Origin of the sequence: Chryseobacterium sp. R2A-55, assembly GCF_021401085.1 — a bacterium.
In the GTDB taxonomy this organism is placed as follows: domain Bacteria; phylum Bacteroidota; class Bacteroidia; order Flavobacteriales; family Weeksellaceae; genus Kaistella.
The window spans coordinates 230,687-346,029 of record NZ_JACBFP010000001.1 but is presented as its reverse complement, the minus strand read 5'-3'; the positions used below and the strand labels follow the sequence as shown (position 1 = coordinate 346,029).

The 115,343-nt window shown below is 39.8% G+C and carries 105 protein-coding genes and 1 pseudogene (1 of these 106 cut by a window edge); 59 read left to right on the top strand and 47 right to left on the bottom strand.

The window, feature by feature from the left end; all coding sequences use genetic code 11:
- The first annotated feature begins 191 nt into the window (after nucleotides 1–191).
- Together L0951_RS01590 and L0951_RS01585 are read left to right on the top strand one after the other, a co-directional pair.
- A complete protein-coding gene (locus tag L0951_RS01590) occupies nucleotides 192–905 on the top strand; it encodes a pirin family protein (protein ID WP_234109020.1) in 714 nt (237 codons plus the stop codon).
- 90 nt (nucleotides 906–995) lie between these two features.
- Complete coding sequence (locus L0951_RS01585) at nucleotides 996–1,529, top strand: NADPH-dependent FMN reductase (protein WP_234109018.1); 534 nt, start codon at nucleotides 996–998, stop codon at nucleotides 1,527–1,529.
- A 52-nt stretch (nucleotides 1,530–1,581) separates the two neighbouring features.
- Here the strand turns inward: L0951_RS01585 and L0951_RS01580 are convergent, their stop codons facing one another.
- Nucleotides 1,582–2,469 (bottom strand): DUF808 domain-containing protein, encoded by an 888-nt coding sequence (locus L0951_RS01580; RefSeq protein WP_234109016.1) that lies wholly within the window; start codon nucleotides 2,467–2,469, stop codon nucleotides 1,582–1,584.
- A 312-nt stretch (nucleotides 2,470–2,781) separates the two neighbouring features.
- On the opposite strand from L0951_RS01580, the gene purM reads away from it, so the two are divergent.
- The 5 genes from purM (at nucleotide 2,782) to guaA (ending at nucleotide 9,315) form a co-directional block, all read left to right on the top strand.
- Nucleotides 2,782–3,768 (top strand): phosphoribosylformylglycinamidine cyclo-ligase, encoded by a 987-nt coding sequence (gene purM, locus L0951_RS01575; RefSeq protein WP_234109014.1) that lies wholly within the window; start codon nucleotides 2,782–2,784, stop codon nucleotides 3,766–3,768.
- Nucleotides 3,769–3,859: 91 nt separating this feature from the next.
- On the top strand, nucleotides 3,860–4,426 hold the full coding sequence (purN, locus tag L0951_RS01570; RefSeq protein WP_234109012.1) for a phosphoribosylglycinamide formyltransferase: 567 nt from the start codon (nucleotides 3,860–3,862) through the stop codon (nucleotides 4,424–4,426).
- Nucleotides 4,427–4,491: 65 nt separating this feature from the next.
- The gene (gene purH / locus L0951_RS01565; protein ID WP_234109011.1) at nucleotides 4,492–6,009 is read left to right on the top strand and encodes a bifunctional phosphoribosylaminoimidazolecarboxamide formyltransferase/IMP cyclohydrolase; all 1,518 of its coding nucleotides are present in this window, start codon (nucleotides 4,492–4,494) and stop codon (nucleotides 6,007–6,009) included.
- 329 nt (nucleotides 6,010–6,338) lie between these two features.
- Nucleotides 6,339–7,574 carry a phosphoribosylamine--glycine ligase gene (gene purD, locus L0951_RS01560; RefSeq protein ID WP_234109007.1) on the top strand — a complete coding sequence of 412 codons (1,236 nt, stop codon included), beginning with the start codon at nucleotides 6,339–6,341 and terminating at the stop codon, nucleotides 7,572–7,574.
- A gap of 211 nt (nucleotides 7,575–7,785) precedes the next feature.
- Nucleotides 7,786–9,315 carry a glutamine-hydrolyzing GMP synthase gene (guaA, locus tag L0951_RS01555; RefSeq protein WP_234109005.1) on the top strand — a complete coding sequence of 510 codons (1,530 nt, stop codon included), beginning with the start codon at nucleotides 7,786–7,788 and terminating at the stop codon, nucleotides 9,313–9,315.
- A gap of 33 nt (nucleotides 9,316–9,348) precedes the next feature.
- On the opposite strand, the gene L0951_RS01550 is transcribed toward guaA, so the two are convergent.
- Nucleotides 9,349–9,993: a hypothetical protein gene (locus tag L0951_RS01550; RefSeq protein WP_234109002.1), complete on the bottom strand. Its 645-nt coding sequence runs from the start codon at nucleotides 9,991–9,993 to the stop codon at nucleotides 9,349–9,351.
- A 50-nt stretch (nucleotides 9,994–10,043) separates the two neighbouring features.
- On the opposite strand from L0951_RS01550, the gene L0951_RS01545 reads away from it, so the two are divergent.
- Complete coding sequence (locus L0951_RS01545) at nucleotides 10,044–11,396, top strand: DEAD/DEAH box helicase (protein ID WP_234108999.1); 1,353 nt, start codon at nucleotides 10,044–10,046, stop codon at nucleotides 11,394–11,396.
- A gap of 62 nt (nucleotides 11,397–11,458) precedes the next feature.
- Here the strand turns inward: L0951_RS01545 and L0951_RS01540 are convergent, their stop codons facing one another.
- From L0951_RS01540 to ahcY, 4 genes are all read right to left on the bottom strand, one after another.
- A complete protein-coding gene (locus L0951_RS01540; RefSeq protein ID WP_234108997.1) occupies nucleotides 11,459–12,103 on the bottom strand; it encodes a hypothetical protein in 645 nt (214 codons plus the stop codon).
- 249 nt (nucleotides 12,104–12,352) lie between these two features.
- Nucleotides 12,353–13,312: a tetratricopeptide repeat protein gene (locus L0951_RS01535; RefSeq protein ID WP_234108995.1), complete on the bottom strand. Its 960-nt coding sequence runs from the start codon at nucleotides 13,310–13,312 to the stop codon at nucleotides 12,353–12,355.
- Between the two features lie 345 nt (nucleotides 13,313–13,657).
- On the bottom strand, nucleotides 13,658–14,347 hold the full coding sequence (locus L0951_RS01530; RefSeq protein ID WP_234108993.1) for a T9SS type A sorting domain-containing protein: 690 nt from the start codon (nucleotides 14,345–14,347) through the stop codon (nucleotides 13,658–13,660).
- A gap of 121 nt (nucleotides 14,348–14,468) precedes the next feature.
- A complete protein-coding gene (gene ahcY / locus L0951_RS01525) occupies nucleotides 14,469–15,782 on the bottom strand; it encodes an adenosylhomocysteinase (protein WP_234108992.1) in 1,314 nt (437 codons plus the stop codon).
- Nucleotides 15,783–15,834: 52 nt separating this feature from the next.
- Here ahcY and L0951_RS01520 point away from each other — a divergent pair, with 52 nt between their 5' ends.
- Nucleotides 15,835–16,446 (top strand): 4'-phosphopantetheinyl transferase family protein, encoded by a 612-nt coding sequence (locus tag L0951_RS01520; protein ID WP_234108990.1) that lies wholly within the window; start codon nucleotides 15,835–15,837, stop codon nucleotides 16,444–16,446.
- Between the two features lie 77 nt (nucleotides 16,447–16,523).
- On the opposite strand, the gene L0951_RS01515 is transcribed toward L0951_RS01520, so the two are convergent.
- Both L0951_RS01515 and L0951_RS01510 read right to left on the bottom strand, forming a co-directional pair.
- The gene (locus L0951_RS01515; RefSeq protein ID WP_234108989.1) at nucleotides 16,524–17,399 is read right to left on the bottom strand and encodes a pirin family protein; all 876 of its coding nucleotides are present in this window, start codon (nucleotides 17,397–17,399) and stop codon (nucleotides 16,524–16,526) included.
- 130 nt (nucleotides 17,400–17,529) lie between these two features.
- Nucleotides 17,530–18,936, bottom strand: coding sequence for an MFS transporter (locus L0951_RS01510; RefSeq protein WP_234108988.1), 1,407 nt, complete (start codon nucleotides 18,934–18,936; stop codon nucleotides 17,530–17,532).
- A gap of 414 nt (nucleotides 18,937–19,350) precedes the next feature.
- Between L0951_RS01510 and L0951_RS01505 the strand changes: the two genes are divergently transcribed.
- The 3 genes from L0951_RS01505 to L0951_RS01495 all read left to right on the top strand — a co-directional run bounded on the left by L0951_RS01505 (nucleotide 19,351) and on the right by L0951_RS01495 (nucleotide 23,284).
- Nucleotides 19,351–20,751 (top strand): TolC family protein, encoded by a 1,401-nt coding sequence (locus L0951_RS01505; protein WP_234108987.1) that lies wholly within the window; start codon nucleotides 19,351–19,353, stop codon nucleotides 20,749–20,751.
- A 150-nt stretch (nucleotides 20,752–20,901) separates the two neighbouring features.
- Nucleotides 20,902–21,858 (top strand): HlyD family secretion protein, encoded by a 957-nt coding sequence (locus L0951_RS01500; RefSeq protein ID WP_234108986.1) that lies wholly within the window; start codon nucleotides 20,902–20,904, stop codon nucleotides 21,856–21,858.
- A 214-nt stretch (nucleotides 21,859–22,072) separates the two neighbouring features.
- Nucleotides 22,073–23,284: an ABC transporter permease gene (locus L0951_RS01495; protein ID WP_234108984.1), complete on the top strand. Its 1,212-nt coding sequence runs from the start codon at nucleotides 22,073–22,075 to the stop codon at nucleotides 23,282–23,284.
- A gap of 57 nt (nucleotides 23,285–23,341) precedes the next feature.
- Here L0951_RS01495 and L0951_RS01490 read toward each other — a convergent pair whose 3' ends face one another.
- Nucleotides 23,342–23,524, bottom strand: a complete 183-nt coding sequence (locus L0951_RS01490; RefSeq protein ID WP_234108982.1) for a hypothetical protein — start codon at nucleotides 23,522–23,524, stop codon at nucleotides 23,342–23,344.
- Between the two features lie 323 nt (nucleotides 23,525–23,847).
- Here L0951_RS01490 and L0951_RS01485 point away from each other — a divergent pair, with 323 nt between their 5' ends.
- Complete coding sequence (locus L0951_RS01485; protein WP_234108981.1) at nucleotides 23,848–24,408, top strand: Crp/Fnr family transcriptional regulator; 561 nt, start codon at nucleotides 23,848–23,850, stop codon at nucleotides 24,406–24,408.
- Between the two features lie 120 nt (nucleotides 24,409–24,528).
- Here L0951_RS01485 and asnB read toward each other — a convergent pair whose 3' ends face one another.
- Together asnB and hemB are read right to left on the bottom strand one after the other, a co-directional pair.
- Nucleotides 24,529–26,199, bottom strand: coding sequence for an asparagine synthase B (gene asnB, locus L0951_RS01480; protein WP_234108978.1), 1,671 nt, complete (start codon nucleotides 26,197–26,199; stop codon nucleotides 24,529–24,531).
- Between the two features lie 346 nt (nucleotides 26,200–26,545).
- Complete coding sequence (gene hemB / locus L0951_RS01475; RefSeq protein ID WP_234108976.1) at nucleotides 26,546–27,538, bottom strand: porphobilinogen synthase; 993 nt, start codon at nucleotides 27,536–27,538, stop codon at nucleotides 26,546–26,548.
- 122 nt (nucleotides 27,539–27,660) lie between these two features.
- Here hemB and L0951_RS01470 point away from each other — a divergent pair, with 122 nt between their 5' ends.
- The 8 genes from L0951_RS01470 (at nucleotide 27,661) to L0951_RS01435 (ending at nucleotide 35,524) form a co-directional block, all read left to right on the top strand.
- A complete protein-coding gene (locus tag L0951_RS01470; protein ID WP_234108974.1) occupies nucleotides 27,661–28,017 on the top strand; it encodes a T9SS type A sorting domain-containing protein in 357 nt (118 codons plus the stop codon).
- 93 nt (nucleotides 28,018–28,110) lie between these two features.
- Entirely contained in the window at nucleotides 28,111–29,379 is a 1,269-nt protein-coding gene (locus L0951_RS01465; protein ID WP_234108972.1) for an NAD(P)/FAD-dependent oxidoreductase, read from the top strand.
- Nucleotides 29,376–30,050, top strand: coding sequence for a tRNA (guanosine(37)-N1)-methyltransferase TrmD (trmD, locus tag L0951_RS01460; RefSeq protein WP_234108971.1), 675 nt, complete (start codon nucleotides 29,376–29,378; stop codon nucleotides 30,048–30,050). The genes L0951_RS01465 and trmD overlap by 4 nt, the downstream gene beginning before the upstream one ends.
- 66 nt (nucleotides 30,051–30,116) lie before the next feature.
- Nucleotides 30,117–31,085 carry an endonuclease gene (locus tag L0951_RS01455; RefSeq protein WP_234108968.1) on the top strand — a complete coding sequence of 323 codons (969 nt, stop codon included), beginning with the start codon at nucleotides 30,117–30,119 and terminating at the stop codon, nucleotides 31,083–31,085.
- A gap of 26 nt (nucleotides 31,086–31,111) precedes the next feature.
- Entirely contained in the window at nucleotides 31,112–31,585 is a 474-nt protein-coding gene (locus tag L0951_RS01450) for an Lrp/AsnC ligand binding domain-containing protein (protein WP_234108966.1), read from the top strand.
- A 173-nt stretch (nucleotides 31,586–31,758) separates the two neighbouring features.
- Nucleotides 31,759–32,757, top strand: coding sequence for a deoxyribose-phosphate aldolase (gene deoC / locus L0951_RS01445; protein WP_234108964.1), 999 nt, complete (start codon nucleotides 31,759–31,761; stop codon nucleotides 32,755–32,757).
- Between the two features lie 100 nt (nucleotides 32,758–32,857).
- Nucleotides 32,858–35,248, top strand: a complete 2,391-nt coding sequence (locus L0951_RS01440; RefSeq protein ID WP_234108962.1) for an aldehyde dehydrogenase family protein — start codon at nucleotides 32,858–32,860, stop codon at nucleotides 35,246–35,248.
- A gap of 102 nt (nucleotides 35,249–35,350) precedes the next feature.
- Nucleotides 35,351–35,524 carry a hypothetical protein gene (locus L0951_RS01435; protein ID WP_234108960.1) on the top strand — a complete coding sequence of 58 codons (174 nt, stop codon included), beginning with the start codon at nucleotides 35,351–35,353 and terminating at the stop codon, nucleotides 35,522–35,524.
- A 124-nt stretch (nucleotides 35,525–35,648) separates the two neighbouring features.
- Here the strand turns inward: L0951_RS01435 and L0951_RS01430 are convergent, their stop codons facing one another.
- A complete protein-coding gene (locus tag L0951_RS01430; RefSeq protein ID WP_234108959.1) occupies nucleotides 35,649–37,067 on the bottom strand; it encodes an ATP-binding protein in 1,419 nt (472 codons plus the stop codon).
- A gap of 101 nt (nucleotides 37,068–37,168) precedes the next feature.
- Between L0951_RS01430 and L0951_RS01425 the strand changes: the two genes are divergently transcribed.
- Complete coding sequence (locus L0951_RS01425) at nucleotides 37,169–38,032, top strand: glycoside hydrolase family 25 protein (RefSeq protein WP_234108958.1); 864 nt, start codon at nucleotides 37,169–37,171, stop codon at nucleotides 38,030–38,032.
- 19 nt (nucleotides 38,033–38,051) lie between these two features.
- On the opposite strand, the gene L0951_RS01420 is transcribed toward L0951_RS01425, so the two are convergent.
- On the bottom strand, nucleotides 38,052–38,351 hold the full coding sequence (locus L0951_RS01420; protein WP_234108955.1) for a HigA family addiction module antitoxin: 300 nt from the start codon (nucleotides 38,349–38,351) through the stop codon (nucleotides 38,052–38,054).
- A gap of 28 nt (nucleotides 38,352–38,379) precedes the next feature.
- Nucleotides 38,380–38,751 (bottom strand): type II toxin-antitoxin system RelE/ParE family toxin, encoded by a 372-nt coding sequence (locus L0951_RS01415; RefSeq protein ID WP_234108951.1) that lies wholly within the window; start codon nucleotides 38,749–38,751, stop codon nucleotides 38,380–38,382.
- A 113-nt stretch (nucleotides 38,752–38,864) separates the two neighbouring features.
- On the opposite strand from L0951_RS01415, the gene L0951_RS01410 reads away from it, so the two are divergent.
- The 4 genes from L0951_RS01410 to L0951_RS01395 all read left to right on the top strand — a co-directional run bounded on the left by L0951_RS01410 (nucleotide 38,865) and on the right by L0951_RS01395 (nucleotide 45,238).
- Nucleotides 38,865–40,766, top strand: a complete 1,902-nt coding sequence (locus L0951_RS01410) for an ABC-F family ATP-binding cassette domain-containing protein (protein WP_234108949.1) — start codon at nucleotides 38,865–38,867, stop codon at nucleotides 40,764–40,766.
- 57 nt (nucleotides 40,767–40,823) lie between these two features.
- Nucleotides 40,824–42,206 (top strand): APC family permease, encoded by a 1,383-nt coding sequence (locus L0951_RS01405; protein ID WP_234108948.1) that lies wholly within the window; start codon nucleotides 40,824–40,826, stop codon nucleotides 42,204–42,206.
- A 148-nt stretch (nucleotides 42,207–42,354) separates the two neighbouring features.
- Complete coding sequence (locus L0951_RS01400; RefSeq protein ID WP_234108947.1) at nucleotides 42,355–44,595, top strand: TonB-dependent siderophore receptor; 2,241 nt, start codon at nucleotides 42,355–42,357, stop codon at nucleotides 44,593–44,595.
- Between the two features lie 127 nt (nucleotides 44,596–44,722).
- The gene (locus L0951_RS01395; RefSeq protein WP_234108940.1) at nucleotides 44,723–45,238 is read left to right on the top strand and encodes a hypothetical protein; all 516 of its coding nucleotides are present in this window, start codon (nucleotides 44,723–44,725) and stop codon (nucleotides 45,236–45,238) included.
- Between the two features lie 2 nt (nucleotides 45,239–45,240).
- Here L0951_RS01395 and L0951_RS01390 read toward each other — a convergent pair whose 3' ends face one another.
- Entirely contained in the window at nucleotides 45,241–46,128 is an 888-nt protein-coding gene (locus tag L0951_RS01390; protein ID WP_234108938.1) for an ORF6N domain-containing protein, read from the bottom strand.
- 372 nt (nucleotides 46,129–46,500) lie between these two features.
- On the opposite strand from L0951_RS01390, the gene L0951_RS01385 reads away from it, so the two are divergent.
- The 4 genes from L0951_RS01385 (at nucleotide 46,501) to rpoN (ending at nucleotide 51,643) form a co-directional block, all read left to right on the top strand.
- Nucleotides 46,501–47,136 carry a 30S ribosomal protein S16 gene (locus tag L0951_RS01385; RefSeq protein ID WP_234108936.1) on the top strand — a complete coding sequence of 212 codons (636 nt, stop codon included), beginning with the start codon at nucleotides 46,501–46,503 and terminating at the stop codon, nucleotides 47,134–47,136.
- Between the two features lie 155 nt (nucleotides 47,137–47,291).
- Nucleotides 47,292–47,834 carry a ribosome maturation factor RimM gene (gene rimM / locus L0951_RS01380; RefSeq protein ID WP_234108934.1) on the top strand — a complete coding sequence of 181 codons (543 nt, stop codon included), beginning with the start codon at nucleotides 47,292–47,294 and terminating at the stop codon, nucleotides 47,832–47,834.
- Between the two features lie 174 nt (nucleotides 47,835–48,008).
- Nucleotides 48,009–49,454, top strand: a complete 1,446-nt coding sequence (gene asnS, locus L0951_RS01375) for an asparagine--tRNA ligase (RefSeq protein WP_234108931.1) — start codon at nucleotides 48,009–48,011, stop codon at nucleotides 49,452–49,454.
- 710 nt (nucleotides 49,455–50,164) lie between these two features.
- A complete protein-coding gene (gene rpoN, locus L0951_RS01370; RefSeq protein ID WP_234108930.1) occupies nucleotides 50,165–51,643 on the top strand; it encodes an RNA polymerase factor sigma-54 in 1,479 nt (492 codons plus the stop codon).
- 84 nt (nucleotides 51,644–51,727) lie between these two features.
- Here the strand turns inward: rpoN and L0951_RS01365 are convergent, their stop codons facing one another.
- Nucleotides 51,728–52,402 carry a beta-carotene 15,15'-monooxygenase gene (locus L0951_RS01365; RefSeq protein ID WP_234108928.1) on the bottom strand — a complete coding sequence of 225 codons (675 nt, stop codon included), beginning with the start codon at nucleotides 52,400–52,402 and terminating at the stop codon, nucleotides 51,728–51,730.
- Nucleotides 52,395–52,889, bottom strand: coding sequence for an RNA polymerase sigma factor (locus L0951_RS01360; RefSeq protein ID WP_234108926.1), 495 nt, complete (start codon nucleotides 52,887–52,889; stop codon nucleotides 52,395–52,397). Before L0951_RS01360 ends, L0951_RS01365 begins: the two co-directional genes overlap by 8 nt.
- A gap of 170 nt (nucleotides 52,890–53,059) precedes the next feature.
- On the opposite strand from L0951_RS01360, the pseudogene lptB reads away from it, so the two are divergent.
- The 4 genes and pseudogenes from lptB to L0951_RS01340 all read left to right on the top strand — a co-directional run.
- Nucleotides 53,060–53,785 (top strand): annotated as a pseudogene (gene lptB / locus L0951_RS01355) (LPS export ABC transporter ATP-binding protein); the annotation flags it as partial.
- Between the two features lie 569 nt (nucleotides 53,786–54,354).
- Nucleotides 54,355–54,930, top strand: a complete 576-nt coding sequence (locus tag L0951_RS01350) for a hypothetical protein (RefSeq protein ID WP_234108922.1) — start codon at nucleotides 54,355–54,357, stop codon at nucleotides 54,928–54,930.
- Nucleotides 54,931–55,084: 154 nt separating this feature from the next.
- Nucleotides 55,085–55,729: an HD domain-containing protein gene (locus L0951_RS01345; protein WP_234108921.1), complete on the top strand. Its 645-nt coding sequence runs from the start codon at nucleotides 55,085–55,087 to the stop codon at nucleotides 55,727–55,729.
- Nucleotides 55,730–55,841: 112 nt separating this feature from the next.
- Nucleotides 55,842–56,435 carry a hypothetical protein gene (locus tag L0951_RS01340; RefSeq protein WP_234108920.1) on the top strand — a complete coding sequence of 198 codons (594 nt, stop codon included), beginning with the start codon at nucleotides 55,842–55,844 and terminating at the stop codon, nucleotides 56,433–56,435.
- A 59-nt stretch (nucleotides 56,436–56,494) separates the two neighbouring features.
- On the opposite strand, the gene L0951_RS01335 is transcribed toward L0951_RS01340, so the two are convergent.
- From L0951_RS01335 to L0951_RS01315, 5 genes are all read right to left on the bottom strand, one after another.
- Nucleotides 56,495–57,688 carry an efflux RND transporter periplasmic adaptor subunit gene (locus L0951_RS01335; RefSeq protein ID WP_234108919.1) on the bottom strand — a complete coding sequence of 398 codons (1,194 nt, stop codon included), beginning with the start codon at nucleotides 57,686–57,688 and terminating at the stop codon, nucleotides 56,495–56,497.
- 118 nt (nucleotides 57,689–57,806) lie between these two features.
- Nucleotides 57,807–59,075, bottom strand: a complete 1,269-nt coding sequence (locus tag L0951_RS01330) for an ABC transporter permease (RefSeq protein ID WP_234108917.1) — start codon at nucleotides 59,073–59,075, stop codon at nucleotides 57,807–57,809.
- 57 nt (nucleotides 59,076–59,132) lie between these two features.
- Nucleotides 59,133–60,362, bottom strand: coding sequence for an ABC transporter permease (locus tag L0951_RS01325; protein WP_234108915.1), 1,230 nt, complete (start codon nucleotides 60,360–60,362; stop codon nucleotides 59,133–59,135).
- Nucleotides 60,363–60,487: 125 nt separating this feature from the next.
- The gene (locus L0951_RS01320) at nucleotides 60,488–60,751 is read right to left on the bottom strand and encodes a four helix bundle protein (protein ID WP_234108913.1); all 264 of its coding nucleotides are present in this window, start codon (nucleotides 60,749–60,751) and stop codon (nucleotides 60,488–60,490) included.
- Nucleotides 60,752–60,906: 155 nt separating this feature from the next.
- The gene (locus L0951_RS01315) at nucleotides 60,907–61,599 is read right to left on the bottom strand and encodes an ABC transporter ATP-binding protein (RefSeq protein ID WP_234108911.1); all 693 of its coding nucleotides are present in this window, start codon (nucleotides 61,597–61,599) and stop codon (nucleotides 60,907–60,909) included.
- Nucleotides 61,600–62,008: 409 nt separating this feature from the next.
- Between L0951_RS01315 and L0951_RS01310 the strand changes: the two genes are divergently transcribed.
- Both L0951_RS01310 and L0951_RS01305 read left to right on the top strand, forming a co-directional pair.
- Nucleotides 62,009–62,983 (top strand): ribonucleotide-diphosphate reductase subunit beta, encoded by a 975-nt coding sequence (locus tag L0951_RS01310; RefSeq protein ID WP_234108909.1) that lies wholly within the window; start codon nucleotides 62,009–62,011, stop codon nucleotides 62,981–62,983.
- 324 nt (nucleotides 62,984–63,307) lie between these two features.
- Complete coding sequence (locus tag L0951_RS01305) at nucleotides 63,308–64,999, top strand: ribonucleoside-diphosphate reductase subunit alpha (RefSeq protein WP_410685801.1); 1,692 nt, start codon at nucleotides 63,308–63,310, stop codon at nucleotides 64,997–64,999.
- Between the two features lie 5 nt (nucleotides 65,000–65,004).
- On the opposite strand, the gene L0951_RS01300 is transcribed toward L0951_RS01305, so the two are convergent.
- From L0951_RS01300 to L0951_RS01290, 3 genes are all read right to left on the bottom strand, one after another.
- The gene (locus L0951_RS01300) at nucleotides 65,005–65,166 is read right to left on the bottom strand and encodes a hypothetical protein (RefSeq protein ID WP_234108905.1); all 162 of its coding nucleotides are present in this window, start codon (nucleotides 65,164–65,166) and stop codon (nucleotides 65,005–65,007) included.
- Nucleotides 65,167–65,469: 303 nt separating this feature from the next.
- Nucleotides 65,470–65,778, bottom strand: a complete 309-nt coding sequence (locus L0951_RS01295) for a DUF6804 family protein (protein WP_234108903.1) — start codon at nucleotides 65,776–65,778, stop codon at nucleotides 65,470–65,472.
- On the bottom strand, nucleotides 65,778–66,404 hold the full coding sequence (locus tag L0951_RS01290; protein WP_234108898.1) for a hypothetical protein: 627 nt from the start codon (nucleotides 66,402–66,404) through the stop codon (nucleotides 65,778–65,780). The genes L0951_RS01295 and L0951_RS01290 overlap by 1 nt, the downstream gene beginning before the upstream one ends.
- Nucleotides 66,405–67,157: 753 nt before the next feature.
- On the opposite strand from L0951_RS01290, the gene L0951_RS01285 reads away from it, so the two are divergent.
- From L0951_RS01285 to L0951_RS01260, 6 genes are all read left to right on the top strand, one after another.
- A complete protein-coding gene (locus L0951_RS01285; RefSeq protein ID WP_234108897.1) occupies nucleotides 67,158–68,039 on the top strand; it encodes a DUF72 domain-containing protein in 882 nt (293 codons plus the stop codon).
- Nucleotides 68,040–68,152: 113 nt separating this feature from the next.
- Complete coding sequence (locus tag L0951_RS01280; RefSeq protein ID WP_234108896.1) at nucleotides 68,153–68,587, top strand: RrF2 family transcriptional regulator; 435 nt, start codon at nucleotides 68,153–68,155, stop codon at nucleotides 68,585–68,587.
- 49 nt (nucleotides 68,588–68,636) lie between these two features.
- Nucleotides 68,637–70,388, top strand: a complete 1,752-nt coding sequence (locus tag L0951_RS01275; RefSeq protein ID WP_234108895.1) for a cbb3-type cytochrome c oxidase subunit I — start codon at nucleotides 68,637–68,639, stop codon at nucleotides 70,386–70,388.
- 9 nt (nucleotides 70,389–70,397) lie between these two features.
- Nucleotides 70,398–71,387 carry a cytochrome c gene (locus L0951_RS01270; protein ID WP_262908418.1) on the top strand — a complete coding sequence of 330 codons (990 nt, stop codon included), beginning with the start codon at nucleotides 70,398–70,400 and terminating at the stop codon, nucleotides 71,385–71,387.
- A gap of 1 nt (nucleotide 71,388) precedes the next feature.
- Nucleotides 71,389–71,649: a hypothetical protein gene (locus tag L0951_RS01265; RefSeq protein ID WP_234108891.1), complete on the top strand. Its 261-nt coding sequence runs from the start codon at nucleotides 71,389–71,391 to the stop codon at nucleotides 71,647–71,649.
- 17 nt (nucleotides 71,650–71,666) lie between these two features.
- On the top strand, nucleotides 71,667–72,080 hold the full coding sequence (locus tag L0951_RS01260; RefSeq protein WP_234108890.1) for a cytochrome C: 414 nt from the start codon (nucleotides 71,667–71,669) through the stop codon (nucleotides 72,078–72,080).
- Nucleotides 72,081–72,166: 86 nt separating this feature from the next.
- On the opposite strand, the gene L0951_RS01255 is transcribed toward L0951_RS01260, so the two are convergent.
- Entirely contained in the window at nucleotides 72,167–72,463 is a 297-nt protein-coding gene (locus tag L0951_RS01255) for a hypothetical protein (protein ID WP_234108889.1), read from the bottom strand.
- A gap of 139 nt (nucleotides 72,464–72,602) precedes the next feature.
- Between L0951_RS01255 and L0951_RS01250 the strand changes: the two genes are divergently transcribed.
- From L0951_RS01250 to L0951_RS01215, 8 genes are all read left to right on the top strand, one after another.
- The gene (locus L0951_RS01250; protein WP_234109327.1) at nucleotides 72,603–73,160 is read left to right on the top strand and encodes an RNA polymerase sigma factor; all 558 of its coding nucleotides are present in this window, start codon (nucleotides 72,603–72,605) and stop codon (nucleotides 73,158–73,160) included.
- A gap of 45 nt (nucleotides 73,161–73,205) precedes the next feature.
- Nucleotides 73,206–74,072, top strand: a complete 867-nt coding sequence (gene lipA / locus L0951_RS01245; RefSeq protein WP_234108888.1) for a lipoyl synthase — start codon at nucleotides 73,206–73,208, stop codon at nucleotides 74,070–74,072.
- Between the two features lie 88 nt (nucleotides 74,073–74,160).
- Nucleotides 74,161–74,991, top strand: coding sequence for a dienelactone hydrolase family protein (locus L0951_RS01240; RefSeq protein ID WP_234108887.1), 831 nt, complete (start codon nucleotides 74,161–74,163; stop codon nucleotides 74,989–74,991).
- A 268-nt stretch (nucleotides 74,992–75,259) separates the two neighbouring features.
- On the top strand, nucleotides 75,260–76,507 hold the full coding sequence (locus L0951_RS01235; RefSeq protein ID WP_234108886.1) for a CinA family nicotinamide mononucleotide deamidase-related protein: 1,248 nt from the start codon (nucleotides 75,260–75,262) through the stop codon (nucleotides 76,505–76,507).
- Nucleotides 76,508–76,511: 4 nt separating this feature from the next.
- On the top strand, nucleotides 76,512–76,886 hold the full coding sequence (locus tag L0951_RS01230; RefSeq protein ID WP_234108882.1) for a YkvA family protein: 375 nt from the start codon (nucleotides 76,512–76,514) through the stop codon (nucleotides 76,884–76,886).
- An 84-nt stretch (nucleotides 76,887–76,970) separates the two neighbouring features.
- The gene (locus tag L0951_RS01225; RefSeq protein WP_234108881.1) at nucleotides 76,971–79,061 is read left to right on the top strand and encodes a M13 family metallopeptidase; all 2,091 of its coding nucleotides are present in this window, start codon (nucleotides 76,971–76,973) and stop codon (nucleotides 79,059–79,061) included.
- A 114-nt stretch (nucleotides 79,062–79,175) separates the two neighbouring features.
- Nucleotides 79,176–81,254 (top strand): M13 family metallopeptidase, encoded by a 2,079-nt coding sequence (locus tag L0951_RS01220; protein WP_234108880.1) that lies wholly within the window; start codon nucleotides 79,176–79,178, stop codon nucleotides 81,252–81,254.
- A 114-nt stretch (nucleotides 81,255–81,368) separates the two neighbouring features.
- Nucleotides 81,369–82,214, top strand: coding sequence for an alpha/beta hydrolase family protein (locus L0951_RS01215; protein WP_234108878.1), 846 nt, complete (start codon nucleotides 81,369–81,371; stop codon nucleotides 82,212–82,214).
- A gap of 35 nt (nucleotides 82,215–82,249) precedes the next feature.
- Here L0951_RS01215 and L0951_RS01210 read toward each other — a convergent pair whose 3' ends face one another.
- The 17 genes from L0951_RS01210 to fbp form a co-directional block, all read right to left on the bottom strand.
- Nucleotides 82,250–82,723, bottom strand: coding sequence for a hypothetical protein (locus L0951_RS01210; protein WP_234108876.1), 474 nt, complete (start codon nucleotides 82,721–82,723; stop codon nucleotides 82,250–82,252).
- 52 nt (nucleotides 82,724–82,775) lie between these two features.
- Nucleotides 82,776–83,639: a flavin reductase family protein gene (locus L0951_RS01205; protein ID WP_234108875.1), complete on the bottom strand. Its 864-nt coding sequence runs from the start codon at nucleotides 83,637–83,639 to the stop codon at nucleotides 82,776–82,778.
- A 187-nt stretch (nucleotides 83,640–83,826) separates the two neighbouring features.
- Complete coding sequence (locus tag L0951_RS01200; RefSeq protein WP_234108874.1) at nucleotides 83,827–85,143, bottom strand: ABC transporter permease; 1,317 nt, start codon at nucleotides 85,141–85,143, stop codon at nucleotides 83,827–83,829.
- Between the two features lie 103 nt (nucleotides 85,144–85,246).
- On the bottom strand, nucleotides 85,247–86,149 hold the full coding sequence (locus tag L0951_RS01195) for an ABC transporter ATP-binding protein (protein WP_234108873.1): 903 nt from the start codon (nucleotides 86,147–86,149) through the stop codon (nucleotides 85,247–85,249).
- A gap of 91 nt (nucleotides 86,150–86,240) precedes the next feature.
- Nucleotides 86,241–87,233: a tRNA dihydrouridine synthase DusB gene (dusB, locus tag L0951_RS01190; RefSeq protein WP_234108871.1), complete on the bottom strand. Its 993-nt coding sequence runs from the start codon at nucleotides 87,231–87,233 to the stop codon at nucleotides 86,241–86,243.
- 89 nt (nucleotides 87,234–87,322) lie between these two features.
- Complete coding sequence (locus L0951_RS01185) at nucleotides 87,323–87,526, bottom strand: hypothetical protein (protein WP_234108869.1); 204 nt, start codon at nucleotides 87,524–87,526, stop codon at nucleotides 87,323–87,325.
- Nucleotides 87,526–88,158, bottom strand: coding sequence for a DUF3575 domain-containing protein (locus L0951_RS01180; protein ID WP_234108862.1), 633 nt, complete (start codon nucleotides 88,156–88,158; stop codon nucleotides 87,526–87,528). Before L0951_RS01180 ends, L0951_RS01185 begins: the two co-directional genes overlap by 1 nt.
- 7 nt (nucleotides 88,159–88,165) lie before the next feature.
- On the bottom strand, nucleotides 88,166–89,338 hold the full coding sequence (locus L0951_RS01175; RefSeq protein ID WP_234108860.1) for a thioredoxin family protein: 1,173 nt from the start codon (nucleotides 89,336–89,338) through the stop codon (nucleotides 88,166–88,168).
- 414 nt (nucleotides 89,339–89,752) lie between these two features.
- Nucleotides 89,753–91,426 (bottom strand): glutamine--tRNA ligase/YqeY domain fusion protein, encoded by a 1,674-nt coding sequence (locus tag L0951_RS01170; protein WP_234108858.1) that lies wholly within the window; start codon nucleotides 91,424–91,426, stop codon nucleotides 89,753–89,755.
- 221 nt (nucleotides 91,427–91,647) lie between these two features.
- Nucleotides 91,648–92,256 carry a porin family protein gene (locus L0951_RS01165; RefSeq protein ID WP_234108854.1) on the bottom strand — a complete coding sequence of 203 codons (609 nt, stop codon included), beginning with the start codon at nucleotides 92,254–92,256 and terminating at the stop codon, nucleotides 91,648–91,650.
- A 1-nt stretch (nucleotide 92,257) separates the two neighbouring features.
- Entirely contained in the window at nucleotides 92,258–93,190 is a 933-nt protein-coding gene (locus tag L0951_RS01160; RefSeq protein WP_234108852.1) for a hypothetical protein, read from the bottom strand.
- 4 nt (nucleotides 93,191–93,194) lie between these two features.
- Nucleotides 93,195–94,145, bottom strand: coding sequence for a DUF6175 family protein (locus L0951_RS01155; protein ID WP_234108850.1), 951 nt, complete (start codon nucleotides 94,143–94,145; stop codon nucleotides 93,195–93,197).
- Nucleotides 94,146–94,148: 3 nt separating this feature from the next.
- Nucleotides 94,149–94,625 carry a hypothetical protein gene (locus L0951_RS01150; protein WP_234108848.1) on the bottom strand — a complete coding sequence of 159 codons (477 nt, stop codon included), beginning with the start codon at nucleotides 94,623–94,625 and terminating at the stop codon, nucleotides 94,149–94,151.
- A 93-nt stretch (nucleotides 94,626–94,718) separates the two neighbouring features.
- Nucleotides 94,719–95,219 (bottom strand): hypothetical protein, encoded by a 501-nt coding sequence (locus L0951_RS01145; RefSeq protein ID WP_234108844.1) that lies wholly within the window; start codon nucleotides 95,217–95,219, stop codon nucleotides 94,719–94,721.
- Nucleotides 95,220–95,235: 16 nt separating this feature from the next.
- Nucleotides 95,236–96,471 (bottom strand): hypothetical protein, encoded by a 1,236-nt coding sequence (locus tag L0951_RS01140; RefSeq protein ID WP_234108843.1) that lies wholly within the window; start codon nucleotides 96,469–96,471, stop codon nucleotides 95,236–95,238.
- A 761-nt stretch (nucleotides 96,472–97,232) separates the two neighbouring features.
- Nucleotides 97,233–98,264, bottom strand: a complete 1,032-nt coding sequence (menC, locus tag L0951_RS01135; RefSeq protein ID WP_234108836.1) for an o-succinylbenzoate synthase — start codon at nucleotides 98,262–98,264, stop codon at nucleotides 97,233–97,235.
- 67 nt (nucleotides 98,265–98,331) lie between these two features.
- Nucleotides 98,332–99,348 (bottom strand): class 1 fructose-bisphosphatase, encoded by a 1,017-nt coding sequence (gene fbp / locus L0951_RS01130; protein WP_234108835.1) that lies wholly within the window; start codon nucleotides 99,346–99,348, stop codon nucleotides 98,332–98,334.
- Nucleotides 99,349–99,570: 222 nt separating this feature from the next.
- Here fbp and gcvP point away from each other — a divergent pair, with 222 nt between their 5' ends.
- Both gcvP and dgt read left to right on the top strand, forming a co-directional pair.
- Nucleotides 99,571–102,429 (top strand): aminomethyl-transferring glycine dehydrogenase, encoded by a 2,859-nt coding sequence (gcvP, locus tag L0951_RS01125; RefSeq protein WP_234108833.1) that lies wholly within the window; start codon nucleotides 99,571–99,573, stop codon nucleotides 102,427–102,429.
- A gap of 644 nt (nucleotides 102,430–103,073) precedes the next feature.
- Nucleotides 103,074–104,429, top strand: coding sequence for a dGTP triphosphohydrolase (gene dgt, locus L0951_RS01120; protein WP_234108830.1), 1,356 nt, complete (start codon nucleotides 103,074–103,076; stop codon nucleotides 104,427–104,429).
- Nucleotides 104,430–104,434: 5 nt separating this feature from the next.
- Here dgt and mtaB read toward each other — a convergent pair whose 3' ends face one another.
- The 4 genes from mtaB to L0951_RS01100 all read right to left on the bottom strand — a co-directional run bounded on the left by mtaB (nucleotide 104,435) and on the right by L0951_RS01100 (nucleotide 108,238).
- Nucleotides 104,435–105,784 carry a tRNA (N(6)-L-threonylcarbamoyladenosine(37)-C(2))-methylthiotransferase MtaB gene (gene mtaB, locus L0951_RS01115; protein WP_234108827.1) on the bottom strand — a complete coding sequence of 450 codons (1,350 nt, stop codon included), beginning with the start codon at nucleotides 105,782–105,784 and terminating at the stop codon, nucleotides 104,435–104,437.
- Between the two features lie 138 nt (nucleotides 105,785–105,922).
- Entirely contained in the window at nucleotides 105,923–106,504 is a 582-nt protein-coding gene (locus L0951_RS01110; RefSeq protein ID WP_234108826.1) for a cysteine dioxygenase, read from the bottom strand.
- Nucleotides 106,505–106,635: 131 nt separating this feature from the next.
- Complete coding sequence (locus tag L0951_RS01105) at nucleotides 106,636–107,226, bottom strand: DUF1572 family protein (protein ID WP_234108825.1); 591 nt, start codon at nucleotides 107,224–107,226, stop codon at nucleotides 106,636–106,638.
- A gap of 214 nt (nucleotides 107,227–107,440) precedes the next feature.
- Nucleotides 107,441–108,238 (bottom strand): hypothetical protein, encoded by a 798-nt coding sequence (locus tag L0951_RS01100; RefSeq protein ID WP_234108823.1) that lies wholly within the window; start codon nucleotides 108,236–108,238, stop codon nucleotides 107,441–107,443.
- Between the two features lie 130 nt (nucleotides 108,239–108,368).
- On the opposite strand from L0951_RS01100, the gene L0951_RS01095 reads away from it, so the two are divergent.
- The 7 genes from L0951_RS01095 to hpt all read left to right on the top strand — a co-directional run.
- Nucleotides 108,369–109,169 carry a DUF3667 domain-containing protein gene (locus tag L0951_RS01095; protein ID WP_234108821.1) on the top strand — a complete coding sequence of 267 codons (801 nt, stop codon included), beginning with the start codon at nucleotides 108,369–108,371 and terminating at the stop codon, nucleotides 109,167–109,169.
- A 62-nt stretch (nucleotides 109,170–109,231) separates the two neighbouring features.
- Complete coding sequence (glgP, locus tag L0951_RS01090) at nucleotides 109,232–110,896, top strand: alpha-glucan family phosphorylase (RefSeq protein ID WP_234108819.1); 1,665 nt, start codon at nucleotides 109,232–109,234, stop codon at nucleotides 110,894–110,896.
- Between the two features lie 199 nt (nucleotides 110,897–111,095).
- Nucleotides 111,096–112,202 carry an NAD(P)/FAD-dependent oxidoreductase gene (locus L0951_RS01085; protein ID WP_234108816.1) on the top strand — a complete coding sequence of 369 codons (1,107 nt, stop codon included), beginning with the start codon at nucleotides 111,096–111,098 and terminating at the stop codon, nucleotides 112,200–112,202.
- Nucleotides 112,203–112,411: 209 nt separating this feature from the next.
- Nucleotides 112,412–113,023 carry a recombination mediator RecR gene (gene recR, locus L0951_RS01080; RefSeq protein WP_234108814.1) on the top strand — a complete coding sequence of 204 codons (612 nt, stop codon included), beginning with the start codon at nucleotides 112,412–112,414 and terminating at the stop codon, nucleotides 113,021–113,023.
- A gap of 9 nt (nucleotides 113,024–113,032) precedes the next feature.
- Nucleotides 113,033–113,842 carry a glycosyltransferase family 2 protein gene (locus tag L0951_RS01075; RefSeq protein WP_234108813.1) on the top strand — a complete coding sequence of 270 codons (810 nt, stop codon included), beginning with the start codon at nucleotides 113,033–113,035 and terminating at the stop codon, nucleotides 113,840–113,842.
- A 9-nt stretch (nucleotides 113,843–113,851) separates the two neighbouring features.
- Nucleotides 113,852–114,700, top strand: coding sequence for a glycosyltransferase family 2 protein (locus L0951_RS01070; RefSeq protein WP_234108812.1), 849 nt, complete (start codon nucleotides 113,852–113,854; stop codon nucleotides 114,698–114,700).
- Nucleotides 114,701–114,786: 86 nt separating this feature from the next.
- Nucleotides 114,787–115,343, top strand: the 5' portion of a protein-coding gene (gene hpt / locus L0951_RS01065) for a hypoxanthine phosphoribosyltransferase (protein ID WP_234108811.1). The gene runs 1 nt beyond the window's last position; the window shows 557 of its 558 coding nt (coding positions 1–557); it begins with the start codon at nucleotides 114,787–114,789; its stop codon straddles the right edge of the window (only 2 of its three bases are visible, at nucleotides 115,342–115,343).

Here is a 115,343-nt window from a genome sequence, read left to right as displayed (position 1 = left end):
GTGGCTTCGGTACTTCGGGAGTCTCTGTTACCATCAACCACCAAAAAAAGCGAGTAGTGAGGGCAGGTTCCCGGCTCCTGAAAAACATCATGCGAACTCCTCTGTTCTTACCATAAATCAATAGGTTATGAATATAGAGGCCGTATCTTTGTATGATAAAATTGAAGTACTACCAAATAAATGTGACTGATATGAAAACAGTATTGCACAAAGCAGCGAGCAGGGGATTTGCGGACCACGGTTGGTTAAAATCCCACCATACTTTTAGTTTTGCCAACTATTACCATCCTGAAAGAATGAATTTCGGTGTTCTTCGGGTGCTTAATGATGATATGGTGGAATCTGGAATGGGTTTCGGAACGCATCCGCACCGGGACATGGAAATTATTTCGATTCCGCTGGAAGGAGATTTGGAACACAAAGATTCCATGGGAACCACCGCCGTGATTAGGAAAGGAGAAATCCAGGTGATGAGTGCCGGAACCGGCGTGATGCACAGCGAATACAACAGGAATACCGATGAAGCGGTGAAATTCCTGCAGATTTGGGTGATTCCGAATAAGATGAATGTGACTCCGAGATATGATCAGATCAGTATTAAGGAAAATGCAAAACCAAATGATTTTCAACAGATTCTTTCTCCAAATGCTGATGACGAGGGAGTTTGGATTCACCAGGATGCGTGGTTTAATCTGGCGAATTTTGAAAAGGGCGTTTCCAAAGAATACCGTTTGCACAAAAAAGGGAACGGCGTTTACGTTTTCGTTTTGAAAGGCGCTGCAAAAATCGGAGACCAAATCCTGGAAACGAGAGACGGTTTTGGAATTTGGGATACAGATGCATTCACGCTGGAAGCTACCGAAGATTCGGAAATCCTTTTGATGGAAGTTCCCATGGAAATTTAAATAATTAGTAAATTTGAGCCCTCTGTCAATACCGGATTTTGGGGTTGGCAAAATTTGTAGTCAATCTCAACCTTAAATTTCGTTTACCCTATGAAAATTATCGCCTTTGCTGGAAGCAATTCGGATGTTTCGATCAATAGACAACTCGTGACTTTCGCCTCAAGTTTTTTTGAAAAACACCTGATAGAAATTCTAGATTTGAACGATTACGAAATGCCTATTTACAAGAACGAAAGAGAAATCGAAAACGGGATTCCGCAGCTGGCGCACGATTTCGCCGCGAAAATAGATTCTGCAGATTTGCTATTATTGTCTTTAGCGGAAAATAACGGTGCTTATTCCGCAGCGTTTAAGAATATTTTCGACTGGGTTTCACGGATTCGTGGGCGAAAAGTTTTTGGCGAAAAACCCATGTTTTTGATGGCAACTTCGCCCGGAAAAAGAGGGGGTGCAAGTGTTTTGGAAATCGCCTCAAAGCGTTTCCCCTTTGATGGTGCTAAAGTTTTGGAAACATTTTCACTTCCTTCCTTCAATGAGAATTTTGATTCCGGAAAAGGAATTGTAGACGATGAAAAGTTGAAGGAAATTAAGGAAAAGATAGATCAGATAAAGTCAAATTTTTAGAAAGAAAAACCGGATTGAATTTCAGTCCGGTTTTTGAGTCTATTTTTTTTGTCTATCCTCTCTTAAACATTCCAACCAATTTCTTGAATCCCAAAAATACCGGAACCATGAGCAAACCTCCGGCAATTCCGAGAAGAGCCTGTTTCAGGGTGGCAGGAAAATCGGGTAACAAATGGTGAATAAAATCGATGTTGTGGTTGAATATTCCTCCGGCAACCAAAATCAGGGCGATCGTTCCAATAATTCCCAGTGTTTTAATTACAACCGGCAATGCTTTCACCAAAAGTTTTCCAAGCGAGCCGATCATTCCCTTGTTTTTTGACTTCCGGATCAATCCGTAACCGGCGTCATCCATTCTCACGATCATGGCCACGATTCCGTAAACACCTACCGTCGCCAGTATCGCAACAATCGAAACGGTGATGATCTGAATCGCTAAACTTTGATCTAAAACGGAACCTAAAGCAATGATCACAATTTCAATCGACAGAATAAAATCGGTCAGGATTGCGGATTTTATTTTTGATTTTTCTTCGTTTTCGACTTCTGCTAATGGTTTTTCAATTTTTTCAATGACTTTTGGTGCGGTTTTTTCGGTCTCTTTTTTATGGAACAGATATTCGATTATTTTTTCAACTCCTTCATAAGCCAGATACAGTCCGCCAACAACCAAAATCACTTTAATCGCCGGTGGATAAAGCCATTGAAGAAAAAAGGCAATGGGCAGAATAATCAACTTGTTGATGAACGAACCTTTCATAATTGCCAATAAAACAGGAATTTCCCGGGAAGATAAAAATCCGGTGGCTTTCTCCGCGTTTACAGCGAGATCGTCACCCAAAATCCCCGCCGTTTGTTTGGTGGCCACTTTCGAGGTCACTGCTATATCATCCATTAAGGCTGCAATATCATCAAGTACCGCAAAAAAACCTGAAGCCATAATTCATCTTTATTGAAGCAAAAATAATTATTTCTATGGACAAAATCGTGCTATTTTGTGTAAAAGGATTTCCTGGACTCATTAAAAAACCTTAATTTCGCACAACCGAATTTTAAGAAAAATGAAAGCGCTGAAATCATTTTCGATAGAAGAGATATTCCAAAATTTTGGAAACGGAATCTGCGCCACCACAAAGAAATTATGAGCCGACGTCTGTAAGATGGTCGGCTTTTTTATTTAAAATTCTGAAGAATCTGAAACCTGGAATCTACCTGTCTGCAGACAGGCTTGAAACTTGAAAATTAAAACAAAATGAATACCTACAAATCCGCCGGAGTAGATAAAGAAGAAGGCTACAAAACCGTAGATAAAATAAAATCGGCAGTTGCCGAAACTCATAACAGAAATGTATTAAACAACCTCGGAAGTTTTGGTGCATTCTATGAAATTGCCGGGTACAAAAATCCGGTTTTGGTTTCCGGAACTGATGGTGTGGGAACCAAACTGAAAGTGGCGTTAGATACCAAAAACTACGGGTCCATCGGAATTGACTGTTTTGCCATGTGTGCGAACGACATCGTTTGTCATGGTGCGAAACCGCTATTTTTCCTGGATTATTTGGCTTGTGGGAAGTTGGATTCAGAGATCGCCGCAGAGATCGTGATGGGAATGGTGAAAGCCTGCAAAGACAACGAATGTGCACTCATTGGTGGCGAAACTGCCGAAATGCCCGGAATGTATAATCCGGGAGATTATGATGTTGCGGGATTTTGCGTGGGAATCGTAGAAAAGGACCAGATTATTGATGGTTCCAAAATTAAGAAAGGTGACAAAATCATCGCTTTGCCGAGTTCCGGATTTCACAGCAACGGATTTTCACTGGTCAGAAAGATTTTTCCCGATTTCAACGAGAAATTTGAAGGAAAACCCATCCACGAAACACTTCTGGTTCCAACGAAGCTTTATTATCAGGACATCAAAAAACTGATCGGCAATATAGAAATCAGCGGGATCGCTCATATCACAGGAGGCGGACTCATTGAAAATGTTCCGAGAATTATTCCAAACGGACTTTGCGCTAAAATTCAGGAATCAAAAATCAAAGTTCCTTCCATCATGCTCGAACTGGAAAAACGTGGAAATATAGAAAGGATGGAAATGCACGGAACGTTCAATATGGGAGTCGGAATGATTGTGGTGGTAGATCCGGCTAGCTCAGGAAAAGCACTGGAATTAATTGACGGCGCCTACGAAATTGGAGAAATTGTGGAGGATTCAGAGCAAAAAATCTTAATGTAACCATTGTAGAAATCTAAGTCTTTACCCTTCACGAAAATCCGAATTTATCTTGATTGAAATATTTCTACATTGATAATCGGTACATTAAAAAATGAAGAACATCGTCGTATTAATCAGCGGTTCCGGAACCAATCTACAGCGTATCGTAGATTGCATCGCGAGTGGAGAAATTCCGGATGCGAAAATTTCAATGGTCATCGCCGATCGTGAATGTTTCGGATTGCAGCGGGCTGAAAATGCCGGGATTCAGAATTATTTGATCAAAAGAGGAAAATCCTTTTCAGAAAACCTGAAAAAAATTCTGCCAGAAAATACGGATTTGATTGTTCTTGCAGGTTTTCTTTCGATTTTAGACAAAGAATTCTGCGAAAATTTCAGGGGAAAAATCATCAACATTCATCCGGCACTTTTGCCCAAATTTGGCGGCAAAGGAATGTGGGGAATGAATGTTCACCAAGCAGTGATCGAATCCCCGGAAAAACAGAGTGGCGCAACCGTTCATTTCGTGACTTCCGGGATTGACGAAGGCGAAATCATCCTTCAAAAATCTTTGGAAATCGGAGAGAATGAAACAGCGGAAAGTTTGGCGGAAAAAGTCCATCAAATAGAATACGAGATTTTTCCGAAAGCGATTAATTTAGTTTTGATGGACTCGTAACCTTTAGTGTGATGAACCCTGGGTGAAACTTAGGGAGCAATGAAAGTAATAAAAAGTAAAATAAAATGTCAAAGAAAAGAGCATTAATCAGTGTTTCCGATAAATCCGGACTTATTGATTTCGCTAAATTTTTAGAAAAGAACAACTACGAACTCATCTCCACTGGTGGTACTTTCAAACATTTGAAAGACGCAGGATTAAATCCAATCCAGATTGATGAAGTTACCAATTTCCCGGAAATGTTGGATGGAAGAGTAAAAACCCTGCACCCAAAAGTTCACGGCGGTTTATTGGCGGTACGGACCAATGAGGAACACATGAAAACCGTTCAGGAACACGGAATCGGATTGATTGATATGGTTATTGTGAATCTTTATCCGTTTTTTGAAAATGCCAGTTCCAATATTTCTTTGGATGAAAAAGTTGAATTTATCGATATCGGCGGACCGTCCATGTTGCGTTCTGGAGCGAAGAATTTCAATTCGGTAACCGTGATTACGGATGTGGAAGATTACGAAAAAGTAAAACAGGAAATCTCCGAAACAGGAAATACCACTTTAGAAACAAGAAAAAAACTCGCTGGAAAGGTTTTCAATCTGACTTCTGCTTATGATGCAGCGATTTCGAAAATGCTTTTGGATGAAGAATTTCCGCAGTATCTGAATGCTTCCTACAAAAAGGTCACCGATTTGCGCTATGGCGAAAATCCACACCAAACCGCAGCTTATTATGTTTCCACCACGGAAAGCGGATCGATGAAGGATTTCGAAATTCTTGGTGGGAAAGAGCTTTCTTTCAATAATCTTCGGGACATGGATCTGTGTTGGAAGGTGGTGAACGAGTTCAAAAACGAGATGGCTTGCTGTGCGGTGAAACATTCTACCCCATGTGGAGTTGCAATCGGAAACTCGCCTCTGGAAACCTATCAGAAAACTTTCGACTGTGATCCGGTTTCGATTTTCGGTGGAATTATCGGTATGAATTTTAAAGTGGATGCAGAAACAGCTGAAGAACTCAACAAAACTTTTCTGGAGATCGTGATGGCAACAGATTTCGACGATGATGCACTGGAAATTTTGCGCAAAAAGAAAAACCTTAGAATCATTAAAATCAAAAATCCGGTTTCGGATCCACAAACCTGGGTAAAAATCGACGGCGGAATCTTGGTTCAGGACAATGACCATGGTTTTTCAAACGATATCAGAGTGGTGACCGGAATCCAGCCCACCGAAGAACAAAAGAAAACACTTTTGTTTGCGCAAAGAGTAGTGAAATATGTGAAATCCAATGCGATAGTGGTTTCCAACGGAATTCAGGCATTGGGAATCGGCGGCGGACAGGTTAACCGGATTTGGGCAACGCAACACGCCGTGGAAAGGGCAAAAGAGAAATTTTCCGGTGATTTGGTTTTGGCTTCGGATGCATTTTTCCCATTCCGGGATGTAGTCGATTTTTGTGCGGAAGAAGGGATCAAAGCCATCATTCAACCCGGTGGAAGTGTGAAAGATCAGGATTCCATCGATGCAGCAAATGAACATCAGATTCCGATGGTCTTCACTGGAATGAGACACTTTTTGCACTAAATTGGTACAGATGGTGCAACGAGTGCAGGTTGCAATGGTTTCCTTGGATGGTGTGGAAGATTTCTCGCCCAAAAGCAAAGAAAGGACAGAGTCATTAAGACCCGATGAAGTCGGTGAGGAATACAGCTAAATAGGTGAAAAATGGAAGCAATTCCAGTCAATAACAACGATAGCGATCTGGAAATTGTTTCTTATTTTTTGCTCAGAAAACCCATTTTCGCAGTGAGTAATATCAATTGAACGAGAGAAATCAGATTTGCTGCACCAAAAACAGTTTGCACTTTCTAGTTCAAAACATTAAATTTGTATAAATAATAAAATAAACTTTTATGAGAGTTTTAATTGTAGGAAATGGCGGAAGGGAATCTGCTCTTGCTGTAAAGTTAAGAGAAGACAGCAGGATTTCAAAACTGTATTTTGCAAAGGGAAATGCCACCACAGATAAATTGGGGCAGAATGTATATGAGGAAGATGTGGTAGAATTGCGGAATTTCGCCATCAAGGAAAGGATTGATTTAACCATCGTAGGTCCGGAAGCACCATTGGTTGCAGGAATCGTTGACGAATTCCACAAACACGGGCTCAAAATATTCGGGGCAAAAAAACATGCCGCAGAACTGGAAGGAAGCAAAGCTTTTTCAAAGAAGTTCATGCAAACCCACCAAATTAAAACAGGGAAAGCCGTTATTTTTGATGCTTATCAGGATGCCATCGACTATGTGAAAACTCAGGAATTCCCATTGGTCATCAAAGCGAGCGGACTTGCCGGTGGAAAAGGCGTGGTGATCGCCAATAATTTGGGAGAGGCAGAATCCACCATCCACAGTTTCATGATCGGTCGTTTATACGGAGACGCCGGAATCCAGGTCGTTGTAGAAGAATATCTAAACGGTTTTGAAGCGTCTATTATCGCATTTTCAAACGGTAAAAAGTTCTTTCCATGTATTCCGGTGAAAGATTACAAAAAAGTAGGGACCGGAGACAAAGGTCCCAATACCGGCGGAATGGGAAGTGTGGCGCCAAGTCCCGAATTTACCGAAGCACATTATAAAGACTTTGAACAGAATATTTTGAACCCAACTTTGAAGGGGCTTCACGCTTCAAATATTCATTTCAAAGGATTTATCTTTTTTGGACTCATGGTGACCGAAAACGGCGTTTACCTTCTGGAATACAACATGAGACTCGGCGATCCCGAAACTCAGGTCATTTTGCCACTGATGGAAAACAAGCTGCTCGATGTAATCAATGATTGCCTCGAAGGAAAAGAGGTGGAACTGAAATTCAGCGACAAAAAAGCGGTCTGTCTTGTGATGGCTTCCGGCGGTTACCCCGGAAAAATCGATACCGGTTATGAAATCAAAAATGTTGAAAAAGCCCATAGCCAAGTACTTTTCTCGGGTGCCCGAAATGTTGGTGACAAAGTCATCACTTCCGGCGGTAGGGTTTTGAGCCTGGTTGCAACCGCTGATTCCTATGAAGAAGCAAGAAATGCGGTTTATGCAGATGCCAAAACCATCAACTTCGATTATGAATATTACAGAGAAGATATCGGCAAATTCTAGATAAAGTGGGGGATTCGTCTCCCATTTTTTATAGTTTTTTGGAGCTATTTCCCGCTCTCCAATATATCCCCGAAGTTGCGGGGGATGCCGTTTCGATCGGGGCTGGTTACAATTCGGTATTTCATGAAAAGGAGGAAGTCTTTTTAAAGGAACCCTCCATAGAACCCTTTCAAAACTCAAATTTCAAATTTTTAAACCTTCAACAATCTCAATGAACAACGCCATCATCATTCTCGACTTTGGTTCACAGTACAATCAGCTCATTGCCAGAAGAATCCGGGATCTGGGAGTTTACTCAGAAGTGCTGCCATTCAATACGCCTTTAAAAGAAATTCTGAGTAAAAATCCTCTGGGAATCATTCTTTCCGGTGGACCAAGTTCGGTGAACGCTGAAAATGCACACCTGGTTGATCGGGAACTTTTTGAACAAAACATCCCAATCCTCGGGATTTGCTATGGAATGCAGCTGACCACCCATCTTCTGGGTGGAAAAGTGAAAAAGGGAGAAAAAGGCGAATACGGAAAAGCAAAACTGCAGATCGAAAAAAGTAATGAACTGCTTTTGGGAATCAGCCGGTTCTCCACAGTCTGGATGAGTCATTTTGATGAAGTGGAGGAGGTTCCTGAAGGATTCTCTGTAAACGGAAATACCGATGTAATATCCGCAATCTCTGATGAATCCAGAAAAATTTATTGCGTGCAGTTTCACCCCGAAGTTTCACATACCGAGGAAGGCGCAAAAATGCTGGAAAATTTTGTGTTCAATATTTGCAATGCCGAAATCAATTGGCGCCTCACCAATTATATCGACCGCACCGTGGAGGAAATCCGTGAAAAAGTAGGCGGACAAAAAGTCATCCTCGGACTTTCCGGCGGAGTGGATTCCTCTGTAGCGGCAGTTTTAATTCATAAAGCAATCGGTGACCAACTCACCTGCATCTTCGTGGATACCGGCCTTCTCCGTAAAGATGAAGCCCGAAAAGTGATGGAAAACTATGGCGAACATTTCCATTTAAATATCAAACTGGTCGATGCGTCAGAAAGATTCATGAACAAGCTCAAAGGAATCTCTGACCCGGAAGAAAAACGAAAAATCATCGGAAATGAATTCGTTGCCGTTTTCGATGAAGAATCCCATAAAATTGAAGGCGCAAAATTTCTTGCTCAGGGAACCATTTATCCTGATGTGATTGAATCTCAGTCGGTGAAAGGTCCTTCTGCGGTCATCAAATCCCACCACAATGTCGGTGGACTTCCTGAGGAAATGGATTTCGAATTGCTTGAACCTTTAAGGGAACTCTTTAAGGACGAAGTGAGAAAAGTAGGTGAGGAGCTTGGAATTCCACATCATTTGGTGTACCGACATCCGTTTCCAGGGCCCGGTTTGGGAATCAGGATCTTAGGCGAAGTTTCCGAAGAAAAAGTAAAAATCCTTCAGGAAGCCGACGATATTTTCATTGAGGAACTCTATAAAAATAATCTTTACGAAAAAGTTTCACAGGCATTTGTCGTTCTGCTTCCGGTAAAATCTGTGGGCGTAATGGGTGATGAGCGTACTTACGAATACACTGCAGTGGTTCGGTCCGCCAACACCATCGATTTCATGACGGCCGAGTTCAGCAAACTTCCGTGGGATTTCCTGGAAAACATTTCCAACCGAATCATCAACGAAGTGCGCGGAATCAACCGAGTTGCCTATGACATTTCCAGCAAACCGCCTGCAACCATCGAGTGGGAATAAAGAATTGAAACGCATCCATGACCGATGCGTTTTTTATTCAGTTTTAACCCCGAATTTTTGAAGCCGAACTTTAGAATAGGGAATGTCGAAATTCAAAGTGTCCGGATACTGCCAATTTTCTACAGTCATATTTTGGAAGTTATATTTCATCATAAAGGGAACTTTTTCATAGGAATTCCCAAGCAGTACAGCAACGGAATCTCCCTGCCAATAAGCTTCTTCAATAAAATAGGACGGTCCGAAGAAGGCAATACGCTGTTTTTTTTTATTTTTATAATCGACCAAAACAACTTCCTGATCAGCTTCGAAACTGGCACTTCCGTCTGCTGCCACCTTCCACTGGTAGCTGTCGAAATCTAGATACTGGTTTTGGCTTCTATTAAAAACGAAAAATGGTTTGTAGATTTCTTTAAAACCCGGTTCATTCATCACTTTTACATTACTGGGATAATAAGTAATTGGGGAAGTATTGATAAAAGCGAATTTTTCTTCCGCGAATTCGGGATTGCTTTTTTTGTAGTAGCTGATCCAGGAAGTTAATGCAGGGTTTTCAGAATTCGGTAGTTTGTCTGTATTTTCAGTTTTCCCGGGTTCCGGAGGCAAAAATGTGGTGTTGATTTCTTTTTTATCAGAACAAGATAAAAGAAAAAGCGGGAGTAACAATGTAAGCCATTTCATCCAACCAAATTACAAAATTATTAATCCTCTAAAAAACATATCTTTGCAAAATGGAGAAAATTACTTTTGCCGATTTTGATTTGCCGGAAAAAATTCTTGATGTATTAGCTGACTCCAATCTATTTGAACCCACACCGATTCAGCAAAAGTCCCTAAAACCAATACTTTCAGGCCGCGATGTGATGGGAATAGCACAGACCGGAACCGGGAAAACTTTGGCATATCTTCTCCCTGTTCTCAAAAATTGGAAGTACAGCAAAAGTGGAAATCCCACGGTTTTGATTTTGGTCCCCACAAGAGAACTGGTGGTGCAGGTAGCAGAAATTCTGGAAAATTTAACTCAGAATTTGTCGGCGAGAGTCATCGGGATTTATGGTGGAAAAAATATCAATACCCAAAAATTGCTGTTCAATGATGGTTGCGATATCTTGGTTGGAACTCCTGGAAGAGTAATGGATTTGGCGATTGACAATGCGGTTTCGCTTAAGGAAGTCCGGAAACTTATCATCGATGAGTTTGATGAAATGCTGAATTTGGGATTTCGTCCACAGCTGACGCATATTTTCGAAATGATGCGCGAAAAAAGACAGAACATCCTTTTCTCCGCCACGATGACTGAAGCAGTGGATGCAATGCTGGACGAATATTTCGCAAATCCCGTGGAGATTTCATTGGCAAAATCCGGGACGCCATTAGAGAAAATTGAACAAATCGGTTACAGGGTCGAAAACTTTAACACCAAAATCAATCTTCTTGAACATCTTTTGAAAACAAATTCAGGTTTTTCCAAAGTGCTCATTTTCTGCAGTAATAAAAAGAACGCCGATTATCTTTTTACCAAAATCGAAGAGATTTTCCCTGAAGAATTTGACGTCATCCATTCCAACAAATCTCAGAATTACCGTTTGAACGCCATGCGGAAATTTGAAGCTGAGGAAATCCGCGGTTTGATTACCACCGACATTATGGCGAGAGGACTGGATATTTCGAATATCACCCACGTTATCAATTTTGAAATCCCTGAAGTTCCCGAACAGTACATCCACCGAATTGGAAGAACCGGAAGAGCCGACAAAGACGGAACTGCAATTTCTTTGATCACCAAAAAAGAGGAACCCCAGCTTTTGGAAATTGAGGTTTTGATGGATAAAGAACTTTTGATAAAGGATTTTCCTTCGGAAGTGAAAATCAATCCGACTAAAATTGCTTCTGAAAAAGAAGAAGTGCAGATGAAAAACGCGCACACTGTGAAGCTGGAAGAAGGTGGCGGCGCTTTCCATGAGAAGAAGGAAAAAAATCAAAAGGAAAACTGGGGCGGTCCGCATAAAAGAAAACCGCCGAAGAAAGTGGGTGCGAATCGTGCCCAACTAAAGTCGAAGGCAAAGGCGAAACGAAAGAAGTGATCTTCACTTATCGGGATGAAATTATTGCTCTTTAATAGGAGGTTTTCTAAATTCTCTTCCGTCTAGTCATCTGCAGCATCGCTTTTTGGCAGGTAATTCAGAAGGTTTTTCGCATTTTGATTTTCTTGTTTCGGCGAGCGGTAAACTGGTTTGTTTTTTCGAGCCAATTTTTTCACGTCACTGGAGGTCATACTGGTAATTTCACCCACCGTCAAAATTCTAACTCCTTTAGAACGTTTGGATTTCGAATTTCGGACGTCAAAATCTTTTAGTTCATAATAAATCTGGTTTCCGGTCATGGTATCGGTAGTCACCAGTTGGTATTCGTTTGCACTGGTTCTGGACAATTCGTAGTAGAGTGTTCTTGGAATCAGCGGTAACTGAAATAGATATGCGTAATCTTCCTGAAACCAGTCGAATTGCTTGTCAGGAGTCAGGATTGCGACTTCTGAATCCACCATGTTGAATACTTCGATTGAGTCTTGATCCGAATTGACTCTAATAAAATCACGTAATTCTGACTGCATTTCGGTGGGAGCAAAATAAACCACATTCACCACCTCACTTTCGGCTGCATCAAAATATTCATAAAAAACTCCGTCATATTTTACTTTTTGAACTTCCCAGGATTTTCCGGATATTTTATTCTTTTGCGAAAAAAGTGGAGCCGCAATGAGCAAGCTGAAAATCAGGTAGATTTTTTTCATCAATTGTGTTTTTACAAAATTAAGAAAAAAAGTTGTTTTAAAGTGCTGTACAGGAATAATTTAGACGGTTTGAAGTGGTGGGCTTCCAAACCATTTGCCGCGGAACCATTAAATTTATATTTTTAAATCGGGGATTAAGGAGATATTTTTGTTAGGAAAAATCAGGCATGAGAAAATAGAGTCTGAACTTGGTTGGTTCATTTTGCCACCGGGATTTCCCATTTTTTTTTTATCAGCGGAATCGAAAAATTATGGGTTGATCGGCTCGATTTTATTTTCGATCAGGATTTCGTTGAATTTGTCCAGTTTATTCTGTTCCTTCATTTTTTGGTAAATATAGACAATGATGGTTTCTGCATCTGCTCTGTATGGGGATTTCAGGGTGGTATAGGCGTTAAATGCCTTGCACATATAACCCAGGCTTTTCTCGTATTCTTGCAGATGTTCATAGTAAATTTGCCCAATTCCGTAGTAAACTTCGGGATCGCCTGGATAGTAATTCTCTAAATTTTTGAAAGCGTCGATTGCTTTTTGATATTCTCCTTTATAAATAAAGGCGACCGGAAGATTCTGCAACGGCATTTTCCCGGAAGGATTGATGGTGAGTGATTTTTGATAAGCCTCGATCGCTTTGTCATAAAGTTTTAGCCTTCTATAGGTGATTCCCAAATTATCCCATGCATAAGCAAAGTCCGGATCTTCTTTTACTGCCTTTTCAAATTTCTTCCGCGCATTATCCCAGTTTTCTCTACGGTTTTCAGCCAAGCCATCATTGTATGCTGTGATTGCGGCTTTGTTTTTGGGAACGTAAGCTTCTTCTTTACGTTCCACAGTGGAAATTGCGCGTTTCACCGATTCGCAATTGTCTAAAAGATAGTTCTGGATTTCATAAAAATATTTTTTATACTCTTCGGATTCTTTGTTGCTATTGACTTCAATATTAACATTTTTGGTTTCCGTTGGATTTTCTGCCACCCTTGCCATTTTGGCTCCCAACTGATAAATGAGGACCTGTTTGTCTATGCATTGGCTGATTTCCTGGTTGATCTCAAATTTTTCTTTGTGAACTATTTTGATGGAATCGGTGCATTTACAGGCATCTTTCGAGACATTCTGGAGCAGTTCTTTTTTCGCGGGGAGTGCTTTGCTTTTTTGGGCGTGCAGGAAAATTCCGCAAAAAAGGTAAAAGATTAGCGTGGTTTTTTTCATGACGAATGTATTTGTGGGATCTTTTTGCTTTTAGAAAATGAAAGTTAAAAAAATAAGTTCAAATAATCGTAAATATCAATTCTAAAATTATTAAATATTCTATTAATCAATCATTTAGGCTTTATTGTGATGATTGGTACTAATGTAATTTATTAACCAGATCTATTAAATAGGGTGATTTCACTATGTGTTGAATAGAGAGTTAATGTGATTTTAAAGCACAAGACACAAAATGATGAAAAGGGCAGCTCAGTGTTGAGCTGTTCTTTTTTTGAACTTTAAGTTAATAAAGCTTAAAGATAGATGCTATCATTAATGTTGTTTTTATTGGAAATGCCCACTTATCTATTTTTTCAATATTTTGATGGGATTTTCATTATTCACCCGAATAAAGTAGACTCCAGCAGGGAAATATTCCAGGCTTATTTGGATCGCATTTTTGTCTTTGACAAACGATCGGTAAATTGATTTTCCGGTTGAATCCATCATGCTTATGGACGAATTCTTTTCCAAGTTTTCAATTCTTAATAGATCTGAAACTGGATTTGGATAGACAAAAGCTTTATTTTTAACGGAATCGCTTGAAGCCAGGATATGGGTAAGAAAATAGATTTGGTTGCCATTTTCCACATCGGTCAGAACAAGATGCACGTCATAAGGTGGACTCAAAGTTATTTCGTAGTAAAAGGTTCGCGGAACTTCAGGCAGAAGGAAGATATTGGCGAAATTGGATTCAAACAGATCAAAATTTGTATCGGGAGACTGCATCAATGTTCCCGCAAAGTTGCTGATGGTAATTTGATCATCGGTCAGTGACGAGATGGTTCCTTGAAAGGTATTGAAAAGATGAGCGTGCATTTTGGAATAAACAAATGTAGTCTCATTAGCGTAGGCCGATGGATCTGGAATTGTAGGAGTGAAATAGTGATAAAAATTTCCCTGATATTTAATTTTTTGGATTGCCCAAATTCCCGGAATCTCGCCAAATAAATTCATTCCTATCATAAACAGGAAGCAGATAAATGTTTTTTTCATGGTTGATTTGTTTTGTATTTAGGTTAAAGTTAAGAAAAAATATGAATCAAAAATCAAAAAGCACCGCAAAAAAATGCGGTGCTAAATATATTATTCAGAATTTTCTTCTGAGTCCTTGTTCTTAATATCTGTAATATTCCGGTTTGAAAGGTCCTTCCACTTCCACACCGATATATTTTGCCTGTTCCGGAGAAAGGGTCTCCAGTTCCACGCCGATTTTTTTCAGGTGAAGATTTGCGACTTTCTCGTCCAATTTTTTAGGCAATGTATAAACTTCGTTTTTATAGGCTGCGGAGTTGGTCCAAAGTTCAATCTGCGCCAAAGTCTGGTTAGAGAATGAGTTACTCATCACAAAACTAGGGTGTCCGGTTGCACAACCTAAATTCACCAAACGACCTTCAGCTAAGATGATGATGTCTTTTCCGTCCACATTATAAATATCAACCTGAGGTTTTACTTCAGATTTTGTGGAACCATAATTGGCGTTCAACCAGGCCATGTCGATTTCATTGTCGAAATGACCAATATTACACACGATGGTTTTATCCTTCATTTTTTTGAAATGTTCTCCTCGCACAATGTTGAAGTTTCCAGTGGTGGTGATGATGATGTCTGCATTTTCGATCACAGTGTCCAGTTTTTTCACTTCGAAACCTTCCATTGCGGCTTGCAGCGCACAAATTGGATCAATTTCGGTAACCGTCACGATGGAGCCTGCTCCTCTGAAAGAAGCTGCAGTACCTTTACCCACGTCACCGTAACCACAAACTACGACTCTTTTTCCGGCCAGCATCACGTCAGTTGCTCTTCTGATCGCATCTACTGCAGATTCTCTACACCCGTATTTGTTGTCGAATTTGGATTTGGTCACCGAATCATTTACGTTAATTGCCGGCATCACCAAAGTTCCGTTTTGCATTCTTTCATAAAGTCTGTGAACGCCGGTGGTGGTTTCTTCAGAAAGACCTTTGATGTCTTTGGTCAATTCCGGAAAACGGTCGAAAACCATGTTCGTCAAATCTCCACCATCGTCTAAAATCATGTTCAAAGGTTTTCTGTCTTCGCCGAAAAATAAAGTCTGCTCGATGCACCAGTCAAATTCTTCCTCGTTCATTCCTTTCCACGCATAAACCGGGATTCCTGCTGCTGCGATTGCTGCTGCTGCGTGATCCTGGGTTGAAAAGATATTACAGGAAGACCAGGTTACGTCTGCTCCCAATGCAACCAAAGTTTCAATCAAAACAGCAGTCTGGATGGTCATGTGAAGACATCCGGCTATTCTTGCGCCTTTCAAAGGCTGAGATGGACCGTATTCTTCACGGATCGCCATCAAGCCCGGCATTTCAGCTTCTGCCAGTTGAATTTCTTTTCTTCCCCATTCAGCCAGGGAAATATCCTTAACTTTGTAAGGAATGTATTGTGTAGTAGTTTCCATCTGATTTAAAAAATTTTTGCAAATTTACGAACTATTATTTGCGCCACAAAATATGCCTTTATACCGAGATTATTCTGATGACAAAGCCACAATCCTAGTCTGGAAGCATGATGAGAAAGAAGAGCTGAACCAGGAAACCTTGGTGGAAGAGGAAAACTATGAAAAAATCAAAGAATACCATCCCACCAAACTGAAAGAGCTTTTGCTCATTCGGAAGATTTTGAAAACGGTGTTGCCGGGACACAAGATTCTTTATGATGGCCGGACTCCGTATTTGGAGCCCAACGATTTTGAAATTTCAATTACCCATTCCTTTCCATTTGCCGCAATGGCTTTTTCTAAACACAAGATAGGAATCGATATGGAGCCCTTTAATTCAAAAATTTTAAAAATTCAAAATAAATTTCTTTATCCCGACCAGGCGGAATTTATCGAAAAGGGGAGGGAAGTGGCCTATCTCACCGTAATTTGGTCGCTGAAGGAAAGCCTTTATAAGATCCACCACTCTAATTACTGGTCATTGAAAAAGCATTACGAAGTGAAACCTTTTGACCTGGACTTTCCTTTTAACATCTTGTGCAGGGTGCATGATGAAAGAGTTTCCGATCTGTTCAAGGCGCGTGTAGAGTTTTTTGACAATTACTGTTTTACCATTGTGGATTAAACAAAAAAGCAGAAAACCGAAATTTTCTGCCTTAATAAATTTTTCCTAAATTGTTGATGGTGAATATTTTTCGCTTATCAATCTTCTAAATAGCCAAATTTTCCAGTATTGTAATCGTTGAACGCCTGGATAATTTCTTCACGGGTGTTCATCACAAAAGGTCCGTGCGGATAAATCGGTTCGTTTAATGGTTTGCCGCTGATTACCAATACAATGGAATCTTCCGAGGTTTCAATCGTAAAATCCTCTCCTTCATTTCCGAATAAAACCAAATGGTCGGTCGGAACTTTTTCTTTTTCATTTACGATGATTTTTCCTTCAATGACTAAGGCGGCAGTGGTAAAACCTTCTGGAAAGCTGAAAATTGCTTTTCCACCCGATTTCAGTTTGGCATTCATCAAATTTACCGGACTGAAAGTGGTTGCAGGTCCTTTTTCGCCATTAAATTCTCCCGCAATGACTTCTATGAAACCGTTTTCACCCAAATCCACATTTTTCATCTCTGAATTTTTGATGGCTTGGTATTTTGGGGGACTCATCTTGTCTTTTGCAGGAAGATTCACCCACAATTGCACCATCTGGAAGATTCCGCCTTCTTTTGCCCATTCGGTTTCGTGGAATTCTTTGTGCAAAACTCCTGAAGCGGCGGTCATCCATTGCACATCGCCCTGTCCGATGATTCCGCCACCGCCGGAACTGTCGCCATGTTCTACGCGACCTTGATAAGCAATTGTCACGGTTTCAAAACCACGGTGCGGATGAACGCCGACTCCACGTGGAGTATCGGTTCCCGAAAAATGGAATTTGGAATTGTAATCCAACATAATGAACGGGTCCATTCTTTTCATATCCAGATGATAACCACTTGGGATGAAGTTGTGCACTCTGAAGCCATCACCCACGAAATGTGCTGGTTTTGGTGCTGCTATTAACTCTACTTTTTTGGTTGACATTTTGCATCTCATTTTTTTACGGTACAAAAGTACAAGAGATGCCGTGGAAAAACATTGATGTAAGGTAAGAACTGCAACTGCTTGATAACCTAAAGGTTTTGAGTGGTTGGCGAACATGTTTTATCAATCATCAGTGTTCCGTCTTCATGTTGTCGCCATCCCTGGAATGAAGCCTCCTGAAAACAAAACCCGAAAGAATGGTCAAAACTCCTACTGCAAAGAACGTGTAGCGAAACGCCAAATGAATATTTCCTTTAATTAACGCATTATTATTTTCAAAAAGTTTTAAAATTACCAATCCCAATGCAATCCCAAAACCAATCGCCAACTGCTGATTCACTGCGAGAAGGGAGTTTCCGCTGGAAGTGTGGGAGTGCCGCAAATCAGCGATCGAAATGGTATTCATGGCAGTGAACTGGATGGAGTTGAAAAATCCCAAAATTCCAATTAACGGAATAAACCAATAAATCGAAGTATGGATTCCGGGAATTCCAAGACAGCATATTAATATCCCTATGATAAATGTGTTAACCATGAGTGTTTTCCTGTATCCATATCTATCCAGAATTCCGATTACAGCCGATTTACCAAACATGGCGGTCAATGCCATGGGAGCTACAATCCAACCCGAAACCACGGCAGTTTCTCCATACGCGATCTGAATCATCAAAGGCAAAAGCAAGGGGATGGCGCTGATTCCCAATCTTGTGGCAAGATTTCCTAAAATCCCAACCCTGAAAGTCCGCACCTGAAAAAGATTAAGCGGAAATATGGGATTGTCTGTTTTCTTGGCATGCCTGTAATAGAAATAAATCATCAGGAAACCTAAAATGAAAATCAGCAAAACGGGGGTGACGTTCTGAAGGGTGCCGAAACTTTCAAGTGCGGTAGAAAGCAGTAAAGAAGCAGATGCAAAAATGAAAAAGCCCTTTAAATCAAATTTAATTTTCTTTGAAAAATAATTCGGCATATTCTTGATGCTGAGCAAAATCCCCAGTAATCCAATCGGGATATTGATGAGAAAAATCCAATGCCAGGAAAGGTAATCCACCAGATAGCCACCTACCAATGGTCCTAGAACAGGGCCAATTAATGCGGGAATGATTGCATAGTTCATCGCTTTAACCAATTCACTTTTGTCAAAGGTTTTGATGAGCGCCAATCTTCCGACCGGGGTCATCAAACTGCCGCCAATTCCCTGAACGACGCGGGAAATCACCAATTGTGTCAAGTTTTGGGAAACTGCGCAGAATACGGAACCCAAACTGAAAACAATCAACGAAAAGATAAAGATTTTCTTTGTCCCAAATTTATCCGCCAAAAATCCCGAGACCGGCATGAACACCGCCAAAGTCAAGACATAACTGATAATTGCGTTTTGCATATTGAGTGGCGACTCGTTCAAATCTTTCGCGATGGACGGAAGCGAAGTATTCAGAATCGTAGAATCGAGCATCTGCATAAAAATTGCCGTGGCTAAAATGAACGGCAGAATTCTTTTGGTCGTGGTATCGAATTTTTTAAAAGTATCGGGCATGAAATCTGTGGAACAAAAAGTGAACCTAAATGGTATGTCCAAATTACGAAAAATAGTTGAAAAAAATTCCGACAAAATCAACCAAGAAGTATCAATGAATTGTAATGTTTAACGCAATGACGCAATGAAAATGGAATTAAGAACTTCCTGAATAAGAAGCAAAGGCGTTTCATTTAGCAATTGGAAACCTTCGAAGTTTTACTTTTTTTTTAAAAACACAAAAACATGCTTGACAATACTTTTAAGCAACTTTGCTTTGCTGAGTGAAACGCCGTTGCGAACATTTATGCAGAATAAACTGAAGAAATTCTTTGCGTCATTGCGTTTTAATAATTTAATTTAACTTTTTGACAAATGTCAAAGGAATTCTTTTCTCGTCGTCGGAACTTTGCACCGTCAAAACAAACAAAAGAAATGAATACTTTTAAAAATAACTTTAGCAAAATTCTGGTTTTTCTGCCCTTGATTTTCTCGGCGCAGTCTGCTCCCGATTTGCAGGAACTCATCAATGCAGGTCTTGCAAAAAATCATTTGTTGGAACAGCAAAAATTAGAAACCAAATACACCGAACTCGACCAAGAAAAATTAAAAGACATTTTTCTTCCAAAATTGGAAATCAGTGGCAAGTTTGGTTATATGAATACGACCGCTCATTTAACTTCACCTGAAATTTCAATTCCGAAAGTTCCGCCCGTTTTTCCCGGAATGACAATTACCGAACAGAAAAACAATTACAATATTTCCGGATTTTCGGGAAGTGCAAAAGCAGAAGCGAGTGTTTTGCTTTATTCAGGCGGAAAAGTAAAATATTTAAATCAGGCATTGAATGAAAAGAAACTTTCAGAAACCGCTTTGATGCAAAAAACGAGAGATGAGGTCATCACGGAAATTTCAAAAGCATACGACCAATTTGCTCTTGTTCACGAATCGAAAAAAGTTTTAGACGAATCCAAAAAACGTTTGGACATCAACAAAAAAACAGCGGATAAAGCTTTAGGTTACGGATTAATCACTCCTTACGACCACAAAAAAATTGAATTGGCTCAAGCAAATTTAGACTCCAAAATGGTGGAATATGAAGGAAAAAAGGAATTGCTTATCACGCAACTTCAAATTCTTACAGGTTTAGAACGCGAAAAAATTGCACAAATTAATCCTGAATTGGTTCCGATTCAATACGAAGTTTTAAATAAAAATGTAGAAAACCGCGCTGAAATTCAAGCATTGGAACACGGTATCAAAGCATCGGAATTCAAGATGAAAGCCGAGAATCAGTGGTGGCAACCAAAAGTTCAGGCGGTGAGTTCTTTGTCCTATTTCGGATTGTATGATAACCACATTACTTCCTCGGAAAATATTGCTCCCTTCATTCCAAAAAAATTGAATTGGGCACCGAAAGACATCAATATTTTACCTATGTTCCAAATCGGAATTGGCTTTAAATGGGAAATTTTTGATGGTAAAGAAGGAAAGTCTGCCGTTGAAAAAGCGAAAATCGACAAGGAAATTTTGCAAAGTAAAAAATCCGATGCTATAGACAAATTAGCCCTGAATTTAGCCAACAATCAAACCAACTACGACATCGCCAATTCGCAAATCGCAACCAAAGCAAAAGCACGACAAATCGCAAAATTGGCATTAACTCAAGCTGAAAAAGAATTCCGTTACGGAACTATCAAATCTTCCCAATTAATCGAAGCCGAAAACGATTTGGAAACCGCCGAGTTGGATTATCAAACCGCCGTTTTCAACCAACGAAGAAGCGCGGTGGAATTGATGAAATCGACGCAAAACTTACATATAGAAGAGTTATAAGAGCCAATTAAAAAGAGCCAGGAGCCAAGAAAAGTGCATGGTGAATTCGGTTCGCTGTCAACAGTGAATTTTTTAATCTTTGAACCTGAAACCTGAAACCTGAAACAAATTCAAACTATTTCAAATTATATCAAACAAACAAACTTTAAAATGAATACTTTATTAAAAACTTTATCTCTCGCAACTGTTTTCACGGTTGTTGCCTGTAAAGAACCCGCTTCCGAAAAACCTATTGACGGAAAAGCCAAAAAAGAAACCGTTTCATTCGCCCCAAAAGTTACGGGCAGAATTTTAGAAATTTACGTTGAAGAAGGACAAGCGGTAAAAGCAGGAGACACGCTCGCAAAATTGGATGTTCCCGAAGTTTCCGCAAAAATCTCACAGGCAATAGGAGCCGTAAAATCCGCAAAAGCACAAGCGCAAATGGCAAAAAATGGCGCAACAGCCGACCAACTTCGCCAATTGAAAGCCAAACAAAAAGGTTTGCAAGAACAATATCAATACGCCCAAAAATCCTTTAGCAGAGCAAAAAATATGTACCGCGACTCATTGCTTTCGCCACAAAATTATGATGAATATTTTGCGAAATATCAAGGTGCAAAAGCACAATTGGATGCGGTAAACGCAGAATTGAACGACGTGGAAAAAGGAACCCGTTTTGAAAAAATCGAAATGGCTCAAGGTCAGCAAAATCAAGCGATGGGCGCGCTTCAGGAAGCGAATGTGGCGTATTCCGAAAGATACATCATCGCAACCAACGATATGGAAATTGAAACCATTTCCCTCAACAAAGGTGAACTCGCAACTGCAGGTTATCCGCTGTTTTCGGGCTACATTCCGCAAACATCTTATTTCCGTTTCACCATTCCGGAAAGTAAAATTGCGAATTATCAAAAAGGAATGCCAGTGAAAATGATGGTGAATTACAACAAAAAAGAAATCGCAGGAAAAATTGTTTCCATCAAACAGTTGACGAGATATGCCGATATCACCACTGCTTTCCCCGATTATCAACCGGAAGAAGCGGTTTACGAAATCAAAGTCGTTCCCGAAAACCAGACTTTGGCAGACAATATTTTGGTAAACTCAAATGTGACCTTAAAATAGTTATTAAACCACAAAAGTCACAAAAGATGAAAGTGATATAAATGCTGTGGAATAGCGCACAAAAGTTCTGAAAATCTTCGATTTTCACTTTGTGAACTTCTAAAGCCCATTCAGTTCCATCTCTAATGTGAAAAAAAACTGTTGTGCCTTTCGGGGTTAAAAAAATGCAGTCAAAAGTCTGATATCTGAAATCTGACAGCTAAAATCTAAACTAATGAAACAACTAAGATATTTACTAAAACGCGAATTCAAACTGTTCTTCACCAACAAGACATTGATTTCTGTCTTTTTTGTCGCGCCGATTTTCTACGCTTTACTTATCGGTTTTACCTACCAAAAAGGAAAAGTAGAAAACATTCCCGTCATCGTCATCAATCACGATAACTCCGCGATGTCCAACCAAATTGTGGAAATGCTTCAAGACAATAAAACCATTAACGTGCTGAACTACATTGATGAACCCTCCAATCTAAAAGATGAGGTCATCAAAACCGAAGCATCCGCAGTCGTCATCATACCCGAAAGATTTGAAGCAATGATGCTCCAAAAAAAATATCCCGAAATCAATGTTTATGTCAACACTTCCAATGTTTTGACCGCAAATTTCGCCACAAAAGCATTGCAACTCACTTTGGGAACATTTTCCGCAGGAGCCGAAATGAAGGCATTACAAAAAAAAGGAATGAACGCTGAGATCGCCAAAACCCAATACGAACCGCTGAAAACCAACTACATCACGCTCTTCAACACCACGAGTAATTACTTGGTTTTTATGTGGCCTGCAATGATGGCTGTGGTTTTGCAACAGGTGATTTTACTCGCAATGGCGGTTTCATTTTCCGAAGAATTTAAAAGAGAATCTTTCATCAGAGATTTCGCCGGAAAACAAAAATACGCCGTTTTGGTAATGGCAATCAAATGTCTTCCCGTTTGGATTTTCGCCAATTTCAACATCCTGTTTTTCTATTTGTGCAGTCTGTATTTCAAAATTCCGGTGCCCGAAAACGTTTGGAATTTTTTCCTCGTCACTGCCATATTCGTGGTTTCGGCAACCAATTTGGGGGTTTTGGTCAGCATCCTCATTCCCGATGCACTCAAAGCCACACAGATTTTAATGGTCATCGCATCTCCCGCGTTCATCATCAGCGGATTTACGTGGCCCACTTCCGCAATGCCCGAATTTATCAGGAATTTCACCGCAATTATTCCATTAACGCCGTATTTGGAGGCGCTCAAAATCATGCTCGTGCAAAAAGGTTCCGATTTCCTCACGAAAAAATACTTCCTGCACCTTTTTATTTTGGGTTGGATTTACTTCATTTTGGCTTGGATTGCCTTAAAAATCAAAATCCATTTCCTCTTCAAAAAATACCGCATCAACGAAGAAACCGGGGAAGAAGAAACCGCCATCACTGCAGCAACATAGTTTATTTTAATGTTAGAACAGTTTTCATTTACTGTTTGTTTGTTGGGAGCGTCCGAATTATTTCGGGCGTTCTTTTTCTTCAAAGTTATGGGCCATCCCGATAAAAAATCCCAACCAATCCCAACGCCATTTTTTGTCGGGACCGCGCTTGGAGTTTGTGCTGAGCGAAGTCGAAGCATTGCTATCTTTTTGTTTTTTTCGCACCTTTTCCCATTCTAAAAAAACAGAAAGGATTTCCATAGCAAACCGAGTACGCGAGGTTCAAACGATTCCATTAAAAAAATAGAAAAAGTATTAATTAATCGCTGGTCCGTAATACCACGCAATCGTAGCACCCATCCATAAAAATGAAAATTCGTGAATTTCTGGGAATAAAAATTTAGAACCAAGATGTCGCACCTTCGGCGCTCCGCTATCTTCAAAAATGTGTCTTTCTAACAATATCTCGTCGCTCTGCAACTTTTTACACTTGCTTATTTTCACTTTAAAGAATCGTCTAGCAAAACTTTTGTGACTTTTGCGGTAGAAATAATAAAACCCTATTTTTGTAAAAAAGCAACCCATTGAAACTTCTCGAAGCCCTTTCCAAATATATAAAAACCGACGCCGAAACCGAAAACTTTTTCCGCAAAGAAACCGAAACCAAAGTGTTCGCAAAAGGTGAATTGTTGAGCAAACAAAATACCTTTAACCGCACCGTTTTTTTTATGGAAGAAGGTTTGGCAAGAATGTTTTATTACGAAAAAGGAAAAGACATCACGACCAATTTTTTTTCCGACGGAAAAACATTTGCCAACCTCGACACTATTTTCACAGCAGAACCAACGCGTTACAATATTGAGACTTTAGAAGAAAGCACCATCACTTTCTGCCATTACGACAAATTGGAAGCATTGTGTTCCGTTTCTTTGACTTCAGCCAATTTCAGCCGTTTCATCCTCGGAAATCTGATGTCGCAAATGGCGAAAAGAATCAACTCGCTACAATATATGACCGCGAAGGAAAAATATGCCCAACTTCTAGAAGAGAATCCCAACATCATTCTTCGAGCACCTTTAGGAATGATTGCAACTTACCTGGGAATTTCGCAGGAAACATTGAGTAGAATTCGTAGCGAAATTTAGCTGTCGGCTTTCGTCGATCTGCAATATGCTTTTGTAAATCGCAAAAATTTTGGAAAAAAATCCTGCGAAAAAATAATCGCAGGATTTTTACTTGGCTCTTGGTTCTTTTTACTTGGCTCTTTAATAACTGTCCTCATGCACAGAAACCACCGCTCTTCCGCTTGGATCATTCATTTTTTTGAAGGCTTCATCCCATTCCAAAGCGATCGGAGTAGAACAAGCGACGGAAGGAACAGAAGGAACGGTCGCCGCAGCAGTTTCACTTGGAAAAAATTCTTCGAAGATCCTTCTGTATCGGTATTCTTCTTTGTTTTGAGGGGTATTCAGTGGGAAGAGGAGTCTTGCGTTTTCCATCATCTCGTCAGAAATTTCATCCTCCGCTTTTGCCTTCAAGGAATCAATCCAGGAATAACCAACACCGTCGGAAAACTGCTCTTTCTGTCTCCATAGAATGGATTCGGGCAACAAATCCTCAAATGCTTTTCTCAGCACCCATTTTTCCATTTTCCCTTGTGTTTTGTCAACCATTTTATCATTCGGATTAATGGTCATTGCCACATCTACGAATTCTTTGTCCAGGAACGGAACCCTGCCTTCAACTCCCCAACTCATCAATGCCTTATTTGCCCTTAAACAATCATAAAGATGCAGTTTCTCAAGTTTCCTCAAGGTTTCTTTGTGGAATTCTTCTGCATTCGGTGCTCTGTGGAAATAGAGGTAGCCTCCGAAAAGCTCATCACTGCCTTCGCCTGATAGAACCATTTTGATTCCCATTGATCTGATGACTCTTGCCAATAAATACATCGGTGTGGAAGCGCGAACAGTGGTTACGTCATAAGTTTCCAGGTGATAGATTACGTCTTTCACCGCGTCTAAACCTTCCTGCACCGTAAAATGGATTTCGTGGTGGATGGTTCCGATATGATCCGCCGCTTTCTGCGCAGCTACCAAATCCGGTGAACCTTCCAAACCTACCGCAAAGCTGTGAAGTCTGGGATACCACGCTTCCTGAGTGTCGCCGCTTTCAATTCTGTTTCGAGCATATTTTGCGGTAACTGCTGCGATAATCGAAGAATCCAAGCCGCCTGAAAGTAAAACGCCATATGGCACATCGCTCATCAACTGGCGGTGAACCGCATCTTCTAAACCTTTTCTGATGGCCGAAATCTGGGTTTCGTGGTCTTTCACTTTTTCAAAATCCTCCCAGTCTCTGTGGTACCATCTCTGCATTTCCTGACCATCTTTGCTGTAAATAAAATGTCCGGGAAGAAAGCACTCTATGGTTTTGCAAATTCCCTCCAAAGCTTTTAATTCGGAAGCAACATAATAGTTTCCATTTTTGTCCCAACCTTGGTATAGCGGACAAATTCCCATGTGGTCGCGACCGATCAGATAAACATCATTTTCAATATCATAAAGCGCAAACGCGAAAATTCCATTAAGTTTTTCAAGGAAATTTTTTCCGTATTTTCGGTATAGTGCAAGAATCACCTCGCAATCGGAATGGGTCAAAAACTCATCATCCTGGAATTCCTTTCTCAGTTCCTGATGGTTGTAAATCTCACCATTGACCGCCAAAACCACTTTTCCGTCTTTGGTGAATAACGGTTGTTTACCCGAAGTTGGGTCCACAATTGCCAATCTCTCGTGGGAGAAGATTACTTTTTCATTGTGGAAAATCCCACTCCAGTCCGGACCCCGGTGTCGAATTTTTTTAGACATTTCCAGGATTTGAGGTCTTAAAGTTTCCGTTTTCTGTTTTGCATCCAAAAGACATACTATTCCGCACATATTTCTTTTTTAATAATTAAAAATCAACTTTAGAGTCGTGAATTTTAATCGGCATGATTTTCCTTAAAATCGGTAAAGTCAAGAATTAAAATTCTGATGCAAACTTAACGAGTTGATTTATAAAACTAAAGTAAATATTTACTTTAAAGAAAATATGTGCGTTAATAGCGTAAATTACGGAATAAATTTAATCAGTTAAAGCTTTTATACTGATCAGTACTGAAAAAATTAAACTTGCGGATATTGTCCCTGAACTTTCAAGGTGCATAATGGAAATCTTCATTTTGGAACAGCAAAGGGAAATTTAGAATCAAAAATAATCACTAACTATTTCAAAAAAGGAGTTTTACTGATTCAATAAAACTGCAGCCTCTTTCGCCGCATAAGTGAAAATCATGTCTGCTCCTGCTCTTTTGATGCAGGTCAAACTTTCTATGATCGCTTTGTCATTGTCGAGCCACCCATTTTGTGCGGCAGCTTTCAGCATGGCATATTCTCCGCTTACATTATAGGCCGCGACAGGCAAATCGATGGTTTCGCGAACTTTGGAAACAATATCCAGATAAGGAAGTCCGGGTTTGATCATGATGATGTCTGCACCTTCCGCCACGTCTTTCAGAACCTCGTCAATCGCCTCCCTGGAATTGTGGAAATCCATCTGATAGGTTTTTTTATCCATTGGAATTTCCTGGTTATCAACCGGGGCAGAATCCAAAGCACTTCTAAAAGGTCCATAATAGGAACTGGCATATTTTGCGGCATAGCTTAAAATTCCTACATCCGTGAACCCACTTTCCTCTAATCCAGTCCGGATTGCGGCAACTCTGCCGTCCATCATGTCACTTGGCGCGACAATATCGGCACCTGCTTCCGCATGAGAAACTGACATTTTGACCAATGCCTCATTGGTGGCGTCGTTATCAATTTTTCCACGTGTGATGATTCCGTCATGTCCGTAAATGGAATAAGGGTCAAGCGCCACATCTGGCATGATTACCATCTCTGGAACTGCATCTTTAATGGCTTTAATGGTATTCTGCATCAATCCGTTTTTATTCCATGCTTCTTTTCCCGTATTGTCTTTCAAGCCTTCGGAAACCTTCATATACAGGTTAACCGCCTTTATCCCAAGAGAAAAAAGTTCTTTGCATTCCGTCAAGGTAAGATCAAGCGATCTTCTAAAAATTCCCGGCATAGATGGGATTGCTTCCTGTTTGTTCTGTCCTTCCATGACAAACAGTGGCATTACGAAGTCATTGGTGGTCAAGACGGTTTCCTGCACAAGTGCTCTGATTGATGCATTGGTTCTTAATCTTCGGTTTCTTGAATAGATGATCATTTTTGGAATGGTATTTGAAATATCTCCTGCAAATTTAGAGATAGTTTTTTTAAAATTCTGTTGTATATTAATTTGAAATTGTTACTTTTGTAATGATATTTCGACATAAAAAGTAATTATCGGTGAAAAAATTATTAGTTTCTTTACTATTTATCGGTGGTTTAACAGTTTTATCGGGAAATCTTTCCGCTCAATCTGTTTCAAGGGAACCAGCCGCAACATCTCAGAAAGCTGACGATGGAGTGTTGGTCGCTTACCCAAATCCAGCCCGAGATTTCGTAATTCTTAAATCAAAAGATCCGAATTTGAGAATTAAAGACGTTACCTTCTATTCTATTTTAGGAATGGAAGTAGCTCAATATTCTGTCAATATGAATTCTGGTGAAATCCGTTTGGATAAACTCAGACCCGGAAAATATCTGATGAGATATACTTTAAGTGACAATACTCAGAAAGTTACCCAAATCGTAAAACAATAAATCAAGTTCCTGAAATTTTTTCAGGAATTTTTTTTGGTTTACCTTAAAATATCAGAAAATCTTCAAATCTGAAAATTTCGCTATTTTTGCCTGATGGAAATGCGGGAAAAAATCGTGATTATTGGCGGTGGTTTTGCAGGATTGCAATTAGCCAAGACGCTCAATAATAAAAATAAAAAAATCATTATCATCGACAAGGTGAACCACCACATGTTTCAACCACTTTTTTACCAGGTTGCATGTGGACGGATCGAGCCTTCCAATATTTCATTTCCCTTTCGAAAGATTTTTCAGAATTCCAAAAACATCCGTTACCGAATGACGGAAGTAGTTAAGATCATTCCCGAAGAAAACAAAGTCCTAACCAACACAGATGATGCTGAATTCACTTATGACAAACTGATCATTGCCACTGGCTGCAAAACCAATTTTTTTGGAAATCAAATGATGGAGCGCCTCTCTTTCGGGATGAAAAATACCCAGGAAGCAATTGCCATCAGGAATCATGTTTTGATGACCTTCGAGAAATTAATCATCGAAAGAAAAAGAAGTGATGACGGGAATTGGAATATCGTAATTGTGGGAAGCGGTCCTACTGGGGTGGAATTGGCGGGAGCTTTTGCAGAAATGAAAAAAGACATCCTTCCGCGTGATTATCCCCATATGAATTTTGATGATTTGAATGTGATTTTAGTGAGTTCTACTGAGAAACCACTGAGTGTCATGAGCGATGAGTCACAGAAAATGTCTGAGAAATATTTAAAGGATTTAGGGGTGAGGTTTTTGAGCGATGAGTTCGTGACAGGTTATGATGGCGATAAAGTCACCATGCAGAGCGGGAAATCCATTCCATCCAATAATGTGATTTGGGCGGCAGGCGTTACCGGAAACATCATCGATGGACTAAATCCAGAAGTTTTGGTCAAAAACAGATATCGAACAGACCGTTTCAACCGAGTTCAGGGGTACAAAAATATTTTCGCGATTGGTGATATTGCGTATATGGAGACTCCGAAATATCCGCTTGCGCATCCGCAGGTTGCCAATGTGGCCATCAATCAGGGGAAGAATCTGGCAAAGAACCTGCTGAGGAAGTCCGAAAATGATTGGACTGAATATGAATATCAAGATCAGGGAAGTATGGCGACGATCGGAAAACATAGGGCAGTGGTTGACTTACCGAAGTTTAAGTTTCAGGGATTTTTCGCCTGGTATTTTTGGATGTTCCTTCATCTGATGTTGATTTTAAGTGTTCGGAACAAAATTGCGATTTTCTTCAACTGGATGTGGAGTTATTTTAACAAAGACTCATCGCTAAGGCTCATCATTGTACCAAATAAACATAACGGAACCCAGCAATGAGAATAGATATTATAAGTGTTTTGCCAGAATTGATGGAAAGTCCATTCAAGACATCTATTTTGAAAAGAGCGATGGATAAAGGTTTGGCAGAGGTTCACTTTCATCAGTTACGCGATTTTGGATTGGGAAAGTACCGGCAGATTGATGATGAACCATATGGAGGTGGAGCGGGAATGGTAATGATGTGCGAACCATTAGACAATTGCATTTCTGCACTGAAGTCGAAACGGAATTATGACGAAATCATTTATCTGACTCCTGACGGCGAAACTTTAAACCAAAAAATTGCGAACACACTCTCTATTAAAGATAATCTGATTTTTCTTTGTGGCCATTATAAAGGGATTGACCAGCGAATCCGCGAGCTGCATGTGACTCGTGAAATTTCAATCGGCGATTACGTTTTAACAGGTGGGGAATTGGCGGCATGCGTTTTGGCTGATTCAGTGATCAGGCTTCTTCCCGGAGTTTTGAATGACGAGCAGTCAGCGCTGACAGACAGTTTTCAAGATGATTTACTTTCGCCACCAATTTATACGAGACCTGATGAATACAAGGGAATGAAAGTCCCGGAAGTGCTCCTTAGCGGCAACTTCAAAAAGATTGAAGAATGGCGTCATGAGGAGGCTTTAAAAATCACAGAGAAAAAAAGACCAGATCTTTTGCATTAAAAGTAAAGATAATTAATTATTTTTGTAGAGTATTGAAATCTCTATAATTTAGCGTGCAATTTGCCAATGATAAATGACGACACCAGAGAATTGATCGCATTTTATAATGTAGAAAATCTGTTCTTGCCGGATCCGCCTGCTGTCCACAAACTCGATCCCACTTTGTCGGGACTTCGAAACTGGGATGCGCGAAAGTATAGAAACAAACTGTTCAAAATTTCGCACGTTTTTCAACTGATAGAAGAATCCGAAATGGTATTGCCAATGCTCATTGGACTTGCAGAAATCCAGGGCAGGAAACCGCTGGAGGAATTGGTCCAGCTGGAACCTTTCAAATCCAATTATGGAATATTGCACTATGAATCCATGGACGAAAGAGGAGTTGATGTAGCATTGCTTTATGACAAGTCTAAGATTGAAGTCGTTTCGTCCGAGCCAATTTCTTATTTTTTCGAAATTGATGATGAGGATCCCGCAAATTACGATACCACGCGGGATATTTTGTTTTGCAAATTAAAATTCGAAGGTAAAATCATCAATATCTTTGTGGTTCATCTTCCTTCCAAAAGAGAAAAGGATGTTAATAAACCAAAACGAGACTATATCTTGAAAGACGTGAGGATTCATACCGAAGAATTACTGTCCAAAACGGAACCGGTCATAATTTTAGGAGACTTTAATGAAAACCCTGATGATGAAAATTTAACGAAATTACTTTATGGCGAAAGTTCCGATAAAATATTAAAAAATCCCTATGTTGATTTGTTTCGTAAAGGAATATTTTCCACATTTCATTTTAAAGATGGTCTGCTTTTCGACCAAATAATTCTTTCGGATGAATTTTTTGTTGACAATGCTTTGATTCAATTCAAAAATGCAAAAGTTTTTAATTCTGAAAAATTAAGTACATGGGACAGGAAACATACAGGCAGGCCTTTTCGTACTTTTGCCGGCTCAAGGTATTTAGGCGGATACAGCGACCATTTTCCGGTCTTCGTAGAGTTTTCGATTAACGAATCTACACCAAAAAAGTAAAGAGAAATAGAAAATTAATAGAAATAATGAGAAACTTAGTAAACAGCGGATACCATTTGGATTCTGTTGACAAAGAAATTATTGATCAACTGATGAGCAACTCGAAGACTTCCTTGGCGAAAATATCCAAAGAAGTGGGGATTTCTACCACCGCAGTGCATCAAAGAATCAAGAAATTAGAGAATGGAGGAGTTATTGAAAACTCGATCTCTCTTCTAAATCCGAGAAAAATTGGGTATAAGGTGGTTTCCTATATAGGAGTTTACTTGGAGCAACCCAGCCATTACACAGAGGCGATCAAATCACTTAAGAGTGTGAACGAAGTAGTGGAAGCACATTACACCACCGGCAATTACACCATTTTCCTAAAAGTTTTGTGTCGTGATAATGACCACCTGATGCATATCCTGAATAAAATCCAAAAACTAAAAGGAGTGACCAGAACGGAAACCTTTATCTCCCTGGAACAAAGTATCAACAGACAGTTGAGGGTAGAATAATTTCAGAAAGAATTCTAAAATTGGAAGACATTGACGTAAAGTTGATGTCTTTTGTTTTGCCCTAATTGACCTTTTCGTTAAACATTGGAAAAGAATTCCTTATTTGCCAAGAAATGGTTATTTTTACCTCCCCAAATTCATTGGCGAATCGTTCTTTTTTAAACTTAAAAATTATGGAAAAAGTTTTGGAAAAAAATTATACCGATAGCCATCAAAGTAAAATAGAAGAAAGAAACGAAGGTTTGTCCTTCAATACGAAATATTTTGATGGAATCAATATCAACCGAAGCGCAATCGAAAGACGCGTTGGAACACTTACAGCAAGACGAAGTGTAAAGAAAGAATTCCAGGCAGCATGGCTGTTGAAAGCGATTTCCATGATTGACCTCACCACACTTGCCGGAGACGATACCCGAGGAAATGTGCTGCGACTTTGTGAAAAAGCAAAACATCCGGTTCGCGAAGACCTTCTGGCAAAACTCGGAATGCAGGACGCCGGTTTGACAACTGGCGCGGTCTGCGTTTATCACAACCTGATTCCTTTCGCCAAAGAAGCCTTAAAGGGAACAAGCATCCCAATCGCGGCAGTTTCCACAGGATTTCCGGCCGGAAAGATTTCGTTGGAAGAAAAATTAACTGAAATCAAAAAATCAGTTGCAGCTGGAGCCACAGAAATCGACATCGTGATTTCCAGAGATTTGGTGCTCGAATCAAAATGGAAAGAATTGTATGAAGAAGTGAAACTTTGCAGGCAGGCATGTGGTGATGCACACATGAAGACGATTCTCGCAACCGGAGAAATCCCTACCTATACGAAAGTGGCAAAAGCAAGTTGGGTAGCCATGATGGCAGGTTCGGATTTCATTAAAACGTCTACCGGAAAAGAATCCGTAAACGCCACTTTGGCAGTAAGTTTGGTCATGATCCGCTGCATCCGCGACTATTATGAATTGACCGGTGTGAAAGTCGGATACAAACCAGCTGGAGGGATCCAGAAAGCAAAACAGGCACTCGATTATTTAATCCTGATTAAAGAAGAATTAGGAAACGACTGGCTCAATCCGCATCTTTTCCGATTCGGAGCAAGTTCGCTTTTGGGCGATATCGAAAGACAACTCGAACATTACGTAACCGGAAGATACAGCGCAGGATTCAGACATCCCATGGCATAAATTTCATAAGGAATAATTAAAAATTACTAATGAATAATTTTGGAAATCCTAATCAATACATTTTCAAGTTTTCAAATTGACACATTTTCAAATCAAAAAGATGGAAATCAAAGAAATATACGACACTATGGTTTACGGTCCCGCTCCAGAAACTGCAGAACCTGCAATAGAATTTTTAGAAAACCACAAAAGAAGTTTTGACCTTTTTATCGGTGGAGAATGGGTGAAACCCAATTCGAAAAAATACATGGATTCCATAAATCCAAGCAATAAAGAATTTTTGGCAAAATTTGCGGAAGCAGATGAAACCGATGTGAACAAAGCCGTGAAAGCCGCAAAAGATGCGCTTCCAGCATGGGTGAAAATCGGTGGCTTCGGAAGAGCAAAGTATCTTTATGCTTTAGCAAGACAAATTCAGAAAAATTCAAGATTGTTCGCAGTCCTGGAGACTTTGGACAACGGAAAGACGATCCGGGAAACCCGCGATATTGATATTCCCATCGTGGCGAGACATTTTTACAATCATGCAGGCTGGGCAAAATTAATGGATACCGAATTCAAGGATTATAAAGAAGTCGGGGTTATCGGGCAGATCATTCCGTGGAATTTTCCTTTGATGATGTTGGCTTGGAAAATCGCTCCGGCTTTGGCGATGGGAAATACGGTAGTTCTAAAACCTGCGGAATACACTTCGCTGACCGCACTGCTTTTTGCTGAAATCTGTGAAAAAATAGGACTTCCAAAAGGTGTGGTCAATATCGTGACCGGAAAAGGTGCGGTTGTGGGAACAGCTTTGGCGAGTCATGAAGACGTCAACAAAGTCGCGTTCACAGGCTCCACCCGGGTTGGAAAAATCCTCAGAACAGAAATTGCAGGAAGCGGAAAGAAAATCTCCCTGGAATTGGGCGGAAAATCTCCATTCATCGTTTTCGAAGATGCCGATTTGGATTCTGCGGTGGAAGGAATTGTGGATGCGATTTGGTTCAACCAAGGTCAGGTTTGTTGTGCAGGTTCCCGACTATTGGTTCAGGAAAGTATTGCTGAAAAATTCTATAAAAAGTTAAAGAAAAGAATGGAAACGCTCCGAATCGGCGATCCTTTGGATAAAGCCGTCGATATGGGCGCTATTGTAGATAAAGTTCAACTGAAAACCATCGACGATATGGTGAAACTAGGCGTCGAAGAAGGTTGCAAAATCCATCAGCCGAAAACCGGACTTCCAAAAAATGGTTGGTTTTTCCCACCGACTTTGTTTACCGATGTTCCGACGAGCTCTGTGATTGCACAGGAAGAAATTTTCGGGCCGGTTTTGGTGGCAATGTCTTTCCGCTCGCACAATGAAGCGGTTGCTTTGGCGAACAACACGAGATACGGTTTGGCTGCAAGTATTTGGACGGAAAACATCAACCTCGCTTTAGACATCGCGCCAAAAATCAAAGCAGGTGCAGTTTGGATTAACTGTACGAATCAGTTCGATGCGAACGCAGGTTTTGGCGGTTACAGAGAATCAGGCTTTGGAAGAGAAGGTGGAAAAGAAGGACTTTATGAATACCTAAAACCAAGAATTGAAGAGGAGTTCGCTTCAAAACCGATCGTTCCAAAAGCAATGAAGTCCAAAGATTCTAAAAAATCAAACCTTTTAGCGGAAATCGACCGAACCACAAAAATGTATATCGGCGGAAAACAGGCACGTCCGGATGGTGGTTACAGTAGGGAAATCAAAAATGCGTTCGGTGAATACATCGGTGAAGTTTCCGAAGGAAATAGAAAAGACCTCCGAAACGCCGTAGAAGCAGCACACGCCGACAAATCCTGGAGCGGAATGACCGGTCACGGAAGAGCGCAAGTTCTTTATTATATCGCAGAAAACCTCTCGATTCGTGCCGAAGAATTTGCCGAAAGAATTGTGGAAATGACCAACCAAAGTTTGGAATCCGCAAAAAATGAGGTAGAAAAATCCATCGAAAGAATTTATACTTACGCCGCTTTTGCCGATAAATATGATGGTGCAGCACATTCCACCGTTCAGCGAATGGTGACTTTGGCAATGCCGGAAGCAGTGGGAGTGATGGCGATTATCTGTCCCGATGAAAATCCGCTTTTGGGCTTTATTTCCACGGTGATTCCTGCGATTGCGATGGGAAATAACGTGGTGGTGGTTCCTTCCGAAAAGCATCCGTTTTCGGCGACCGATTTCTATCAGATTTTAGAGACCTCCGATGTTCCTGCAGGAACGGTAAATATCGTGACCGGAAACAAAGAGGAACTCGCAAAAGAATTGGCAAAACATTACAACATCGATGGAATTTGGTATTTTGGCACCAAAGAAGGAAGTAAGGATATCGAATTGCTTTCCACCGATTCCATGAAACGTTCTTGGGTGAATTTCGGAAAATACAGAAATTGGCTCGATGTTGCCCAAGGCGAAGGTCAGGAATTTTTAAGACACGCCACGGAAATTAAGAATATTTGGATTCCTTATGGGGCTTAGAATATTCGAGATTTGAAATTCAATATTTAATTCCTTTCGGTTTCGGAAGGATTTTTTTTAGTTTAAAATTAGAAATTATGTATATTTGGTTTTGTCTTCAATTTGTACAAAGATTATTTGAGTATAAATCCTAAAGAAGGTAAAATATATTATATAGAAGTAAAAGCAAAATATGGTTCTTATGGCGGGAGAACAGTTAGCGGAGAACTTGAAACAGAAAAAGCATTAAAATTATTATCTAAATATGACAAACCTAAAGTGAATTATATAGAATAAATGTAGTTTTTAATATTGCTAAATTCCATTATCACAAAATTTATCCCCAACCTTTCCCCTTCCAAAAAATCCATAACCCGCCAAAACTCAAAAATAAACCGAGTTTTGGCGGATTATGATTTCGCTAATCCGTAAACAAATCTGTAATTTCTAAACTTTTTTCCACCAATTCTCGGCTGTATTCGTTTTCCTTTATCCCGAAAGTGGTCACCAAAGTGAGGAAGATGTTTTTCCTTGTCGCCAATTCTTTTTGCAATTCGGAAACCTTGTTTTTCAGTTCGAGATAGTATTTTTTGGTGATGATGAAGGGCGAATTATAGAACTTCATTTCGCACACATTCATCACATTATCGGCACGGTCGATTAGCAAATCGATTTGTGCATTCGGATTAAACCAACTGCTGCTTTGCGAATAAATGGCATCAATCCGAAGTGCTTTTTTAATTTGGTCGATATGCTTCAAACAAACCGTCTCAAAACTAAAACCCGACCACGATGCAAAACTTTGTCCCGTCTGCAATCGCTGCCAAGTTCCGGCGCCATTTTCCCTGTTGGGTTCAATGAATTTTAAGTAAAATTTGGAATATTCGTCCGACAAACGATACAGCGAGAGCTGCTTTTTATTTCCTATGTACGAATATTCGCTCACGAATCCTGACTCTGTGAGTTCCGACAATTTTAGGGAGAAATCGCCGCCGCTCAATAATTTGCTTTTGTCCAACAATTCCTGTCGCGTAATACCTTTGTTGGATTTCGCCAAAGTTTTGATGATGGAAAGATGTTTCTCCGAACTGTCAAAAAGCGAGACATACAATTGATTGAACTCGTTTCGCAGAAAACCGTCTTTTGAAAAGCAAAGTTGATCGATGTTTTGCGCGACGCTCAATCCTTTTTTCAGTTTTTCCAAATAGTGTGGAACGCCGCCAATCGCCATATAAATCTGCAACACATCATAGTGCGTGTAACGAATTCCACGGCTTTTCAGGAACAAATCGGTTTCATATAAATTGAAAGGCAAAAGTCTGATTTGCTGTGTAATTCTGTTGTGAAGTCCGCCTTTGTTTCGAATGATTTTCTGTATCATATACGAAGCTGCAGAACCACAAATAATCACAATAAGATCGTTTCGTTTGGTGCAGTAACTGTTCCAAAAATTCTCGAAAGCGGTAAGGAATTTCGATTTCGCTGTTGCCATCCACGGAAATTCATCAATGAAGATGACTTTCTTTTTGGCGGATTTTAAACGATTCAAACGTTCTTCAAGCAAAGTGAATGCATCAAACCAATTGGTTGGAATTTCCTTTTCCTTCTTTTTCGAATTTCTGGACAGTTCTTTAGCAAAATTTTGTAACTGGTCACTCATCGCACCGTTGTAAAGTCCAGAAATTTCAAAGACGATTTCCTTTTTAAACAATTCGCGAATGAGAAAAGTTTTCCCGACACGTCTTCTTCCGTAAATGGCAATCAGTTCGGATTTGTCTTTATCCAAAGCGTCTTTCAGGATTTCGCTTTCGTATTTTCTGCCAATAATTTTTTTTGACATAAAAATTATATTTCGCCAAAATTAATAAAAAAATAGAGTTTTGGCGAATTATAATTAAAATTGATTTAAATTCCAAAGTAAAAATCTATTTTTGCAAACCCATGGCAAAGCGCACCGTAAAGAGAAAAACCACTAGAAAAATTCACAAAAATCGCAAGAAGCATTGGCTTTTGCGCAGGGAAATTTTATTATTGATTTTGGCGTTGGCTTTGCTTGGAACCGGATTTTATTTAAAAGAAAAGATTCAGTTTTATTATGCGATGTATTTCAACAAGTTTGAGCATCGAAAACTCTCCAATTCCGAATTTGAAGAAAAGAGAATCAACCGAATCATCGGAGATTATGCCGATAAAATTTTCGGAATCGATATGTCGCATTACCAACGAAAAGAAGATATTGAATGGGACAGTCTAAGCATCGGAAACCGTTCTATTCCTATTAAATTTGTCGTTCTTCGTGGAACGATGGGAAACAAATCAACCGACAAACATTTCCAAGAGTTTTGGAAATTGGGCAAAAAACATAATCTCATTCGCGGTGCCTATCATTTTTACCGAGCCGACGAAGATCCCGTAATGCAAGCGAATAATTTCCTGGAAAATGTGAAACTGGAATCGGGAGATTTGCCACCGATTTTAGACATTGAGAAAATTCCAAGCCGAAAATCCAGTGAAAAATTGATAGAAGATTTAAAAATTTGGTGCAAGATTGTGGAAGAAGCATATGGTGAGAAACCGATTATCTATTCTTACTACCATTATTATAAAGATTTTTTGAGGGGACATTTTGACGATTACCCGCTTTGGCTCGCCAATTACAACGATGTTCCGCAACCGTCACCAGACGATCAATGGAAGTTTTGGCAGTTCACCGAAAACGGTATTGTTTACGGAATCAATACGAAAGTGGATGTGAATGTTTTTAATGGAAGTATGTGGAGTCTGAAAAGGCTGACTTTGGATTAGGTTTCAATTCTTGAAGGATTCAAGAATAAGAAAACGCTTTCAAACTTGGTGGATTTTTCTCAAAATTTAAACGCTCCAATTCCAAATCATAATTCCTTTGAAGACGAAGCCAAAACTCTGCTTTTCCTCCAAAAACTTTTTCAATTCTTAATGCAATATTGGGCGTAATTCCACCTCTTTTGTTCAGAATTTTTGATAAAGTTAGGCGCGAAATATCAAGTAAAGAAGATGCTTCTGTAATACTTAAACCAGTTGGAAAAATGACATCTTCCCCTAAAATCTCACCAGGATGAACGATATTGCTATGATGTTTTTTCATTTTCTTAATTTTTTTTTAAACGGTTCATTCAATGATAATCTAAAAAATCAACCACACATGCTTCATGTGTATGATTATCGAATTGGAAAATTATTCGCCAATTCCCAGTTACGGTTATCGACCAAAAATCCTTTAATTTCCCTTTTAATAAATGTGGTCGCAGATGATCCAGATTTTGTAAATCTTCAGGAACTTCTTCCAAATTATCAATGATAACCAATAATCTGATGATTTTATCAACCATATTTGCAGGCAATTTACTTCGGTCTCCTTTCGTCCAAAGTAATTTCAAACCTTTATGTTGAAAAGATACAATCATCGATGGGCTGTATGCTGCAAATATACAATATATATTCCAATGTTGTTGAAAACACGTTTCTCTTCTGATTTTAATCATCATTCATCAATCATCACTTATTACTTTTCAATTATCACTCATCACTTATAAATAAGATTCGTATTTTCGCAATCGCTAAACATCCAGCACCCAACATCCATCATCCAGCAAAAAACATGAATTACGTTTCCGCAGAAAATCTATCAAAATCTTACGGTGTAAAAACACTTTTTAAAGACATCACTTTCCACATCAATGAAGGTGACAAAATTGCAATCGTCGCCAAAAATGGAAGTGGAAAATCAACTTTGTTGAAGATTTTGATGGGAAAGGAAATCGCAGATTCGGGAGCAGTTTCCGTTAACAAAGACATCCAGGTGGTTTTGTTCGACCAGGAAATTGATTTCGAAGGCGAATTGAATGTGGAGGAATTTATGATGACTTTGGACTCCGCACCGATTTTGGCTTTGAAAAATTATCATCACGCGCTTCATACCGAAAATGCGGACGATATGGAAAAAGCGTTGGCTGAAATGGAAATCCACAAAGCATGGGATTTGGAAAACGAGATGAAACAGATTCTTTCGCAATTGAAAATCACCGATTTGGAAGCGAAAATGAAAACGCTTTCTGGTGGACAAATCAAACGGGTTGCATTGGCGAAACTTCTTTTGGAAACCCGTGCAGAACATCGCCATACGCTCCTTATCATGGACGAACCGACGAATCACCTCGATGTGGATATGGTGGAATGGCTCGAAAATTATCTCTCAAAAGCGATGGTGACCTTGCTTCTAGTGACTCACGACCGGTATTTCCTGGACGCGGTTTGCGATACCATCTGGGAAATGGAGGATTTTAATCTTTATGTTCACAACGGAAGTTATGCGACTTATCTTGAAAACAGAATGATTCGAGAAGACAATTTGAATGCAACGATTGACAAAGCCAACAATCTTTACCGAAAAGAATTGGAGTGGATGCGGAGACAGCCGAAAGCAAGAACCACTAAATCAAAATCGCGAATTGACGCATTTTACGAAACCGAAAAGGTGGCGAAAACCGATACCAGAAAGCAAAAACTGGAACTGGATTTCGAGATGAAACGTTTAGGAAAAAAGATTCTCGAACTCAAAAATATCGATAAAAGTTTTGGAGATAAAGTTCTGCTGAAAGATTTTTCCTATCAATTTCAACGTGGTGAAAAAGTAGGAATCGTCGGAAAAAATGGAGCGGGAAAATCGACTCTACTCAATATCATTCAAGGTTTGGAACCTTATGACAAAGGCGAAATTGAAACTGGCGAAACCATCAAATTTGGATATTTCTCTCAAAAAGGTTTGACTTACAATGAAGACGAAAGAGTCATTGATTTCATCAAAGAAATTGGCGAGAATTTTCCTTTGGCGAATGGAAGAACCATTTCTGCATCGCAGTTTTTGAGGTTGTTTTTGTTTGATGACCAAACCCAATATTCGCCGATTTCAAAACTTTCGGGTGGAGAAAAACGTCGATTGCATTTGATGTATGTCCTCTATCAAAATCCAAACTTCCTGATTTTTGACGAACCTACAAATGATTTGGATTTACCGACATTGACGGTTTTGGAAAACTTCCTCTTAAATTTTCAAGGTTCTCTGATTATTGTTTCGCATGATCGGTATTTCATGGACCGGATTGTGGATCACGTTTTGGCGTTTGAAGGTGATGGGGAAATCAAGGATTTTACCGGGAATTTTTCGGAATACCGCGAATCTCTTCGGGACAGGTCGCGACCTGTGCAAAACTCCAGTGACAATTCAGGCACGGAAACCAATTCTGACCACGCAAGAATTGTCCGGGATTTAAAAGAAATTCCACCCACGGAGACCAAACGAAAACTCACCTTCAAAGAACAGCGCGAGTTAGAAACCATCGAAAAAGAAATGCCCAAACTGGAAAAAAGGAGGAATGAAATTCTGGATCAACTCAACAACGAGACCGATTACGAAAAGATTTCAGTTTTGTCGAAAGATTTGGAAACCGTTTCCGGAAAATTAGAGGAAATGGAAATGAGATGGCTGGAACTGCAGGAATAAATTTCACCTGATTTCAAAAATTCAATTATTTTTCTAGGCTAAAAATCGTCAAAATTTATGGATTCCCAACAAAAACTCGAACCCAAGTACGGTCTTTTTACGGCCATATCATTAGTAATCGGACAAGTCATCGGTTCCGGAATTTTCTTTAAGGTCGATGATGTACTTTTCGCTACCCAGGGAAATATTTTGGCGGGACTGCTTGGATTTATCATTGTGGGAGTGAGCGTGGTTTTTGCCGCGGTTTCCATGTCGAATTATGCGGAAATTCTTCCGAAAGACGGCGGAATCCTGAATTATGTGGAATACCGTTTTGGCAAAAGATCGGCCGCTTTTGTGGGTTGGATGTACCTGAGTCTGTTTTATCCGCTCCTCACAGCAGTCCTTTTCACGGTTTCTGGAATATATATATCGCATCTGATTGCGGAGTTTGTGGCGTTTGAACCAACATTCCTGCATTATTCGCTTATCGGGATTTTCAACCTGTGTCTGTTTCTGGGAATGAATATTTTCCGTCCGAAAAGCAGTGGCATTTTTCAACAGTTGACCACGGTGATCAAATTGATTCCATTGATTTTTATTGCGTCCTTGGGAATTCTCAGTCTTGCGAAAGGTGATGTGGAAGAAGCGAATACCTTTCGCCATGCTGCAAAAAGCGTAGGGGAAACCCAGAATTTTTGGTTGCTCGTTGCGGCGAGTTTCATCCCGATTTCATTTGCATTTGACGGATGGTATATTGCAACCCAACTTTCCGGCGAAATCAGAAATTCTTCAAAAAATCTCCCAAAAGCACTGATTATCGGTACTTCGGTGGTTTTACTCGTTTATGTGTTGTATTATTGCGGAGTCGTTTTGCGGATGAACAGCGCAGATATTTTGACGTTAAAAGATGTATATATCACAGAATTTTCCAGAAATATCGCAGAAAAAAGTGGTGCGGTCCTGATTCAGCTCTTTGTCATCATTTCAGTTTTGGGAACATCAAATGGATTACTTCTTGCTACAACCAGAGTTCCGTTTCAATTTTACAATCTGGAGAAATCCCGCAAGTTCCTCAATTTGGGGAAGGTGAATGAAAGGACCAATACCCCCGTCAATAGTGCGGTTCTGGCGTTTGTGATCATTTTAGGGTATATTGCTTTTTATTATTTCACGAATACCTGGGATTTCTTCACCCATATCAATTATGATCTTTCTGCAATTCCGATTGCTTTTATCTATATGGTGAATGGCGCTCTGTTCGTCGGTTTGCTGTCATTAATCAGGAAGAATATTTTTAAAGGAAATCGTTTCGTGAAGTATTTGATGGCGATCATTGCGATTCTGGGAGTGGTTTTGGTTTTGATCGGAACGGCAACTGCGCAAAACGGAATTTCCTATATTTTAATCAGCGGATTTTATGTTTTGGCGGGTTTTTTCTTTATCAAGCTTCGATCATGACAAAAATCATCGTTATTTTTCTGGTTCATTGTCAGTATTTTAAATCACCGTTTTAATTTTTATTTAGAATAGTTCAAAACAAATTTTGTAAAAACAAAGTTCTTGTTTAGATTTGTGCCGTTATTTTAATTGATTCTAAATAAAAGCTATGACGAAGAAGGTATTTTCTATGGGATTAATGGCGTGTGCAATCTGTGGTCAGGCGCAGATGATGCTTAAAGCTGAAAGTGATACATTGAGGATTCAGGAAATTGAAGACATCTACATGCACCGAACCGGAAATCCCAACCAAGCACGAGTTTCTTCCTCCAAATCCAATATTCCGTCAATTGAAATTCCACAACCTATTGCGGTAGTTGCGCATGAAATTATTGAGCAGCAGCAATCGAAACAGTTGAGCGACGTTATTAAGAACGTAAACGGAATCTATTTGACTTCCTCCAGAGGAGGTTCGCAGGACAGTTTTGGAGGACGTGGATTCACCTTCGGAAATGAAAACATGTTCAAAAATGGAGCGAAGGTCAACAGCGGAATTTTCCCCGAAGTCTCTTCTCTGGAACGCGTAGAGGTTTTGAAAGGAGCCAACGCGATGCTTTACGGAAACGTTGCTCCGGGCGGAATCATCAACTTGATCACCAAAAAACCGCGCTTTAATTTCGGTGGAAGTATTTCCTTGAATGGAGGAAGCTGGAATACTTACAAACCAACTGTCGATATTTTTGGGCCATTATCCAAAAAAGTGGCGTTCAGAGTTAATGGAACTTATGAGTATGCAGATAGTTTCAGGGATGTGGTGAATTCCCAAAAACAATATTTCAATCCTTCTTTTGCTTTTAATATCGGTGAAAATACGCAGATTATCGTGGAGGGAGATTACTTGAAACACCATTTCACGCCGGATTTCGGGATTGGTTCTTTATCCGATTTTAAAACAGGAATTTCTAATTTAGAAACTGGTTTAAAAAGAAATCAATTCTTAGGGACTGATTGGCAATATCAAACCAATCAAATGGCGACAACCGATGTAATTTTGAATCATCAGTTTAATGAAAATTGGGTGTTGAATTCAGTAATTGCCTACCAAAATTATACGAAAGATTACTTCTCCACCGAGAGAATTCAATGGTATTATAATTCCACGAAACAGCCGAACAGAAGTTGGTTGCGCCCATTGAACAGAACTTATAACGAACAAAATTATACTTCCGCACAATTTAATTTGAATGGTGAATTCAAAACCGGAAGTTTAAACCACAAAGTGTTGATTGGAGCCGATGGAGATTACGGAAACAGCGATGCTTACACTTTTTTCAATCCGGTAAACGGAAAAACTTATGGAACTTCTTACCTGTATGGAACCAACGGGAATTCAAATGGAATTGTATTGCTCGATGATCCATCAACCTGGGTTTCAGGAGCGATGCCGGATTCCGAAAAGAAAAACAGAAGCAGAATCATCACGCAAAGATTCGGGATTTATGCGCAAGATTTTGTGGAAATAACTCGCCAATTCAAAGTTTTGGCGGGCATCAGATATTCAAATCTGCAAAATAAAGACACGAACGTAAAAGATTTCGTGACGGGAACTGAAACGAATTCAGCGAAAACAGGAACTAAAGATTACGCATTTTCGCCGAAGGCGGGTTTGGTTTTCACGCCCACTGAAAATATGACGGTTTATGGAACTTATACCAATTCATTTGTTCCAAACTCAGGATTTACCATTAATGATGAACCTTTGAAACCATCGGTTGTTGACCAATTTGAACTGGGCTTAAAGAAAAACATGTGGAATAATACGATTGCAGTAAACTTGAGTGCTTACCAAATCGACAGCAGAAATAACTACGCCACCGCAAGATTCAAGGCAGATGGAACTCCAAATTCCGATTCTACGATTAAAGAATTTGCCGGAAAAGTGAGAAGCAGAGGGGTGGAATTGGACATTACCGGAAATCCTACACCGCAACTTTCACTGATTGGCGGAATTTCATACAACCATGCAATTTATCTGGAAACTCCTGCAGATTATGGGTATGTGGAAAATCAAAGAATCGCACGAACTCCTGCTGTTACAGCAAATGCGTCTGTTTTTTATAAATTCAACAAACAGCTCGATGGATTGATTTTGGGCGCAACCGCATTTTATACAGGCGACCGAAAAGCTGGTTGGAATGACACCAAAGATCAGTCGCAGGTTACAAGAATGATTGATGTGAAGGGTTTTACAACGGTTGATTTCTCGGTGGGATATGAATTCAAACACTTCCTGATTCAGGGAAAAATTGGAAACGCGTTTGATGTAGAAAATTTCAATGTTCACGAAAATTACTCCGTAAATCCGATTACCCCGAGAAACTATTATGTAACACTTACCTATAAACTTTAAACGGTGGTAGAAGAACGACTTTTGTTCGAGCTTCAAACTTCTGCAAACTCAAATTTGATTCATATCAGATCTAGTGGAAATCCCGGTTTCCACTTTTTACATAAAAAAACAAAAAAACAGAGAACTAATGGACAGAATTAAAAACACGAGATCTTTCATGAGGATCGTGCACCGCTATCTAGGCTATTTTATGGCGGGAATCATGGCAGTTTATGCAGTGAGCGGCGTTTTAATGATTTATCGCGATACCGATTTCCTGAAACAGGAAAAGAAATACGAGAAAATTTTTGAAAAAAATCTCACCGAAAAACAGCTCGGAAAAGAAATCAAGATGAAAGGATTCGAAGTGGAAAAAACCGAAAACGGAATTCTCTTTTTCAAAAATGGAACTTATAATTCCTCGACCGGTGAAGCGAAATACTCCAAAATGGAGCTTCCCTACGTTTTGGATAAAATGACCAAATTACACAAATCCCAGTCAAAAGACCGGCTTTCGCCTCTAAATGCTTTTTTCGGAATTTCACTCTTCTTTTTTGTAATCTCCAGTTTTTGGATGTTTAATCCGAAAACGAATGCATTTAAGCGTGGAATAATCTTTACAGGAATTGGTTTGGTGGTTTCTGTTATTTTGTTGCTGATTTGATTTTACGCTAAATCATTTAATTTCGCGATCATTTTTCCTGCTTCAGCATTCATTTTCGAGAAAGCGAACCATTTCTTTCCCAAGTCTTTCAGCGATGCACCAATGTGGAGAAGTTCAGCTTCGTCGATGAGTAAAAAGCGGTCGTGAGCATCGACAAAAGTTTCAATTTCAATCGGCTCGTATTGTGCGTTGTATTTTGCGAGGTCTTGCTTTAAGGTATTGTTGATTTGCTTGGTAAGGATTTTCACGGTTACTCCCTTTTTCCTTTTCGTAAAGAGATTGAGAACGCTTTCGTCAATATAATTATCAATAAGAATTATGGATTTATTCGCCAGCTTCACCAAATCTGCCACAAAAACATAAGCGTCGAAAATCTGTCCGTTGTAGAAAACGCCGCTTTCCGGTTTCAATTTCTTTTCATCAAGTGCCTTAAAAACCTGTTCGAATTTTTGGTCGTTTTCCAGTTGTTTCAATTCCATTTTGTCTAATCGTGAGAAAAGTGAGGCGTTATTCAACATCAGTTTTCTCATTTCGACAAATGTTTCTATGATTTGGATGCTTACTTTCACTGCAGTCTCGCTTCTCAAAACTGCAGAAAGCATTGCGACGCCTTGTTCGGTGAATACGAATGGGAGGTATTTTCTGTGTTGTCCGCGTCCAGTCTTTAAGGTGCCAAATTGGTACCTTAAAGATTCAAACTCGTCTTCAGAAATTTGAAAGCAAAAGTTTTCAGGAAATCTTTCGATATTTCTTTTGAAGGCACGGTTTAAAGTTTTCGTCTCCACCTGATACATTTCCGCCAAATCACTGTCGAGCATTACCTGTAAACCGTGGATGGTGAAGATTCTATTTTCAATGTGCTGTTTGGAAATTGGTTTTTCGGTACTCATGGTTTTGTGTTTTTAGCCGAATATCAAAGTTAACAATATTTTATTCATAATTTGAGGTGCCAAAATGGTACTTCAAGAATCTTGAGGTCACAATTTGTGATTTCAAAATAGGAGATATACTCGATTTTCTAAAGCAACTCTTAATTGCATCCCGCTCTCATAGCCCTGATTGCAGCGGTTACCCCGCAATCCCGAAATTTCAGGATGAGGAGTATGAGCGGAAAGCAGGTTCCCGGCTCCAAATTGTTCACTGTGTTCAGAATGACAAAAATTGATAAATTGCTACATTGATAGATTGTTACATTGAAAAATTTTGTACATTTGCACCCTTAAATAATTAATCGGGACGAGTTCCCACAAAATCAAACATTTATGTCAGTAAAAATTAGATTACAAAGACACGGAAAAAAAGGAAAACCTTTCTTCCACATCGTAGTTGCCGATGCAAGAGCAAAAAGAGACGGTAAATTCATCGAGAAATTGGGAACTTACAATCCAGTTGCAAATCCTGCAATTATCGAATTGAACGTAGATTCAGCGGTAAAATGGTTAAATTACGGTGCACAGCCAACCGACACAGCCAGAGCGATTCTTTCTTACAAAGGGGCACTTTACAAAAAACACCTTCAAGGTGGAGTAGCAAAAGGTGCTTTCGACCAAGCTGAAGCGGAGAAGAGATTCAACGCTTGGTTGGAAAACAAAGAAAAACAAGTTGAGGACAAAAAATCTTCATTGACTCAATCTAAAGCAGACGCTAAAAAAGCCGCTTTGGAAGCTGAAGCAAAAGTAAATCAAGCAAGATTGGATGCTGCTGCACAAGCTGAAGCTGACGCAAAAGCTGCAGAAGAAGCAAAATTGGCAGAAGAGAAAGCTGCGGAAGAAGCTGCAAACGCTCCAGTTGCTGAAGTTGCAGAAACTCCGGCAGAAGAAACCACGGAAGAAGTGGCAGCAGAAACTCCGGAAACTCCAGCTGCAGAAGCAGAAGGAACTGAGGACGCTCAAGCTTAATTCTTTAGAATCAAAAACATACACAGAGACGCCATTTTCGGCGTCTTTGTTATTTTGAAAGGGTTTATCTTTGCCGAAATTAATCCCAAATTGAAATTAACCGATCCTTCAAAGGTAATACTTGTCGGTTTAGACCGAAATTAACAATTGAAATAATGAAAAAAGAAGATTGCTATTTTTTAGGAAAAATCACCAGAAGGCACGGACTTCAGGGAAATGTTTTTCTGAAACTCGATACTGACCAACCGGAAATGTACAACAAACTAGACTCCGTATTCATTGAAATAAACGGTTTGCTGGTGCCGTTTTTCATTGCGAAACAATCCTGGAGCAAAAACGAAACACTCATCATTTCCTTTAAAAATGCCACCGAGCAATTGGTTGACCAAACCATAGGACGGGATGTTTACCTTCCGCTTTCTACATTGCCGAAACTCTCCGGGAACAGGTTTTATTATCACGAAGTGGTCGGTTTTGAGATTCGCGAGGAAGACGGCAAATCCTGTGGAACAATTGTTTCCGTAAACGACCAGACAGCGCAGCATTATTTCCTCCTCGATTTGGCAGGAAAGGAAATCATCATCCCCATAATCAAGGACTGGATTCTGGAAGTAAACCGTGATGAGAAATTCCTGAAAATGGCTTTGCCTGAAGGATTGATGGATGTTTTCCTGGTTCCTTCGAAGAAAGATGAATAGATCATAAGGATTTTGGGCGACTATTTCCGCGCTCCGTTCCCGCTTTTTTTGTTCCATTCCATTCCACAAAAAAGAGCTCCACTCAGCTCGGGTCGCAATTTTCGCTATGTTGACGGTATCTGCTGTTAATTAAGGTAAAAATTCCGTAATTTTGCAGCTATTGATTTTGAATAAATGAAAACGACCATTAAAGAATTACTTTCAGATTACAAAAAACTTTTACATCACGATATCACCGTTCAGGGCTGGGTTCGCGCATTCCGGTCGAACAGATTTATCGCACTGAATGACGGATCTACGATCAACAATTTGCAGATTGTGGTGGATTTTGAAAAATTTGAAGAGCGCATCATTAAAAATATTTCTACCGCAACTTCCTTAAAAATTATCGGAGAAGTGGTTGAAAGTCAGGGAAGTGGACAAAGCATTGAGATCATTGCTAAGAAAATTCAGATTCTTGGTGATAATTTCACTGAGGATAGGGACAAGACTATTCTTCAGCCCAAAAAACATTCCCTTGAAGTTCTTCGTGAGCAAGCACACCTGAGATTCAGAACCAATCTTTTCGGAGCGGTTTTCCGGGTAAGAAGCGCGGTGAGTTTTGCAATTCATCAGTTCTTTAACCGAAATCACTTCACCTATCTCAATACGCCGCTCATTACAGGTGCTGATGCGGAAGGAGCGGGCGAAATGTTTGGAGTTACCGCTTTCAACCTGAACGAAATTCCCAAAGATGAAAACGGCGCTGTCGATTTTTCGCAAGACTTTTTCGGCAAGAAAACCAATCTTACGGTTTCCGGCCAGCTCAATGCAGAAACCGCGATGATGGGACTGGGAAGAGTCTATACTTTCGGTCCGACTTTCCGTGCAGAAAACTCCAATACAACGCGTCACCTCGCTGAATTTTGGATGGTGGAACCGGAAGTGGCCTTCAGTAATTTAGAAGACAATATCGATTTGGCGGAAGATTTTCTGAAATACATTATCGGTTATGTTTTAGAGAATTGCAAGGATGATCTGGAATTTCTGGACAAAAGATTTGCCGAAGAACAGAAACAAAAACCAGAAAAAGACAGAGCTTCAGAAGGTCTGATTGAAAAGCTGGAAAACGTTATTAAAAAACGTTTCAAGAGAGTTTCCTACACCGAAGCAATTGATATCCTTAAAAATTCAAAAGAAAATAAGAAAGGAAAATTCCAGTTTCCGATTGAAGAGTGGGGAGCGGATTTGCAGTCTGAACATGAAAGGTATTTGGTAGAAAAACATTTTGAAAGTCCGGTGGTGCTTTTTGATTATCCGAAGGAAATTAAGGCATTCTACATGAAGTTGAACGAAGACGGGAAAACCGTTGCGGCAATGGATGTGCTTTTCCCGGGTATCGGTGAAATTATCGGTGGTTCACAACGGGAGGACAAATTGGATGTTCTGACGGAGAAAATGAAAGCGATGAATGTGGATGAACACGAACTTTGGTGGTATTTGGATACCCGCAAATTCGGTTCTGTTCCGCATTCCGGTTTCGGACTTGGTTTGGAGAGACTGATTCTTTTTGTAACAGGAATGACCAATATCCGTGATGTGATTCCTTTCCCAAGAACTCCGCACAACGCGGAATTCTAAAAAGAGTTTTTAAGAAACACCCATCAATAAAGTAAAAACTTTCAGGATTCCTGAAAGTTTTTTTGTTGAAAACTTTAACAGCAAAAATCGTGCAAATTTATATTCATTTAAAAATATTTCTTTAAATTCGTAGAGAAAAACTAAAAACCCAATTGAAAATGGAACTGCAATAGAACAATGCAGCGGATAGGATGATCAAGATTTTTGAGGACAAAGTTATTAATGACTGTAATGTAGCGGAATTGTATTAATTTGAAACAAAAAGAATTAATGAATCGGTAAAGAATAATCAAGAGATGCTTCCTAAAGATCATTTCTGTGAATTCAACCGATTGAGAAAACAAAGCGGGTCGCAGATTTCGACCAACTCGAAAAACTGAAATTTGCAAGACAGTTGCCGAAAGCATATGCAAAAAAAAGGTTGATTTGCCTGCAATGATGATTAAAAGTAAAATGGCTATGGAAACGACGATTGCAGTAATAGAAATTTTTACCAGGAAGGGGAAATTTTCAAGAAAGATGACTGAACTGATTGAAGTGGTTGACGAAAAGGAACAATAATCATTAATGAAGAAAGGCGGCGAAATCTTTCCTCATATTTTGGGGAAAACAGGAAAGCTTCCGAAACGGAAAACACGGTGGAGCTGAGCTTCGCAGTCTCGAAACTGAGACATACCATAAATATGAACAACGGATAAATAAATCATCCAATGCTGAAACAAAATCTACAATTAAAACTAGGGCAAAAACTAGCGCCTCAACAGATTCAACTCATGAAACTGATCCAGCTTCATACCCTGGAATTCGAGGAGGAACTGGAACGGGAACTGGAAGAAAATCCTGCACTTGAAAAAGTTCAGGAAAAGGAGAAAGAAGACGAACATTCATCACTGGCCGAAGGTTTTGAAGATGAGGGAACTGAAAGCATTGATACTGATTTCGATGTGGATGAATATATTTTTGATGACGAACCTGCCTATAAAACCTCTATAAGCAATTATTCTGCTGATGATGAAGAGTTCGATAACCAGTCGCTTTTAACGGAAGGACAATCGCTCTACGATTATCTTTTGGAGCAGATCCATTTGGCAAATATTGCCGAAGAAGATCTGAAAATCGCGGAATACATCATCGGAAACCTTGATAATGATGGCTACCTTCGTCGGGAAACAAAACAAATTGTAGATGATTTGGCATTTTCGCAGGGAATTTATACCACCAAGGAAAAAGTCGCTGATATTTTGGAAAACTATGTACAGAAGCTGGATCCGGCGGGAGTGGGAGCAAGAGACCTGCAGGAATGTCTCCTCCTTCAAATCGAGAAGAAAGTGAGTGCAGATAAAGCAGTAAACCTTGCCGCCAATATCCTGAAGAACCAGTTCGATGCACTCACCAACAAACATTACAACAAAATCATTCAGAAATATGACATTGAAGAAGAGGATTTGAAAGATGCATTGGGCGTAATTTCCAGACTATCACCGAGAGTGGGCGGAAACTTTGATACGCAAACCATTACCATCAACAATGAAATTATCCCGGATTTTTCCATTCAAATTAAAGACAATGGCAAAAAAGGAGTGGAAGTCATCCCAATGCTGAACAGCAAGAATGCACCAACTCTGCGTGTTTCTGATGAGTACAAAGATATTTTGACCACTTATTCCCATGACAAAAACTCACCGGAACATAAACAGGCGGCACTTTTTATCAAACAGAAACTAGATGCCGCAAAATGGTATATCGATGCGATCAACCAAAGGCAGAATACTTTGCTTCAAACGATTTCTGCAATCGTGAAAATCCAGAAACAATATTTCATCAGTGGTGACGAAAAGTCTTTGAAACCAATGATTTTAAAGGATGTGGCGGATATTACCGGATTTGATATTTCCACGATTTCCCGGGTGGTAAAGAGCAAATATGCCGATACACCAAACGGAATCGTTTATCTGAAGAACCTTTTTTCAGATTCACTTACTAATGACGATGGTGAAGAAGTTTCTACCAAAGAGATCAAAACCCACCTTCAGGAAATTATCGACAAAGAGAATAAGAGAAAGCCCTACACTGACGACGCTCTGGTTGGTTTGCTAAAAGAAAAAGGGTACAATATCGCAAGGCGAACGATTGCAAAGTACCGAGAGCAACTGAATATTCCGGTGGCAAGATTGAGGAAAGAACTTTAGAAATTATAAATCCGCTCTGCCTACACCAAGTGGGATACCTGAAGCAGGGAGGAGCAAACTGATTCAAAGAATTCTACAGAGAAATCATTCCTCTGCTTCCTCAATTTTCTTCAGTTCCGCCAGGTTTTTCCCCAGTCTCTTCAATATAATCCCATAAGCAATTCGGTAATAAAACCAAATCAAGACAACGGATAAAACCAGCGTAACCACAAATCCAATAATAAACCCGATCAAGGTGGGGTGGTTGAGGTGAATATTTTGACCCGATAAGGTAGCAAATGTGAACACCGCTAAAATTCCCAATACCAGAATAATCAAAAAGATATTCGCGAAAATAAAATAGTTCACCGTCTTTTTGAACTTAATGATTTGAAGGATGAGTTTTTTAAGGTTGGATTCTATATTGATTCGAACGTAGTTTTTATAAAACAGAACCACAAAAACTCCCGTAATCAACATGCTCACAATTTTCAGCACAAAATAGAGATGAGTAAAATCTTCTTCAAGTTTGGTGGTGTTTTGCACCCCTAGTTTTCTCAGGATGTTCAGGAAACTTTTGGTATCATCACCTAAAAAGGTGTAGTACACATTCATGCCGAAAATCACGATGAACTCCGCAATACTGATCCACAGAATATATTTCACATAATTCCGAGAAGATTTGTTCAGCATCTGCTCAATTTGTGTGCCGTCATATTTTGGCTTCACTTCCTGCTGCTGCCAAGTTTTCTTTAAATTATCTAAATCAAAATCAGGCATATTTTTCCATCAGTTCTTTTAGCGTTTTTTTCAATCGGTTCATTTTCACACGTGCGTTCACTTCGGTGATCCCTAGGTTTTCCGCGATGTCGCGGTATGGTAAATCATCCAGATACATGGTCACTATTGCGCGTTCCACGTTTGGAAGCATTTTGATCACTTTATACAAAGTGGAAATCTGCTGCTGTCTTTCTTCGTCGTCCTCCATGAAGGTCTTGTAGTGGAAATCCTGCAGTTCATCGGTTTGCGGCGATTTCGTTTTCTTTCGGAAAAGCGTAATGGCCGTGTTTAAGGCAACTCTGTACATCCAAGTCGATATTTTCGACTGTCCTTTGAATGTGTCGTAGGATCGCCACAGTTGTAACACGATTTCCTGGAAAAGGTCTTCTTCATCCTCGAGTGAATTGGTATAAAGCCGCGAAACCTTGATAATCAACCCTTGATTATCCTTGATTAATTTGGCAAACTCTTTCTCTTTCGTGTTCAAAACTTTTCCAAAAATTTTCGGGAACGAAGATAACTCTTTTTTCTCTCATGTTTCAAACCAGTCTGCGAACAGGTAGATTTCCCTTTACAGGCTATACCGGATCTAATTTATAGGAGACTAAAACTTTAAACCAAACTCCAAGCTCAAACAATTTGTTTTATATTTGTCAAATGATTCTACGCGGAGAAAATTTAATCAAGGAATACGGCCCAAAGAAAGTAGTGAAAGGTGTTTCAGTGGAGGTTTCGCAAGGTGAGATTGTGGGTTTACTCGGTCCGAATGGTGCCGGAAAAACCACTTCCTTCTATATGATTGTAGGTTTGGTGAAACCCACTTCGGGAAAAATTTTCCTTGATAATAAAGATATTACGTCGGATGCAATGTATCGTCGGGCGCAAAAAGGAATCGGCTATTTGGCGCAGGAAGCATCGGTTTTTCGGAAACTTTCCGTGGAAGACAATATTTTGGGAGTTCTGCAACTCACGAAACTTTCAAAGCGCGAACAACAAATGAAATGTGACGAACTGATTGAGGAATTTTCTCTTCAGCACGTCCGCAAAAATCGCGGTGACCTGCTTTCCGGCGGCGAAAGGCGAAGAACCGAGATTGCACGTTGTCTCGCAACGAGTCCTAACTTTATCTTGTTGGATGAGCCTTTCGCAGGAGTGGACCCGATTGCGGTGGAAGACATCCAGAAAATCGTGCGAAGTTTGGTGGATAAGAATATCGGAATCCTTATTACCGACCACAATGTGCAGCAAACCTTGGCCATTACGCACAAAACCTACATTATGTTTGAAGGCCGGATTTTGAAGGAAGGACTTCCCGCAGATTTGGCGGCCGATCCGCAGGTTCGTGAAGCATACCTCGGTGAAAACTTCGTTTATCAGGACATCCTGAACAAGCCTAAAAAGAAATCCTACGTATATAATATTTGGGCCGGAAATTTCGATTCCAAAAACCAGTTCCAGCATTTTGTGGACCAAAATTTTGCTGCTCTGGACAATCTCCGTTTGATTCACGGTTTCGAGGAAATTGGTTTTGCATCGCTTTCCAATTCCGAAATTGAGCATATTTTCAATGAGGTGGTGGAGAAAACCGCAAACAATTCCTTCCTTTTCCAGAAGAAGGAGATCATCTCCACCTATTCCCTGGAGCAAGCCGAATCAGAATCAAAATCTGCGAGCAGACCGGAATTGCATTATTTGACGAGTTATTTGTTTAACGCTTAGCGGATTATTTTCCGCCGAAAATTAAAGCTTGACTTTTTCTGACAATATACATTCAAAGGTGAAAAAGTGATGATTTTCTGCTGCTAATTCTTGCGGACTTTATGCGGTGTTCTTTTGATGCAAAGAGAGATTCTCCAAATCAGCTGAGATATAGGATGGCAAATGAGGTGTCCCAAAATATAAGATGCTATATTTAAAATTCTCCTTATTTTTGAGCAAAATTTATCCCTCTAATGAAAAGAACGCTCATCACACTTTCCTTATTGTTTTTGATGCTTTCCTGCAGCAAAATAGAAGAAACCGTAAACACCACCGTGGAATCTGCCACGCAAAAAGCACAGGATAAGGCGAAAGAAACCATTCAGAAAACAGTGAACGAACAACTGAGCAAAGTAGTCAATGCGGAAACCGTGAAATTTGAAACTGTTTTTCCCCATTCCAATGGTTTGTTACTGGAAAATGAAGTGGGGAAAAAGGTCGCATTTCCTAATGGAGCACCCTTTTTTATCTTTAAATACAAAACCGCCGAAAAGGATTTACTGCTGAAGACTTTGGTGGAACAGGCAACTTCTGACGAAGCGCGGTCTAAAAAAGATTTTGAAAAAATAGATGGCACCAACATTGTGGAAAAATTGACTTTCTTCGAGAGATTTCTACCCGAAAACACGATTGACATGAGTTTTCTGGATGACCTTAAAAACGATGAAACCATTGAATACTACAAAATCAAACGTTTTCCCAATGCAAGTACGGTGATTTATAATCCTAAGAACGGAATGGTTTACCAATTTGTGGAAGTAAAGAAATAGTTGGAGAAGATGGAAAAGAGAGCATCGACAGATTTTTTTCATCTTTTGTGAACTTTTCCAATTCAACCAACATCATCGTAAATTCCAAAACTTTTGTGCCTTAAATTTTTCCGCACACGAAAGTCAAGATTAACTGGTTTCAAAAAACTCATAAATGTCGCCACTCATCCAAAACACAATCAGATTCGTCAAAGAAAAGCTACACGGAGCAGAAGCCGGTCATGACTGGTTCCACATCGAACGTGTTTGGAAACTTTCAAAAAAAATTGGGGAAACAGAGCATTGTGATTGGGAAGTGGTGGAACTCTCCGCATTGCTGCACGATATCGCAGATCCCAAATTTCATCATGGCGACGAAGATCTGGCCTTAAAAATATCCTGCGATTTCCTCGCAAGTGAAAATGTATCTACCGAAATCATCGAACAGGTTTTATTCATCATCAAAAATATTTCCTTTAAAAACAGGGGAGAAGTTTCCAGCGATTTACCGACCGAATTAAAAATCGTGCAGGATGCAGACCGTTTAGATGCGATCGGCGCGATCGGGATTGCACGAACTTTCAATTTTGGGGGTTTTAAGAATAATTTGATCTACCATCCTGAAATTCCACCAAAACTCAACATAACTAAGGAAGAGTACAAAAAAAATCAGGGAACGACCATCAATCATTTTTATGAAAAACTTTTATTGTTAAAGGATTTAATGAATACCCAAAAAGGAAGAGAACTTGCCGAAGAAAGGCATGATTTTATGCTTAAATTTTTGGAGGAGTTTTATAAGGAGTGGAATGTGGAATGACTTTTCTGTGAATTTCCGAAGTAAGAATCTCTACCAATGCACCAATTGCAACTTGCATCAGTTGCAGCAAAGGTCCACACCATTTTAAAACAGAATTTTCTATCTTTACACCATGTTCTATCTGTTTTTTCTGATTTTTATTTTACTGGGTTTGGCGATATTTTTTTCTGTTTTCAAGGCGGGAAATTTTGGAATATTCGCCAAAATTTTCAGAATTGCAGTGGTGGTGATTTCGGTTGCAGTCTTTGCCATATATTTCGTTTCCAGGAGTTTGGACTCTTTTCTGGAAGATTCCATGCCACTGAATGTGGTGAACAAATTGCCGATTCCACTGGACTTTTATGTGATCAAGCAAAATGACAGCGTCAAAACAAATGAAAAATTTGTGACCATTCATCTGGGAAATATCCGGAGCAATTTTTACCGTACTGAACATCTGGATATGAAAAATGCTGACCAATACTGGATTGCCGGATTTATGGGGAAGAAAAATTTGGTTTATTTTTCCCAACACAGCGTTCCGGATGACAAAACGGGTCAGACTTTGGAAGTAAGAAACTACCTCAATCAGAGCGTGAAATTGTCTGAAATCGCCAAGAGTCAGATTTCCGAAGCACAGCTGGAAGCGGGCAAGACTTCAGTTTGGATCACCATGGATCTACTTTTGATCTTCCTGAATTTGGGACTTCTCTTTAGGAAAAAATAAATGAAAATCCCGAAAATAATCCGGGATTTGTTCATTCAGCGAAAAAATTTAAATGGTCTTTATTTTTTCTTTTCTTTTAAGGCTTCTTTGTCTTTATCACTTGGGTTCCACACTTTTACTTCGGAATCTTTGGTGAGTCCGGAGAGAATCTGAACATTGATTCCGTCACTCGCACCGAGTTTCACATAGACCTTTTTAAAGGAGCCGTCTCCTTGCTTCACTTCCACGAAAGGAACATCTTTTCCGTTTACTTTTTCATATTGAATCAGGGATTCGTCCAGAAGCATCGCATTTTTCTGTGAACTTAAGATGATTTCGCCATTTGCGGAAAATCCGGCACGGATGTATTCATCAGTTTTGTTGAATACATCGCCTTCAATTGGGAATTTTATGGTGCCGCTTTCTTCTTTGCCTTTTGGCGCGATCATGGTCACGCGACCCGGAAAAGTTTTATTTTGCAATGCACCGATGATCATGTTCATGTTCATTCCTTCCTTCAGTTTTCCCGCTTGCGCCTCGTCTATCGTTCCCTGGAAAATAAGGGAATTCAGATCTGCAATGGAGCAAATGGTGGTTCCAGAGTTGAAGGAGTTTGCTTCTATGACCTGACTTCCCACTTTGACGGGAACATCCAAAACGGTTCCGTTTGCTTTCGAACGAATTTGTGTGGTGGCCAAATTTGCGAGTTCTGGAGTTGCGCCGGTTCTTGCGATTTGCAGATTTTTTTGCGCTGTTCTCAGTTGCTGTTCGGCATTTCGCAGGATTTGTTGTGATGAATTCAGTTGCTGCTGTGCGGAAAGAAATTCCTGTCTGGAGATTACCCCCTGGTTAAAAAGTCTTTGCTGCATGGCGAACTGCTTCTGCTGGTTGTCCACACCGATTTTTGCATTGCTGATCTGCAAAGTGGCATTTTGGATTTCTTGCTGTGCAGCGTTCACATTTTGAACACTTGGAACAATCCGGAGAGTGGCCACCAATTGCCCCACAGAAACGTGATCACCCTCTTTTACCAAGACTTTGTCAATGATTCCAGACATGTTTGGTTTGATTTCAATTTCTTCGCGGGGAACGATTTTTCCTGTAGCCATCACTTTATCGTCCATGTTTTTGATTTCCGGTTTTTTGGTCAGGAAAGCATCTGATTTCTTGGAATTTGACGAAATCAAATAGCTGATTCCCGAAATTAAACCAAGCGCAAAAATCAATCCGAGAAAGATGTAAAGTGCTTTTTTCCAGGTGAATTTCTTTTTCATAAATCTATCTTTTGTTTGAGGTTTAAAGTTTAAAGTTTGAAGTTTTGGTTCAAGTTGCTGTGTGGGAAAATTTCACTAGCGAAGCTCAATTCACAGTGCAGCGATTTGCTCTGAGACATCACTCAGAACGCAGCGCCTCGATCGGTCTGATTTTTACCGCTCTTTGCGCCGGAATCATTCCGATGACCAAACCTAAAACCACCATGATCGCCATTGCTCCGAAAACCTGTCCATAATCCACTGTGGGATTGTAGAATGGGAATTTGTCTTGATCTTTCGTCAAAAAGTTGATGAACATTAACAATAATATCCCAAAAATAAATCCTAAAATTCCCGAAGTCAGCGTGATGACAACGCTTTCCAGCAAAATTTGGTTTCTCACTTCAGACGGTTTTGCGCCTAATGCGCGTCGGATTCCAATTTCTTTGGTTCTTTCTTTTACGGTGATCAAAAGGATGTTTGAAATCGCGATGACTCCTGCCAAAATGGTCAAAGTTCCCACGATGATGGTCAAAAGTTGCATCCCGGTGAGAAAGCCGGTGAGTTTTTTGAATTCCTTACCAAGGTTGAAACTTCCATAAGCATTGGTGTCATCCGGCGAAATCCGGTATTTTTCTTTGAGCGTGGATTTTGCTTCATTTTCCACAATATTCAAATCCGCATCTGGTTTACTCACGATGGCGAAGAATCCAACTTTATCACCGTCATTGTACATTTTGGTATATGTTGAAAGCGGGATGAAAACCGTTTTGTCATTGTTCATTCCACCTCCACGGGGAACTTTGAAAACGCCGATTACATTGAAAAAAATCCCTTTGATGTTAAATGATTTTCCGATTGGGTTTTCATTGAGTTTGGCGTTAAAAAAGTTTTTATAAACCTCTTCGCCAATTACTGCAACATTTTTGTTTCCGCTGATGTCTGCATCATTCAAATATCTTCCATAAATCAGTTTTTTTTCGGAAATCTTATTGCCAATAGGATAATCCCCGGTCAAACTGTAAGAAGCGGTTTTTCCGTTTCTGGTCATTTGTTCGGGTGGACTTCCGAAATTCCCTCTTGAATTTTGTGGTGAAATATAGTCGATCTCCGGAACTTTCTTTTTCAATAAATCAATATCTGAAAGTCTTATCTCCGTCTTTCTGCCTTTCGGGAAACCGTCATAAGGAATTGAAGTATTTTGCGCCCACATAAAAATCGAATTCGTGGCAAAACCTGAAAACAGTTTATCAAACCCGTTTTCCATTCCTTTCGCCGCACCGAGCAAACTCACAAACAGGAACATTCCCCAACCTACACCAATCATGGTGAGGAAAGTGCGGAGTTTATTATTCCGTAAAGAATGATAAATTTCCTGCCAGGTGTCTATTTTAAAGATGATGTTCACGTTTTATCCAGTTTGAAGTTTAAGGTTTGAAGTTTAAAACTTAAATTTATTATTTGATTACTCAGCTCGCAGCGCCTCAATAGGTTTAATTTTGCTTGCTCTATAAGCAGGAACAAATCCCGCAATCAGTCCAGAAATTACCAAACTAAAGAATGCCGCGATAATCAGCCCCCATCCAACACTAGGATTTTTGATGAAATAAGGCTCTAAACGGTCGCCGATTAAGGAAAGACTCAAAACGCCTAATCCAACACCGATTAACCCAGAAATTACGGTAATGACGATACTTTCCTGCATGATCAGAGCGACGATGCTTTTGGGTTTTGCGCCAATTGCTTTTCGGACTCCTATTTCCTGTGTCCTTTCTTTCACAATGTAAACCATAATGTTACTGATGCCGATAATACCGGCCAAAAGAGTTCCCAATCCGATAAAGCCCACGATCATCGTGATGACGAAGAGAAAAAGGAACGAGTCTTTAAGTCCTTCGGCGCGGTTGTTTACATAAACTGCATTTTCGTCGTCTGGCGAGACTTTTTTACGGGCCTTGATTTCCTTTTTCAGTTGGTCGCCATATTTGATGGCGTCTTCCGGTTTCAGGTTCTCAGCATAGGCAATAAAAACAGTACTCACGGTATCCGAACTTTTTTTCATTTGCTGCAAGGTGGAAATCGGCACACTGATCATTCGCTCATCCCAATCACCGCCGTCATCAGAGAATACTCCAATCACTTTGAATATGCTGCCATTAATATCCAGATCTTTACCTACAGGATCGCCATTCTTAATCAAATCCCTTTGAACCATCCTTCCGATTACGGCCACATTTTGCTTCCGTTCAATGTCTCCCGGCGAAATAAACCGGCCGTTCAGCAGTTTTCTGTTTTCGATGATTACTTCATCCTGATTGGCTCCGCTGATTTGATAAGTTCCGCTTTCTTTGCCGTATTTCACCATCAGATTGGTGGAGTATCTTGGTGTGGAAAACTGAACTTTTTTCGGGTCAGAATTGATGATGGCGTCGTAATCTTTATTGTTCAGGATGACTTGTCGGTCCGACTGTAAACCGCCGTAAGCGATCGTGGTTTTTCCGGTTGAAATACTGATCAGGTTCTGGGCATCTCTTGTAAATCCTTCCTGAAAGGCATTTTGCAATCCGTTTCCAATTCCAAAAAGCACGATGAAAATATAAAGACCCAATGCCACAGTGAAGCCCGAAAGTATTGTCCGCAATACGTTACTGCGGATGGAACTGAATATTTCTTGCCAACGGTCTAGGTCAAACATTTTAAAACGAAAGTTGATGATTGATTTCTAATATTTTGTTAATTTCTTCGAGTGAATTCGCTTCGTCGAATCTGCGATTTCGCTTTGCTGTGAATTTCTTCGAGTGAATTTTTATTTACTGTTCATTAAATTACTCCATAAAATGAAGGTTTTTTTATTTTCTTTCCAAGTTCTTCTAAATTTTCAATCGCTACAAAACTTTCTTCACCGATGATGTCACAACAAGAATCTATTTCGATGACTGAACCTCTTGCCATTTCATCGTATCGATTCCTTTCAGTTTGTGATTTACGGGACGAACCTTCAGAAATGTTCAAAACAACGGAAGTCGATGCTCTTCTCATTTGTTCAATCAGGTTAAATCCGTCCGAATCTGGAATTTGTCTCATTACGTTATAGGTATCAATACGTAATTCTCATGCTGTCTTGTAAATATCTAGATTGTAATGGTTTAAATTCAAAAACATACGATAAAATTTTATGGCTATTAAAAATTCACTCTTTAGAAATTGACTTCCGTAGGAATATTCACAGCGCAGTCAATTCATTTTAATACTCTTTGCGTAATGAACTCATCGCTTTCAATGATTCCATCTTTCAGCACCACGTTTCTTTTCGTTTCTGCGGCCACATCCGGTTCGTGCGTTACCACGATGATGGTTTTCCCTTCGCGGTTGATTTCTTGGAGAAGTTTCATAATGTCATAAGTTGTTTTTGAGTCCAGCGCGCCGGTTGGTTCATCGGCAAGGATTACTTTGGGGTTGGTAATCAATGCTCTTGCAATCGCAACTCTTTGCTTCTGTCCGCCGGAAAGCTCGCTGGGTAAATGATTTGCCCAATCCTTTAAACCAACTTTCTCCAGGTATTCCATAGCTTTTTCATTTCGCTCCCTTCTGGAAATATTTTGATAATAGAGTGGAAGCGCCACGTTTTCCAAAGCTGTTTTATAACCGATTAGGTTGAAGGATTGAAAAATAAAGCCCAAGAATCTACTTCGGTATTCTGCGGCTTTTACCTCGGAAAGATGTTCAATCGGAATTCCGTCAAGTTCATAAGTTCCCGAATCTTTCTCATCTAAAATTCCAATGATGTTCAGCAAAGTGGACTTTCCGGAGCCAGAACTTCCCATGATGGAGACAAACTCGCCCTCGTTAATTTCCAGGTTGATTCCTTTCAAAACATGGAGTTTGCTTTTTCCGGTATCGTAAGATTTATGAAGTTCTTTGATTGCTAACATGAGTGGAAAAGTGATTTCGGGATTAGTCCATTTTTCTTTTTGAATGTTACAAAATTTTTGAATTAAATCTATTTGTTTAATTCGTAATTACTATTAATAAATGATTATTTGCTTATTGTTTAGTCGTATAATGGCTAAAAATGGTAAAAAATTGTTTCTTATTTCAACAAAGTTAATGAGGGAGCAATGTCTGTGTGACTGTGGAAAACTTTTACCATTCAAATTCAGAGATTTAATGTTGGCTACTTTTTTTATCGCCTTTCATTTTCTATTTTTGTCACTTACGCCTCTGGAATACATTTCAGGGACTTGTGGATAATTTTTATCTTAAGGGATTGACAATCATTGATATAGTTTTTATTTCGATTTATCCACAATATCAAACATTAACTTGAAAAAACATTTGATTATGGGAATTTTTGACAAAAGGGTGAGTTACAAACCGTTCGAATATCCTGAAGTTCTGCAATTTGTGGAAGCCATCAACAAATCGTTTTGGGTTCATTCCGAAATTGATTTCACGGCGGATGTTCAGGATTTCAAATCGCAAATGGAGCCGCATGAACAAAACGCGGTGAAACACGCACTTTTAGCCATCGCCCAGATTGAAGTTAGTGTGAAGACTTTTTGGGGAAACCTATACAGCCACATGCCTAAACCTGAACTCAACGGTTTGGGGGCGACTTTCGCGGAATGTGAGTTCCGTCACTCCGAAGCGTATTCCCGCCTATTGGAAGTTTTGGGCTATAATGAGGAATTTATCGGATTGGTAGAAACACCAGCGATTAAGAAAAGGATTGAGTTCCTGTCAAAAGCTCTTAAAAACGCCAATTCCTCTACTCCGAAAGAATATGTTTCTGCACTTTTATTGTTCAGCATTCTGATTGAAAACGTTTCACTGTTTTCCCAGTTTGCAATTATTTTGTCGTTCACCAGGTTTAAGGGATTCATGAAAAATGTTTCCAATATCATCGCCTGGACATCTGTTGACGAGCAAATCCATGCGAATGCCGGAATTTACCTCATTAATAAAATCCGCGAGGAACAACCGGATTTATTAACCGATTCCGATATTGAAGATATCTATACTTTGGTGGATCACTCCATTGAAGTAGAAGGCGAAATCCTGGATTGGATTTTCGAGTTGGGAGAAATTGATAATTTCACCAAGGAAGATTTGCTGAATTTCATGAAATACCGCGTTGACGATAGTTTGAAGAAAATCGGGATGAAAACGAGATACAATGTAACGCCGGAACAATACCGACCGATGATGTGGTTTGAAGAAGAGGTTTTCGCCAATTCCCTGGACGATTTCTTCGCAAAAAGACCGGTGGATTATACCAAGCATGACAAGAGTATTACGGAAAACGACCTTTTTTAAGGAGCCAATTTCGGTGTAGGGACAAGTCGCGATTTGTTCATCCCCAGAAGAGCGATAGAAATCAGAATGAATTTTTTTCGATTTTGGAAAAGGGCTGAATACGCGAAATGTCGGCAGAAATTTAGAATAGTTTCTTGAGCGCCGAAGGTGCGAAATCCAAGCAGTCACCTTTCGGAAAAATAACGACAGAATTTATTAGCCCCGATTGCAGCGGCATCCTTTTTTGTTTTGAAAAAACAAAAAAGATATAGCGGAAAGCGGGACGGGTAGTGAAAAAAAACAAAAACCTGCTTGCTCCAAAAGAAAAAATTAATAATTCAAGAGATTGTTCGCAGCATTCTCGAAAAAAAAAATATAATAATGGAAGAAAATACGAATATCTGGTGGCTGAACGAGGAGAGCGAGCAAATGCTCAACCGCGGCTATCTGCTGAAAGGCGAAACGGTGCAGGGTGCGATTGAACGTATCACGACCGCCGCTGCGAAACGATTGTACAAACCAGAGCTGCAACCGGCTTTCGAGGAGATGATTACCAAGGGATGGATTTCTTTCTCGTCGCCAGTTTGGGCAAATATGGGAACGCAACGTGGTTTGCCTATTTCGTGCTTCAATGTGCATATTCCCGACCATATCGAGGGAATTACCCACAAATTGGGCGAAGTGATTATGCAGACTAAAATCGGTGGGGGAACTTCCGGATATTTCGGCGAGTTGAGAAATCGTGGAACGGCGGTGACTGACAATGGAAAATCTTCGGGTGCGGTTTCGTTTATGAAGCTGTATGATACCGCGATGGATGTGGTTTCGCAAGGTGGTGTTCGCAGAGGTGCGTTTGCGGCTTATCTGGATATCGATCACGGCGATATAGAGGAATTTTTGTCAATTAAAGATATTGGAAGTCCGATCCAGAACCTGTTTACAGGAGTTTGTGTTCCGGATTACTGGATGCAGGATATGATTGATGGCGATATGGACAAACGAAAAATCTGGGCACGCGTTTTGGAAAGCCGCCAACAGAAAGGATTGCCGTATATTTTCTTCACGGACAATGTGAACCGAAACAAGCCGCAAGTTTATAAGGACAACGGGATGATGGTGAATGCGAGTAATCTGTGTTCGGAAATCATGCTGCCCTCTTCGGCGGAGGAGAGTTTTATCTGCTGTCTTTCTTCGATGAACCTGGAATTATATGACGAATGGAAAGATACCAATGCCGTGAAATTGGCGATTTACTTCCTGGATGCAGTTTTGTCTGAATTCATCGAGAAAACGGAAGGAAACTATTACCTGCAGGGAGCCAGAAATTTTGCGCTTCGACACAGAGCGCTTGGTTTGGGTGTTTTGGGATACCATTCTTATTTGCAGAAAAACATGATTCCTTTCGAAAGTTTCGAGGCGACTCAGTTTAATGCGCGTGCTTTCAGGCAAATTAAGGAACAGTCTATTCAGGCATCGCAGGAGTTGGCGAATATCTATGGCGAACCGGAACTGATGAAAGGTTACGGAATGCGCAACACCACAGTGATGGCGATTGCGCCTACTACTTCTTCGTCTGCAATTTTAGGCCAGACTTCTCCGGGAATCGAGCCGTTCGCATCAAATTATTATAAGGCAGGTTTGGCAAAAGGAAACTTCATGCGGAAGAATAAATATTTGGCGAAATTGCTAGAAGAAAAAGGGCTCGACAATGAGGAAACATGGCGTTCAATAATGTTGAATCACGGTTCTGTGCAGCATGTGAATGAACTGACCGAGCAGGAAAAAGCGGTGTTCAAAACTTTCAGGGAAATTTCGCCAATGGAGATTATTTCTCAGGCAGCACAAAGACAGCAATACATTGACCAGGCTCAAAGTTTGAACTTGCAGATTCCGTCAACGATGCCGGTGAAAGATGTGAATTACCTCTACATCGAGGCATGGAAGAAAGGCGTGAAAACGTTGTATTACCAAAGAAGTTCTTCAGTTTCTAAGGAGATGATGGTGAATTTTGTGACATGTTCGAGCTGTGAAGCATAGATTTACTAATTGAAAAAGATAAAAATCTGCGGAAAAAATCTGCAGCTTTTTCTATTTCTTGCTCCTATTTGTAAGTTGGCAAGTTCTGCATCACTGGAATATTTTCCAAAATGCACCGGCAAAACGTTTCTTACCGGTTCTTTGTTCAGGTTTCTGTCGACTTCCAATTTTTGTCTTTAGACTTTTCTCGAGGTAGAATTTACTTTTTGTCGTTGTTACTAAGTTTACCAATTTCCCGAAAAATGCATTGGGGGAGGAATCGTGGGGTTTTCCTGACAGAAAGCTGTCTCTTTTTCGGGTCGATTTATACAAATCTTACCTTTCGTTCCTTTCCTTACCGCAGCAAAATAACGGTGTTGCTGTCTTTTAAGCCGATAACTTTTAGGAGAGTTTGGTTTAGGAGTTCATATGACTTTCATTAAAAAATCCGATTTCCGTTTGCATAAAACATGCAAACAGGAAGCTCAGTTTTAGTATTTGCTGTTATTGCTGTTTTTGGGATTTAAAAACAAAGACGCTAAAAGCCCGATTCCCACCACTACATCTACAATATTCCAAAGTTCTCTGCCTAATGAAATTTTGAAAAATGGCTGGAAGAGCAATGCCAATGCAATATAAACGAATATTTCCGCTTGCTTGTCTTGCGTACCGGCTTGAAATGCAAGAACTACAAATCCTACCAAAGCCAGAAACCGCACTAACTGGTAATATCCATAAGGCATTTTGGCGAGGCAGAGGAAAAATAGGATTGCTAAAAGAATTTTTATGGCTTTTTCCATTACAACGCTTCTTCGGGATTGCTGGGTTTTGTGCTGAAGTTTCCGTTTGGCTGTGCAATCAATTCGTAAGTCAAAACATTGTTGTATAAAGACTGTTTTTCATCTTTTCCAAAGTTTTCATCAGTGAGAAACCCTCCTTTAATTTTTCCGTTTTTCATTTCCTTTTCAGGATCCCAATCTTTCCCGTAATAGAAAAAAGCTTGATAGTTGCCGTTGGGAAACGAAAATATATAACGATCTCCAGCTTGAATATAGGCGTGTCTTACTACTTTATCATTTCTTTTGATCAATACCAAGACATCTGAATTGTTAGGTGTCTTAACGTCGATTTGGGAGCAACCATAGTCCTTGCAGGATGAGTTTTCCCCATAATATTTGGAATATGGGGTAGCTCCCGTCGGTAAGGAATTGTCGGTATGCAAATCCGTTTCATTTAGCTCCACGGGTTTTCTTATGGCGTAATCGACAATGTTTTCAGGGTATTTGACATGGTTTGTTGCAGCGGAGTCCACTACTACGGTGTTAGAATCTGCTAACGCTGGAACCGATCCGATAGGTTCTGATTTTTGGCAGGAAATCAATACTATCAAAATTCCGGCGAAAATGGGGTATGTAGGTTTTTTCATTACTATGCTTTTCATCTTTGGGATGGTATCTTGAATAACCAGAGTTTTTAAGCTACCAATATTTTATTGATTTGAGATTTTATAGCAACCATTATGATCAGATAGTTCAGCAGACTAATTATTTTTTCTGATTTTTTTATTTCCTTTCGTTGTGGTGCTGATTTTTTTTACGGATTTTGGGTTGCAAACGCCACAACGTCCACCGGAATTACAGTGTGCACAGCCGGAGCAGTTAGTGCAGGCGGTGCAATAGTCGGAACCTGTGCATTTTCTTCGCAATTCGTATGTTTTTTCTGCGCTAGGTGAGAGAGAAGATAAAAAGATTCCAGCACTGAAGACAAAAGGCAAAATAGTTTTTGTCATTATATTTTTTTAATGTTTCCAAATGTACTTTCGGTTTTGCACTTTTCCTTACGGTTTTCCGTAAAAAGGAAAAAAAACTTGAATTTTTCCGGTTTTCTACTTCAGGGATCTTTGTAAGGCAGGATTCACAAAGCAAAAAGTAAAGTCTAATTCTGATTGAATTCATCATCAAGTTTATTTTTTGGTAGGGTGGTGAAATGTTTTCGGGATGTTCACGAACAGAGTACTTTTTTTGAGCGAAAAGCTTTATAATCTAAAGCCTTTTATTCTATTTAATCAATAATTCCAATTTTTTAGCTGATGAAATCTTATCTACTTTAAAATTCCCTATTTTTGAACCCATTGGCAAAAATCATTATCTTTAAATCTCGAACAGTAAAAATTGAACCCATGAAATTCGGACAAGTTGAAGACCCCTCGAAAATTGATTTCGCACTTCCGGAGGATCACCCCAAAACTGCGGAGGTACTGAAAAAGAATATTAAAAGCCTGGAGAATATTTACATCGGCTGTGCAAAATGGAACAAGACCGACCTGAAAGGTTTCTATCCGAAAGGGACGAAAGACGAGCTGGCTTATTATGCGACCCAATTTAACTCCATCGAGCTGAATGCGACATTCTATGGAATGCCGACACCGGAGCAGGTTCGGATTTGGAAAGAAAAGACGCCGGCGAATTTCAAGTTCTTCCCGAAAATCACCAATACGGTTTCCCACTTCCGCAGGCTGCTGAATATTACAGATGCCGTGACCAAGTTCGCAACTGCAGTCTTAGGTTTTGACGAGAAATTAGGAATGGTCTTTTTGCAGCTTCACGATAACTTCAAGCCGAAAGATTATGAAAGATTAGAAAAGTTCGTGAAAGACTGGGTGAAGGAGATTCCACTTGCAATAGAGCTTCGGAATGCGGAGTGGTTTGCGGATGAGGAAATCTTCAACAAAACCTGCAAGCTTTTTGAGGAAAACGAGATCACGAATATCATTGTGGATACCGCCGGAAGAAGAGATATGCTGCACATGAGGCTCACTACGGCTTCGGCCTTTATCCGCTATGTAGGCGCCAATGCGGAAAGCGATTATTCCCGGCTAGACGATTGGCTGGAACGATTGGCAAAGTGGAAGGCGGATGGACTGCAGAATCTGTACTTTTTTGTCCATCAGAATATTGAAAAGGCATCCCCTTTATTATCGGCCTATTTCATTGAGCAATTAAACAAAGAATTTGAGGTCGAAATACATGTTCCGAAAATGCCAGAATATAAAATATCCTAAAGTTTTTTCAATCAGATGAATCGACTGCCTCTATAAATTTGATAGATAAAATAAAAGACAATATTGTCTTTTATTACTTCCAACTTTGATAAATTAGCTAAAGCAAAAAAAAGATGTTTTCAAAATCCTGCGAATACGGAATTCGGGCGGCAATATATGTCGCTAAACAGTCCATGAAAGACCGGAAAGTAGGTATAAAAGAAATCGCAAAATCGATTTCTTCGCCGGAAGCATTTACCGCAAAGATTTTGCAAAAGCTGACCAAGACCAACGTGATTCGGTCTGCAAAAGGTCCCAATGGAGGCTTCTTTGTAATCCAAGATGATTTAGACAGAGTCAAGTTGTGGAATATCGTTTTTGCTTTGGATGGCAACAGTCTGCTGGAAGACTGCAGCCTTGGTTTACATAAATGTAATGCAGAAAAACCTTGCCCACTCCATTCAAAATTTGTAAAAATTCGTGAAAAAATCAAAGATGCACTTGAGAAAGCCACCTTGCGCTCTTTAGCTGAAGAAGTTTCCGGCGGTGCAACTTTTCTGAAAAGATAAAAAATTTTACCATAATAAAGGATTTTTTTGTCCTCTAATTTTTTGATTTATGAATAACTCATTATTTGGTGAATCAGGGGTTCAACTTACCTTGCTTCTCATTCTGATTCCTATTCTTGCCGGTTTAGCAATTGCGGTTATCAGAACTTATGGAACTTATAAAGATTTGCGGAGCAGGCGTGAACTTAAGGATATTCGCAACAAGATTAAGGAGTTAACGCCAGAAGAGGTGGAGCATTACAAACGCAGAGAGAAAGAATTGGAATACCGGATTCCAGAAAACGAGCTTTCAGGAAGCCTGCCGGTTTCGGATCAGAAAGGGATCATCACGAATATCAATACAGTAGAGGAAATAAGGGCAATCCCCCATAAAAATTCTGAGGTTAAAGACGCTGTGGTCACTCCTCAATTGGGAAAACTGGTTCTTTATTTTTTGGGGTTTTCTGTTTTTTGGCTGATTATTGCAACCACCGTTGGCGAATATTTGGGGATTAAGTTTGTAGCTCCCGATGCGGATCATGTGAGCTGGCTGAGTTTTGGTCGACTTCGACCGGTTCATACCAATATGGTTTTTTGGGGATGGGCTTCTTTTGCGATGGTGGGATTTTCCTATTATGTAATTCCGCGAGTCAGCAATGGGGATTTGTTCAGCATTAAATTAGGATGGGTCGCTTTTTATTTAATGAATGCCGCAGTACTTTCGGGCACCATTTCTCTGATGGCGGGAATTAATAATGCGGGCGGTGAATACAGAGAATATATTTGGCCTTTCATGGGTTTATTTGCGGTGGGAATCGGCATTTCGCTCTATAACTTTTTAATGACCATCGCCAGGAGGAAAACCGGCGAAATCTATGTTTCAAACTGGTATATCGTAGCCGCGGTGATGTACGTCATCGTTATCTTGTTAGTGGGTTATCTTCCTTTTTGGCAGCACGGACTTGGTGAAACCATTATTCAGGGTTACTATATGCATCAAGGAGTGGGAATGTGGTTCATGTTCCTAAATCTTGGACTGATGTATTATTTTCTACCATTACAGTTAAACAAGCCAATTTACTCATACAGTTTAGGTATTCTGGCATTTTGGACTCAAATTCTGTTTTACACCCTCATTGGAAGTCACCACTTTATTTTCAGCGCAATTCCATGGTGGATGCAGACCGTGGCCATCGTGGCAAGTGTGGGAATGGTAATTCCTGTGGTAGCGGGCACGACCAACTTTTTGCTGACTTTCAATGGATCCTGGTATAAACTTAAAAACAGTTACACCCTTCCATTCTATTTGATCGGAATTCTGTTTTACTTTTCGGGCTCACTCCAGGGAACAGTGGAAGCATTTAGGTTCACTAACTTGATTTGGCATTTCACGGACTTCACCGTCGCACATTCGCATATGACGATGTATGGAATCATTACCTTTATGTTGTGGGCATTTACTTACACGCTGGTTCCAAGAATTACTGGCAAGGAGCCGCCGAAATTCTGGGTCGGGATCCACTTCTGGCTGGCTTTGATCGGAATATTGATTTATATTACTTCATTAATGATTGGCTCCACAGAGAAAGGACTTCTTTGGATGGCAAAAAAGCCATTTATTGAAAGCGTTGTCATAATGGCTCCTTACTGGTTATGGAGAGCCGTGGGAGGAACGATGATGTGGATTTCGCATTTGATTTTTGCGTACAATTTTTATAAGATGGTCAGCAAAAAACCCGCAATTGTAATTCCAAGAACACCAAAAGAGATTTTACAGGCTAAAAAGCAACTTCAAAACACAGAATTTATTCCAACAAAATAAACTTGAGACATGAACATGTACAGTAATCATAAATTGTTATTTTGGTCAGCATTGCTTTTTTTTCTCTTTCTGACGCTCAATATTGCGATTTTGCCAGCCTTTCAAAATCAACAGATTTATCAACCTTTGCCCGATGCAAAGCCTTTGACAAAAGAGCAAAAAGCTGGGAAAGCGCTTTATGTCGCAAACGGCTGTATCGCTTGTCACACTCAGCAAGTGAGGGGAGTGGATATGGATACACCATTTGGAAGCAGACCAAATATTCCTTCGGATTACGCGGTTAATGACAGAACAGACTTTTGGAGAAATACGGCCAATCTTTTGGGTTCGGAAAGAACAGGACCTGATTTAACCAACATCGGTTCAAGGCAGCCAAGCCAGGATTGGCAGTTGGTCCACCTTTATCAACCAAGGGCGGCAGTGAAGGAGTCCATTATGCCGGCATTTCAATGGATGTTTAAAGAAAAAGATTTTCTTGAAAAAGGTGATGTGGAAGTAAAAGTACCGCCGGAATTCCTTAAAAATAAAAACAAAAAAATAGTTGCCACTCAAGATGCGATGAATTTGGTTGCTTATCTACTATCATTGAAACAGGTGAAACTTCCGGAAGGCGTTGCACCAGTAGAATTCCTTTACAAACAAAAAGAGAAAAAAGCGGCGGCCGGTGCAGCATCAAATTTGCCCGATGGTGCCGAATTATTCACCGCAAACTGTGCAACGTGCCACCAAGCAACTGGCGAGGGACTTCCCGGAGCATTCCCTCCTTTGAAAGGCAGCCCGATCGTAAATGGCGATGATTTGGATGTTTACGTGAATATCATCATGACAGGTTATACCGGAAGACCTGGATATGGACCGATGCCCGCAGTAGGAAAAAATGCCAATTTCACCGCGGAAATGGTCACCGCAATCATGAACCACGAAAGGTCTTCCTGGGGAAATACCGGAAAACCTGTGGATCTGGAAAAAGTAAAAACCATCATGGAAAAAATCAAGTAAGATGAAAAGTTTGAAAAAAATAATAGGATTGATTTTGATCCTGGCAGCCAATTTCGCGATGGCTTGTGATGCATGTCAGTTGCAGCAGCCAAAATTAACTCAGGGATTCACACATGGAACCGGACCAGAGAGCAAATGGGATTGGGTGATTGTGGCAGTCATTGCGCTAATCACGCTTTACACCCTGATTTATACCATCAAATATATCGCGAAACCGGGCGAAAAAAACAAGAACCACATAAAAAATTCTATTTTAAATTAATTTTAAAATATCAAGAAATGACCAAAGACAGATCAACCGTAAAGATTTTTATAGATGATGATCCGCATCCGATTGCTGATCTGGACACTCCGATCGTTTTTGATTTTGATACCTCTAAACTGACCGATGGAGAACACACTATGAAGATTGTCAGCAAATCGATCTCCGGCAGGGAAGGAATCCGGCTGATTAATTTCCAGGTGAGAAATGGTCCGTCAATCAGTGTGGAAGGATTAAAGGAAAATGATATCGTGGACGGAAGTTTTCCGCTGATGATCAATGCTCACGACAAAGCGAGTGTAAAAAGTTTCGTGGTGGAAGGAAGTGAGACGCCCCAAACCATCCCAGTCTGGATGTGGGTATTGATCATCCTGATTGCTGCATGGAGCGCATACTACGGAATAACCTATTTCAATGGACATCCATATTAAGTTTTCATATAAATTGAGGAAGCGGTTTCAAAATTATTTTGAAGCCGCTTTTTATTTGAAAATAAATCGTCCCGCAAAAAATCAAATCAAGCTAAAAACTCAATCTGCTTATCCTTGAAGTTGTTTTTCTCCACGAGTTTGTTCATGGTTTTGAGCATTTTCTTACGAAGATCCGCAAGTTTTCTGATGTTTTTGTCCTCGCTGTAATCAAAAATATTATCGTCAAAAGTGAAGGTGTCTCCTTCTTTGAATTCAATGTCATGTTTCTTCATTTCCTTCAAAAGCATCAGATTGGTCATGGTTTCTACCAATCCGTATTCAGAATCTGCCAGTTTCTTCAATGATTTCAGAATCTGTTTTTTGTATTTTTTCTTTGCGCCCATATCTTAAAGTTTAGTTTTAAAATTGTAATTTTCCTTTTTCATCATTCATAATTCGAAATTCGAAAAGGGTTTCAAAGTTAACCAATTTTCTCAAAACTTCCCCGGAATGGCTGGTCTAAAATCGCTATATTTGTTCACCATGGAAAAAGCGGAACTTTTATCATTAATTACTGATGCCAAAAACAAAGACCAAAAAGCGCAGACCAGACTCATCAATGCGCATTGGGTAGATGTGTTCAGTTTTGTGCTGAAAAAAGTGCAGGATGAAAATGTGGCAGACGAAATCACAGTTTCAGTTTTCTCTAAAGTCTTGGCGAAACTGGATTTGTTTGATCCCAATTTTCAGTTTAAAACCTGGATTCTCACCATTGCCCAAAATTCAGTGATCGATTTTTGGCGAAAAAAGTCCCGGGAAAATGAGGATTCTACTGATAATTTCGATGACTTTAAAAATCACTTTGCTCGTTCGCCGGAAGAACTTTTGATATCTGAAGAAGAACAAAAACAAATTACTTCAGTGATTGAATCTTTGGACTCCAACTATCAAGACATTATTCGGCTCAGATTTTTTGAGGAAAGAAGCATCAAAGAAATTGCAGAAGAACTTAATCTGACCGTAGCAAATACCAAAGTCCGCATCATGCGTGCCAAAAAGGTATTGGCGGAATTATTAAAAAACAATGAATTTGAAGATTGACGAAAACAATTTCTAAATCCTTAAATTTGACCTTTATTTTTACTCATGAGCGAAGTCTTATCAAATACAACCATACAAAAACCCAAATGGATCCGGGTAAAACTCCCAACTGGGAAGAATTACCGCGAACTCAGAACTTTGGTGGATAAATATAAACTCAATACCATTTGCCAAAGTGGAAGTTGTCCAAACATGGGAGAATGTTGGGGAAGCGGAACCGCCACTTTCATGATTCTTGGAAACATCTGCACCAGAAGCTGCGGATTCTGCGGCGTGAAAACCGGAAAACCTTTAGACGTGAACTGGGACGAACCTGAAAAAGTAGCCCGTTCCATCAAGTTGATGAAAATCAAACACGCCGTACTCACTTCAGTTGACCGCGATGACCTGAAAGATATGGGATCCATTCTTTGGGCGGAAACCGTGAACGCAGTTCGCAGAATTTCTCCGGGAACCACTATGGAAACATTGATTCCGGATTTCCAGGGAATCCACAAACATCTCGACCGAATGATCGAAGTGGCGCCCGAAGTGATTTCCCACAATATGGAAACCGTGAAAAGATTGACCCGCGAAGTGAGAATTCAGGCAAAATATGAAAGAAGTTTAGAGGTCTTAAAATATCTGAAAAATTCCGGGCAACGAAGAACCAAAACCGGATTAATGCTCGGTTTGGGCGAAGAAAAAGAAGAGGTTTTCCAAACGATTGAAGACATCAGAAAGGCAAATGTGGACGTAATTACCTTGGGACAGTATCTGCAGCCCACAAAAAACCATCTCGCCGTGAAAAAATTCATCACTCCGGAAGAATTTGAAGAATATGGTGATTTTGCAAGAAACTTAGGTTTCAGACATGTGGAAAGTTCGCCTCTGGTCAGGAGTTCTTATCACGCGGAAAAACATATTTTGTAGTGACCAATTGCTGATCGAGCGAGCAGGATTGATCCATGCGGAAATCATTTGTCAAGCGAATTAATTCATCTAAATATCAAGATCAACTATGAAAACACTGTCATTCACTTTCGCAGCGATGATTTTTTTCGCAGCAGTTTCCTGCAAAGACACCCCGAAAGATGCATCCGCAAAAACAGAAATTTCCCCTACCAAAAACATCAGAACCGAAAACGTGGTTTACAATATCCGTGGAGTGAATTACAAATCCTTCGCGGCGTTTCCCGCAGATTCTGACCAGCCAAAACCGGTCGTAATGGTCATTCCAGAATGGTGGGGCTTATCGGATTATGCAAAAGATCGAGCGAAGCAGCTCGCAGAATTGGGATATTTTGCAATGGCCGTCGATTTCTACGGTGAAGGAAAAGTAGTAGATAATCCACAGGAAGCAGGAAAATTGGCACAACCTTTTTACCAGATCCCGATCAATGCAAAAATGATTTTTGATGCTGCAAAAGCACGTGTCGTCACTTTTCCCAATGCAGACCATTCCAAAATTGCCGTCATCGGCTATTGTTTCGGTGGTGCGCAAGCCTTGAACATGGCCCGTCAGGAAAGCGATTTGAAGGGCGCAGTTTCCTTCCACGGAAATCTGGAAACCGGAGTCCGCGCAAAGAACAACAAAGTTAAAATCCTGGTCTGCAACGGTGCGGATGACAGTTTTGTATCGGCCGATGAGATTGCTTCCTTCAAAAAGGAAATGGATTCCGCCAAAATTAACTACCGGTTTATCGATTATCCAAATGCGGTCCATTCCTTTACCAATCCCGCTTCCACGGAGGCCGGCAAAAAATTTAACCTCAAAATCGCCTACAACAAAGAAGCCGACGAAAAATCATGGAACGACATGAAAACATTCCTCGCAGAAATTTTCAAGTAATTTTTTTAGGAGCAACCAAGTTATAGACTCTTTCGAAAACCCGTCCCGCTCTCCGCTGCAATCTTTTTTGGTGTATGAAGATGACTGAGCTCCTCGAAGTACCGAAATACACCAAAAAAGGATTTCCACTGCGATCGGGGCTATTATTGAAGTTCAGTTTTTCTTTTCAAGATTTTTTTAAGGCACTCATTCACGACCGGTTTTGATTATGTTAAAAATTTTCATGCATTCCTGGTATTTTTCACGAAATTTGTAAAAAAGTACTTTAATGAACGCGGCAATCCTCATCATCGGCGACGAAATTCTTTCCGGAAACACACTCGATACCAATTCTCATTTTATCGCAACAGAACTCAGGAATATTGGAATATCGGTTTCCAGGATTTTTACAGTTCCCGACGAAATAGACGCCATCAAAACCGGTTTGAAAGCCGCTACTGAAATTGCCGGAATCGTGATTGCAACTGGCGGAATCGGACCAACAAAAGACGACAAAACCCGAATTGCTTTCGCGGAATTTTTTGATGATCACCTGGTTTTAGATGAAGAAACTTTCGAGCATTTGAAACAGCTTTTGATCAGAAGAAATCGGGAGCATCTTTTGGAAATCAACAAGAGTCAGGCTGTAATATTGTCCAAGTCCAAGATTTTCCAGAACGAAAACGGAACCGCACCGTGTCAAATGATGGAGCAAAATGGGAAATTGATTTTTTCACTTCCCGGTGTCCCTTTCGAGGTGAAGCCTTTTTTGCGAAACCAAATCATTCCATTTCTGAAGGAGCGATTTTCATTAGACTGCATTTTGACCCAAATTATTTCCGTGGTCGATTTCCCCGAAAGTCTGCTTTCACAAACGATCGAAGATTGGGAATTGGCGCTTCCGGAAAATATTTCACTGTCTTATTTGCCGGTCGGAAACAGAATCAAACTCCGCTTGACCGCCATTGGAAATGATTTGAATTTCATTAAGAATCAGTTAAATACAGAAATTGAAAAACTTAAACCCTACATCTCTGAAAAGGTTATTTCCTGGAATGGAAATGAAATTCAGTCGATTCTGAAAGAAATCCTGATCGAAAAAAAACTCACGATTTCTACGGCGGAAAGTTGTACCGGTGGAGAATTGGCAAGGCTCATCACCTCCGTTTCGGGGAGTTCGGAATATTTTTTGGGCGGCGTGATACCCTACAATTATCACAAGAAAATTGAGATTTTAGGGGTTTCTGAAAAAACGATTTTAGACAAAACCGTGGTTTCCGAAGAAGTTGCCCAGGAAATGAGTTTGGGTGGTCAGAAATTATTTAAAACCGATATCTCGCTTTCTACCACAGGTGTTTCCGGACCCAATTCGGATGAATTCAACAGCGAAATTGGAACCGTTTTCTATTCCATCCGCATAAATGATTTTGAGAAAACGAACCGCCTCTTTCTTCCGCATCTGGACCGAAATGATTTTGTGAACTTTGTTTCACAAAGGATTCTGCAGGATTTGGTGTACTATTTGGTTAAGGACTAAAACCATGTGGGTTTCAAAATTCAGAGAAAAGGTAAAGGAACAAAATCAAAAAGCAGCTCTGGTTTATTATGCGATTTTCGACCGCAGAACGCCGGTGGCTGCAAAAATATTGGCCGTGGTCACCATAGGATATTTGCTGAGTCCCATCGATTTCATCCCTGATTTTATTCCGGTTTTGGGACTTCTGGATGATTTGATTTTGGTTCCGATCTTAATTGGAATCACGGTTTCGCTGATTCCAAAGTCGATTCTTGATGATTTGAAAAAGAAAAAAAGTCCAAACCTTAAGTCTGGAAAAAAGTGGGTTTTTGCGATTCCGCTTATGCTGTTCTACGGATTTTTGGTATTTGTTCTTTACACCCGATTTTTTTCTGATTAAAATCTTTGCTGTTTTTTGGGGGAGTACCGTAACAAATCTTGTGATCAATTGACTTATCCATTAAATATCCATAACAACATCCTTATGAAAAAGCTCAACATCACAGTCCTTGCTTTCGCGGGAATTGTAGCGCTCAGTTCATGTGCATCCAAAGTGGCGACTGCACCAGTGACTGCTGTATCACCCGAAACGCCTTTGACCCCTAAAGTAGAAACTCCAGAAAATGGACTTGATTTGTCGGCAATGGACAAGTCGGTTCGTCCGCAAGACGATTTTTATAATTACGTGAACGGAAGCTGGATGAAGACCGCAAAAATCCCGGCAGATAAGTCCACTTGGGGAAGTTTCAACAAACTGGCGGAAGATACGGACAACAACTCGATGACGATTTTAAATTCGCTGCTTAGCGATAAGTTTGCAGATGGAAGTGAAGGAAAGAAAATCCAGGATTTGTACGCAACTTATATGGATATGAACAAGCGAAATGCAGATGGAATTGCTCCTATCAAAGCGGATCTCGCAAAAATTGACGCCATCAAATCACTTGCAGATTTCCAGAATTACTTGGTGGAAGCAACCAAAAATGGAGAGAATCCTTTTTATGCTTGGGGCGTTTTTTCTGACTTGAAAAATTCCAAAATGAACGCTGTTTATATGGGAGAAGCAGAGTTGGGATTAGGAAGAGATTATTACCAAAAAGTAAACCCGAAAAATACCGAAACCCTTGCAGAATACATCAAATATGTTGCTTCAATGCTCGACTTTTTGGGTTATAAAAATTCTGAGGAGGTTGCAAAAAATATCGTGAACTTCGAAAAAAGTATTGCGCAGACTTATTTGACCAACGAACAGATTCGCGATGCGACTTTGCAGTATAATCCAAGAACGATGACCGAACTCAAAGGGATGGTGAAAAACGTGGACCTGTCAAAATATTTGACATCGGTAGGCGTGGATACTGACAAAGTGATTTTGGGTGAACTGAATTATTATAAAAACCTCGACAAGTTCATTACCGCTAAAAATATTCCTTTGATCAAGGATTATATGAAATTCCACCTGCTTTCCGGCAGTGCGAGTTATCTTTCTGCAGATTTGGATGCCAGAAAATTTGCGTTCTACGGGAAATATTTGAGAGGTCAGGATCAGCAAAGAGCACAGAACAAGCGTGCATTCGAACTCATCAACGGTACTTTGGGCGAAGCTTTCGGGAAATTGTATGTAGAGAAATATTTCCCTGCCGAAGCAAAAGCACAAATGGTGGAGCTGATCGATTATTTGAAGAAAAGCTTTGTGAGCCATATCAATAACTTAAGTTGGATGTCGCCGGTGACGAAGGAAAAAGCACTCAATAAACTCAATAAATTTACGGTAAAAGTTGCTTATCCGGACAAATGGAAAGATTATTCAAAATTGCAAATCCAGTCTGAAGCCAACGGAGGAACTTTGTATAAAAATCTTCAGAATGTTACTTCATGGCAATATCAAAAAGATTTAGACAAAATTGGAAAACCTGTTGATAGAACGGAATGGGGAATGACTCCACAAACCGTGAACGCCTATTACAACCCTGTGAATAACGAGATTGTTTTCCCTGCCGCGATTTTGCAGCCGCCATTCTTTAACCCTAAAGCAGATGCCGCCATTAATTTTGGTGGAATTGGTGCGGTAATCGGGCATGAAATGACACATGGTTTTGATGATTCAGGTGCGCAGTTTGATGCCGATGGAAATCTGGTAGATTGGTGGACCCCTGAAGATAAAGCCAATTTCGAAAAAGCCACGAAATCCCTCGCTGCGCAATACAGCACCTATCAACCGGTAGAAGGAACTTTCGTGAACGGTGAATTTACCAATGGTGAAAATATTGCCGATTTAGGTGGGGTAAATATTTCATACGATGCGCTCCAAATGTATTTGAAAGATCATGGAAATCCAGGATTGATCAGTGGTTACACCCAGGATCAAAGATTTTTCCTGAGCTGGGCAACCGTCTGGAGAACTTTGCAGAAAGAAGCGGCACTGATCAACCAGATTAAAACGAACGAACACGCTCCAGGATTGTACAGAGCTTTCGGGCCACTCGTGAATACGGATGCTTTTTACCAAGCGTTTGATGTGAAAGAAGGCGACAAACTGTATAAAAAGCCAGAGAATCGGATCAAGATTTGGTAATAGTCATCAATGAATTTTTAGGCGTTAACAAGGTTCCAAACCTTGTTAACGCTGTTTTATGCAGATATTTATTGTTATCTTTGATCCATATTCAATAAAATTTAATTATTAGTAATGAAAAAAATTAGCATTGCAGTACTTGCATTAACAGGTATTGTTTTCATGAATTCTTGTAAAACCGCAAAAAGTGCGGAAACAAAAACAGAACAAACACCCGTGAAATCTGTGATTGGGACTGATTACGGGATTAATCTTTCCTATATGGACACTTCGGTTCGTCCACAAGATGATTTCTATAGCTATGTGAACGGAAACTGGATGAAAACCACAGAAATTCCCTCTGATAAAACAAGTTGGGGAAGTTTCAATGTGCTTCGGGAAGATGTTGACAATGCATCCTTAGAGATCTTAAATAAAATTTTGACCGATCAATTCGCAGCCAATTCCGAAGGTCAAAAAATCCAGGCACTGTATGGAACCTTCATTGACTGGAACAAGAGGAATGCCGATGGAATTAACCCAATTAAGCCGGAAATTGCCAAAATCGACAATTTGAAATCAATTGCTGATTTGCAAAAATATTTGATCGATGCCACAAAAACCGGTGACAATCCTTTTTATCAGTGGCGGGTTTCCGCAGATATGAAAAACTCGGTGATGAACGCTGTGTATCTGGGTGGACCAAGTCTCGGTTTGGGAAAAGATTATTACCAGAAAGAAAATGAAGCCAATACCAAAACTCTTGCAGCTTATACTGATTATGTAGCTTCACTTTTCAATGTTTTAGGCGATAATGCTTCCAAACAAACAGCGATGAGAGTGGTGGCTTTTGAGAAGCAACTGGCAAATGATCTTTTGACTTTGGAGCAGGGAAGAGACGCCAACCTTCGCTACAATCCCAAAATGGTGAAAGAGCTTTCAGCTTTGGTTACGCATGTGGATTTACCGAATTACTTAACCAGTGCAGGGGTAAATACCGATAAAGTTATCGTCACTGAACTGAAATATTACCAGAATATGGATAAGTGGATGAACGAAAGAACGCTTCCATTAATTAAAGATTATATGAAGTTCCAATTATTGAACGGCAATACAGGTAATCTGGATTCTAATCTTGACAACTTGAGATTTGATTTTTACTCGAAATATCTTCAGGGACAAAAAGAACAGCGGTCAATGGACAAACGAGGTCTTGCTGTGGTGAACGGAACTTTGGGGGAGGCATTTGGAAAACTTTATGTGGATCAATATTTCCCGGCTGAAGCAAAAACCAAAATGGAGGAATACATCAGTTATCTGAAAAAATCCTTCAAAGTCCATATCGACAATCTGGACTGGATGTCGCCTGAAACAAAGGTAAAAGCGCAGGAAAAACTTTCAAAGTTCACTGTGAAAATCGCTTATCCGGATAAATGGAGAGATTATACCAAATTACAGCTGCAATCTCCTGCAGATGGTGGGACTTACTATTCGAATCGTGAAAATATCTCGAAATGGGCTTATCAAAGAAGTTTGGATAAAGTTGGAAAACCGGTGGATAAAACCGAGTGGGGAATGTCGCCACAAACAGTGAACGCTTATTACAGTTCATCCAATAACGAAATTGTATTCCCTGCTGCGATTCTTCAGCCGCCTTTCTTCAATTTCAAAGCTGATCCTGCAGTGAATTTTGGAGGAATTGGTGCGGTAATCGGTCACGAGATTTCTCACGGTTTCGATGATTCCGGTTCCAGATTTGATGGTGACGGAAACCTGAATAATTGGTGGACAGATTCTGACCGAAAAAACTTCGATGCAAAAGTGGCGCAACTTGCCGCTCAATACGACAAATATGAACCGGTTGCCGGAAGTTTCGTAAACGGAAAATTTACCAGCGGCGAAAACATCGGTGACTTGGGAGGTTCCGCAGTGGCTTACACCGCACTTCAAATGTATTTGAAAGATCACGGAAATCCAGGTTTAATAAGCGGTTTCAATCAGGACCAAAGATTCTTCATGAGTTGGGCAACCGTTTGGAGAACTAAATCTACCGACAAATTCTTGGTAAACCTGGTGAAAACCGATCCACATTCACCGGGATATTTCAGAAGTTTTGGACCTTTGGTCAACATGGATTCTTTCTATAAGGCTTTCGATTTGAAACCGGGCGATAAACTGTATAAAGCCCCGGAAGAAAGGATTAAAATCTGGTAATCCTCATCCTCTAAATCCCTCTCCATTGGAGAGGGACTTTTTTTGCGCTTGACAGAATGGTTAATCCAACTTTAAGGTTTGTTATTATTGCTTTGTTTCCTGTATCTTTAAAAGATGAAAATTATCCAAGAAAAAAACATCATCATCCAAAATCCAGATACCAGAGATTTTCTCGCAGATGCTTTCTATCAGGAAAGTTCCGTGAAACTTCCGCTGGTGATTTTTGCACATGGTTACAAAGGTTACAAAGACTGGGGAGCATGGAATCTTATGGCGGAAAAGTTTGCAGAAGCAGGATTTTTCTTTGTCAAATTTAATTTCTCGCACAACGGAACCACTTTGGAAAATCCCACTGAATTTGCCAATTTGGAGGCTTTTGGGAATAATAATTTCTCAAAAGAAATGTCGGATTACGATGCGGTTTTAAATTATTTTTTGGAGAATCCCAAAGTTGATCCGTCAAAAATTTCCATCATTGGTCACAGTAGAGGTGGAGGAATTTCGGTGATCAAGGCATTTGAAGATGACAGAATTAAAGCATTGATTACATTGGCCGGTGTCAGTAATTTTGCCAACCGTTTCCCGCGCAGTGAAAAATTGGAAGAGTGGAAGAAATCTGGCGTCATGTATTCCGAAAACGGCAGAACCAAACAGCAGATGCCGCATTATTACCAATATTTTGAGGATTTTAAAAACAATGAAGACCGTTTCAATATTCAGTACGCTGCACAACATTTGAAGAAGCCAATCCTCATCCTTCAGGGAACCGATGATTTGGCGGTGAATGTAAAGGAAGCGGAATTGCTGAACAGATGGTGTAAAACTTCTGAGCTTTTCGTCTTAGAAAATGCAGACCACACTTTCGGTGCAAAAGAACCGTGGACAGAGGGTTTTCTTCCGGAAGATCTAGAAAAAATATGTAGTATTTCTATTCAGTTCCTTGATAAAATACAAGGATAAACCAAATCAGAAATAAGAATAAAATTGAAAATATTTTATCTTAATTCTCGTTCAGATATAATTTCTAAGATCGCCTTTCTCGCTTCGTCAACTAATTCTTCACTCAGTTTGTTTTCAAGTTCTTGCTTGGTTAAATTGTTAAACCTTTTTTTGAAAAATTGGATGCGTTGTGTTCTTTGTTCAGCATACTCTGATTTTTTCGTACCAAACCATTTTTCATTTATCGTAGCAAGAATTTTTCTTTTTTTATAAATGAGGATACAGAATAAGATTAAATTTGTGAGGTTAATAAAGCCCATTAAGGTCACTTGCACGGAATCATTGAAAGAAATCAGGTTAATTATTCCAAATCCAAGCAAAAAGACAAGTAAGTAGACCGATAAGTCATTTCTAAATTTCAATAAAATACTGACGATGGTGAGTCCCACTATTCCCGAAATTAGAAATATCCCCGGACTGGATAAATGTACAAGTGAATAAATGATATTTATCCAAAGGAAAATTATCATCAGAAATTCGGTTTTAAGAAAGGCTCTGATAAAATGTTTTTTTGAAGGATTATTATTCCCCATAAAGATTTTCATCTAAAAGTATCTGATCTTGATTTTTCACCAAAATCTTCCACGCTTCTGCAATTCGGCTTTCCAAAAGTTGCTTCTGTGCCTCCAAATGTATTGCTTTTTCAGAATGAAAATTACCAACCGGTAATTCTTCTATATTGGCCAACATTCCCAAATCGTTTCCGGTAAAAACTTTGCTGAATTTGATTTCATTCGGTAACAAATCGAAACCGATTCCTTTGGTGACCAAAGGTTTCGGGACTTCAAACAGGTTATTTTCATTATTCCTGGAGTACCAGTTTCCGCCTAATCTTGCAACCAAATCGAGTTTTGTTTGGTCCAGATTTCCGGCTTCGTTCAAGTATTCTTCGCGAACGTGGATTTTAATGATTTCGCAAATAATTAAATTTCCTGCACCGCCTTCAGTTCCCAAATGTTTGATTTCTAAAACTTTACATTCTAAATTAACTGGACATTCTTTGATGAGTTTCGGTTGCACCAATTCGGCATCTTTCATGGTGAGTCCCGACTTTACAAATTCGTTTACTCCTTTTTCATATTCCGTAGATGCCAGTGAAATCTGCTGCACAATTTTGAAATTCACAATTCCAATGACCACTTCCGGAACTTGAAGAACGTTTTCCAAAGTATGTTTCGTAGTATTGTCGCGAACTCTTCTTGCCGGTGAAAAAATCACGATGGGCGGATTGGAACTGAACATATTGAAAAAACTGAACGGACTCAGATTAATCACTCCGTCTTGGTCAACCGTGGAAGCCAATGCGATGGGACGCGGCGCAATTGCCGTCTGCAGAAGCGTTTGGAGTTGAAGATTATTCAGGTCTTTTGGAGTAATCGTTTTCATGGAATGATTTTAAAATCGGATTTTACTTTCCGGCAAAAATAATGGTTATTCTGAGAAGTTAATATAATGAATAAAAAAATTCAAATAATAACGTAATATTTTGTTTAAAATCTGACCAAACAAGAATAATCACCGGTATTAAGAAAAAAAAACTTCCGACGACGAAAGTTTTTATTGATGATCATGCTCAACTCCTGATCCATTTCCAAAGCTCCTTCATGGTTGCCTTGTTTCCGTACATCAAAATTCCTACGCGGTAAACCTTTGCGGCGATGTAAATCATGAGCAGCGTTGAAAAAATCAGCAATATCATAGAAAGTGCAATTTCCCATATCGGCACGCCAAATGGAATCCTCGCAATCATTGCAACCGGCGAAGTGAATGGAATGATGGAAAGCCAAAAGCCGAGCGGTCCTTCCGGATTATTCATGATGGTGAAACTTCCATACATTCCCAACATTAAAGGAATGATTGCAAATAAAGTGAATTGTTGGGTTTCGGTCTCATTGTCTACCGCAGAACCGATTGCGGCATACATGGAGCTGTAAAAAATATAGCCCAGCAAAAAGAAAACGATGAACACGAAAATAATCAGCGGGAAATTCATGTCCAGAAGGATATGAGAAACTTCGCCCGCCATTTGTTTAAAGTCAAATTTCTCCATCATTTCTGCGGATTGTTCGCCGCCGGGAATTTGATTTTGTATGGCTGAAAAACCACTATTCAAGGTGATTGCGCCAATTACAGCCATCGTTATCCAAATTGAGAATTGGGTTAAAGCGACCAAAGTCACCCCCAAAATTTTTCCCATCATCAGTTCAAAAGGTTTTACCGACGAAATGATAATTTCCACCACCCGGTTGTTCTTTTCCTCCAAAACGCTTCTCATTACGCGAACTCCGTAAATGATGATGAACATGAAAACGGCATACATCAAAACCATACTCAATCCGGATTTTACGCCGAAAGACAGGTCGTTATCAGCACTTTTTTCATCCACTATATTTTGGGTGTTGAGCTCAAAATTTTTGTCCAAATCCTTGATCTGGTTTTCAGAAATTCCGAGGTTTTTGATTTTTTCTTTTTTAATGATTTTGGAAAGATCTGAGGCCACCCTCATTTTCGTATCGAATCCAATCTTCTTGTTAATCAATAGTTTGCTGTCTTTTTCAAGCTCGTCGAAATTGTTGTTTTTCAATTCGGGAATCACAAGTAATCCCTCAATTCCGGTCATATCTTTCAAGGTGGAGGTCAATGCTCTTTCATTTTCCTGCGGCACAAAAACGTATTTTATTTTTTTATCATTTTGAAGCTGGCCTACAAAAATCCCGCTTTTATCGATGACATTGAAAGTACTTGAAGTTTCATTCGCCTTAAACATAAATGCGATCAAAGCACCGAAACCAATCATCAAAACTGGTGCGAGAAGCGTCAGAATGACGAAGGATTTCTTTTTGACCTGGGTCAGATATTCACGTCTTGTGATGAGGAAGATGTTTTTCATCTAAATTTTGGTTTGAAGTTTAAGGTTTGAGGTTTAAAATAAACAATAAATTCACTTGCAGAAATGAACTCCGAAGCAAATTCGCTTCCGAACGAAAATTCACCTATTGTACGGCATTAATAAACACTTCGTTCATGCTGGGAATTTTCTCATCAAAAGAACGGATTTTCCCAACTTTCAGCAGTTCATTCAGTAACAGACTTTGGTCGGTTCCATTTTTTATATCGAATGAAATTAATTGATTTTCAATGGAATATTCCTCAATTTGAAATTGATTTTTAAAAGATGCAAAATGGTCTTGGTTTACATCTGAGAGGGTCACATTGAAAATATTCTTCTTGAACTTTTCGCGCACTTCGAAGACTTTGCCGTCCAGAATTTTTTTTGCATTATTGATTAATGCTACAAAATCGCACATTTCCTCCACACTTTCCATTCGGTGGGTGGAAAGAATGATGGTGGTTCCCTGATTTCTCAGATTCAAAATCTGGTCTTTGATCATGTTTGCATTCACCGGATCGAAACCAGAAAACGGCTCGTCCAGAATCAACAGTTTCGGGCGGTGCAAAACGGTGACCACGAACTGGATTTTTTGCGCCATTCCTTTGGAAAGTTCAGAGAGTTTCTTCTTCCACCACTGATCGATCTGAAGTTGCTCAAACCAATATTTTGCCTGGTTTAAAGCGTCATTTTTGGACATTCCCTTCAGTTCCCCGAAATAAAGGATCTGATCACCTACGGTCATGTTTTTGTAAAGTCCGCGTTCTTCGGGCATGTAACCAATCTGTTTGATGTGTTCGGGATTTAGTTTTTCATTGTTGATGAAAACCTCGCCGGAATCGGCCTGTGTAATTTGATTGATAATTCTGATGAATGTGGTTTTTCCGGCACCGTTCGGGCCAAGAAGTCCATAAATACTGCCTTCAGGAACATTAATGGAAAAATCACTGAGCGCCAGTTTTTTCCCGGCATTGTAGGTTTTGGTGACGTGTTCTGCTTGGAGCATGAAAATTCTTTTAAATATTAGTAAGCAAAAACAGGGAAAAGTTACGCTGAAGGGTACTCAAACTTGAAATCTTTGGATGAGTCCGTAGTGTTTAAGCAAAAATATGTTCCTTGTAAAAAGCATCCGCTTCTGCGATCACTGCATCCATTTCTTCCAAGGTGAAAACTTCCAGAAATTTTCTTCTAAAATCCTTGAAATGTGGAATTCCACGGAAATAGTTGCTGTAATGTTGCCTCATTTCAATCAGTCCCAGTCTTTCGCCTTTCCATTCTGCACTCCATTCCGCATGTTGACGAACCGCTTCCAGACGTTGAGTAATGGTTGGTTCGGGGAGTTTTTCACCGGTCGCAAAAAAATGCTTGATCTCATTAAAAATCCATGGATAGCCAATTGCGCCACGACCGATCATGATGCCATCGCAGTTGTATTTTGTGCGGTATTCCAAAGCTTTTTCGGGTGAATCCACGTCTCCGTTTCCGAAAATTGGAATTTCAATATTCGGATTATTCTTCACTTTGCTGATATAGTCCCAATCAGCTTCGCCTTTGTACATTTGGGAACGGGTTCTGGCGTGAATGGTCAATGCTTTGATGCCAACTTCCTGCAATTTTTCCGCAACTTCCATGATGTTGATGGTTTCCGTGTCCCAACCTAATCGTGTTTTTACCGTGACCGGAAGATGGGTGGAATTCACTACCGCTTTGGTCAATCGAACCATTAAATCGATGTCTTTCAAAACACCTGCACCGGCTCCTTTGCAAACCACTTTCTTGACCGGGCAACCGAAATTGATGTCCACCAAATCGGGATTCACGGTCTCGACAATTTTTGCGGAAAGTGCCATCGCTTCTTCATCACCACCAAAAATCTGGATTCCCACCGGTCTTTCATAATCAAAAATATCGAGCTTTTTTTTGCTTTTCATTGCATCTCGAATCAAACCTTCGGACGAGATAAATTCTGAATACATCATATCTGCTCCGTGCATTTTGCACAGCCTTCGGAATGGTGGATCAGAAACATCCTCCATCGGAGCGAGCAGAAGTGGAAAATCCGGAAGCGTAATGTTGCCGATTTTTATCATGGTGCAAAGATAAATCTTTTGAAGAGAAGTAGAAAAGGCAAGTATGATGTATAAAAAAACAGCTCCCAAAGAAGCTGCATCGATCTTAATTAATCAAAATCGTGATGGGTATCGTCTTTTGAATTCCGGTGGACAAACCACATTCCTATGGTCAAACCGATAACACCCGCAACTGCGGTCATCAATGCTCTTTCCAGTTTGTCTGGCAAATTATTGCCGATATAGTTCATCAGGAATAAGATGACGAAGGTAATGACGGCGATTACCACGAATTTAGTGCTTTTGATGTTCATTATTTTAACCGGTACGAAATCATTAAACCGCCTTTGTAGGGAATCCATTCGCCGCTTCTATTGGGTCCGTCCACATAATCTACATCGTATCTTTCACCGGTGCTCATCACATAACCATGATAAAAACCTTCTGAATGACCCCCACCAACAAACAAATCCAGGTTCCATTTTTCATTGATTTGCCACTGGTAACCCACTGTAGCACCACCCATTATTGCAAACCCAGACTGATAGACGTCGGATAATTTGTAAACTGGATATTCCGGTCCATATTGATAATCTCCGTCACCCCAGTAATTAAATTTTCTCATATGGAATGAGGCAACATGCAAATTTGCTCCTACGTAAAAATGTTTAAAAGCTTCACCAAAATAATATCTGGCCTCAATTCCACCCATGTAAATCTGAGCGGGCATTCCCCCGAACGATTTCCATGGTGAAATGAAGATTTCTTCCTGAAGGGTCCATTTTTCACTAAGCTGATGCTCAACTCCTGCGTTCAACATCCCGATGGGGAGAAAAACAGCGTTGGCCTTTACATAGAGTTTTTTTTGAGATTTGTTTGAATCAATAGTTTGGGCACTCATGACGGCAAACGACGCCATAGCAAAGAGTAAAATGAGTTTTTTCAAAAGTTTTTTATTTTAAGGTTTCTAATAATTGGTTGGCTAAAGAGGAATCCAGACCCTGACTTTCTGCCAAATATTTTGAGAGTTTGGCATAAAGCAAAGCACCGTCTTTGTTGCCTGTTTTTGCATAAAGTTTTGCCAATATATAGGTGTTCTGTGGATTCTGTATATTCATATTCGCTTTTTCAGCCCATTCCACCGCTTTTTTTAGAGATTTTGGATCACTCACGTGTTCGCTGAAAACCCAAGCTGCTTTGATGAGCTCGTCTGGCGTAAACTTTTCAGGATCTGTATAATATGCAAGAGCAGCTTTTTCAAATGCAGCAAAATTCCCCACGTTGGCGAAATAATTAACTTTAAATCTGCTTAGTTCATTTTCAGCTTCGGCTTTTCCGATCAACGGAGTGGCGGACTGCAGGAATTTTTCATCGTCAATGGTGCCGGTTTTCTCATCGAAAGCAGCCTCAAATACTTTCGAAATCTTAAGGCTTGAATCAATTTCCCGGTATTTTTCGGGGGTGATCATTTGACTGATTTCGTCTTTTCGTTCAATGAAAATCTTGTAATTCTGGTCTTCCGTTGATTTTAGGTAATAGAGTAGTAGCCGCAATTCTTCGGGGGTTAATGGCTGTTTTCCCTTTACCTGAAAGTAGCGTTCGGAGACTTTTTTCGAAAATTCGGGATCACTGTCTGCATAGGTCCTCATCATATTGAGCAGCAGTTCAGGGTCTTTTTCTCCATTTGCGAACAGTTCTTTGTAGGAGCCTTTCTTCAGTTTGGGATTATTGGCTTCTTTGGCGAAATCCAGGAAATCAGTTTCCGATTTGTAGCCATAATCTTTGATCACCACTTCGCCATCGCCATTCAGAAAAAGGTACGTGGGATAGGAGTAGATGTTGTATTTTCTCGCAATTTCTCTGCCTTCTCCTTTTTCCATGTCGATACTGGCGTTAATGAAATTGGCGTTAAAAAATTCTCGCACCGATTGTAGTGGGAAAATATTTTTCTCCATCATTTTGCATGGGCCGCACCAGGAAGCATAAGCATCCAGAAAGACTAGTTTTTTTTGGGTTTTTGCCTTTGCCAAAATGTCTTTGAAGCTGCTTTTTTCAAAATTGATGCTCTCCTGTGCAAGAAAGGAGATGGAAATAGTGAATAAAAGGAATGATATGATTTTTTTCATTGGATTAGGAAAAATCTGTGCGAATATAATTATAAAAAATTTGAGCGAAGAAGATTTCGGGAAATTATAAGGTTATTTTAAGTGAATTTAGGCTGATTTGCAGGTGCGGTTTTAAAAAAAATCTCTGCAGATCAAAAAATTCTTTTCGCTGAAAAATGCAATGGGTTTCAAAGTACAAGTTTTTTGTCAACAAGAGTTAATTGTTTGTTAATACTGGTTTAAAGTGATTCGGATAAGTATTTCATAATTTTGGGCATACCCATTAAGAGACAATATGAATTCATTTTCAATCATGGTAAAGCACCGTTACCGAAGGCTTTTAGAATCGATTAAGGAAGCCATTTTCATTCGGGATGTCATCTAGCAAAAAAACTTCGGAACTCCGAAGTTTTTGGTATGGCATTTTGCTGAAATCTATTCAGGTTTGTAGCTGTCTTTCAAAGTGACGGTTCTGTTGAATACCAACTTCTCATCGGAGGAATCTCTGTCTTTGGTGAAATATCCGATTCTTTGAAACTGATACGGTTGACCGATTTCCGCATTTTTGAGGCTTGGTTCGGCAAATCCATGCACGGTCTGCAGACTTTCCGGATTGAGGAACTCCATGAAGTCGGTTTCCTTTTCCGAATCTGGTTCTGGAGTGGTGAAAAGCCGGTTATAAATTCTCACTTCCACCGGGATTGCGTGTTTTGCAGAGACCCAGTGCAATGTGCCCTTTACTTTTCTTAAGCTTTCTTCGGTTCCGCTTCCGGATTTTGATTTCGGATCGTAGGTTGCATAAATTGCAGTAATTTCACCGTTTTCATTTTTTTCAACTCTTTCCGCTTTGATGATGTATGCAGATTTCAAACGAACTTCTCCGCCTAATTTCAATCGGAAAAACTTGTTGTTGGCTTCTTCTTTAAAATCTTCACGTTCGATATAGAGCTCTCTGCTGAAAGGGATTTTGCGGGTTCCGGCATTTTCATCTTCCGGGTTATTTTCGGTTTCCAGCCATTCTACCTGGTCTTCCGGATAATTTTCAATGATCAGTTTTACCGGATCTACCACGGTCATCACTCTGGTTGAAATCTTGTTCAAATCTTCTCGCACAAAAAATTCCAAAAGTTGTACATCGATCATGTTTTCTCTTTTGGCAACGCCAACCCTTTCAATGAAATTTTTAATGGCAGTAGGAGTGAATCCTAATCTTCTCATCCCCGAAATCGTAGGCATTCTTGGGTCGTCCCATCCAGTAACGGCTTTTTCTGCGACCAGTCTCTGCAGTTTTCTTTTGGAAGTAATCATGTAGGTCACATTCATTCTGGCGAATTCCCTTTGCTTGTTTCTCACCTTGGAACTGTCATAGACCTGATCCAGATACCAATCATAAAGTGGACGGTGGTTTTCAAATTCCAATGAGCAAAGCGAGTGCGAAATCTGCTCGATATAGTCTGATTCTCCATGTGCCCAATCGTACATGGGGTAGATTTTCCATTTGTCGCCGGTTCGGTGGTGTGGTCTTTTCAGGATTCTGTACATGACAGGATCCCGCATATTCATGTTGGGAGATTTCATGTCGATTTTTGCACGAAGTGACATGGTGCCTTCTGCAAACTCTCCGTTTTTCATTTTCTCAAACAGTTCCAGACTTTCCTCGATGGGTCGGTTTCTAAACGGTGATTCAATTCCGTCTTCGAAAGGATTTTTTCTTTGTGCGGTAATTTCTTCGGAAGATTGTTCGTCCACATAAGCTTTCCCGTTCTTTATCATTTGAACTGCCCAATCATAAAGTTGGTCAAAATAATCAGATGCGTAAAGTTCCCGGTCATATTTAAAACCCAACCAATCGATATCTGCTTTGATAGAATCCACAAATTCCTGTTCTTCTTTTTCTGGATTGGTATCATCAAAGCGAAGGTTCACGGGCGCCCCGTATTTTTCGCCCAAACCGAAATTAATGCAAATTGCTTTCGTATGTCCCACATGCAGATAACCGTTTGGTTCAGGTGGAAAGCGGAATCGCAGTTTTTCTCTTCCTAATCCGTTTGAGAGGTCTTCTTCTATGATTTGCTCAATAAAGTTGAGGGCTTTTTTTTCTTCTTCCATTGTTTAGAATTGTAGAGTGCAAATTTAGGGATTCTTGCGGAAAGGAAAAACTACCGCTAATCTGGAATCTCATGAAAGCACTAGGTGCAGTATTTGACTGGTCGGTGTACAAAAAATGCACTGCGAAAGTTTTAAACTTTGGCAGTGCATGAGTAAATCTGATTTTTTTTTATTAGGTACGTGAAATCAATAGTTTCAGATGGTAAACTAACGCTCAACCATTAAAACTGATAGAATATCCTTCCTGCAAATGCAGTGTTGGTTAATTTTTCATAAGGACTGTCTTTAAAAATGTCTGACATTCCGTGAACATACCTTAAATCAATACCAAAATTATCGGTGAAGTAATATCCCAAACCGCCCGTCAAACCGAAATCTGTGTTGTTCAAACTATCTTTGATATCGTGTCCGTCTTCTTTTGCAGACAGCATAATCATTAATTGAGGTCCCGCAGTAAGGTAAAAATTATCAAATCGCGGCTTCAAGAGAAGTGGGATTGCTACATAATCAATTCTTTCCCTTAAGGTGGTCCCTGAAGCTTTAAGTTTCACATCGGATCCGAAATTTGCATAGGATACTTCCAGTTGCAGACCTATTTTTTCACTGAATTGATAGTAAGTATACATTCCGGCGTTGATTCCAAAGATACCTTTGGGATCGGTTTCAGAAGAATCCCAACCGCTCATGTTGGCATAGTTTGCACCAACCAGCGCCCCAAATTTAAATTCTGGACCTGAGCTTTTTTTGTACTTGCTGGTTTTCTGCGCCTGAGTACCGGTGAACATCATGAATGCAATAAGTGTGAAAAGTCTTAAAAATAGTTTTTTCATGCTATAACTTTATTTTGGTGTTATGGATTACTTGTTTCGGTTGTCCCGCACCGAAAGCTTTTCCGATTTCTTTGATGGCTTGGATTCTGTCTTTTTCCAGACCCACTTCTTTTTCATAATAGACGTTCCATTCTCTGCCGTCGATTTCTTTCATTCTTGCCCCGACTGATTTTGAAAATGTTTCCACCTCCTTGAAACATGATGAACTTGGGTCAATCTGCGACAGATAAGCAGTAGCGGCTTCTGCACCTTCGGCATTAGGATTTTTGCTCCATTCCATTTTTGCCTGTGCAAGATTGGATTTACATTCATAATTTATTTTCTTCACATATACCGCCTGTGCTTTTGCCATTGCCTGGGAATAGCAGCTTTTTGCTGCAGATGGAATTGAAGTAAGTTTATAGAGCGCAAAATCGTACTGATTTGTTTTTTCGAGCATGTTTACTTCATTGATAATCGTGGAGCAATTTTTCGCATAATAATCTACGATCTTTGTTTTGGCGGAGGCTAAGAAATTGTGATATTCTGGTGTATCGAAATTCATTTGGTTGATGGCGTTATTCACTGCTTTTGCCAAAGTATTTCCCACACCGTTTGATACTTTAGACACCTGTGCGTAGGTGTTTTTGTCCACAATATTCATGATTTTTGTGGTGAACATAATTTCGTAAATGTACATCGGCGGTGCTCCACCGGCCGTTTTGGTGTTCAAAACATTAAAATCGGTTGATATTTCGAATTGAGAATTAATTCCACGAACGATTCCGTTTTGGGCGAGCAGGCTTCCCAGTTTATTCTCAATAAGGCTTGAATAGGTTTGTGCTAAATCACTAGAACCCGCTGCGGTGGAAATTTCGATGCCGGTGTCATCTTGAGCAAAAAAGCCCAACGGAGCGAATGCCAGAATAAGTGCGATTAATTTTATTGTTTTCATGACTTTATTTTTTTGAAAAGTAGATTGATGTTTTGCCCATTCCTGTTCTTTTCACGGTTACTTTGAAATTGTATGGGGCTGCTTCGAATGTTTTCTTGATTCCTCTCGCAAAAATATCGGCACTTACCGCACGTCCGTTTGCATCAAAAACCGGGATTCTCACTTCTTCGAAATTGAGCATCACTTCCGAAGATTCTGTGAGATTGTATTTTCCCTTCACCGCGTTGCTGGCGAACCAATCTTCAATATGGTTATCAAGAGTCTGCCCGTTTATTTCGGTTTCGAAGTCCTCTTTCATATCATTGAAGAGGCCAAACACAAACTGCGCTTTTCTTCCATTTTCTGCCATATCGGTAAAGTAGTTTTCAATCTGATTAAAAAATGGATCTACTTTGTTATTGATGGTTTCTGCTACCATGGAAAGAATATCGGAAGAATAGGTTGATTTTCCGACTAAGTCAGGTGAGCTGGCAACTTGCTCGCCGGTGTAATTATCTTTGGCATTAAAGTCAAATTTCAAAGAATTTTTCGGACCTTCTTTCGCAAAATAGAAATTCACATAGATCCCCAAATCAAAATTGCTTTGCCCGGAAACCAAATCATTCACGGCGGAAGTCTTGATTTGTGACCCGTCTTTGCCTTCCAGGGCAGCTCTGGCATTTGTTTTAGACTGGATTTTCTGGTTCTGGGCAAATGCTCTGATGTTGAATTTCCCATCGGTTCGGTCTGTGAAAATTTCACCAATTTTGCTCATCACCAAGGTGAGTTCATCACTTTCTTTGAAAGCTCTGGTGTAATTACATTGGTCTTCACCATTTCCATCTTTTTCCATAAATCCGTTTCTGGTACACCAAGTGTCTTCCGGGAAAAGCATTAGGATTGGTTTTTTTGCACCTTGTGCAAAAAATGATTGGGCAATCAACACTAGCGCAATCGGTAATAATTTCTTTTTCATAGTTTATGGGTTAAGTCTTTTTACCAAACCTTCCAAAGCACTGTATTTAATCAGGACTTCAAAACTTAGTGCTTGGTTTTGGGTATATTTTAAGTCGCGCTTTTGTTCATAAGTGGCAAATTCCCGGTAGATGGATGCATAATCGCCCACATTGCCTTCGTTTGAAAAGAAGGCAAGCAGCCATTGTTTCGTTTCGGGAGCATCCTGTCTGTTTTGGAAAAGCGGGAGTTTGATGCAGTCTTTCGGACCTTGATCGATGCCTTTTAAGAAAATATCGTTGAGCGCGGTTTTCAGTGCGTTAGCTTTCACTTCTTCATAAGTGGTTCCGCGTGCGGAGACTTTTACCAGGAGGTTCCCGTCGAGCTCATTTCTAATGCCGGTGGTTTTTAGGGAATAATTCCCTAAGTCAAATTCTGGCTTGTATGTTTGACAGCTGCTCAGAAAAACAAGTGCGGAGACAATAAGTATTAATTTTTTCATTTTCCGATAATTTTGGTTTTTGGGCCGATACTTTTTTTGGAAGAAATTTTCTTTTCGGGTTTTTTCCCGGATTTCGCTTCGGCCGGTTATTTTTTAGAACATGGAGGAGAAACTCTTGATGATTCCGGCAGCTTCCAGATCTTTTCTGAGTAGATCTTTTGAAACGGTTACAATGATACCGAGTTTGTATTCTTTTCCTACTTTCACGATATCTTTTGGATCTACATTTCCGTCGGTAGAGAGTGTCACATATTTCATGTATTTTCCTCCGTCCATAAAGAAATTGTTGAAGAAATGCTCATTTTCGGCTTCTGCGTTAGGGTTTTTGGCCAGTGGTTTTTGGGATCCGCAATTGGCGTTTCCGATGAATCCTTTGAAAATTACACCATGTACTGCATTTTTCTTTGCCTGTTCAATGACTAATTTCCTTGTTTTTTCGAAAGAGAAAACCCTTACCAGATAACTTCCGTCTTGGCCCACACCGGCACATTCAATTTCATATTTCCATTCCCTGGTGTTTTTGTCATTCTTTCCATTCTGTGCAAAAGATTTAACAGATAGAAACAAGATAAAAATTAGGATTAATTTTTTCATAGTAATTTATTGTATTTTAGTTTGTTTGCATTAATAACATTCCCGGAACAATTTCGCCTTTCATTTTGCTCACCCTTAACACGGTTACATCTACTTCTTGGTTTGGATTTTCCTCATCTGCACCATATCTGTTGTCCCAGATCGGATAGTCCGTGTCCACTTTCATTTTCCCTACTACAACCAGCTCTTCTGAGCCATCCTCTTTGATGACACGCTCTAAAACATCAAATTTTGATTTCTTGTCTATACCCTCTTTCATGCCGGCTTTAATGGTGATGACAGGATCTACTGTGAATACTGGGATTTTTACAGAGAAAACATCATAGGATCTTTGAAGGTTGTTGATGGCCTTGTCAAATGATTTGATGGTGGCTCTTTCCACCAGCTGCTCGTTTGATTTGCCGGAAAGTGTGGTGGACTGAATATCTGCTCCGGTTTTTGTTTGGCCCACAAATTTCACTTTAAAAAAATCTGCGTTATCAAAAGCAGCCTTTTTTTCCGGGGTAATCGATTGGTTGTCTGCCCAAAGTTCATTGTAGAAGCGATCTCTGGTATCTGCATCCCAAACAAGCTTGAAGAGGTAGGATTTGGTTCCTACCCAGAAACCTTTGCCGAAAGTGTCGGTGGTCAGTTTTGTCAGGTCGGTCAGCGAAGACGCAAGCTGGTTTCCTTCTTGCAGAAAACTCTGTGAAAGCAGTGAAAGTCCCGCTCCAAGACCTTTGGCGATACTTTCCTTGTTGGTATAATTGGATTTCATGACAATGACGAAAGTATTGTCAATTAACTCAGCACCCTTATCCCCGAGAGATGATTCTCCACGGGAGGTGTTCTGCGCGATTTTTCGGTCCAGTTCCTTGGCATCATAAAAGCCCCGCTTCAGCACCAAATCGGCATTAAATGCACCTTCTTTACTTCGATTGAACCATTTTGCTACCAGTTCGTTTCCGATTTTCTGTTCATTGAGGTAATTCTCGATATATTTTACATCATCAATGTTCAAAGCATTCTTCGGAATTAACCGGGTATTATCAGGTAAATTGTGGTTATTGTATTTATCCGGGGTGAATTTGGTCATAAATGCATTCTGCACTGCTTCGTCATATTCGATGGATTTATTGTCCAGCATGAAAGTTGAAAGGGAACTTCTCCGGTAATCAATGCTCACAGAGTCTTTTTTTGAAGTGGAATATTTTTGCGCATAAAATAAAACAGTGCAAAAAATTGCCAATAAAAGGGTAGATTTTCTCATCATGTGTGTCTTAAGGTTTTAAATTTTTTTGATTAATTGGGTAAAGGGCTTTCCTTTATTTTTTTGGGTCAAAAAGCGTTCAAATGTCTGTTATTGATAATTTCTGTGCAATACCCCAAAAGGGTTATTTTTATCGGAACAAAAACATCCATGCAATTCTGATATATCACACAAAAGGGTGATTGTGTGTGTTTTGTTTTTAGCGGGGATTTGCCTTTTCAAAACTTTAGAAATGTCAATCAGAATAGCCATCGTGGAGGACAACCGATACTATAATAATGCATTGAAGGAAATTGTTGATTTCGAAGAAGAGCTTCTTTGCGTGGGTCAGTTTTTTGAGGGAGTCGGGTAGCGATTCGCGATCTGTCTATCTGCAAACCTGATGTGGACTTGATTGATATCAAGCTGCCAGATCTTTCGCTTGTCAATGATATACAGACCCGGATTAGAACAGAAGTTCAGGATTTATAAATATCAGTTTTAGGCTAAGTTTTATATGGATAAAGCTGTAATTTATTTGGTTAAAGCATATAAAAAGAAGGTTAAAGCATCAAAAATGACGTTTAAAGCTATATTTTATATGTTTAAAGCTGAAATTTATATGCTTAAAGCATAATAAATGACGTTTAAAGCATAAAAAAGAAGGTTAAAGCTATGTTTTATATGTTTAAAGCTGAAATTTATATGTTTAAAACTGAAGAATATCAGCTTAAAACTGAAGGATATGAGTTAAATAGATTGGTCCGCAGGTATTTCTGGCCAAATCAAAGTATATTACCCACGAATGAAAGTTGATCACCAATTAATTTCAAACCGGACTCAAAATTATTGGTAAAAAGTCCACCGGTTCCCAATCCTTGCGGAATTTTGGGATTCTTGGTGAACGTGTACTGTGCAATTGCGTTTAAACCGATATTACTTTCCAAAGCTGAAGTAATCCACCAGCCGATTCCCATTTTTTCAGCCAGTGAAATCCATTCATCTGTACCTGAAAAACCTCCGATTAGAGATGGTTTCAGAATAATATATTGAGGTTGGATGTTTTCCAAAAGCGCGTTCTTTTCTTTAGAATCCAATATGCCGATTAATTCCTCATCCAGAGCGATGGGAACCGGTGTTTCCGCACATAATTCTGCGATTTCATTTCCGGAATTCGTTTTCCGGCTTCCGGCTCTTATCGGTTGTTCGATCGAGTGGACTCCCAATTCTGAAAGTTGCTGCAACACGATTTTTGCTTCGCTGAAAGTGAATGCACCATTTGCATCCACTCTCAGTTCAAGTTTTTCCTTCGGGAAATGAGCCCGCAGCTTTTTTATGATTTCTTTCTCAGCATTCCAATCTGTACCGATTTTCATTTTGATGCAATCGAAACCGAGCTGCAGCTTTTCTTCGATTTGCTTCTGCATGAAATCCGGATTTCCCATCCAGATTAAGCCGTTGATTTTTATGGAAGATTTTCCCTCGGTGAAAGGGCTTGGAAAATAAAGGTTTCCGCCATGTTCCAGATTTAAGGTCGCCTGTTCGTATCCCAACCAGATGGATGGGAAAAGATGTAATTCCTCCTTTAAGAGATCAGAATCTTCATTAATGTTTTCGCAAAGCCATTTTAGTTTCAGTTCATATTCAGGAACATCATCATAACTCAATCCCCGGAAAACTGCACATTCACCAATTCCTTTTCTGCCGTTTTCGGATATTTCCAGGATGAAAGTTTCTTTAGTAGTCAGGATTCCCCGCGAAGTTCCACTGGGATTTTTAAATTCTAAAAGGTATTTTGAAAATTTTGCCGATTTCATGGTGCAGGTTTATTTTAATAGCAAAGACGCGAAAAATCGCGTCTTTACGAAAATGTGCTTCAGTTTTTTATACTTTTTCGGCAGCGTTTCTCATGAACTCTTCCGCCTTTTCCACCATCTCTAAACTTCCGCAAAAAAAGGGAACTCTCTGGTGAAGCTCTGTGGGCTGAATTTCCAGAATTCTGCGGAATCCATCTGTGCATTTTCCGCCTGCCTGCTCCGCCAAAAAAGCCATGGGATTGCATTCATATAAAAGTCTCAGTTTGCCGTTAGGTGACTGGGAGGTGGATGGATAAATATAAATTCCGCCTTTAATCATATTCCGGTGAAAATCTGAAACCAAACTTCCGATATATCTTGAGGTGTATGGACGGTCGCCTTCCTCTTTCTGGCAATATTTAATGTAATCTTTAACTCCTTGAGGGAACTTGAAATAATTTCCCTCATTGATTGAATAAATTTTTCCTTTTTTAGAGAAAGTCATATTGGGATGTGAAAGATAATAGGTTCCTAAACTTGGATCAAGCGTAAAACCGTTTACCCCATTTCCGGTCGTGTAGACAATCATCGTGGAAGATCCGTAAACCACGTATCCTGCTGCGATTTGATTTACCCCTTTTTGCAGAAAATCGGCCAGAGTCACAGGTGTTCCCGGCTCGGTTACCCGGCGGTAAATCGAAAAAATAGTCCCCACTGAAACATTCACGTCGATGTTTGAAGAGCCGTCTAAAGGATCAATTAACACTACATATTTGCTCAGGTGTGCGTTTGTGCCACATTTGATTTCGATAAAGTGGTCGGTTTCCTCGGATGCGATTCCACATACCACTTCACGCTGAGACAAAGCTTCGATGAAGATTTCATTGGCCAGTACGTCCAGTTTTTGCTGTTCTTCACCCTGAATGTTTTCATTACCCGCTTTCCCGATGATATTTGCGATCCCGGCTTTGTTCACTTCGCGGTTCACCACTTTTGAGGCGAGTCGGATTGCGCTTAATAATCTTGAAAGTTCACCGGTGGAATACTGAAAATCTTCCTGTTTGTCAATAATAAATTCACCCAGCGTTCGAAAATTATCTGTCAATTGCATGTTTTTTTAGATTTCCCACAAATTTCGGAAAAAACTTTGGATTTCCCCTAATTAATTCTACGATTCACGATTATTATCTTCCTTTAAACCTGCTCTTTTCAAAATTAGAAAAATAAGATTTATATCATTGTTTGCTTTCTCAAACCAATTGCCGCTTTCCGTGAAAATTTGTAACTTTACGAACCTTATATTTTAAAAAAAATCTACTGAAATTATATGGACACCACTAAGTTTGTAAACCGCCATATTTCCATGAACGAAGCTGATAAACAGGCGATGTTAAAGAAAATAGGCGTTTCGGGAATTGATGAGCTCATTTCTCAGACCATTCCGGATTCTATCCGTTTAAAAAATGAATTAAACATTTCTAAAGCACTTTCTGAGCAAGAAATGCTGATGCATTCAAAAGATCTTGCCCAGAAAAATCTACCCTTTGACAATTACATCGGGTTTGGATACCACAACACCATTTTGCCGAGTGCAATTCAGAGAAATATTCTGGAAAATCCATCATGGTACACTGCTTACACCCCATATCAGGCGGAAATCGCGCAGGGAAGATTAGAGGCTTTGCTGAATTTCCAGACTGTTATCGTCAATTTGACGGGACTTCCTTTAGCCAACGCCTCGCTTTTAGACGAATCCACGGCGGCTGCGGAAGCGATGCATATGTTTTTCGAGAGCAGAACGAAAGATCAGAAAAAAAATGGAGCAATTCAATTTTTTGTTTCTGATTTGGTTTTACCGCAAACCATTGCTGTTTTGAAAACAAAAGCAGAAGGTTTGGGAATAGAGATCATCGTCGGAAACTACAAAGATCACCGGTTCACTGATTCGTATTTCGGTGTTTTGCTGCAATATCCCGGGAAAAATGGAATCATTGTGGACTACACAGATGCGATTATGCACTATAAGGAATTTGACCTCCAGGTAGTAGTTGCTTGTGATCCTATGGCTTTAGTGAAACTGAAGTCGCCTGCAGAAATGGGAGCGGACTGCGCAGTGGGAACTACTCAGCGATTCGGAATTCCTATGGGTTACGGAGGCCCTCACGCGGCATTTTTTGCCTGCAAGGAGGATTATAAACGCGATATTCCCGGAAGAATCATTGGTGTTTCTCAGGATGCTTATGGAAAACGGGCCTTGAGAATGGCGCTTCAAACCAGAGAGCAGCATATTAAAAGGGAAAAAGCTACCTCAAATATCTGTACGGCACAGGTTCTTTTGGCAGTAATGGCCGGAATGTATGCCGTTTATCATGGCCCCAAAGGATTGGAATTTATCGCTAACCAAATTCACTTTAAAGCAAATGCATTGCGGGACGGGTTGAAAGCACTTGGCTTTGATACCGTGGAAGAGCCTATTTTTGACACCGTGAAAATCAGAATTCACGAGGAGGAAAAAAAGACCTTGATGCAGATCATGCGCGACCACAAAATTAACCTCAATTATTTCACAGAAGGTGTGGTGAGTATTTCCGTCAACGAAGCTACCACTAAGGAAAAACTTCAAATATTGTTTGATGCATTTGCCAATGTGAAAGACAGGCAAAGTTTCAAACTGGTTTTTAAAGAAGAAATTGAAATTCCAAAAGAATACCTAAGAACAGATGAAATCCTTACTGATGAAGTTTTCAATAAATACCACACCGAAACCGAGTTGATGCGCTACATCAAGCGTTTAGAAAGAAAAGATTTGTCTTTGACCCACTCCATGATTTCGCTTGGGTCTTGTACGATGAAACTCAATGCTGCGACCGAAATGCTGCCGCTTTCCTGGCCGGAATGGGGCGGAGTGCATCCATTTGTTCCAACCGAACAGGCAGGTGGTTACCAGACTCTAATCCAGGAATTGGAAAAAGATTTGGCAGAAATTACTGGATTTGCAGGCACTTCTCTGCAGCCAAATTCCGGAGCACAAGGAGAATATGCCGGTTTAATGGTCATCCGGGAATATCACAAATCCAGAGGTGAGGCACATAGAAATATTGTATTGATTCCACAGTCTGCCCATGGAACAAATCCGGCATCCGCAGTGATTGCTGGAATGAAAGTGGTGGTGGTGAAAAACCTTGAAAATGGAGAAATCGATTTTGAAGATTTAAAGGCAAAAGCGGAGCAACATAGCGAAAACCTTTCTGCAGCTATGATTACCTATCCGTCAACTTATGGATTTTTTGATGACAATATCATTGAAATTACCAAACTCATTCACGAACACGGCGGACAAGTCTATATGGACGGTGCCAATATGAATGCACAGGTTGGATTTACTTCGCCAGGAAATATCGGTGCTGATGTTTGTCATCTTAACTTGCATAAAACCTTCGCAATTCCTCATGGTGGAGGTGGACCAGGAGTGGGACCAATCTGTGTTGCGGAACATTTGGTGAAATTCCTTCCTTCAAATCCCAATATTAAAATTGGATCCAAAGAATCTATCGACGCGATTTCAGCGGCTCCGTTTGGTTCATCTTTGGTGTTGAATATTTCATATGCCTACATCAAAATGCTTGGAACAGATGGTTTGAAAAAAGCGACAGAACACGCGATTCTGAATGCCAATTATTTAAAAGAAGTTTTGGCAGAGCATTTTCCAATTCTTTATGCCAACTCAAAAGGACGGGTTGCCCATGAATGTATCGTGGATTTCCGACAGTTCAAACCACTTGGAATTGAAGTTGCAGATGTGGCGAAACGTTTGATGGATTACGGTTTCCACGCACCAACGGTGAGTTTCCCGGTTGCCGGAACTTTGATGATCGAACCGACCGAATCCGAAAGCAAAGCTGAACTGGACCGTTTCGTGGAAGCATTGATTTCCATTAAAAAAGAAATCGAGGAAATTGCAGAAGGAACAGCAGATGCAGTGAATAATGTCTTGAAAAATGCACCACATACGGAACAAATCGTGATTTCCGATTCTTGGGACAAGCCTTACAGCCGCGAAAAAGCAGCATATCCATTGGATTGGGTGAGAGACCACAAATTCTTCGCATCCGTTTCCAGAGTGGATGAAGCTTATGGTGACAGAAATTTGATTTGTACGTGTGCGCCGATTGAGGAGTATATGTAATACGATCGATTTCCTGCGGAGTGAATTTTGCTCCGGAAGTCATTTTCATTGAACGATTTTTATTAAAATCTTAAAATTCCCAATCGAAAGGCTGGGAATTTTTTTTGGTGTAATATTTATGACTTTGATAAAAATCAAAGTGATGACAACAAAACTCACTGTGGATTTCTCATAGACTTTCCATTTCTCACCTATGCATTCCGCAGAAATTGTTCCGTTTCGGGGTTTCACCGGCGTAATCTCTGAAAACGGAAAGGTATTTATATTCAGGCAATGCTTTTATCCAATTGGAAAACTTGGTTTTATTGGTGTCGGATTCAAAATATTTCTTTTCATTTTCTATCAGGCTTTTTTTCCGGTCATATAAAAACGGTTTAAAATCAGAAAGTTTGTTCCTTTGAAAGTATTCTGGCCGTTTTTTCCGAGTGTCTTCATTGGTCGGGATTACAACTTTTTTTTTTCTGGTTTTCAGGGTTAATTCCCTGCTTTGAGATGAAACAATTTTCTTCGGTGGTATCCTTTTGGGCAGCGGTATTTTCATTTTTCCGGCAAGAAAAAACGAACAGGAGTAAAAGCCAAAAATGCGATTTCATTCCGAGTTTTTCTATTTTCTTAAAATTTAGACTTATTTTTGATAACTCGTTATGATTTTAAACAGCCTATTCAGCAACCAACGGACCGGTAACCATCCCCAAAACATCGTTTCCAGAACGGATTTTCAAAGGGATTTCGACCGGATTATTTTTTCGTCCGCGTTCAGAAGATTACAAAACAAAACCCAGGTTTTTCCACTTCCGGGAAGCGTTTTCGTGCATAACCGATTGACACATTCTTTGGAAGTTTCCTCTGTTGGCCGAAGTTTGGGAAGTGCGGTCGGTGAATTTATCGTTAAAGATTTTGAAAAATATTTGAATGAAGATTCCAAGAATTTTTATCAGCACAATCTTCACAATGTCATTGCCGCGGCTTGTCTTTGCCACGATGTAGGGAATCCGGCGTTCGGACATTCCGGCGAGGATGCCATTGCAAGTTATTTCGACAAAAATGAAAAAGATTTAAAGCTGAAGTTTTCCGAAAAAGAGTGGGCAGATTTGGTAAATTTTGAAGGAAACGCAAATGCAATCCGGGTTTTGACCAACCAACAAAACGGGAAAGACGAAGGGGGAACCCAGCTCACTTTTTCCACTTTGGCGAGTATTGCGAAATATCCGTGCGAAGCGGTGGCAAAGCAGAACGGAATGATTCACCGTAAGAAATTCGGGTTTTTCCAGAATGAAAAAGAGACTTTTTTGGCGGTTGCCCAATCCATGAATTTGATTCAGGAAAGTTCGGAACCGGTGATATTTAAAAGGCATCCGTTTGTTTGGCTCGTGGAAGCAGCAGACGATATTTGCTACAACATCATCGATATGGAAGATGCGCACCGGTTGGGAATTGTATCCACTTCCGATTGTGAGAACCTGTTTTTCGAACTCATCAAATCCGAAAACCAAAACACGAAAAGGGTAGAAGACAAATTGGCAATCCTAACGAATGCGAATGAGCGGATTTCCTATTTAAGGGCGAAAGTGATCAACGCATTAATCAACAATTCTTTGGAAATCTACCAGCAAAATTTCGATCGGGTTTTGAATGGGACTTTAGACAAAGCCTTGCTGGATATCTACAAATCCGAAAACAAATCCCTACAGGAAATCGAATCTTTTTCCATTGAAAAAATTTATGGACACAAAGCAGTCGTGGAAATTGAAAACGCCGGATACAACGTGATGTACGAGCTTTTAGACCATTTTATTCCACCTGTTTTAAAGGAAAAATCCACACGGAAATCCTACGACAAAATGGCTTTGAAACTCCTGCCAAAACAATTCTTTTATGAAGACGGAACCGATTACCAGAAAGTGCTCGGTATTATCGATTTTGTATCTGGAATGACGGATAATTTCGCGACCGATCTTTACCGGAAAATCAAGGGAATAGATATTGGAATGACGATGTAAGCGATTTAAACTTTAGCTAAAAATTCCTCGAAGGTGGCAATCACAGAAACCGTACCATCGTTTTCAATTTTGTTGAGTTTTAAAAATTCGATCCGATTTACCGAATTTTCGTCGTAAGGTTTTTGAACGCGCACGTAATTTTCGGTGAAACCATGCATGAATCCGTCCTTGTTGTCGTGTTCCCAAAGTACGGGAAGCGTTTTGCCAAGCTGGGTTTGGTAGAATGCCATTTTCTTTTTCTCGGAAAGAATTCGGAGCATTTTGTTTCGTTTCTTTCGGTCTGCAATGGGAACAAAGCCTTCCATATTGGCAGCTTCGGTGTTTTCTCTTTCTGAATAGGTAAAAACGTGCAGATAGGAAATCGGAAGTTGGTTTAGAAAATGATAAGTTTTCAAAAACTCTTCATCGGTTTCGCCCGGAAATCCCACGATCACATCCACTCCGATGCAGGCATCCGGCATCACTTCACGGATTTTGGAGATTCTGTCTGTGTAAAGTCTGGTCAAATAGCGGCGCTTCATTTTTTTCAGAAGTTCATCGCTTCCACTTTGCAGCGGAATATGGAAATGAGGGACGAAACTCTTGGATTTTGAAACCAAATCTATACTTTCATCCTTCAAAAGGTTAGGCTCAATCGAAGAAATCCGGATTCTTTCAATTCCATCCACTTTGTCGAGTTCGGAAATCAAGTCCAGAAAAGTATGTTCGTGCTTCTTGTTCCCAAATTCGCCTTTTCCGTAATCGCCAATGTTTACGCCGGTTAAAACGATTTCCTTGATTCCTTTTTCTGCTATTTCTTTGGCGTTTTTAATGACGTTTTTAATGGTGTCCGAACGGGAAATCCCTCTTGCCAATGGAATCGTGCAATATGTACATTTGTAATCGCAGCCATCCTGAACTTTTAGAAACGCCCTTGTTCGATCGCCAATCGAGTAGCTCCCGATGAAGAAGTCTGCTTCGTCAATCTCGCAGGAATGAACGATTCCGCTTGATTGGGATTTTTGCAAATCGTCTAGGTAACTTAGGATGTTGAACTTTTCAGTAGCGCCCAAAACCATGTCAACTCCTTCCATTCCGGCAATTTCTTCAGGTTTCAATTGTGCGTAGCAACCGATGATGATTACCAAACCATCCGGATTTGCTTTCATGGCACGTTTTACATGGAACCTACATTCTTTGTCGGCGGTTTCCGTCACCGAGCAGGTATTGATGATATAGACATCTGCTTTATCGTCGAAACTCACTTTTTCATAACCGGCATCCGTCAGTTGACGTGCAATGGTGGAAGTTTCCGCAAAATTTAATTTGCAGCCAAGTGTATGAAAAGCAGCGGTTTTGTGGGTAGAAGGTTTCATAATTTTGAGAGGGCAAATTTACGGAAATTATTTTATCATTATTCGGATATATTCATCAGAATATAAAAAGAAAAAACCACTACCGAAGTTGTGGTTAATAATGAAAAAATTTAATTTGATATGTAAAGATATTATATCCTAAATATAAGAGATTTCCTTGTAGCAATCAGGTGAAAGATCCCATGAACAAGATGTTGCTTTGCTGGAAAGTATCGCGATTCTCCTGTTTTCAGTGTCAAATAATTTGCAGTCTTCCAGGTTGAGTTTGCTGGTTCTGTAAATATGCAGACTTGCTGAAATTTCATCGGAATTATTGATGATCGAATGGATTCCGCCCATTTCCTCCGCGAAGATTTCGCCTTGGTTAGCAAAAGTTCGCGCGTCATATTCGATGAAGTTTGAATTTTTCCGGTAACTGACTTCCGTCAAACTACCTTTCAGGATTTTGATTCTTCCGTCGTAATTGCCGTGATCATGAATCGCCGAACAGTTGTCGATTCCCCAAAGCATGATGAATGCGACAACCTCGCCGCTGTAAATCGGAATTCTCAGGTAGGTTCCATTTTCCACTTTAGTTTGAGAAAGCGGAAAGATCTTATTGAAATCGTTATAGTCGTAGGTAAACAGCAAGTCGCAAATTTCCTCGAAGCTAAGAGGTTTTTTGGTGGCTAAGTCATCCAAAACCTGCTTTAAACTCTGTAATCCAGCCGTATTCTTCATGTTGTGTAATTTGGTAGTACAAAAGTAGTTACGGTATGCTGAAATAGGGTGCTGCAAAGTGTTGATTTATGTCAACCTTGATTTTTATCAGTAAAATTTTTGAGATGATTTTATGGTCATATTGCTGGTTTTCAAATCTTATAATCGTCACGGACTTCGCTACTTTTTGCATAGCAAACCGGCGAGGAATTTTGTTGGATGTTTTCTGGTTTTTGCTTTTTCAAAATTTCTTTATTGAATTCCTGTGACTTATTTCTTGCGATGGAAAGCGTTTTCCAATGGTCGTCCTTCAACATCTTAGCCACATAAACAATTTGACCAATGTGGTAAGGATAATGAGCAAGTTGCCTCAAAACGGCATCTAAAACGGAATGTTTTTCACCCCGAATGGTGATTTCTTTGAGCCATGTTTCGTCATTGATTTGGTGCAGAGAATCCATGAAAACTTTCCAGCCCTTTTCCCAAATTTCTATCATTTCGTCTTTTGAATGGATGTCGTTTTCGAATTCAGAATCCCTGTTTCGCCATTCTTTCTCGCCATCTTCGGTCAGAAAATTCGTCCATCTGGAAAGCATGTTCCCGGAAATATGTTTCACGATGGTCGCTATTGAATTGCTTTCTGGATTAAATTGCCACAAAACTTCTTCGTCATTGAGCTGGCCAAAAGTGTTGTCGCCAAGTTCTTTATAGTAAAGAAATCGTTTGATGAATAAATCTTTCATTTCAATTAATTTTTCTATCAAATTTACAAAAGATCCGAGATTGCCAGATTAATATCAAGTTAATCGATGATGGCAAATTTCCTTTATGGTCTAAGCAAAAGTGAAATCCAATACCTTTGACCTAAATTAGCAGTCTTTAGGGACGGGGAAATCTAAATTAGGTTTATTTTGAAAACTTAAGAAAGACACCGAAACAATTGCGTAATATGGATAACTATTTGATATAAGTTAAATTTCCGCAGAGGTTTTCCAGGTGAAATATTTTATCGAAAGGCGACTGGATTTTCTGCAGATTTTCCTTGTTTTGAATAAAGGTGTAGCGCGATGCAAGAGAATTCATATCCGAAACGATCACGAGCCAACATTCGTCCACAGTGCTGTCGTAATAAGGGAATTTATGGTTTTTCTTCTCGATGAGTTCAATGATTTTTTCCGAGCAAAGTCCGTCGAAAAGTCCCAAATTAAAATCATAGGTGATGAACACATTTCTTCGGTGCTTTGATTTTCGGATTTTTTTCACGCAACCAAAAGCTTTGCCTTTTCTGATGCAGTTTCCTATGTTTTGCACTATTTCCGTTTGTTTTTCAAGAAGATCAAGTTTCGAAAGGTTCCGAAATTCCAAAAAATAGACACCGCGGTATTTCGGGGTGTCTTCTTTTTCGAGCAATAATTCTACCTCACGGAAAATTTTGTTGAGCTGGCTTTCCACTTTCTTGGTTTCAAGGTGATTGATGACTTCGGTGAGTTCGATTCCTATTTTCTTGTCATGGAGTTTGGCGATGAAGTCGGGACTTTCGCAAGTAAGGTTTTCAAACTGGACTTCAGGAAAGTGATGAAGGAAGGAATTGAGTAAGAGTATTTCAGATTTTTTCCTGTATTTGTCTCGCTCATGAAGGGTAGAATCATCGATTTCGCGGTGATATTTTTCCATCGGCTTCTTTTTCAGATGTCGGTTCAGGTAATACAAGGACAGATTTTTAATCAAATCTTCTTCGGAAAATACTTTTTTCATCACATTAAATTTTGAAAACCAATATTTTACGATTTTAAAGTTAAGAAAAAAAACAATACATCGGTCAACTAATGGAAAATTTAAGATTGAATTCATGTAGAAATAAATTAATTTTACGAAAACTTTTGCTTTGGAAAAGAGAGAAAAATATTGCAAAAACTGTTGTCAGCACCTGATTTTAGAACAGAAATTTTGTCACAATTGCGGACAGAGAGCAGATGTTCATCGAATCAATTACCATTTCCTGCTGCATGAAATCCAGCATGGAATTTTTCATGTTGACAAAGGAATTTTATACACCATCAAGGAACTTTTTACCAGACCGGGACATACCATTCGGGAATATATCGAAGGGAAAAGACAAAGCCACTTTAAGCCGGCTCTTTTGATCATGATTCTTGCAACCGTCACGGTTCTTCTGAATCACTGGATCAATGGCGGAAAATATCTGATGGGCAATACGGTTTCAGTAAATGGGTTAGATAAAACCGGCGAAATCCAAGACGAAAAATTCTTGAAGATTGCAAACTCAATCGGAGAAAACTTCAATATCGTGGTGACTTGGATCAATGCGCATTTTGCCATTTCGATGCTTTTGATGGTTCCGTTTTTTGCATTTGCATTTTGGGTGGCTTTCCGAAAATTCAGACTCAATTTTCCCGAATGGTTGGTGATTTCCAGCTTCGTTACCGGTCAGGGAATGGTGCTGTATATTATTCTGATCGTACTTGCCAAAAAAATTGCCAATTTAAACAGCCTGTTCTTTCTTTGTTTATTTGGTTTGATTTTGTGGACCATGCTTCAGTTTTTCAATAAAAGCGGAAAAATAAGCATTGCGCTGCGAACGTTCTTGGCACTTTTTATTTACTACGCCATTTTTGTGGGGCTCGTTTTAGTCTTCATTTTCGCGATCATTTTTCAGGCTAGATGATAAAAATTAACTTTAAAAGAGGATTAAAATCTTTAAATTTGCGGCTTTAATCAAAGTACAAAATGGATTTTAACAACTTTCAAATGCCTTTTGGCATCAACTCCAATTATTCAAAAAAAGTCGCCTATTTCTCCATGGAGTTCGCCATTGATCAGGCGCTGAAAATATATTCCGGCGGACTGGGATTCCTTGCGGGTTCCCACATGAGGAGCGCATACAACCTGAAACAGGATTTGGTGGGAATCGGAATTCTGTGGAAGTTTGGATACTATGACCAGGCTAGAAACCACGACCAGACTTTGCAACCTACCTGGACCAGGAAAATGTATTCCTTTTTGCAGGATACAGGAATTAAATTTCAGATTGAGATTCATTCCGCACCAGTTTGGGTAAAGGTTTATTACCTGGATCCGGAGATTTTCCACACCGCACCGATGTTCTTTCTTTCCACAGACGTTCCTGAAAACGACCACATTTCCAAAACCATTTGTCACCGGCTTTATGACGCCAACGAATCTACCAAAATTGCGCAATATATTTTGCTCGGTAAAGGGGGCGCGAAACTGTTGGATATGATGAACTTCGAGAGAGATGTTTATCATTTGAATGAGGCACATGGACTTCCAGCGGCGTTTTACCTATTGAAAAAATTCGGGGGCGATTTGGCAAAAGTGAAAGAAAAACTGGTTTTCACCACGCATACTCCTGAAGAGGCAGGAAATGAAAAACATAATATCTTCAGGTGTCACGATATGTCCTATTTTTCAGGATTGACGATTGATGAGGTGAAAACAATCGAAGGAGTGGAAGATGACCGTTTCAATCATTCGCTTTGCGCTTTGAGAATGGCCAGAGTTGCCAATGGTGTTTCCCAGCTTCACGGCGAAGTTTCCCGATTGATGTGGAGTAAATATCCTGGAATCTGCGAAATCAAGTCGATAACGAACGCACAGGAATTTAAATACTGGTCAGACAAACCATTGTACAGTGCCAAAGACGAAGACGATAAAACTTTGTTCGATTTCAGAAAAAAACATTTGAAAAAGCGTTTGTTCAAGACTGTGGCAGATCAAACAGGGAATTTATTTGACGAGAATGTCTTCACCATTGTTTGGGCAAGGAGATTTGCCGGTTATAAAAGAGCAGATTTGTTGCTGCATGACAAAGCACGTTTTGAGCGCTTGCTCAACAATCCGAAATATCCGGTTCAGATTATTTGGGCCGGAAAGCCTTATCCAATGGATTACTCCGCAATTTCTACCTTCAATACGCTGGTTGAAGAAAGTAAATATTTCAAAAATATGGCGGTGCTCACAGGTTATGAACTTTCTTTGAGCAAATTGCTGAAACAAGGTTCTGATTTGTGGCTGAACAATCCACGTGTTCCAAGAGAAGCATCCGGAACTTCTGGAATGACGGCCGCAATGAACGGATCAGTGAACTTGTCCACCGATGATGGATGGATTCCGGAATTTGTGAAAAAAGGAATCAACGGATTCGTCGTCCCACAAGCGGATTATCATGTGCTCAGTGTTTATGATCAAGATCAGTATGATCTGGAAAATCTGTATCATGTTCTGGAAAATGAGATTCTCCCGATTTATTACGATAATCCTGATCAATGGCGAAGGATTCAGCAAAATGCCATGGATGATGTGAAAGGATTTTTCAATTCCGATAGAATGGCCGATGAATATTACAAAAAGATCTACGAAGAGTTTAAATAATAGATACTCCGAATTGACTGATTATAGTCGATAATATTTCTAAAAAACCAATGGGGCGCGCTTTCTTGTACTGAATATGGTCAAAGAAAGTGCGCTTTTTAATAAAAAAAAGTGACTTCAGCAAGACTTAAAAAAATCCCGGTTTTGAAGCCATTTGAACTCAAAATTTATTCCTATTTTTATTCAAAACAAAACCAGTATGAATCCAAGTATTTGGGAACTCGAAACATTTTATAGAAAACGGGATGTGATCATTGTGGGAGCAGGTTTTACCGGATTATGGACTGCGATTTCGGTGAAAGAAAAGTATCCGGAGAGATCAGTTCTGGTGGTGGACAGAAGTGCTGTTCCAATCGGCGCATCCACCAGAAATGCCGGTTTCGCATGTTTTGGAAGTTTGACGGAAGTGATTTCCGATTCCGAAAAGATGGGGTGGGAAAAAACTTTGGAATTGGTAAAGTTGAGGTTGGAAGGTTTGAAGAAAATCCAGAATGATTTCAAAGCCGATGAAATCGATTTCGAGTTATGCGGCGGATTTGAAATCATTAATGATGAAGCACCTTTACAGAGAATTGATGAAGTTAACGAAAAGTTGAAATCCATCACAGGTTTAACGAAAACCTATGCTTTAAATCAAAGTAAACTGAAAGAAGTCGGATTAGGAAACTCCCGATTTTTGATCGAAAACTCCATCGAAGGTTCGCTGCATTCCGGCAAGTTATTGCAGAAACTTTTGGAAAAATGCCAGATCTTAGGGGTTGAGTTCCTCTTGGGAACAGAGATCTTAGACATTAATGAAAACAAAAATTCAGTAAAAATTATTGCTCAAGATTTCGAAATTGAAGCTGAAAAAATTGTCATTGCAACCAATGCATTTACCAAAAATCTACTTCCGGAAATCGATTTGGTACCCGCGCGTGGACAAATTCTTTTGACCGGACCTATCGAAAATTTGAAATTAAGGGGAACTTTCCATTATGACGAAGGGTTTTATTATTTCCGAAATCTGGGAAACCGCGTTCTCTTGGGAGGTGGCAGAAATCAAGATTTGAAGAATGAAGAAACGGATTCGCTGGACACTACAGATTTCCTTCAAAACCATCTCGAGAACTTCTTGAAAACAGTAGTCATTCCAAATCAGGATTTCCAGATTTCAAACCGGTGGAGCGGAATTATGGCGATGGGAAAGGAGAAATCGCCCATTATTACTAAAGTTTCCGAAAGACAAATTGCTGCAGTGCGACTTTCCGGAATGGGTGTTGCACTCGCTCCGAAAATTGGTGATAGGGTTGCGGAAATTCTATGATTTTTAATTTCAAAAAGAATCTGCGGATTTCTCTGATCATAATATTCTAAAGAAAATGATGGGAGAGTGGTTTTGCGGAGCAGCACGCCTCATCTCCGAAAATCCGGGGGATTCATGTGCCTTGATAAACTTTATCAAAAAAATCAGCGATCGTTTGAAAAAAACATTTCAATTTTGCATATTCAACCCCTGAATTCTATCTTTGCGAAATGGACTATCCGAGTAAGGTTTTGGCAAAAGCAGTAGAGGAAATTTCCGGACTTCCCGGAATCGGTAAAAAATCGGCGCTCCGTTTGGCACTACATCTCCTGAAGCAACCAGAAAGTCAGGCCATCTCTTTGGGAAATGCGCTGAAAAATCTGGTCACAGAGATTAGATATTGCAGGGAATGTTATAATTTTTCAGATTTTGAAATTTGCGATATCTGTGCAGATTCTAGCAGGAATGAGGAGATTTTGTGCATCGTGGAAGATGTGCGGGATGTAATGGCCATTGAAAATACCCATAAATTTCGGGGTAAATATTTGGTTTTAGGAGGAAGAATCTCACCGATGGAAGGAATTGGTCCCCATCAACTCAATATTTCTGCGATTGAGAAAAAACTGAATACTAAAGTGGTGAAAGAACTCGTTTTTGCATTAAGTGCAACTATGGAAGGAGACACTACCGCATATTATATCTACAAGAGATTTAAGGATTTTGGTGTGAAATTCTCTACCATCGCACGTGGAATTTCAATGGGTGACGAGCTGGAATATGCTGACGAAATTTCACTTGGAAAATCTATTCAAAACAGAATTCCATATAACGAAGCAGGGTAGATATCACTTATGGAAACAAAAATTTCGGTAATTATTCCCGTTTTTAATGCACAGGAAACCATCGTGAAAGCGCTGGACTCCATCAAAAACCAAAATGGAGCTTTTGATTTCGAAATCATCGTGGTGAACGACGGGTCAACTGATGAAAGTGTGCCAGTGATTGAGCGTTACAGCGCAGAAAATCCACAGATGAAAATCATCCTGAAAAGCCAAAAAAATGGTGGAGTCTCAGCCGCCAGAAATGTTGGATTGGAATTGGTGACCGGTGACTTCATTGCATTTTTGGATGCAGATGACGAATGGCTTCCCAACAAGACTTGGAAACAATTGGCACTCCTCCGTGGAACTAGTCCGAACATTGACTTGATATCGTCTTCCAGGAACAATTCAAAATTATTATTTCCTTATTTCCTAGATCAAAATAATTTGGCAAAGGTAACTTTCAACAAGTTGCTCTTGCGAAATGAGATGCATCCTTCCACAGTGGTTTTCAAGAAAACCATTTTGAAAAAAACAGGTTTTTTTGATTCCAAACAGAGGTATGCCGAAGATGTCTATTTCTTTTTGAACGCCGCAAAACATTATGATTTGTACATTTTGGGTGAAAATCTTGTGATTGCCGGTGGTGGGAAACGTTCTTTTGGAGTTTCCGGGCTTTCTGCAAACCTTTTGGAAATGAAGCGGGGTTACCAAAAAAACGTCCGTGATATGTACCAGGCGGGAAATATCAGTTATTCCAAGTATAGATTTCTTCGAATTTTTTATAGATTCAAGTATTTTGTTTTGGTTCTCAGAAGGAATTATTATAACCTAAAATAGCAAATTAGATTGAAGAAACTCTCCATTATTATCGTCAATTATAACGTCACCGATTTACTGCGGGCTTGCTTGAAGTCCATAGAAAATTTTGTGCAGGGGATTGATTACGAAGTTATTGTTGTGGATAATGCCTCTTCCGATACTACTTGGAAGGAATTGATACCGGCATTTCCGCAGGTTCAATTTGTGCCACAGAAAAATAATTTTGGATTTGCTGTTGCCAATAATTTAGCGGTAAAAATAGCGCAAGGCGAATACATTCTATTGCTCAATCCAGACACAGAATTCGAAAGTCATGATTTGAAAGAAGCGCTGGATTTCGCAGATTCCATGCAGGATTTTGGCTGTCTTGGAGTGCAGATGCATAATAAACTCGGACATTTTCTTCCTGAAAGCAAACGTTCGGTTCCGGGAGTTTTCAATTCTTTCAACAAATTATTTGTATGTTTCGGAAATAGCAACAGAAAAACCTATTACCGAAATGACATCTTAGCGTCTGAGATTGCTGAGGTAGAGGTCATTACGGGCGCATTTTTTCTTTGCAAAAAGCAAACTTATCAGGAAGTCGGCGGCTTGGATGAAGCCTATTTTATGTATGGTGAAGATATCGATTTGTGTTATTCGCTGCTTCGCGCAAAAAAACGCAACTGGTATTATGGAAAAGTATCCATCCTTCATCACAAAGGTGAAAGCACAGTGAAAGACAAAATTTATCTGGAACGGTTTTTCGGAGCGATGCAGATTTTTGTGGACAAATATTATCGGGGTAAAAAACCGATTCAGTATTTTATTCTGAGTATGGGTCTGCGATTTAAGCATTTCCTGGAACGAAGAAAGTTGCGCAAATCGCTGCAATAGTTAAGTCTGTTTCTTAATAGCTTAATATGCTTCGATTCCTTTAAGCATTGCTGAAAAAACCTTAAATTTGCATTTTTGAAATCCCTATGAAAACAGTCCAAATCCACGACAAAGAATTCGTTCCTTACCTTAAGAATGACGAGATCCAACAGATTATCAAAGACCTTGCAGAGAAGGTTTATGAGGATTATAAAGACGAAACGCCTGTCTTCATTGGGGTTTTGAACGGAGTAATCATGTTTTTTTCGGATTTCCTGAAACATTATCCTGGTCCTTGCGAAATTGCCTTTATCCAGATGAGTTCTTATTTGGGTGGGCTCCAAAGTACCGGAATCGTATACAAAAAAATGGAACTCACCAAAGAAGTGGAAGGAAGACATATTATTTTGATGGAAGATATCGTGGACACAGGAAATACCTTAGAAAGTCTGCACGCCTACTTTAAAAATACCCAAAGACCAAAATCCCTGAAGATTGCCACATTACTGATGAAACCTGAAGTGTACAGTAAGGAGTTCAAAATCGATTATGTGGCGAAAGAAATCCCAAACAAATTCGTGCTCGGATATGGATTGGATTATGATGAACTGGGAAGAAATCTGCCAGATCTTTATCAACTTGCAGAAGGCAGAATAAACCATTA

Excerpts from the sequence above, each read along its gene's own strand:
- L0951_RS01590 (WP_234109020.1), top strand. The coding sequence starts at position 192 with ATGAAAACAGTATTGCACAAAGCAGCGAGCAGGGGATTTGCGGACCAC.
- L0951_RS01585 (WP_234109018.1), top strand. The coding sequence starts at position 996 with ATGAAAATTATCGCCTTTGCTGGAAGCAATTCGGATGTTTCGATCAAT.
- L0951_RS01580 (WP_234109016.1), bottom strand. The coding sequence starts at position 2,469 with ATGGCTTCAGGTTTTTTTGCGGTACTTGATGATATTGCAGCCTTAATG.
- purM (WP_234109014.1), top strand. The coding sequence starts at position 2,782 with ATGAATACCTACAAATCCGCCGGAGTAGATAAAGAAGAAGGCTACAAA.
- purN (WP_234109012.1), top strand. The coding sequence starts at position 3,860 with ATGAAGAACATCGTCGTATTAATCAGCGGTTCCGGAACCAATCTACAG.
- purH (WP_234109011.1), top strand. The coding sequence starts at position 4,492 with ATGTCAAAGAAAAGAGCATTAATCAGTGTTTCCGATAAATCCGGACTT.
- purD (WP_234109007.1), top strand. The coding sequence starts at position 6,339 with ATGAGAGTTTTAATTGTAGGAAATGGCGGAAGGGAATCTGCTCTTGCT.
- guaA (WP_234109005.1), top strand. The coding sequence starts at position 7,786 with ATGAACAACGCCATCATCATTCTCGACTTTGGTTCACAGTACAATCAG.
- L0951_RS01550 (WP_234109002.1), bottom strand. The coding sequence starts at position 9,993 with ATGAAATGGCTTACATTGTTACTCCCGCTTTTTCTTTTATCTTGTTCT.
- L0951_RS01545 (WP_234108999.1), top strand. The coding sequence starts at position 10,044 with ATGGAGAAAATTACTTTTGCCGATTTTGATTTGCCGGAAAAAATTCTT.
- L0951_RS01540 (WP_234108997.1), bottom strand. The coding sequence starts at position 12,103 with ATGAAAAAAATCTACCTGATTTTCAGCTTGCTCATTGCGGCTCCACTT.
- L0951_RS01535 (WP_234108995.1), bottom strand. The coding sequence starts at position 13,312 with ATGAAAAAAACCACGCTAATCTTTTACCTTTTTTGCGGAATTTTCCTG.
- L0951_RS01530 (WP_234108993.1), bottom strand. The coding sequence starts at position 14,347 with ATGAAAAAAACATTTATCTGCTTCCTGTTTATGATAGGAATGAATTTA.
- ahcY (WP_234108992.1), bottom strand. The coding sequence starts at position 15,782 with ATGGAAACTACTACACAATACATTCCTTACAAAGTTAAGGATATTTCC.
- L0951_RS01520 (WP_234108990.1), top strand. The coding sequence starts at position 15,835 with ATGCCTTTATACCGAGATTATTCTGATGACAAAGCCACAATCCTAGTC.
- L0951_RS01515 (WP_234108989.1), bottom strand. The coding sequence starts at position 17,399 with ATGTCAACCAAAAAAGTAGAGTTAATAGCAGCACCAAAACCAGCACAT.
- L0951_RS01510 (WP_234108988.1), bottom strand. The coding sequence starts at position 18,936 with ATGCCCGATACTTTTAAAAAATTCGATACCACGACCAAAAGAATTCTG.
- L0951_RS01505 (WP_234108987.1), top strand. The coding sequence starts at position 19,351 with ATGAATACTTTTAAAAATAACTTTAGCAAAATTCTGGTTTTTCTGCCC.
- L0951_RS01500 (WP_234108986.1), top strand. The coding sequence starts at position 20,902 with ATGAATACTTTATTAAAAACTTTATCTCTCGCAACTGTTTTCACGGTT.
- L0951_RS01495 (WP_234108984.1), top strand. The coding sequence starts at position 22,073 with ATGAAACAACTAAGATATTTACTAAAACGCGAATTCAAACTGTTCTTC.
- L0951_RS01490 (WP_234108982.1), bottom strand. The coding sequence starts at position 23,524 with ATGGAAATCCTTTCTGTTTTTTTAGAATGGGAAAAGGTGCGAAAAAAA.
- asnB (WP_234108978.1), bottom strand. The coding sequence starts at position 26,199 with ATGTGCGGAATAGTATGTCTTTTGGATGCAAAACAGAAAACGGAAACT.
- hemB (WP_234108976.1), bottom strand. The coding sequence starts at position 27,538 with ATGATCATCTATTCAAGAAACCGAAGATTAAGAACCAATGCATCAATC.
- L0951_RS01465 (WP_234108972.1), top strand. The coding sequence starts at position 28,111 with ATGGAAATGCGGGAAAAAATCGTGATTATTGGCGGTGGTTTTGCAGGA.
- trmD (WP_234108971.1), top strand. The coding sequence starts at position 29,376 with ATGAGAATAGATATTATAAGTGTTTTGCCAGAATTGATGGAAAGTCCA.
- L0951_RS01455 (WP_234108968.1), top strand. The coding sequence starts at position 30,117 with ATGATAAATGACGACACCAGAGAATTGATCGCATTTTATAATGTAGAA.
- L0951_RS01450 (WP_234108966.1), top strand. The coding sequence starts at position 31,112 with ATGAGAAACTTAGTAAACAGCGGATACCATTTGGATTCTGTTGACAAA.
- deoC (WP_234108964.1), top strand. The coding sequence starts at position 31,759 with ATGGAAAAAGTTTTGGAAAAAAATTATACCGATAGCCATCAAAGTAAA.
- L0951_RS01440 (WP_234108962.1), top strand. The coding sequence starts at position 32,858 with ATGGAAATCAAAGAAATATACGACACTATGGTTTACGGTCCCGCTCCA.
- L0951_RS01430 (WP_234108959.1), bottom strand. The coding sequence starts at position 37,067 with ATGTCAAAAAAAATTATTGGCAGAAAATACGAAAGCGAAATCCTGAAA.
- L0951_RS01425 (WP_234108958.1), top strand. The coding sequence starts at position 37,169 with ATGGCAAAGCGCACCGTAAAGAGAAAAACCACTAGAAAAATTCACAAA.
- L0951_RS01420 (WP_234108955.1), bottom strand. The coding sequence starts at position 38,351 with ATGAAAAAACATCATAGCAATATCGTTCATCCTGGTGAGATTTTAGGG.
- L0951_RS01415 (WP_234108951.1), bottom strand. The coding sequence starts at position 38,751 with ATGATGATTAAAATCAGAAGAGAAACGTGTTTTCAACAACATTGGAAT.
- L0951_RS01410 (WP_234108949.1), top strand. The coding sequence starts at position 38,865 with ATGAATTACGTTTCCGCAGAAAATCTATCAAAATCTTACGGTGTAAAA.
- L0951_RS01405 (WP_234108948.1), top strand. The coding sequence starts at position 40,824 with ATGGATTCCCAACAAAAACTCGAACCCAAGTACGGTCTTTTTACGGCC.
- L0951_RS01400 (WP_234108947.1), top strand. The coding sequence starts at position 42,355 with ATGACGAAGAAGGTATTTTCTATGGGATTAATGGCGTGTGCAATCTGT.
- L0951_RS01395 (WP_234108940.1), top strand. The coding sequence starts at position 44,723 with ATGGACAGAATTAAAAACACGAGATCTTTCATGAGGATCGTGCACCGC.
- L0951_RS01390 (WP_234108938.1), bottom strand. The coding sequence starts at position 46,128 with ATGAGTACCGAAAAACCAATTTCCAAACAGCACATTGAAAATAGAATC.
- L0951_RS01385 (WP_234108936.1), top strand. The coding sequence starts at position 46,501 with ATGTCAGTAAAAATTAGATTACAAAGACACGGAAAAAAAGGAAAACCT.
- rimM (WP_234108934.1), top strand. The coding sequence starts at position 47,292 with ATGAAAAAAGAAGATTGCTATTTTTTAGGAAAAATCACCAGAAGGCAC.
- asnS (WP_234108931.1), top strand. The coding sequence starts at position 48,009 with ATGAAAACGACCATTAAAGAATTACTTTCAGATTACAAAAAACTTTTA.
- rpoN (WP_234108930.1), top strand. The coding sequence starts at position 50,165 with ATGCTGAAACAAAATCTACAATTAAAACTAGGGCAAAAACTAGCGCCT.
- L0951_RS01365 (WP_234108928.1), bottom strand. The coding sequence starts at position 52,402 with ATGCCTGATTTTGATTTAGATAATTTAAAGAAAACTTGGCAGCAGCAG.
- L0951_RS01350 (WP_234108922.1), top strand. The coding sequence starts at position 54,355 with ATGAAAAGAACGCTCATCACACTTTCCTTATTGTTTTTGATGCTTTCC.
- L0951_RS01345 (WP_234108921.1), top strand. The coding sequence starts at position 55,085 with ATGTCGCCACTCATCCAAAACACAATCAGATTCGTCAAAGAAAAGCTA.
- L0951_RS01340 (WP_234108920.1), top strand. The coding sequence starts at position 55,842 with ATGTTCTATCTGTTTTTTCTGATTTTTATTTTACTGGGTTTGGCGATA.
- L0951_RS01335 (WP_234108919.1), bottom strand. The coding sequence starts at position 57,688 with ATGAAAAAGAAATTCACCTGGAAAAAAGCACTTTACATCTTTCTCGGA.
- L0951_RS01325 (WP_234108915.1), bottom strand. The coding sequence starts at position 60,362 with ATGTTTGACCTAGACCGTTGGCAAGAAATATTCAGTTCCATCCGCAGT.
- L0951_RS01320 (WP_234108913.1), bottom strand. The coding sequence starts at position 60,751 with ATGAGACAAATTCCAGATTCGGACGGATTTAACCTGATTGAACAAATG.
- L0951_RS01315 (WP_234108911.1), bottom strand. The coding sequence starts at position 61,599 with ATGTTAGCAATCAAAGAACTTCATAAATCTTACGATACCGGAAAAAGC.
- L0951_RS01310 (WP_234108909.1), top strand. The coding sequence starts at position 62,009 with ATGGGAATTTTTGACAAAAGGGTGAGTTACAAACCGTTCGAATATCCT.
- L0951_RS01295 (WP_234108903.1), bottom strand. The coding sequence starts at position 65,778 with ATGGAAAAAGCCATAAAAATTCTTTTAGCAATCCTATTTTTCCTCTGC.
- L0951_RS01290 (WP_234108898.1), bottom strand. The coding sequence starts at position 66,404 with ATGAAAAAACCTACATACCCCATTTTCGCCGGAATTTTGATAGTATTG.
- L0951_RS01285 (WP_234108897.1), top strand. The coding sequence starts at position 67,158 with ATGAAATTCGGACAAGTTGAAGACCCCTCGAAAATTGATTTCGCACTT.
- L0951_RS01280 (WP_234108896.1), top strand. The coding sequence starts at position 68,153 with ATGTTTTCAAAATCCTGCGAATACGGAATTCGGGCGGCAATATATGTC.
- L0951_RS01275 (WP_234108895.1), top strand. The coding sequence starts at position 68,637 with ATGAATAACTCATTATTTGGTGAATCAGGGGTTCAACTTACCTTGCTT.
- L0951_RS01270 (WP_262908418.1), top strand. The coding sequence starts at position 70,398 with ATGAACATGTACAGTAATCATAAATTGTTATTTTGGTCAGCATTGCTT.
- L0951_RS01265 (WP_234108891.1), top strand. The coding sequence starts at position 71,389 with ATGAAAAGTTTGAAAAAAATAATAGGATTGATTTTGATCCTGGCAGCC.
- L0951_RS01260 (WP_234108890.1), top strand. The coding sequence starts at position 71,667 with ATGACCAAAGACAGATCAACCGTAAAGATTTTTATAGATGATGATCCG.
- L0951_RS01255 (WP_234108889.1), bottom strand. The coding sequence starts at position 72,463 with ATGGGCGCAAAGAAAAAATACAAAAAACAGATTCTGAAATCATTGAAG.
- L0951_RS01250 (WP_234109327.1), top strand. The coding sequence starts at position 72,603 with ATGGAAAAAGCGGAACTTTTATCATTAATTACTGATGCCAAAAACAAA.
- lipA (WP_234108888.1), top strand. The coding sequence starts at position 73,206 with ATGAGCGAAGTCTTATCAAATACAACCATACAAAAACCCAAATGGATC.
- L0951_RS01240 (WP_234108887.1), top strand. The coding sequence starts at position 74,161 with ATGAAAACACTGTCATTCACTTTCGCAGCGATGATTTTTTTCGCAGCA.
- L0951_RS01235 (WP_234108886.1), top strand. The coding sequence starts at position 75,260 with ATGAACGCGGCAATCCTCATCATCGGCGACGAAATTCTTTCCGGAAAC.
- L0951_RS01230 (WP_234108882.1), top strand. The coding sequence starts at position 76,512 with ATGTGGGTTTCAAAATTCAGAGAAAAGGTAAAGGAACAAAATCAAAAA.
- L0951_RS01225 (WP_234108881.1), top strand. The coding sequence starts at position 76,971 with ATGAAAAAGCTCAACATCACAGTCCTTGCTTTCGCGGGAATTGTAGCG.
- L0951_RS01220 (WP_234108880.1), top strand. The coding sequence starts at position 79,176 with ATGAAAAAAATTAGCATTGCAGTACTTGCATTAACAGGTATTGTTTTC.
- L0951_RS01215 (WP_234108878.1), top strand. The coding sequence starts at position 81,369 with ATGAAAATTATCCAAGAAAAAAACATCATCATCCAAAATCCAGATACC.
- L0951_RS01210 (WP_234108876.1), bottom strand. The coding sequence starts at position 82,723 with ATGATAATTTTCCTTTGGATAAATATCATTTATTCACTTGTACATTTA.
- L0951_RS01205 (WP_234108875.1), bottom strand. The coding sequence starts at position 83,639 with ATGAAAACGATTACTCCAAAAGACCTGAATAATCTTCAACTCCAAACG.
- L0951_RS01200 (WP_234108874.1), bottom strand. The coding sequence starts at position 85,143 with ATGAAAAACATCTTCCTCATCACAAGACGTGAATATCTGACCCAGGTC.
- L0951_RS01195 (WP_234108873.1), bottom strand. The coding sequence starts at position 86,149 with ATGCTCCAAGCAGAACACGTCACCAAAACCTACAATGCCGGGAAAAAA.
- dusB (WP_234108871.1), bottom strand. The coding sequence starts at position 87,233 with ATGATAAAAATCGGCAACATTACGCTTCCGGATTTTCCACTTCTGCTC.
- L0951_RS01185 (WP_234108869.1), bottom strand. The coding sequence starts at position 87,526 with ATGAACATCAAAAGCACTAAATTCGTGGTAATCGCCGTCATTACCTTC.
- L0951_RS01175 (WP_234108860.1), bottom strand. The coding sequence starts at position 89,338 with ATGAAAAAAATCATATCATTCCTTTTATTCACTATTTCCATCTCCTTT.
- L0951_RS01170 (WP_234108858.1), bottom strand. The coding sequence starts at position 91,426 with ATGGAAGAAGAAAAAAAAGCCCTCAACTTTATTGAGCAAATCATAGAA.
- L0951_RS01165 (WP_234108854.1), bottom strand. The coding sequence starts at position 92,256 with ATGAAAAAACTATTTTTAAGACTTTTCACACTTATTGCATTCATGATG.
- L0951_RS01160 (WP_234108852.1), bottom strand. The coding sequence starts at position 93,190 with ATGAAAACAATAAAATTAATCGCACTTATTCTGGCATTCGCTCCGTTG.
- L0951_RS01155 (WP_234108850.1), bottom strand. The coding sequence starts at position 94,145 with ATGAAAAAGAAATTATTACCGATTGCGCTAGTGTTGATTGCCCAATCA.
- L0951_RS01150 (WP_234108848.1), bottom strand. The coding sequence starts at position 94,625 with ATGAAAAAATTAATACTTATTGTCTCCGCACTTGTTTTTCTGAGCAGC.
- L0951_RS01145 (WP_234108844.1), bottom strand. The coding sequence starts at position 95,219 with ATGAAAAAATTAATCCTAATTTTTATCTTGTTTCTATCTGTTAAATCT.
- L0951_RS01140 (WP_234108843.1), bottom strand. The coding sequence starts at position 96,471 with ATGATGAGAAAATCTACCCTTTTATTGGCAATTTTTTGCACTGTTTTA.
- menC (WP_234108836.1), bottom strand. The coding sequence starts at position 98,264 with ATGAAATCGGCAAAATTTTCAAAATACCTTTTAGAATTTAAAAATCCC.
- gcvP (WP_234108833.1), top strand. The coding sequence starts at position 99,571 with ATGGACACCACTAAGTTTGTAAACCGCCATATTTCCATGAACGAAGCT.
- dgt (WP_234108830.1), top strand. The coding sequence starts at position 103,074 with ATGATTTTAAACAGCCTATTCAGCAACCAACGGACCGGTAACCATCCC.
- mtaB (WP_234108827.1), bottom strand. The coding sequence starts at position 105,784 with ATGAAACCTTCTACCCACAAAACCGCTGCTTTTCATACACTTGGCTGC.
- L0951_RS01110 (WP_234108826.1), bottom strand. The coding sequence starts at position 106,504 with ATGAAGAATACGGCTGGATTACAGAGTTTAAAGCAGGTTTTGGATGAC.
- L0951_RS01105 (WP_234108825.1), bottom strand. The coding sequence starts at position 107,226 with ATGAAAGATTTATTCATCAAACGATTTCTTTACTATAAAGAACTTGGC.
- L0951_RS01100 (WP_234108823.1), bottom strand. The coding sequence starts at position 108,238 with ATGAAAAAAGTATTTTCCGAAGAAGATTTGATTAAAAATCTGTCCTTG.
- glgP (WP_234108819.1), top strand. The coding sequence starts at position 109,232 with ATGGATTTTAACAACTTTCAAATGCCTTTTGGCATCAACTCCAATTAT.
- L0951_RS01085 (WP_234108816.1), top strand. The coding sequence starts at position 111,096 with ATGAATCCAAGTATTTGGGAACTCGAAACATTTTATAGAAAACGGGAT.
- recR (WP_234108814.1), top strand. The coding sequence starts at position 112,412 with ATGGACTATCCGAGTAAGGTTTTGGCAAAAGCAGTAGAGGAAATTTCC.
- L0951_RS01075 (WP_234108813.1), top strand. The coding sequence starts at position 113,033 with ATGGAAACAAAAATTTCGGTAATTATTCCCGTTTTTAATGCACAGGAA.